This is a genomic window from Micromonospora sp. NPDC005305, from assembly GCF_040607315.1.
Lineage (GTDB): Bacteria > Actinomycetota > Actinomycetes > Mycobacteriales > Micromonosporaceae > Micromonospora.
The window spans coordinates 56,718-166,756 of the sequence record NZ_JBEXGL010000008.1; the positions used below are offsets into that span (position 1 = coordinate 56,718).

Sequence of the window (110,039 nt, forward strand, 5' to 3'; positions counted from 1 at the left end):
TACCTGCCGATCCAGCACTTCCACTCGTTCGTGCCGAACGGCGCCGACGGCAACCTGCCGATCCTCGATCCGGCACTGTGGAGCTTCTGGCTGCCGTTCCTCATCGCCGTGCTCGTCGCCAGCGTCGGCCTGGAGATCGCCAAGTACCGGGCCGGGCGGTGGACGTGGCCGCTGGTCGCCGTGAACGCGGTGCTCGACCTGGCGTTCGCGGTGCCGGTCATCTGGCTGATGTCGACCGACCGGCTGCTCAACCCCGACTTCGTCGACCGCTTCGAGTGGCTCGGGCGCGAGGAGAACCTCAACACCGTCGCCACGATCGTGGTGGCCGGCACCGTCCTGGTCATCGTCTGGGACGTCGTCGAGAGCGCGATCAAGGCGTACCGCAACCGGCACTGAGGCCGACGACCGGCGCGGCCCGGCACCCACGCGGGTGCCGGGCCGCGCCGGCTCAGGAGGTGGCGGTTCGGGCCCGCCACTCGCGGGCGAGCACGGCGTACACGGCCTCGTCGGTCCACTCGCCCTTGACGAACTCGTTCTCCCGCAGGTGCGCCTCGCGGCGCATCCCGAGGCGTTCCAGCACCCGGGCCGAGGCCGTGTTGCGGGCGTCCAGCCGGCCGACGATCCGGTGCAGCCCGAGGCCGTCGAAGCCCAGCCGCAGCATCTCCCGGGCCGCCTCGGTGACGTACCCCCGGCCGGTGTGGTCGGGGTGGGCGACGTAGCCGATCTCGCCCTGCCGGTGCTCCCCGCTGGTCCAGCTCAGCAGCACGTCGCCCACGAACTCGCCGGTCTCCGCCAGGACGAGGGCCAGGTTGAGCACGTCACCCGGCTGGCGCAGCGCGGTCCGGCGCACCATCCGGTCCACCGCCGCCCGGGCGGCGGCGTCGTTGTAGGGCTCGTGGTAGAGGAACCGGGTGACCTCCGGCCGGCCGCGGTAGTCGCGGAGGGCGGCCAGGTCGGCGAGGGTGAAGGCGCGCAGCAGCAGGCGCTCGGTGCGCAGCGGCAGGTCGGGAACGAGCATGCCGGCAGGGTACGAGCGTCGCGGCCGGGCGGTCAGCCGAGTTTCCCCCGGCGACCGCGGCGAGGCGGCCGGGAGTTGCGTCGGCTGCCGGACTCGTCCGGGGCGGCCGGGCGGCGGCGGGCATAGCCTGGAGGCCCGGCACACCGGCGAGCACTGGACACGCTGATGCCTCTCCCGGACGGTACCGACGAGCTGGCCCGGTCGGCCGCCCGCGGCGACCCGCGGGCGCTCGACGCGCTGCTGGTCGCCGTGCGGCCCGAGGTGCTGCGCCAGTGCGCCCGCCTGCTGCCCCACCGGCAGGACGCCGAGGAGGCCTGCCAGGACGCGCTGCTGGCCCTGGCCCGGGGGATCACCCGGTTCGAGGAGCGGTCGTCGTTCCACACCTGGCTCTACCGGCTCACCGCGAACCGGGCGCGCTCCACCTACCGGGTCCTGCGGCGGCGCTGGCAGCTGGAGGCCGGCGCCGTGCCGCTGCCCGACCCGCCCGATCCGCGGCGGACCAGCGTGGTGGCCGGCACCCGGCTCGACCTGCTCGACGCGCTCGACGCGGTCCCGCCCGAGCTCGCCGAGGCGGTGACCCTGCGGGACGTGCTCGGGCTGAGCTACCGCGAGATCGCCGGTCTGCTCGACCTGCCCGAGGGGACCGTCAAGTCCCGGCTGCATGAGGCCCGCCGGCAGGTCAGGCAGCGGATGTCCGATGGCTGAGCCGCCGCGCCGAGGCCACCGGCTGGCCGCCCTGGCCGCCCTGGCCGCCCTGGCCGGGATGGCGGGCTGCGCCGACCGCCGCCCGGTCTCGCCGTTGCCGGTCCGGCCACCGACCCCGGCGGCCAGCACCGTCGGCGCCGCGCCGCCCACCTCCGCCGCTCCCGCCCCGGCGCCGTCGACGGCCGCCCCGCCGAGCCGCGTCCCCGCGCCCAGCCGTAGCCGGACGACCCGTCCGGCCCCGCCGGCGTCGACCGCGCTGCCGGGCGCCTGCCTCGGGGCGGTGCGCTACGACCTGGTCCTCGCCGAGACCGAGCTGGCGCTGGTGCGGTCGCTCTGTTTCGCCACCGGAGGGGTGCTGCGCATCCGCGGCATCGGGCCGGGCGAGGTCACGGTGGACCGGGAGGATCTGGTGTCCCGCAGCTACGAGGCCGGCGTGGTGGACATCCGGTTCGTGCGGACCGGCACCGTCGTGGTGACCATCCCCCAGGACGGCCGGGCGTACCCGATCACGGTCGTGGTGGTCTGACCGGGCGACCTACCGGACCCGGACCCCGGCGAGCAGGTCGTCCACGAAGCCCGGGCCGCTGCCCGGCGGCGGGGTGACCTGCACGTAGAGGAGACCGGCCGGACCGGCGGCCCGCGCGGCGGCCTCGACGATCACCGACCGGACGCCGGGGCAGGCGAACGCGGCGACCAGCCAGTCGATGCCGGCCTGCCGGGTGGGTCGCAGCGGCGCCGCGGCGCAGTCCGCGTGCGGGCGTTCGGCGAGGAAGCCCTCGGGGGTGGTGCGGCGGGCCGTGCCGGCGGAGAGGCCGATGAAGGCGCCGGGCAGGCGCGGGTCCGCCCCCCAGCGGCCCGGGTCCGGTGACACCACCAGCGCCGGCTCCAGCTCGCCGTCGTCGCCGTACTGCCCGGCCCAGCCGGTGCCGCCGGCCCGCCAGCCGGCCGGGAGTGCGACGGTCAACGCCCCGCTGCGTGCCACGGCGCCCGTCGGGGTGCGGACGGCGGCGTCACCCGCGGCGGCGCCCAGGGCGACGAGCAGCACGGCGACCGCCGCCGACGCGGCGAGCCGCCGCCGGCGCGGCCGGGGTGCGGCCCCACCGGAAGGCGCGGCGGCGGTTGCCGCGGCCCGCCCGGTGGGGCCCGGGGCGGCCCGCCCGGTGGCGGCCGTCGCGGCGTGCCGGAGGGCCGCCCGGAACGCCGCCGCGTCCGGGTAGCGGTCGGCCGGCCGCGCGGCGGTGGCGGTGCGGAGCACCGCGGCCACCCCGGGCGGCACACCGACCCGCAGCCGCGGCAGGGCCCTCCCGCCACGCCGGTCCTCCCGGACGTGTGCCGGCACCGTGACGTCACCGAGCAGCCGGAGCCCGAGGCGGCCCAGCCCGAACACGTCCGCGCGGGTGTCGACGACGGCGAACGGGTCGTCCTGCTCCGGCGCCATGTAGCCGGGGGTGCCCGCCCGGGCGGTCAGCCCGGAGGCGGCGGCGAGCGCCTTGGCCAGGCCGAGGTCGGCGATGAGCACCCGCTCGTGGCCGGACCCCGACCGGAAGAGGATGTTGCCCGGCGTCAGGTCGCGGTGTACCACCCCGTGCCGGTGCAGCACCGCGACCCCCGCGGCGATCTCGTCGAGCAGCGTCACGGCGTCGGCCACCGGCGGCGTGCCACGCGCCAGCCGGTCCCGGAGGCTGCCGCCGTCCGCCCAGGCCAGCACGGCGTACGGGCGGCCGTCGGGCAGTTCACCCACGGCGTGCACCCGGACCAGGCGGTCGTGGTCGAGCCGCCGCAGCAGCCGGGCCTCGTCCAGGAAACGTTCCCGGACCCGCAGGTCGTGGCTCCAGTTCTCGGCCAGCACCTTGATCGCCACCCGGCCGTCGAGCACCGGGTCGTGCGCGAGCCAGACCGTGGCGAAGGACCCCGCCCCGAGCAGTCGCTCCACCCGGTACGCCCCGATCCGCGTGGGCGCGGTCATCGCATCACCCCCGGGAGCGCCACCCGGCCGCCGTTGAGTCGACGGTAGACGCCGCAGCCGCACCCTGGTACTCGCCGCGGCCCCGCCCGGGCGTCCCGCGCCGGACGGTCGGGAACCCGACGAACCGAACCCGCCGGGCCGGAGACCAACAGGGCAGGAGAACCACCCGGAAGGAGACCTGCCATGAACCGACTCTGGCCCACCGTCCTCACGGGGCTGCTGGCCCTCACCACCGTCGCCCCGCTGACCGCCGCCGGCCCGGCCTCGGCCGGCGCCCCGGCGGCCCGGGCGACCGACGTCCGCCCGCCGGCCGGCGGCCCGGCGTCCTCCGCCGCCACGGAGGTCAGGGTGCTCAGCGTCCACGGTGCCGGGCCGTACCGGATCGGCGCCCGGCTGGACCGCCTCTCGGCGGCCGGCCTGATCGACTGGACGGCGCCCGGCTGCGCCGGGGTGCGGCACGCCGGCGCCACCGGGGCCTGGGCCGGGGTGATCCTGCTGGCCTTCCGGAACGGCCGGCTGGTGTCGGTGGGCACGGCGACCGTGCCGCCCCGCTCCCCCGCCGGCGCGTCGGTCGGCATGTCCTTCTCCGAACTGGAGCGCAGGTACGGGCGGCGCGGGGCGCTGATCCGCAACGACGCGGGCGACGCCGAGGCGTACCTGGTGCGGTTCGGGTCCCGGGTGGAACTGTTCACCGGCCACCCGATCCGGCCCGGTGTCGGCTACTTCGAGGTCGGGCCGGCGTCCTTCGTCGAGCGGAACTTCCGGCAGGGCGGCTCCTGCTGACCCGGACACCGCCAGCCCGGCCCCGCGCCGGGCCGGCGGCCCGTCACCGGCCCCCGACCCCGGACCCCGATCGGCGCCGGCCGGCGGGATGAGAGTCTTGGTCAGGTGACCACCGCGACGGCCGACAACTGGCGCCGGCCCGGGCCTGCTCCCGAGCACCTGCGCCTCGACCTCTACGGCGGGCTGGCCGTGACCGTGCTGGCCCTGCTCAGCCTCACCCTGACCCACAGCACCGGCGCGTTCCTGCTCGGCCCGCCGCCGTCCTGGCCGGAGCAGGTCCTCTGGACCGTCGCGGTGACCCTGCCGCTGATCTGGCGGCGACGGTTCCCGGCCACCACCACCGTCGTCGTGTCGGCCCTCTTCATCGCCGCCCAGGCACGCTCCGCCCCGGAGACGCAGCTCTCCTCGTGGTCCCTGTTCGCCGCGCTGTACTCGCTCGGCGCCTGGGGGCCGGACCGCAGGCTGGCCCGCCGGTTGCGCGTCGGGGTCATCGCCACGATGTTCGCCTGGCTCGGCGTGTACTACGCCGTCAGCGTCGGCAGCATCCCGCCGGACGCGTTCGCCCGCGCGGCCGGCCCGGTGCCGCCCGTGCTCGCCGCCATCGTGACCGGGGTCCTGGTCAACGGCCTCTTCTTCGGTTTCGCGTACTTCTTCGGCCAGACCGCGTGGCTGGCCGCCCGGCGGCAGCACGAGCTGGCGGAGCGGGCCGAGGAGCTGCGCCGCTCCCAGGCCGACGCGCGCGGGCGGGCGGTGATCGGCGAACGGGTGCGGATCGCCCGCGAGCTGCACGACGTGGTCGCCCACCACGTGTCGGTGATGGGGGTGCAGGCGTCGGCGGCGCGGCGGGTCTTCGACAGGGACCAGGCCAAGGCCCGGACGGCCCTGACCGCGATCGAGGAGACCGCGCGCACGGCGGTCGACGAGCTGCGCCGCATGCTCGGCGTGCTCCGCGCCGGTGACGGCGCCCCCGGTCCCGGTGGGCCGCCCGCCGGGATCGACGAGGTTGCCGCGGTCTTGGAGCGGGCCCGCGACGCCGGGCTGCGGGCCACCCTCGGGGTGTACGGCGACGCGGTCCCGCTCCCGGAGTCGGTGTCCCAGGCGGCGTACCGGGTCGTCCAGGAGGCGGTGACCAACGTGCTCAAACACGCCACCGGCGTGGGCGCCCTCGACGTGCGGATCCGCTACCTGGCCCGGGAGGTCGAGGTCGACGTGACCGACGACGGACGGTCCACCCACCCGGCGAACGCCGACGGGCTGGGCCTGGTCGGCATGCGCGAGCGGGTCGCCACCCACGGCGGGGCGCTGGAGGCGGGCCCCCGGGCCGGCGGCGGCTGGCGCGTCCGGGCCCGCTTCCCGCTGGCGGTCGCCCTGACGGAGGCGGCGTGACCGCGCCCGACGCGGCCGGGGTGCCCGGCGTGGACCGGCCGATCCGGGTGCTGCTCGCCGACGACCAGCACCTGGTGCGTACCGGGTTCCGGGTCATCCTCGAGGTGGAGGACGACCTGGCGGTGGTCGGCGAGGCGGCCGACGGCGAGCGCGCGGTGGGCATGACGCAGGCGCTGCACCCCGACGTGGTGCTCATGGACGTGGAGATGCCCGGCATGAACGGCCTGGAGGCGACCCGGCAGATCACCGCGCCGGGCTCCCCCGGCGGGCCGGCCGTCCTCATCCTCACCACGTTCGACCGGGACGATTATCTCTTCGCCGCCCTCCAGGCCGGGGCCAGCGGCTTCCTGCTGAAGAACGGCACCCCGGAGTCGCTGGTCGAGGCGATCCGGGTGCTGGCCCGTGGTGACGCGCTGCTCGCCCCGGAACTGACCCGGCGCGTGATCGCCACCTTCGCCCGGCCGGCCGGCACGTGGGCGGGAGGTGTGGCGGCGGGTGGCGCGCCGCTGGACGAGCTGACCCCCCGGGAGCGGGAGGTCCTCGTCCTGCTCGCCCGGGGCGCGAGCAACGCCGAGATCGCCGCCGACCTGCACCTCGGCGAGGCCACGGTGAAGACCCACGTGAGCCGGGTCCTCGCCAAACTGGGCCTGCGCGACCGGGTCCAGGCGGTGGTCTTCGCGTACGAGCAGGGGGTGGTCCGGCCCGGCGGGTGACCGGCTCCGTCGCCGGGGGGATGCCGGATCTCCACCCACGGACGGACGGCAGCCCAAGATCGCGGCTCTAGCGTGGTCGCCGTGACCGATGTGCTCCGCCTCGACGGCGTCGACCGAAGCTTCGGCGACCGTCCGGCGCTCAGGAACGTGTCCTTCGACGTGGCAGCCGGCCGGATGACCGGCTTCGTGGGCGGCAACGGCGCCGGCAAGACCACGACCATGCGGATCATCCTCGGCGTCCTCGCCGCCGACGCCGGCCGCGTGACCTGGCAGGGTGCGCCGCTGACGGCGGAGGCCCGCCGGCGCTTCGGCTACATGCCCGAGGAACGCGGCCTCTACCCGAAGATGAGCGTCCGGGAACAGGTGACCTACCTGGGCCAGCTGCACGGGATGGCCCCCGCGGCGGCCCGGCGCGCCACGGACGCCCTGCTGGAGCGGGTGGGTCTCGCCGAGCGTGGTGACGACCTGCTGGAGACCCTGTCGCTGGGCAACCAGCAGCGCGCCCAGATCGCCGCCGCGCTGGTGCACGAGCCCGAGGTGCTGGTGCTCGACGAGCCGTTCTCCGGCCTCGACCCGCTGGCCGTCGACACCGTCGTCGGCGTGCTGCGCGAGCGGGCCGCCGCCGGTGTGCCGGTGCTCTTCTCCAGCCACCAGCTCGACGTCGTGGAGCGGCTCTGCGACGACCTGGTGATCATCTCGGACGGGGTGATCCGGGCCGCCGGCGACCGGGAGGAGCTGCGGCGGACGTACACCTCGCCCCGGTTCGAACTGGTGGTGGAGACCGACGCCGGCTGGCTGCGCGACCAGCCCGGAGTCACCCTCGTCGACCTGGACGGCGCCCGCGCCGTGTTCGACCTCGCGCCCGACACCGACGAACAACCGGTCCTGCACGCGGCACTGGCCCGCGGCCCGGTCCGCGCGTTCCGCCCGGTCCGCCCCTCCCTCACCGAGATCTTCCGAGAGGTCGCCCAGTGAACACCCTGCAGGCCACCCGCCTGGTCGCCGCCCGGGAGATCCGGGTCAAGCTGCGCGACCGGACCTTCCTGATCAGCACCGTGTTCTTCCTGCTGCTCGCCGCGGCGGGGACCATCCTGCCGGCGGTGCTGGCCGGCGGACCGTCGAGCGTGGCCGTGACCGAGCGGGCCGCCGAGCCGCTCCGGGCCGCCGGCCTGGAGGTGCGGGTCGTGCCCGACGACCGGGCCGCCGAGCAGGCCGTCCACGACGGTGACGTGGACGCCGCGGTCGTCGCGGGCCCGACCGTGCTCGCCATGGACGACGCGCCGGACGACGTGGTGGGCGCGCTGAGCACCCGGCCCGCGGTCCGGCTGCTGAACCCGGACGCGGTGGATCCCGCGGTGGCCTTCCTGGTGCCGTTCGCGTTCGCGTTCATCTTCTTCGTGACGTCGCAGGGCTTCGGCGTGCAGATCGCGCAGAGCATCATCGAGGAGAAGCAGACCCGCATCGTCGAGATCCTGGTCGCCGCGGTGCCGGTCCGGGCGCTGCTCGCCGGCAAGCTCGTCGCCGGCACCCTCCTCGCCCTCGGTCAGATCGCGCTGGTCGCGCTGGTCGCGCTCGCGGGCATGACGTTCGGCGACGACAGCGGGCTGCTCTCCCTGCTGGCGCCGGCGATCGGCTGGTTCGTGCCGTTCTTCCTGCTGGGCTTCGTGCTCATCGCGGCCATGTGGGCGGCGGCCGGCGCGCTGGTCAACCGGCTGGAGGACATCGGCGGCGTGTCGATGCCGGTGCAGCTCACCGTGATGCTGCCGTTCTTCGCGGTGATCTTCCTCCACGACAACACGACCGCCATGCGGGTGCTGTCCTACCTGCCGTTCTCCGCGCCGACGGCCATGCCGCTGCGGCTGTTCACCGGGGACGCGGCCGCCTGGGAGCCGGTGGTGGCGCTCGTCCTGCTGCTGGCGGCGGCCGCCGGGTTCCTGCTCGCCGGGGCCCGCGTGTACGAGGGCGCGCTGCTGCGCACCAACGGCCGCACCTCGATCCGTACGGCCTGGCGGTCACGGGAGACCGTGGCCTGAGCAACGGCCCGTGGCACGATCTCGCGCCGGACGATCCTGTCGTCCGGCGCGAGATCCGTCGCGTCCGGGGGCCGTCAGCCGACGGCGGCCATGACCTCGTCGGAGACGTCGAAGTTGGCGTAGACGTTCTGCACGTCGTCGCAGTCCTCGAGGACGTCGATCAGCTTGAAGATCTTGCGCGCGCCCTCCTCGTCCAGCGGCACGTTGACGCTGGGGATGAGGGAGGACTCGGCCGACTCGTACTCGATGCCGGCGTCCTGCAGGGCGGTGCGGACCGGGATGAGGTCGGTCGGCTCGGAGACCACCTCGAACGCCTCACCGAGGTCGTTGACCTCCTCGGCGCCCGCGTCGAGCACGGCCATCATCACGTCGTCCTCGGTGGTGCCCTCCTTGGGGACGATCACCACGCCCTTGCGGGAGAACATGTACGACACCGAGCCGGCGTCGGCGAGCGAGCCGCCGTTGCGGGTCAGGGCGGTGCGCACCTCGGTCGCCGCCCGGTTGCGGTTGTCGGTGAGGCACTCGATGAGCATCGCCACGCCGTTCGGGCCGTAGCCCTCGTACATGATGGTCTGCCAGTCGGCGCCGCCGGCCTCCAGCCCGGAGCCGCGCTTGACCGCGCGGTCGATGTTGTCGTTCGGCACCGAGCTCTTCTTCGCCTTCTGGATGGCGTCGTAGAGGGTCGGGTTGCCGGCGGGGTCCCCGCCGCCGGTCCGGGCGGCCACCTCGACGTTCTTGATCAGCTTGGCGAACATCTTGCCGCGCTTGGCGTCGATCACGGCCTTCTTGTGCTTGGTGGTCGCCCACTTTGAGTGGCCGGACATCTCATACCTCCGTCTGTTGACCCACGCCTGCGTCGACTGTCCGCGCCCGCGCCGAACCGGGACCGCCGGGCGGTCGGCTGGGGGGCGGCGGCGGGCGGTGAGCCCTGCCGAACCGCCGCAATCCTACCGACGTGGCGTCCCCGCATGTCACACCCGCACCCGGGACAGCGCCGCGTGCGGTCAGGCGGCGGCCCGGACGAGATCCACGAAGTAGCGGTGCAGCCGCAGGTCGCCGGTGAGTTCCGGGTGGAAGGAGGTGGCGAGCAGGTGGCCCTGCCGCACCGCGACGATCCGGCCGGCGGCCGGCCCGGACGTGACCCGGCCGAGCACCTCGACGGCCCCGCCGACCCGCTCGACCCAGGGGGCCCGGATGAAGACGGCGTGGAACGGCTCGCCCCCGACCCCGGTGATCTCCACCGGCGCCTCGAACGAGTCGACCTGCCGGCCGAACGCGTTGCGCCGGACGGTCATGTCGATGCCGGCGAAGCCGCGCTGGTCGGGGCGGCCGTCGAGCACCTCGGCGGCCAGCATGATCATGCCGGCGCAGGACCCGTAGACCGGCATGCCGCCGGTGATCCGCTTGTCGATCGGCTCGCGCATCTCGAAGATGTCGGCGAGCTTGCTCATGGTGGTCGACTCCCCGCCCGGGATCACCAGGCCGTCGACCGCGTCCAGCTCGGCCGCGCGGCGCACCGGACGGGCGTCCGCGCCGGCCCCGGCCAGGGCGGCGAGGTGCTCCCGCACGTCGCCCTGGAGGGCGAGCACACCGATGACGGGTGTGGTCACGTCACGTCCTCTCACGTTAGGAGGGGGCCCCTGCTCTACCTGAGGCGTTAACAAGGGGCCCCTCTGCACGTCACCAGCCGCGCTCGGCCAGGCGGTGGGGCTGCGGGATCTCGTCGACGTTGATGCCGACCATCGCCTCGCCCAGGCCGCGGGAGACCTTGGCCAGCACGTCCGGGTCGTCGTGGAAGGTGGTGGCCTTCACGATCGCGGCGGCGCGCTGGGCCGGGTTGCCCGCCTTGAAGATGCCCGAGCCGACGAAGACGCCCTCGGCGCCGAGCTGCATCATCATGGCCGCGTCGGCCGGGGTGGCGATGCCGCCCGCGGTGAACAGCACGACCGGCAGCTTGCCGGTCTCGGCGATCTCCTTGACCAGCTCGTACGGCGCCTGGAGTTCCTTGGCGGCCACGAACAGCTCGTCGGCCGGCATCGTCTGGAGCCGGCGGATCTCCTTGCGGATCTTCCGCATGTGGGTGGTGGCGTTGGAGACGTCGCCGGTGCCGGCCTCGCCCTTCGAGCGGATCATGGCGGCGCCCTCGGTGATCCGGCGCAGCGCCTCGCCCAGGTTGGTCGCGCCGCAGACGAAGGGGACGGTGAACGCCCACTTGTCGATGTGGTTCTCGTAGTCGGCCGGGGTCAGCACCTCGGACTCGTCGACGTAGTCGACGCCGAGGGACTGGAGGACCTGCGCCTCGACGAAGTGGCCGATCCGGGCCTTGGCCATGACGGGGATCGACACGGCGTTGATGATGCCGTCGATCATGTCCGGGTCGCTCATCCGGGAGACGCCGCCCTGGGCGCGGATGTCGGCGGGCACCCGCTCGAGCGCCATGACGGCGACGGCGCCGGCGTCCTCGGCGATCTTGGCCTGCTCGGGGGTGACCACGTCCATGATCACGCCGCCCTTGAGCATCTCGGCCATCCCCCGCTTGACGCGGGCGGTGCCGACGACGGGGTTGGCGTTGGTGTTCGGGGAGGTGGATTCGGGCACGGGTCATCGCTCCTTGGACGAGCTTCGGGGGTGGCTGCGAGAAGGCTACGACGGGGTCAACGCCGGTCCGACAGCCAATCAGACCCCCGGTGGCCTGCTCTGTGGTCGGCGTCACCGGGACTCGGGCCACCGCCCGCTCAGCCCGTGGTGACGTCCGCCTTCGGGGTGACCGTGGGGTCGTCGACGTCGAAGTAGCGGGGCCACTCCCGCCCGCGGCCCATCCGGAGCAGGCGTACCAGCGGGCGGCCACGGGCCGCCCGGGCGTCGCGGACCAGGTCGGTGTGGACCTGCCGGGCCAGGGCGAGCCGCCGGCTGGCCGCGATCACCGCCTCGCAGGCCGGGTCCGCCGGGTCCAGCTCCACCGTGCGCAACTGCCGGGTGAGGTCGTTCTCGGCGGCCTCGCGCTCCTCGCCGACGGCGTCCAGGGCGATCCGGGCGGCCGAGTACAGCTCGACGCCGTAGCGCTGCTCGGCCAGCACCGCGGCGGCCGCCGCGCGGCGCAGCAGGTGCGCGTCGAGCGCCCGGGCGGCGGACTCCGCGCGGGCCTGCAGCCGCTCGACCCGGCCGGCGGTCCAGATCAGGTACGCCGACACCAGCCCGAGCACCAGCGCCGCGCCCACCACCCACCACATGCCCGGCATCGTAGTGCTGCTCCTCATCCCGCCCGGCCGGCGCGGGCACCGGTCGACGCGCTCGTCACAGCGGCCCCACCGGCCACCAGGTTCAGCCCAGCCCCGCCCATTCCTGGTCCATGACCCGGCCGTCGGTGGCCTCGATCGCCGCTGCGTATACCTCCAGAACACGCCGGGCAACCACGGGCCAGTCGAAATTCGCGACCACCTGGTCGCCGGCGGCGGTCAACCCGGCCCGCTGCCCGGCGTCGTCGAGCAGTTCGGTGAGGGCGTCGCGCAGCGCCGCCGCTTCCCCGGTGGGGAATAGCCGGCCGGCGCGCCCGCCGTCCAGCACCCGGCGGAACGCGTCCAGGTCGCTGGCCACCACGGTGGTGCCGGCGGCGAGGGCCTCGGTGAGGATCATCCCGAAGGACTCCCCACCGGTGTTCGGTGCGACGTAAAGGTGCAGGCTGCGCAGCATGCGAGGTTTGTCGGCCTCGGAGACCATGCCGAGGAAGGTCACCCGCTCCCGCAGCTCGGCGGGGAACTGCCCGTAGAGGTCCTCGGCGTCGCCCGGCCCGGCGACCAGCAGGCGCAGGCCCGGGCGGTACGGCGCGAGCGCGACGAAGGCGTCCCGCAGGATCGGGAAGCCCTTGCGCGGCTCGGTGAACCGGCCCAGGAAGCCGAGCGTCCCGCCGGTGCCCGGCGCGCACTCCCCCGGCCAGCCGGGCAACGGCTCGACGCCGGCGAACTTCGCCACCGCCACCCCGTTGGGGATCTCCACGGCCCCGCCGTCCATGTGCTCCACCTGGACCTTGCGGGCCAGCGCGCTCACCGCGATCCGGGCGGTGAGCCGTTCCAGCAGGATCTGGAGCACCCCCTGCGCGGCGGAGAGCACCCGGGACCGGGTCATCGCGGTGTGGAAGGTGGCCACCACCGGGCCCCGCGCGCAGAGCACCGCGAGCATCGACAGGCTGGGGGTGAGCGGCTCGTGCACGTGCAGCACGTCGAAGTCGCCGCGGGTGATCCAGCGCCGCACCCGGGCCGTGGAGACCGGGCCGAAGGCGATCCGGGCCACCGACCCGTTGTACGGCAGCGGCACGGCCCGGCCGGCCGACACCACGTACGGCGGCAGCGCCCCGTCCTCGTCGGCCGGGGCCAGCACGCTCACCTCGTGGCCGAGCCCCAGCAGCGCCTCGGCCAGGTCCATGACGTGGTTCTGCACCCCGCCGGGGACGTCGAAGGAGTACGGGCACACGATGCCGATCCGCATTGCGCCCCGCTCCCTCAGATCGTCCCGGTGGTGGCCGCCGGCTGCGACAGCGTGCCGTCGGTGCCCTGGTCCAGCCACATCCGCTGCAACATGTGCCAGTCTTCCGGATGCCGGGCGATGCCCGCCGCCAGACCGTCGGCAATCCGCTGGGTCACCGCCCGCACCCGGGCGTCCAGCGGGGCGCTGTCCTCCTCGGGCAGCTCCAGCGGGCCCTCGATGGCGGCGCGGGCGCCGTCCGGCTCGTACCACAGCGAGGCCACGTAGAGCGGCGCGCCGGTGCGCAGCACCAGCAGGGCCGGGCCGGCCGGCATCCGGGTCCGGCCGCCGAAGAACTCCACCTCGACGCCCCGGGCGGAGAGGTCCCGGTCGGCGAGCAGCGGCACCACGGCACCCGCCCGGAGCCGGTCCACCAGCACGTCGAACGCCGGCCGGTCGCCACCGGAGGTGGGCAGGATCTCCATGCCGAGGCCCTGCCGGAAGGCGAGGAAGCGCTTGTAGAGGCCCTCCTGCTTGAGCCGCTCGGCGACCGTGGTGATCGGCCAGCCGTTGGCCGCCACCCAGGCGCCCGCGGCGTCCCAGTTGCCGGCGTGCGGCAGCGCGACCACCGCGCCCCGGCCGGCCGCCACGTCGGCCGCGAGCTTCTCCTGGCCGTCGAGGTGGAACCCGGCGAGGATGTCCCGCCGGCTCAGGCTCGGCAGGCGGAACGCCTCCAGCCAGTACCGGGCGTACGACCGCAGGCCGTCGCGGACCAGCCGGTCCAGCTCCGCCTCGGGCAGGTCGGGGCCGACCACCCGGCGCAGGTTGGCGCGCAGCCGCCGCGTACCCCTGCCGTTGCCGCGGTACGCGCGGTCGGCGCCCGCCCGGAAGGCGGCGGCGACCACGGGCCGGGGCAGCGCGCGGACCAGCCGCCAGCCGGCGACGTAGCCCGCCTCGGTGAGGTTCACTCCCGGCCGACCAGCTGCGCCTGCCGGTACACGTGGGCCATCCGCTGCCCCACCGTGAAGATCGAGACGGCGGCGAGCAGCCAGAGCGCGATCTCCAGGGCCGGGTCGACGCCGAGACCGGTGAGCAGGCCGCCCACCCCGACGATCAGCAGCCGCTCGGTGCGCTCGGCGATGCCCACGTTGCAGGTCATCCCGAGCCCCTCGGCGCGGGCCTTGACGTAGGAGACCAGGCCGCCGGCGGCCAGGCAGAGCAGCGCGGCGGCCACCGCCGAGTAGTCGTGCTCCGTGGCCAGCCAGTAGGCGACCGCGCCGAAGACCGCGCTGTCGGCGATGCGGTCCATGCTCGAGTCGAGGAAGGCCCCGAACCGGGTGGAGCCGCCGCTCATCCGGGCCATCGTGCCGTCGAGCAGGTCGGTGAGCGCGAAGACCGTGACGATCAACGCGCCGGCGACCAGATGACCGCGGGCGCCGAAGCCGAGCGCGCCGACGAGCACGCCGACGGTGCCGGTCACGGTGACCGCGTTGGGGGACACACCGGCGCGGAGCAGGCCGCGCGCGACCGGCTCCACGACGCGGGTCATGCCCGCGCGGGCCGTCACTTGGAAGATCTTCGCCATGGCGGTCCCACGATAACGGCCGGCAGCGGTCGGGGACACAGCCGGTCGTCCCGACCCGCCTGGCGCTCTTGTGTCGGCCCGGTTACGGGTGTGAGATCGAGCGTGGGAGGTGAGCCAGCTCACCGGATCACCCGTCCGCCTACCCGTCGTCCAGGAGATCACCGGAAGATATCGCCGCGGTGCCGGCCCGGGCCGCTTCCCCGTCGCGCGCGGCGGTCGCCACCACCACCGGTTGAGGGAGGTGCGCCGCGATGGCGCAAAGGAATGCCGCTTCGGCGAAGAACGAGAAGGGTGTCACCGGCGGCGCGCCGGTGGTGACCGAACCCGGCAGGGTTCGCAACGTGGTGCTCGTCGGGCACTCCGGAGCGGGCAAGACGACTCTGGTCGAGGCGCTGCTCGCGGCCAGCGGCACGATCGGCCGGGCCGGCAGCGTCACCGAGGGCACCACCGTCTGCGACCACGATCCCGCCGCCGTGCGCCAGCAGCGCTCGGTGAGCCTGGCCTGCGCCCCGCTGCTGCACCGCGACGTCAAGGTCAACCTCCTGGACACCCCCGGGTACGGGGACTTCGTCGGCGAGCTGCGCGCCGGGCTGCGGGCCGCCGACGCGGCGCTGTTCGTGGTCTCCGCCGTCGACGGCATGGACGCCGCCACCGCCGCCCTCTGGGAGGAGTGCGCCGCGGTGGACATGCCCCGCGCCGTCGCGATCACCCGGCTGGACCACCCGCGCGCCGACTTCGACGAGTCGGTGGCCCTCTGCCAGCGGGTCTTCGGCGACAACGTGCTCCCCCTCTACCTGCCCATGCTGGGCGACGACGGCGAGTCGGTCGCCGGCCTCATGGGGCTGATCACGCGGCGCGTCTTCGACTACTCCCAGGGCCTGCCGGCGGCGGTGCGCGAGCCGGACCCGGAGCACCTGCCGGCGATCCTGGAGTCCCGCAACGAGCTGATCGAGGGCGTCATCGCCGAGAGCGAGGACGAGACCCTCATGGACCGCTACCTCGGCGGCGAGGAGATCGACACCGAGGTGCTCATCAGCGACCTGGAGACGGCGGTGGCCCGCGGCCACTTCTACCCGGTGGTGCCGGTCTGCGCGGAGACCGGCGTCGGGCTGGACGCGCTGCTGGACGGCCTGGTGGCGGCGTTCCCGTCGCCGCTGGAGCACGAGCTGCCCGCGGTCACCGGGGTGGACGGCTCGCCCCGGCCGCCACTGGCCTGCGACCCCGACGGCCCGCTGGTCGCCGAGGTGGTCAAGACGACCGTGGACCGGCACGTCGGGCGGGTCTCCCTGGTCCGCGTCTTCTCCGGCACGCTCCGCCCGGACCAGGTGGTCCACGTGTCCGGTCACGGCATGGCCGAGCGCGGTCACCCCGACCACGACGCCGACGAGCGGGTCGGCCACATCTACAGCCCGCTCGGCGCGACGCTGCGGGAGGTGCCCATCGCGGTGGCCGGTGACATCTGCGCGATCACCAAGTCGGGCAGCGCGGAGACCGGCGACACCATCTCCGCCAAGGAGGAGCCGCTGCTCGTCGCACCGTGGGAGATGCCGGAGCCGCTGCTGCCGGTGGCCATCGTGGCGAAGAGCCGGGCCGACGAGGACGCCCTGGCCCGCAACCTGGCCCGGCTCGTCGCCGGCGACCCGACCCTGCGGCTGGACCGCAACCCCGAGACCCACCAGCTGGTGCTCTGGTGCATGGGCGAGGCGCACGCCGACGTGGTGCTCGACCGCCTGCGCGCCGGCGGGGTGGAACTGGAGACCGAGCCGGTCCGGGTGGCGCTGCGCGAGACGTTCACGGCCGCCGCCAAGGGGCACGGCCGGCACGTCAAGCAGTCCGGCGGCCACGGCCAGTACGCCGTCTGCGACATCGAGGTGACACCCCTGCCCCGGGGCGGCGGCTTCGAGTTCGTGGACAAGGTGGTCGGCGGCGCGGTGCCGCACAACTACATCCCCTCGGTGGAGAAGGGCGTCCGGGCCCAGATGGAACGCGGCCTGGTCGGCGGCTACCCGGTGGTGGACCTGCGGGTGACCCTGTTCGACGGCAAGGCGCACAGCGTCGACTCCTCCGACGCGGCGTTCCAGACGGCGGGCGCGCTCGCCCTGCGCGACGCCGCCGAGAAGGGGCAGCCGACGCTGCTGGAGCCGGTAGACGAGATCACCGTCCGGGTGCCCGACTCGTCGGTGGGCGCCGTGATGGGCGACCTGTCCGGCCGGCGCGGCCGGGTGCTCGGCACCGAGCCGGACCCGGACGCCGAGGGCCGCACCCTGGTCCGCGCCGAGGTCCCCGCCACCGAACTGCTGCGCTACGCGGTCGAGCTGCGCTCGATGACCGCCGGCACGGGCACCTTCCGCCGCGAGTTCGCCCGCTACGAGCCGATGCCCGCCCACCTCGCCGAGCAGGTCCGCAAGGAGGCCGGCGGCCGGTCCTGACCGCGCCACCGTCCCGGACGGCCCAGGCCCCTCCCGGTGGGCGGCGGGTCCGGAAGGGGCGGCCGGGTCAGGGGCGGGCGGCGGGCACGGGCGGCATCGGCCAGTGCGGGCGGTCGGCGTCGCGCAGGGCGGCCGCGCGCAGGGCCGCGAGCTGGCGCTCCACCTCGGCGAACTGGTCGGGGTCGAGCGGGCCGCGGTCCAGCGCGGCGGCGTTCTCCTCCACCTGGGCGACGGTGCGGGCGCCGGGGATCGGCACGGCCCGGCCGCTGCGCGCCCAGATCCAGCCGAGCGCGCCCTGGGCCAGGGTCCGGCCGTCGGCGGTCAGCGCGCCCCGGACGGCGGCCACCCGGCGCAGCCACTCCGGGGCGGGCCGGCCGCTGCGGAACCACTCCAGCCAGTTCGGCGCGGTGCCGCGCACGTCGTCGCGGGGCAGCGTGGACTCCGGAGTGTACTTGCCGGTGAGCAGCCCCATCCCGAGCGGCCCCCGGGCCAGGCTGGCCAGGTCGTGCTTCTCGCAGACGGCCAGCATGGCCGGGGCGTCCCGGAGCACCGACAGGCCGTGCTGCACGGCGGCGGCGCCCCGGGCGACCTGGGCGAAGGCGGCAGCCCGGTCGGCCCGGTCGGTGCTCCACCCGTACGCCTGGACCAGGCCGTCGGCGACCAGGGCGTCCAGGGTGCCGATCAGCGCCTCGGCCCGGGGCACCGGGAGATCGGCGAGGTGCAGCTGGTAGAGGTCGATCCGGTCGGTGTCCAGCCGGCGCAGCGAGTCGACGACCGCGCGCCGCAGGTACTCCGGTGTGGCGTCCTCACCGGTGGCCTGCCGGGTCCGCTCGTCGAAGGTGTAGCCCCACTTCGTGGCGATCACCGCCTCGTCGCGCCGGCCGGCGAGGGCTCGGCCGAGGATCCGCTCGCCGTGCCCGGCGCCGTACGTGTCGGCGGTGTCGAAGAGTGTCACCCCGAGGTCGAGGGCACGGCGGACCGCCCGGACCGACTCGGCGTCGTCCACGACCCCCCAGCCCAGCGGCCGGGCGCCCTCGGCCCACGGGCCGCCGATCGCCCAGCAGCCCATGCCGAGGGCGCTGACCGCGATGCCGCTGCGGCCCAACGGCCGCGTGCTGACTGCCATCGCCGCATCCTGCCACCTTCCCGGAACCCGTGGGCCGCTTCCTCACCCCGGGTGCCGGGCCGGCCGGCGCACGGTCAGTGGGCGCCGGTCGGCCGGGGACGGTCAGCGGGCGCCGGGCCGTCCGCGAACGGCCAGCGGGCGTACGCGAGCAGCACCGGGTCGGCCTGCCCCGCCCAGGAGCCGGTGAGCCGCGCCGGCGCCGCGGCCTCGGCCGGAGCCGGCCGGCGGACCAGGGCCAGCTCCGCGCCGCCGGCCCGGATCAGCGTCGGGTCGCCGTCGACCACCTCGTCGACCAGGTCGAAGGCCGACGGGCTGCCCGACCGGGTGCCGGCCAGCGTCATGCTCGGCGCGCGCACCTCGCGCCGGCCGTCGACCTCGAAGTACTCCTCCGCTTGGCCGGCGTCGGCGAGGACGGCGGCGGCCAGGGCGGGCGGGTAGACCGGGTCGCCGCAGGCGTCGTACACCCAGCGCGGGCCGAGCGCGGAGTGGTCGGTGGTGCCGACCAGCCACGGCTCGGCGCCGGCCAGCGGCGCGCCCCGGTAGGTCAGCGGCACCTGGAGGACCGGTCCGTCGCCGGCCCGGACCAGCATGGTCTCGATGCCGACCTCGCCGGCCGGGTCGTCGAACCGGTAGGCCGCCACGCGGGTGACCTCGGCGTCCGGGGCGCCGGCGAACCAGGGCCGGCCGGGCAGCCAGGCGGCGAGCAGGTCGAGTTTCGAGGGGCGCAGTTCCGCGCGGTGCAGCAGGGCCATGCCCAAGATCGTACTGTCGGAGTCGGACCGGGGTCGCCCCCGGCCGTCAGGCCGGCCAGGCCTTGGCGAACAGGTCCCGGGTGTCGGCGAGCAGTTGCGGCAGCACCTTCGTCCGGCCGATCACCGGCATGAAGTTCGCGTCGCCGCCCCAGCGCGGCACCACGTGCTGGTGCAGGTGCGCGGCGATGCCCGCGCCGGCCACGCCGCCCTGGTTCATGCCCAGGTTGAACCCGTGCGCGTTGGAGACGTGCCGGACCACCCGCATGGCGTCCTTGGTGAACGCGGCCAGCTCGGCGGTCTCCGGCGCGTCCAGCTCGGTGTAGTCCGCCACGTGCCGGTAGGGGCACACCAGCAGGTGCCCCGGGTTGTAGGGGTAGAGGTTGAGCACCGCGAAGACGTGTTCACCCCGGGCCACCACCAGGCTCTCGTCCGGCGGCCGGCCCGGGGCGAGGCAGAACGGGCAGCCGGTCGGCTTCTCGTACCCGCCCTCGGGCCGGTCCTCGCCCGAGATGTAGGTCATCCGGTGCGGCGTCCAGAGCCGCTCCAGCCCGTCCGCCAGACCGCTGTCGCCGCCGCCGGCGCCGTCGAAGTGCCGTTCCGCCCCAGTCACACGCCGATCCTACGGTCACCGCGGCGGATCCCACCCGGCCGGCCGGGCCCGCGACGGGCCTGCTCAGGTGTTGGGCGTGCCCTCCGCCGACGGGCCCGAGTTGGTCCGCGACTCGACGACCTCCCGCACGTGGGCCACCGCCTCCTCGACCGGCACGCCGTTGCGCTGCGACCCGTCCCGGTAGCGGAAGGAGACCGTGCCGGCGGCCACGTCGTCGTCCCCGGCGATCACCATGAACGGGATCTTCTGCTGCTGGGCGTTGCGGATCTTCTTCTGCATCCGGTCGTCACCCGCGTCGACCTCGGCCCGGATGCCCTTGCGGCGCAGCGTGGTGACGAAGTCCTGGAGGTAGTCGGTGTGGTCCTCGCGGATCGGGATGCCGACCACCTGCACCGGCGCCAGCCAGGCCGGGAACGCGCCCGCGTAGTGCTCGGTGAGCACGCCGATGAACCGCTCGATCGACCCGAACTTGGCGCAGTGGATCATCACGGGCTGCTGCCGCGTGCCGTCGGCCGCCTGGTACTCCAGCCCGAAGCCCTTCGGCTGGTTGAAGTCGTACTGGATGGTCGACAGCTGCCAGGTGCGGCCGATGGCGTCCTTGGCCTGCACCGAGATCTTCGGGCCGTAGAAGGCCGCGCCGCCCGGATCCGGCACCAGGTCGAGCCCGGTCTCCATCGCGCACTGCTCCAGCACGGCGGTGGCCGTGGCCCAGTCCTCGTCGGACCCGACGAACTTGTCGAGCCGGGCCTCGTCGCGGGTCGACAGCTCCAGGTAGAAGTCGTCGATGCCGAAGTCCTTGAGCAGGCTCAGCACGAAGTTGAGCAGGTGCTTGATCTCGGCCGGCGCCTGCTCGCGGGTGCAGTAGGAGTGCGAGTCGTCCTGGGTCAGGCCGCGCACCCGGGTCAGCCCGTGGACCACGCCCGACTTCTCGTAGCGGTAGACCGACCCGAACTCGAACAGCCGCATCGGCAGCTCACGGTAGGACCGCCCGCGCGACCGGTAGATCAGGTTGTGCATCGGGCAGTTCATCGCCTTGAGGTAGTAGTCCGCGCCCTCGAGCTCCATGGGCGGGTACATGCCGTCGGCGTAGTACGGCAGGTGGCCCGAGGTGTGGAACAGGCCCTCCTTCGAGATGTGCGGGGTCCCGACGTACTGGAAGCCCTCCTCGATGTGGCGGGTGCGGACGTAGTCCTCCATCACCCGCTTGAGCACACCACCCTTGGGGTGGAAGACCGCCAGGCCGGAGCCGATCTCGTCGGGGAAGCTGAACAGGTCCAGGTCCGCGCCGAGCTTGCGGTGGTCGCGCCGGGCGGCCTCCTCCAGCAACCGCAGGTACGCCTTCAGTTCGTCCCGGGTCGGCCACGCGGTGCCGTAGACCCGCTGGAGCTGCGGGTTCTTCTCGGAGCCCCGCCAGTAGGCGGCGGCCGAGCGCATCAGCTTGAACGCGCCGATCAGCCGGGTGTTCGGCAGGTGCGGGCCGCGGCACAGGTCCGACCAGCAGACCTTGTCCTCGTTCGCGGCGAGGTTGTCGTAGATGGTCAGCTCGCCGCCGCCCACCTCCATCACCTCGGAGGAGTCCAGCCCCTCACCCTTGACCTCGATCAGCTCCATCTTGAACGGCTCGGCGGCCAGCTCGCCGCGCGCCTCGTCGAGGCTGCTGAAGCGGCGCCGGCGGAACCGCTGGCCGGACTTGACGATCTCCTGCATCCGCTTCTCGAGCTTCGCCAGGTCGTCCGGCTGGAACGGCTTGGCCACCTGGAAGTCGTAGTAGAAGCCGTTCTCGATCGGCGGGCCGATGCCGAGCTTGGCCTCGGGGAACACGTCCTGCACGGCCTGGGCCAGCACGTGCGCGGTGGAGTGGCGCAGCACGTTCAGCCCGTCCGGGCTGTCGAGGGCGACCGGCTCGACCGCGGTCTCCTCGGCCGGCTTCCAGTCGAGGTCGCGCAGCACGCCCTGCGGGTCGCGGACCACCACGATCGCCTTCGGGCCGCTCGTCGGCAGCCCGGCCGCGGCCACCGCGTCGGCCGCCGTCGTCCCGGCGGCGACGACGACGGGGTCGGCCACGACGGGGGTACGGGGTGCGGACACGGTGACTCCTGTCGTCGAACGGGTTCGAATGTGCCGGGTACCGGCTCCTGCGATGCTATCGGTCGCCCGGACCCGCGCCGTCGGCGACGCCGCGCTCCCCGGACCGATCAGTTCCGTCCCGCGTTGAACCTTTCGGCCTTCCCGCCCGAACTACCGGGTGAGGCCGGAGCCGGTTGCCGGCCGTGTCGACACGGATGGGGACGACCATGACGATGACCCGTCGGGGCCGGTGGTGGGCGGCGATGCTGGCCGCCACGGTCGGCGGCGCGCTGGGCTGGCCCGGCGCCGCGAGCGCCGCCGAGGTGACCCTCACGACCTCACCGGCCCAGGTGCACCAGGGCGACGCCATCGAACTGGCCGTGGTGCTGCCCGAGGAGCGGGCCGGCAGCCGGACCAGCCGGATCGAGCTGCGGATGCCCGCGGACGCCCCGATCGGCGAGGTCTACCCACTCTCGGTGCCCGACTGGGCGCCCACCATCACCACCCGCACCCTGGACCAGCCGGTGGCGGGCATCCACGCCTCCGAGCTGAACCAGGTGACCGACGCGGTGACCTGGATCCGCATGCCGGGCACGACGAAGCCGGCCCGGCTCTCGCTCGGCATGGGCCCCATGCCGGCCACCGACAAGCTGACCTTCACGGTGATCCAGACCTACGCCGACGGCACCGTGGTCCGCTGGGCCGACCCGCCCGGCGGCGCGCACCCCGCCCCGACGGTCACCCTGCTGCCCCCGCCGGCGGGCGCCGCCGTACACGCCGGTCACGGCGAGCCGGTCGCCGAGGCGCCGGTCGAGGCGGCCGCCCCGGCACGGGCCGAGGACGACGGACCGAGCGCCGACCTGCTGCTGGGCGGCGGGCTGCTCGCCGGGCTGGCCGGCGGCGCCGCGATCGGCTGGCTGCTCAGCCGCCGCCGGCGCGACACCCTCGCCCTCCCGGCCGACTCCGCCACCCCGACGGACGACGACGCCGCCGAGGACGACGATCCCCTCGCCACCACCGCCGAGACCGCACCCCTGACCCCCACGGCCTCCCGCTGAGCGGGGCCGGGCGACGACCGGCGGGGTGCGTGCGGAGGTCAGGCGGGGGTGGCGAGCCAGGACGGGAGGGGTTCACGGGCGGCGAGCCAGCCGTCCGGGACACCGCCCGGCGTGCCGACCCCGGTGTGGGCGGCCACCACGCCGCCGACGATCGCCGCCGTGGTGTCCACGTCCCCGCCCGCCTCGACGCAGGCGCGGATCGCCGCCGGATAGTCGTGCAGGTGGGTGGCGGCGACCCAGAGCGTGAAGGGAACGGTGTCCTGCGCGGTCACCCGGGAGCCGTTGCCCAGCGCCTCGGCGACCTCGCCGGCCGGGTGGCCCAGCAGCGCGGCCGCCCGGCGTACGCCCCGGTGCACCTCACCGGCCGGGTCGAGGGCACCGGCCACCACGGTGAGCAGCCGGGCCGGCTCGGGCCGGTCCCCGTCCAGCCGGGCCCGGGCCGCCAGCGAGGCGGCCACCGCCACGGCGACCGCCCCGGCGATCCCCTCCGGGTGGGCGTGGGTCACCTCGGCCGAGGCGCGGGCCTGGTCGGCGGCCCGCCGGGTGGAGTCGGCGTACCAGGCGCCGAGCGGGGCCACCCGCATGGCCGCGCCGTTGCCGCAGGAGCCCTGCCCGTCGAACGCGGACGCGGCGGCGACCGGCCAGGGTGTGCCGGCGCGGATCAGTTCGAGCAGTTCCACGGCGCCGGCGCCGTAACGGCGGGCCGGGTCGTAGTGCGCCGCGAAGGCGAGCGCGAGGGCGTCCCGGTCCACCCGGCCGTGCGCGGCCAGCACGGTGAGCACCGAGCAGGCCATCTCGGTGTCGTCGCTCCACGGCCACGGGCCGGGCGGGAGGGCGTCGGCCCACCCGGCGGCCGCGCTGCCCGGTACGAAGAACCGCGCGCCGAGGGCGTCGCCGACCGAGAGACCGGCCAGCGAGTCGCGCGCCAGCGTGAGGCGGGTGTCGGGGAAGAGAGTGAACGTCATCGTCGTCCCAGCTTGCCCGGTTGGCAGGAGCGCCGCAACGCGATCAACTTGCCACGCCGAGTACGGTGCTGACGTGGCAACCGTCCTCCTGGTCGAAGACGACCACGTCGTACGCGGTGCGATGCTGCGGTCCCTCACCGACCGGGGACACGCGGTGCACGCCGTCGGCACGGCGTTGGACGCGCTGCGCCGGGTGGCCGCCGAGACCCCCGATCTGGTGGTGCTCGACCTCGGCCTGCCCGACCTGGACGGCTCCGACGCGCTGCGGATGCTGCGCGGCATCACCGACGTGCCGATCATCATCGCGACCGCCCGGGACGACGAGCAGTCGGTGGTCCGGCTGCTCCGGGCGGGCGCCGACGACTACATGGTCAAGCCGTTCACGGGCGCCCACCTGGACGCCCGGATCACCACCGTGCTGCGCCGGGCCGGCCGGGCCAGCCGTACCGTCCAGCCGGCCGTGCACACGGTCGGCGGCCTGCGGGTGGACGTGGGCGAGCGCAGCGCCGTGCTGGACGGCGAGCCCCTGGCCCTGACCCGCAAGGAATTCGACTTGCTGGCGTATCTCGCCGCACGTCCCGGCCGGGTAGTGTCCCGGCGGGAACTCTTGGAGGAGGTATGGCGGCAGCCCTCGGTCGGCGAGGACCAGACCATCGACGTGCACCTCTACTGGCTCCGCCGCAAAATGGGCGAGTCCGCGGCGAAGCCGCGCTACCTGCGCACCGTGCGGGGGGTCGGCTTCCGGCTGGTGGCGCCGGACTGAGGCCCGCGCTGGCCTGGCTCACGGCCGGCATGTGCAGCCTCGTCGCGCTCGCCTTCCTCATCCCGCTCGGGATCACCCTGTCCGACCAGGCGCGGGAGGAGAAGCTGGCCGACGCGGCCCGGCGCAGCGCGCTGGTGACCGGGGCGCTCGCGGTCAGCACCGACCCGGAGATCGTCCGGCGGGCCGTGGCGGCCAGCGGCGACGACCCGGTGCTGCGACCCGTCGTACACGGGATCGGGGTCGACGAGGGCGCGGGCCGCGCCGACGCGGCAGCGCTGGACCGGGCCGCCGCCGAGCGGCGCTCGGTGGTCACCGACGTGCCCGGCGGCGTCCTCCGGCTGGACCCGGTGGTGCTCGGCGACCGAGTCGCCGTGGTGGAGGTCTTCGTTCCCGACGAGGTGCTCGACGCCGGCGGCGGCGGGCGGTGGCTGCTGCTGCTCGCCGTGGCGCTGGCACTGGTCGGCGCCGCGGTGATCGTGGTGGACCGGGTGGCCGCCCGGGCCGCCGACGCGACCGGCGAGCTGGTGAAGGCGGCCCTCGCGGTCGGCGACGGCGAGCTGGGCGTCCGGGTCGAGCCGACCGGGCCGCGGGAGCTGGCGGAGGCCGGGCACGCGTTCAACCGGATGGCGGAACGGCTGGTCGCGCTCCGCGCCGACGAGCGGGAACTCGTCGCCGACCTGTCGCACCGGCTGCGGACGCCGCTGACCGCGCTGCGCCTGGACGCCGAGGCCCTGGAGTCCGACGACACCAGCATCGGTACGTTCAGCGAGGCGGAGCTGGACCGCCGCCGGGGCATCCGGCGGATCCGGCAGGCCATCGTGACGCTGGAGGGCGAGGTCGACCAGCTGATCACGACCACGCGCAAGGCGGTCAGCCAGGAGACCGGGCCGGCGACGTGCGACGTCAGCGAGGTGGTCCGGGACCGGATGGTCTTCTGGTCGGCCCTCGCCGGCGACCAGAACCGGCCGCACCGGGTGGTCGGCGCGCAGCTGCGGATCCCGGCGCCGGTGCCCCGGGCCGAGCTGGCCGCCGCGCTGGACGCGGTGATCGGCAACGTCTTCCGCTACACCCCGCAGGGCACCGCCTTCGAGGTGGCGGTGAGCCGGCGGGACGGCTGGGTGGCGATCCGGATCGACGACGCGGGCTCGGGAATCACCGACCCGGACCGGGCGCTGCGCCGGGGTGCCAGCGACCAGGGCTCCACGGGCCTGGGGCTGGACATCGCCAAGCGGGTCGCGTTGCAGGCCAACGGCTCGGTGAGCATCGACCGGGCCCGGCTGGGCGGGGCCAGCGTGGTGATGCTGCTGGCCGACCCGGAGGCGACGCCCCGGCAGGTCAACCGCTTCGGCCTGGTCGGCCGGATGGCGCGCGACGCCCGGGAGCCGCGGGCCGGCCGGCGCTGGCCGCGCCCGCGCTGAGCCGGTGGCTGTGGGCCGCCGCAAGTCTTCCTTAGGAGTCGGTTAACGACGGCCACGGTGCCGGGCCGGGCTGTCAGGATCAGGACCGAACCCATCAGTTCCGCCGCCCGGGGACGCCCCGTAACACCTCCGGTCGGCGGAGCAGTGCGCGCGGCGGGAGTTCGGTCCCCCCACACCTCGCTCCCGCCGCGCGCCGCTTTCTTCCCGTCGAGCCGCACCGCGGGCGTGAGGTGACCGTGATGACGCCGACCGTCAGCCGCCTGCTCCGCTGGGTCGCCGTGATCGGCCTCGGCGTCGCCCTCACGCTCGCCGCCTGGCAGGACCCGGTGCACGCGGACGGCCCCGGCGGGTCCGCCGACGACCTGCCCGGTGCCGCCGTCGCCAGCGCCGCGGCGCTCGGGTTCGGGCTGGCCCTGGCGGGGCGGCGCCGGCCGCTGCGGGCGTCCCGGCGGCCGGTGCCGTCCCGTCCGCTCAGCGCGTCGCGGCCGCCAGGTACGAGTCGATCTCGCCGCTGATCCGCGCCTGCTCCCCCGGCTCCAGGAACGCCGCGGTGACCGCGTCGCGGGCCAGCGCGGCCACCCCGGCCGGGTCGAGGCGCAGCAGCCGGGCGGCCACCGCGTACTCGTCGTTGAGCGTGGTGCCGAACATCGGCGGGTCGTCGGAGTTGACGCTGACCAGCACGCCGGCCTCGACGAGCTGCGGCAGCGGGTGCTCCTCGATGCTCGCCACCGCCCGGGTCCGCACGTTGGAGGTGGGGCACACCTCCAGCGGGATCCGCCGCTCGGCCAGGTGGGCGAGCAGGGCCGGGTCGAGCACGGCGGAGATGCCGTGGCCGATCCGCTCGGCGCCCAGCTCGCGCAGCGCGTCCCAGACGGTCTCCGGGCCGGTGGTCTCGCCGGCGTGCGGCACCGACCGCAGGCCGGCCGCGCGGGCCTCGTCGAAGTACGGCTTGAACTGCGGTCGCGGCACCCCGATCTCGGGGCCGCCCAGGCCGAAGCTGATCAGCCCGTCCGGCCGCTCGTCGAGGGCGATCCGCAGGGTCTGCTCGGCGGCCGGCAGCCCGGCCTCGCCGGGGATGTCGAAGCACCAGCGCAGCGCGATGCCGAAGTCGGCCTCGGCCCGCTTGCGGGCGTCCTCGATCGCCTCGCAGAAGGCCGGCGCCGGGATCCCCCGGTGCACGTGGGAGTACGGCGTGACGGTCAGCTCGGCGTACCGGACCTGCTGGCGAGCCAGTTCCCGGGCCACCTCGTGGGTGAGCAGCCAGACGTCGTCGGCGTCGCGGATCAGGTCCACCACGCTCAGGTAGACCTCGATGAAGTGGGCGAAGTCGCGGAACGCGAAGTAGTCGGCGAGTGCCTCCGGGTCGGCCGGGACGGGGCTGCGCCCCTCGTGCCGGGCGGCCAGCTCGGCCACGATCCGGGGCGAGGCGGAGCCGACGTGGTGCACGTGCAGCTCCACCTTGGGCAGTCCGGCGATGAAGGTGGGCAGGTCGGTCACAGGTTCTCCTCTGCGCGGGCGCCGGTGCGGGCCACCACGAAGATCCGGCGGAACGGGAAGTACACCTGACCCTGCCGCACCGGGTACGCCTCGGCGAGGCGTACCCCCAGCTCGGCGCGGAAGTCGGCCCAGCCGGCGGCGTCGAGCGCGGCGCGGACCGGGCGCAGCGCCGTACCCTCCATCCAGGCCAGCACCGGGTGGTCGGCGCCGGCGGCCGGGAGCAGGTGCACGTAGGTAGTCTCCCAGGCGTCCACGGCGCAACCGGCACCGACCAGCAGCGCGGCGTAGTCGACGGGGTCCTCGACGGGCGCCTCGCGCAGCAGCGGGGCGAGGGTGTCCCGCCACCGGTCCCGCCCGGCCACCTCGCGCAGCGCCCGGTGCGACGGGGCGGCGAAGTTCCCCGGCACCTGGAACGCCAGCCAGGCGCCGGCCGGCAGCGCGGCGGCCCAGCGGGTGAGCAGTTCCTGATGGTCGGGCACCCACTGGAGCACCGCGTTGCTGACGACCACGTCGACGTCGGGCTCCGGACGCCAGAAGCCCACGTCCGCGACCGAGAAGGAGACCGGCGTGGCCAGGCCGCCGGCACCGGCCAGGGCGCGGGCCCGGTCGATCATCTCGGCGGAGGAGTCCAGGCCGGCGATCCGGCTCTCCGGCCAGCGGCCGGCGAGGGTCGCGGTCAGGGTGCCCGGGCCGCAGCCGAGGTCGACGACTGCGCGGGGCCGCTCCGCCGGTACCCGGGCCAGCAGGTCGTGGAAGGGGCGGGAGCGTTCGTCGCCGTAGCGCAGGTAGGTGCTCGGGTCCCACATGACAGCCTCCAAACCGTACGTACGTCTTGTTGAACCGTACGGCCCGGCGGGCGTCCCGGCAAGCGGCTCACTAGGCTCGACCGGGTGGAACAGCGCAGCTTCGACCGGCTCGGCCGGCACGTCGGCATCATCGGACTCGGCGCCTGGCAGCTCGGCGCGGACTGGGGCGAGGTCAGCGAGAGCACGGCCCTCGACGTGCTGGGCGCCGCCGTCGACGCCGGCGTCACCTTCCTGGACACCGCCGACGTGTACGGCGACGGCCGCAGCGAGCAGCTGATCGGCCGGTTCCTGCGCGCGCGCCCCGGACACGGGCTGACCGTCGCCACCAAGATGGGCCGGCGGGTGCCGCAGGCGCCGGAGGCCTACACCCTGGACAACTTCCGGGCCTGGACCGACCGGTCCCGGGCCAACCTCGGCGTGGACACCCTCGACCTGGTGCAGCTGCACTGCCCGCCCACCGCAGTCTTCGCCGACGACCGGGTCTTCGACGCCCTGGACACCCTGGTCGCCGAGGAGCGGATCGCCGGATACGGGGTCAGCGTCGAGACCAGCGACCAGGCGCTCACCGCGATCGCCCGCCCGGGTGTGGCCAGCGTGCAGATCATCCTCAACGCGGTGCGGCACAAGCCCCTGGAGCGGGTGCTGCCCGAGGCCGCGAAGGCCGGGGTCGGCATCATCGCCCGCGTACCCCTCGCCAGCGGCCTGCTCTCCGGCCGGTACGACGAGCACACCACCTTCCCGCCGGACGACCACCGCACCTTCAACCGGCACGGCGAGTCCTTCGACGTCGGCGAGACCTTCTCCGGCGTCGACTACGACCTCGGCCTGTCCGCCGTGCGCCGGCTCGCGCCGCTGGTCGGCGAGGGCCGGACGATGGCCCAGTTCGCGCTCCGCTGGATCCTCGACCAGCCCGGCGTCACCGTGGTCATCCCGGGCGCCCGCAACGCCGAGCAGGCCCGGCGCAACGCTGCCGCGGCCGGCCTGCCGCCGCTGACCGAGGTGGAGCTGGCCGCCGTCCGCGCCACCTACGACGAGCTGATCCGGCCGCAGGTGCACGACCGGTGGTGACCCCGGACCGGCGGCCCGTCGGCGCGCCGTCGCCGCGGGCCGGCGCCCGCGGGCATGCTGGAGCCGGGCCCGCGTCGGCGGAGGGGGAACGATGAGAGGCTGGTTCCGGCTCACCGTGGGGCTGCTGGCCGTGGTGCTCGGTGCCCTGTGGACCGTGACGGGCCTGGGCTACGTCGAGGGCAGCGCGCTGACCGACCACCGGATCTGGGCGGTCGCCGGACCGGCGCTCGTCCTCATCGGACTCGTCGCGCTCTGGTTCGGCATGCGGGCCCGACGCCGGCGCGGCTGAATCCGGGGCGGGCGTCCCCGGCGGAACTCGCGCAGACGTCCACAGTGCGGAAAGCCCCGCCTCCCGGAAGGGACGCGGGGCTTCTGCGCACCGGCCGGCGCGGCCGGTGCTCCGTAGCTCAGATGGGGCGGACCTGCTCGGCCTGCGGACCCTTCTGACCCTGGGCGATCTCGAACTCCACCCGCTGGTTCTCCTCCAGGCTGCGGTAGCCGCTGGACTGGATGGCCGAGAAGTGGACGAACACGTCAGCACCCCCGCCGTCGACGGTGATGAAGCCGAAGCCCTTGTCAGCGTTGAACCACTTCACGGTTCCCTGCGCCATGTGTATCTCCTTCTAAAACTGGCGGCCGAGCACGCCGTGCGGCCGATTGGCCGTTTTCGAGCAGCGGTGCCTGAGGCGGCCCCCGGTGAAGGAGACTTCTCTCAACCCACGCGTCTCTCAACAGCGTGAGACAGCAAACCACGTACGCAAAAACTTCGCATAGTCTACCCGACGAAATTCTCCGACATGTGACCTGACGGTTGCGGCAGATCCACTGGCCGGGCTGTTCGGGCCAGGCGAAAGGCCCCTGTCCATCAAGGTGGAAAGGGGCCTTTCGTGCGTATGGAATCAGTCGGGCCAGCGGCCGGTGAGCCGGCGTACGCCGACCGCCCCGCCACGGTCCACGGCGGCCCGGACGACCGCGAAGATGGCCCCCTGCAACGCCGCGGCGGCGAGGATCTCGCCCCAGCGGCGGTCCTCGTCGGTGGCGCTGGGCGCGTCGCCGTCGCCGGCCGTCATCTTCCAGACCTGCCGGAAGATGACCCCGGCGACGGTGCCGGCGGCCAGACCCATCAGCACCCCGACCGGCTTGTAGACAACCCTGCCGATGCCCTTGCTCACCTGCGCCTCCCACGGACGATCAGCAGCACCACCGCGATGGCCACGGCGCCGGCCGCCACGGCCGCCCACGGCACCGGGTTGCGCCCGACCGCCCCACCCTTCTCGTACGCCTGCGCCCGGACCAGCCGGGCCTTCTCCGCCGCCTGCCCGCGCACCCGGGCCACGGTCAGCGCCGCCTGCTCGCGCATCCGCGCCTTCGCCTGGTCGGCGGAGTGCCGCACCAGGGCCTTGACGTCGGCCCTTGCGGCCAGCAGCTCCATCGTCTCACCCAGCTCCACCCGGGTCCGGCGGATCTCCTCCCGGAGCGCCGCCACGTCCCCGGTCCCGTTGCCGGTCATGCCCGCCTCCCGTCCTTCACCGCGGCGGTGACGGTGTCCAGGTCCGCCCGGACGCTGCGGACCGTCGCCTCCGGCACCGGCGGGACGGCACGGCTGACCTGCTTCTTGCCGACCAGCGCCAGGATGCCGGCGAGCACGAACAGCGCCACCGCCACGATCAGCGCGGCGAGCCACGCCGGCATGACCAGATCCAGCAGCAGGATCACGGTGGCGACCAGCGCGCCGGCGCCGTAGAGGGCCATCACCCCGCCGCCGCCGAACAGACCGATCCCGATCCCGGCGTGCTTGCCCTTCTGGGTCAGTTCCGCCCGGGCCAGCGCCAGCTCGTCCCGCACCAGGCGGGTGACCTGTTCGGTGGCCTTCTGCACCAGTTCGGCGGTGGACGGCTCCTGCCCGGTCCGGGACGCGCTGCGACTCGCGACGTCAGCCATGCTGTCCTCCTTTCATCATCACCGCGCTGTATGCCCGGAGTCGCCGCCCGTCAATCCTGCGCGGAGCGGCCGGTCGACCCGGCCGCACACCATGTCCTCGCCCGGCCACCGTGCGGCGGCCGGATCCGGGGCGTGCGCAGCAGGTCCCCCGGAATGCGCCGATCAAACGCGGCCGCCCCCACCGGCCGCGGCTCCACCGGCATCCGGCAATTGCAACGGGCGGGCCGGGGCCGAGGTCACGAGCGGGCGCCGACGCGCGGAGCCCCCGGCGCCGCGGGGGCGGCTGCCGGGGGCTCCGGAGGCGTACGGGATCAGCGGCGGGCGTCGGCGTGGTCCTCCCGGCCGACGAACGCCTCGCTGCGGGCCTCGCCGTCGTCGCTGCCGCCGAAGACCCGCGCGTCGTCGGGGACCTCGGTGTCGGGCAGCCGGCGGGCCGGCCGGCGCGGCTGCACCGCCTGCCAGGGCAGCGGGCCCGCGGTGTCGCCCACCTCGGCGCGCAGCCGGGGCAGGGCGGTCGGGCGCTGGTCGCGGACCCAGGCGACGAGGTGCTCGCGCACCAGGCAGCGCAGGTCCCACAGGCTGCCGGCGTCCGCCGCGCTGACCAGGGCCCGGACCTTGACCATGCCGCCGGTGGCGTCGGTGACCTGGAGCACGCAGACCCGGCCGTCCCACAGCTCGGTGCTCTCGCAGAGCCGCCGCAGCTCCTCCCGCATGGCCTGCACCGGGATGGCCCAGTCCAGGTCGAACTCGGCGGTGCCGAGCACCGCCGCCTCGGTGCGCGTCCAGTTCTGGAACGGGGTGCTGGTGAAGTAGGAGGTGGGCAGGATGAGCCGGCGGTCGTCCCAGATCTGCACCACCACGTAGCTGAGGGTCAGCTCCTCGACCCGGCCCCACTCCCCCTCGACCACCACCACGTCGTCGAGGCGCACGGCGTCGCTGAAGGCGAGCTGGAGGCCGGCGAAGACGTTGCCCAGCAGGCTCTGCGCGGCCAGCGCCGCGACCACACCGACCACACCGGCGCTGGTCAGCACGCCGGCACCGATGCCGCGTACCGCGGGGAAGGTCATCAGCATCACGCCGAGGGCCAGCACCACGATCACCGCGATGGTGAGCCGACGCAGCAGCACCACCTGCGTACGCACCCGCCGGGCGTGCCGGTTGTTCGGCACGTCCACCCGGAGCCGGGCCAGCGCGGTGTCCTCCGCCACCACCAGCAGCGAGGCGACCAGCCAGGCGGTGGTGGCGATCAGGGCGAGCACCAGGGCGTGCAGGACGAGCTTCCGCCAGGGGCTGCCGATCGCGTACCCAGTGCTGAACCGGACGGCGAGTTGCACGGCGAGCACGGTCGCGGCCACCTGGAACGAGCGGTGTGAGTGCTCGGTCAGCTCGGTCATCAGCAGCGAGCGCCGGCCCAGCCGGCGGGTGGCCCGGTGCACCACCTCGACCAGCAACAGCGCGACCGCCGCCGCGGCGAGCGCGGCGACGGCGGTCACGAGGTAGGTCTGCACGTTCTCGGTCTCCCTCCAGCCGGGCGAAATCGGGCAAAGGCCCAATGATGCCCGGACTATCGCGTATCGACCAGGATCACACCCGGCGGTAGCGCGACTGGAGGAAGCAGTAGACGCCGAAGGCGGCGATGCCGAGCGCCATGAGCGCCAGCAGCACCGGCCCGTACGACTGGTCGCGGAGGGTGCGCAGGGCGGCGTCCAGGCCGCGGGCCTTCTCCGGGTCGTACTTCACGGCGGCCGTCACGATGAGCAGGCCGGCGATGGCGAACACCGCGCCCCGGGCGGCGTACCCGGCCATGCCGAGGCGGCGGGCCAGGGTGCGCGTCTTCGGGCTCATCTCGCCGGTCTTGAGGTTGCGCTCGAACTTCTTCTTCAGCCCGTAGATCACCATGCCGATGCCGACCGCGGCGAGCACGAGGCCGGCCAGCCCGACCAGCCACCGGCCGCCCTCGGAGGCCATCAGCTTCTCGGTGAACTGCTGCTGCTGGTCGGCCGCGTTGCTGCTGGCGTCCTGGAAGACCTTGACGGCGGTCCAGCCCAGCCAGACGAAGACGATCACGCGGACGACGGAGGCGATCCGCTCGAAGAGCTTCTCCTTGCCGCGCCGGAAGCGGTGGCCGATGACCGCCTCGAACGCCTGCCAGATCGCCATGGCGAAGAGCCCGATCGCGATGGCGACCAGGAGGAACTTGCCCAGCGGTTGGGCGCCGAGGGTGCGCAGCGCGCCATTCTGGTTGCCCTCCTCCCCCGACCTGCCGAACGCGATCTGCAGGGCCAGCCAGGCGAAGAGGAGGTGCACGATCCCGTAGCCGATGAAACCGGCCCGGGTCAACAGTTCGAGCCACCTGCTGTTCGCGGCCTGGGCGGCGGTGGCTCCGGCGTTCCGGGTGAGAGACATGGCGCCTCAATCTCCCGGTGCGAAGATTTCCAAACGTCGGCCGCCGCCGCCCGGCCCGGCGCTCAGCCGTTGGGGTCGCGGGCCACCCGGACGACGACCTGCTGGTCGGTGACGCTGTCGAGGGTCACCGAGAAGCCGCCGGCCTGGGCGGCCTGCTGGCCGACGGTGAGCGAGAGCTGCTCCCCGGCCACCTCGACGGTGACCTGGTCGCCCTCGGCCCCGACGAGCTTCGCCTCGACGCCGAGGACGGTGGCGCTGGCGTCGACGCCACGCTCGAAGGTGACGGTGCAGGCGTCGAGGCCGCAGTCGGTGGAGGCGTTCTCCGAACTGCAACCGGCCAGCAGCGCGGCGCCGAGCGCAAGGCCGGCCAGCAGGCCGGCGGCCCGGCGGGTGGGGGTCAGCGAGGGGGAAACGCGTCGGTTCGTCACCTCGCCAAGGGTACGAGACGACGGCCACACCGCTACCCACCGGTTAGGAAGGGCCCCTTTACCCCCACCAGGCGTTAAGAAGGGGCCATTCCTTGCACGTTAGGGTCCCGGCATGCCCTTCGATATCGCCCGCACCCGGGCCGCCTATCCCGCCCTGACCGAGGGCTTCGCCCACTTCGACGGCGCCGGCGGCACCCAGACCGCCCGGCCGGTGATCGAGGCGGTCACCGCCGCCATGACCGCCGCCACCGGCAACCGGAGCACCGCGTTCGTGCCGGGCCGGCGGTCGCTGGACCTGGTGGCCGCGGCCCGCGCCGCGGTGGCCGACCTGCTCGGCGGGGAGCCGGACGGCGTGGTGCTGGGCCCGAGCGCCACGGCGCTCACGTACACCCTGGCCCGGACCCTCGGCGCGGGCTGGCGCCCGGGCGACGAGGTGGTGGTCTCCCGGCTGGACCACGACGCCAACGTCCGGCCGTGGGTGCAGGCGGCCGAGGCCGCCGGGGCGATGGTGCGCTGGGCCGAGTTCGACCCGGCGACGGGGGAACTGCCCGCCGGCCAGTACGCCGACCTGGTCACCGAGCGCACCCGGCTGGTGGCGGTGACCGCCGGCAGCAACGCGATCGGCACCGTGCCGGACGTGGCGGCGATCGCCAAGACCGCGCACGCGGCGGGCGCGCTGGTCTGCGTGGACGGGGTCCACGCGGTGCCGCACGGCCCCACCGACCTGGCGTCGCTCGGCGCGGACTTCCTGGTGACCAGCGCCTACAAGTGGTCCGGGCCGCACCTGGCCGCGATGGCCGCCGACCCGGCCCGCTGGGCGTCGCTGCGCCCGGCGAAGCTGCTGCCGTCCTCCGACGCGGTCCCCGACCGGTTCGAGTACGGCACCCCGAGCTTCCCGCTGCTGGCCGGGGTGGTCGCGGCGGTGGATCACCTGGCCACCCTCGACGGGGACGCGACCGGTGGCCGCCGGGACCGGCTGCGGGCCGGGCTGGCCGCCGCCCAGGCGCACGAGGAGGCCGTCTTCGAGCGGCTGCTCGCCGGGCTGGCCGCCCGCCCCTTCGTCACCGTCCACGGCTCGCCGGCCCGGCGCTGCCCGACGGTGTCGTTCCGGGTGGCCGGGTGGACCCCGGCGGACACCGCGGCGGCGCTGGGCGCGGCCGGTGTCTGCCTCTCCTCCGGCGACTACTACGCCTACGAGTACTTCCGGACGATGGGCCTGCGGGACAGCGGCGGCGCGGTCCGGGCGAGCGTCTACCACTACAACACGGTCGAGGAGGTGGACCGCTTGCTGGCCGAACTCGACCGGCTGGCCGCCGCCGGGGAGAGAATGGCCGGGTGAGCTTCCTGGTCGAGGAGAACCCCGCGCAGCGCCGCTTCGAGATCCTGGTCGACGACGCGCTGGCCGGGTTCACCGCGTACGTGCCGCGCGGCGAGGTGCTGGTCTTCACGCACACCCAGGTGGACGAGCGCTACCGGAACATGGGGGTGGGCTCGGCGCTGATCGGGGGCACGCTCGACCAGATCCGCGAGCGCGGCGGCCGCGTCGTGACGCAGTGCGAGTTCATGGCCAAGTTCATCCAGCGCCACCCCGAATACGCCGACCTGGTGGTCCCCGAGCCCTGACCGGGCGCGGGCCGCCCGGGGTCGGGTCGGCTCAGCGGGCGCCGGCGAGCAGTTCGGCGGCGGCGAGGGCGGAGGCGCGGGTCGCGCCGTGGGTGGCCACGTGCACGGCGCCGGTGACCAGCTCGGGCACGCCCAGCTCGACCACCACGGTGTCCGGGCGGGCGGCCAGGGCGCGGGACACGGCGTCCCGCATCCAGTCGTGCCGGTGCAGGTCCCGCACCACGAGCACCAGCGGGCGGCCGGCCGCGCCGGCGGCCGGGTCGGCGGGGACCTCGTCCCGGGCGTACCGGGCGGTGGTGGTGCCGGGCGCCAGGTCGGTCAGGGGCGCCGCGATCCCCCACGGGGTCTCCTCGCCGATGGCGATGTTGCGGGGCGGGGCGAACTCCACCACATGCGCCGGGCCGGCCAGCGGCAGCAGCCCGCCCGCGGCGGCGACCACCCGCAAAGCCCGGCGGGCGGCGGCCAGGCCGATCGCCGAGCCGGCGTCGCCGGGCCGGGCGCCGGACCGGCCGGCCCGCGCGGCGACCGTCCAGGCGGCGAGCTGCCCGACCCGCTTCGCGGCCTCGGCCAGCCGCTCCTCGGGCAGCTCGCCGGCGACGACCGCGGCCACGACGGCGTCCCGCAGTTCGCAGGCGTCGGCCTCGGTGGCCCGCTCCCCGCCCACACAGATCGCGTCCGCCCCGGCGGCGAGCGCGCGGACCGCCGCCCCCGCGAAGCCGTACCGGTCGGCGACGGCCCGCATCTCCACCGCGTCGGTGACCACCACCCCGCCGAAGCCCAGCTCCTCGCGGAGCAGGCGGCCCAGGATGCGCGGGCTGAGGGTGGCCGGCAGCTCGGGGTCCAGCGCGGGCACCAGCAGGTGCCCGGTCATCACCGCCTGCGCCCCGGCCGTCACGGCGGCCCGGAACGGGGCCAGCTCGACGGCGTCCAGCCGGGCCCGGTCGCCGCCGATGCGGGGCAGGTCGTGGTGGGAGTCGACCCGGGTGTCGCCGTGCCCGGGGAAGTGCTTGGCGCAGGCCGCGACGCCGCCGGCCTGCAGGCCCCGGACCCAGGCGGCGGTGTGCCGGGCGACCAGGGCCGGGTCGGCGCCGAACGAGCGGACCCCGATCACCGGGTTCTCCGGGTTGGAGTTGACGTCGGCGTCCGGCGCGTAGTTGAGCGTGACGCCGACCGCGGCCAGCTCGGCGCCCAGGTCGCGGGCGACCTCCTCGGTGAGGGCCGGGTCGTCGACCGCGCCGAGGGCGAGGTTGCCGGGCCGGGAGCTGCCGCGGACCGACTCGATCCGGGTGACGTCGCCGGCCTCCTCGTCGATGGCCACGATGACGTCGGGCCGCTCGGCGCGCAGGGTCGCAGTCAGCGCGGCGACCTGCTCGTGGTCGACGACGTTGCGGGCGAAGAGGACCACCGACCCGAGCCCCTCGGCGAGCCAGCGGCAGACCCACGGCGGCGGTGTGGTGCCGACGAACCCCGGTTGCAGGACGGCGGCTGCCAGGGCTGCCAGGTCTCCGGTCGCTCCCACGGTCCGCTCACTCATGCGCTGTCGTACCCCCGTCTTCCCCACGGCCCGCCGCCCGGCGGTGCTGCCATGGTCACACCGCGTCCCGAAATAGTCAACAATCCTTACTGTTAGCGGCTGGCACCGCCGGGCGGCCCGTGGGAGAGTGCGAACATGCCTCCCGCCCTGCTCGCCGACGCCACCAGCGCCGCGGACATCCCCGGCGTACGCCTGCTCGGCCTGGTGGTCGGCGGCCTGTTCCTGCTGATCGCCATCCGGGCGATGTTCCGCCGCTGACCCGCCCGTTCGGATCCCGTCTCCCCGGGGTAGGGCTGTCGTTGTCCGTGCGTGCGCTCGGCACGCGGACCGGCGAGGGGGAACCATGAAGATCGGCTACTTTCTGTCCAGCGAGGAGTACACCCCGGCGGAGCTGCTGGAACAGGCGCGCGGCGCCGAACGCGCCGGCTTCGAGGCACTGTGGATCTCCGACCACTACCACCCCTGGGTCGACGCGCAGGGCCAGAGCCCCTTCGTCTGGTCGACCATCGGCGCCCTCAGCCAGGTCTGCCGGCTGCCGGTGACCACCGCGGTCACCTGCCCGACCGTCCGCATCCACCCCGCGGTGATCGCCCAGGCCGCGGCCACCAGCGCGGTGCTGCACGAGGGGCGGTTCGTGCTCGGGGTGGGCAGCGGCGAGGCGCTGAACGAACACATCTTCGGCGACCCGTGGCCGCAGGCCGACGTCCGGCTGGAGATGCTGGAGGAGTCGATCGAGGTGATCCGCAAGCTGTGGACGGGGGACTTCGTCAACCACCACGGCAAGCACTACACGGTGGAGCACGCCCGGATCTACACCCGCCCCGACACTCCCCCGCCGATCTACGTCTCGGGCTTCGGGGCGAAGTCGATCGAGCTGGCCGCCCGGATCGGCGACGGCTACGTGAGCACCATGCCCGACGCCGACATGGTGCGCCGCTTCCGCGACTCCGGCGGCGGCGACAAGCCCTGCCAGGCCGGGTTCAAGGCCGCGTACGCCGACAGCGAGGACGAGGGCGCGCGGATCGCGTACGAGCGGTGGCCCAACGCCGGCGTGCCGGGCGAGCTGTCCCAGGTGCTCCCCTCACCGCGCCACTTCGAGCAGGCCGCGCAGCTGGTCAAGCCCGAGATGATGAAGGAAGCGTTCGTCTGCGGCAGGGACGCCGACGCCCACCTGGAGATGATCGACAAGTACGCCAAGGCCGGCTTCGACGAGATCTACGTGGCCAACACCGGCCCGCACTGGCAGGGCCTGTTCGACCTCTACCAGCGCGAGGTTCTCCCCCGCCTGCGCTGAGGCCCGCGCCCGGGAGCGGGGAGCCGGTGCTCCCGCGGACTCCGGCTCGCCGCCCCGGGGTGCGGATGTAACGGTCCGCCCCGCCCGGTTTCGGCGGTGATCGCCAGGGGTACCTGCGGCCACTGATGAGACTGACCACGCACTCCACGACCCTGCGCCGCGCGGCCAAGAGCCTCTTCGGCTGGACCGCCCTCCGGCCCAACCAGCTGGCCGCCATGCGGGCGGTCATGAAGCGCCGTGACGCCCTGGTGGTGCTGCCCACCGGCGCCGGCAAGTCGGCGATCTACCAGATCCCGGCCAGCCTGATCCCCGGCCCCACGGTGGTCATCTCCCCGCTGCTCGCCCTCCAGCAGGACCAGATCGCCGCGCTCAACGAGCGGCAGCGGCCCGAGCTGCGGGCGGTCCGGATCAGCTCCGACGAGACCGCGGCCCAGCAGGCCGAGGCCATCGAGGAGATCCGGGCGGGCCGGGCGGAGTTCCTGTTCATCACCCCGGAGGCGCTGAGCAACCCGGAGCGGCTCGCCGAGGTCCGCGCGCTCAAGCCGGCGCTGGTGGCGATCGACGAGGCGCACTGCATTTCCGCCTGGGGGCACGACTTCCGCCCGGACTACCTGGCGCTCGGCCACCTGATCGAGGGCATCGGCCGGCCACCGGTGGTGGCGCTGACCGCCACCGCCTCCCCGCCGGTCCGCGACGACATCGTGGCCCGGCTGCGGCTGCGCGACCCCGAGGTGGTGGTGTCCGGGCTGGACCGGCCCAACCTCTTCCTGGAGGTGGCGCACTGCCCCACCGACGACTACCGGTGGCGGCGGCTGCTCGCGGTGCTCCGCGACGACGAGCGGCCCGGCATCATCTACGTGCCGACCCGGCGGGCGGCCGAGGAACTGGCCCAGCGCCTCACCGACGCCGGCTTCCCGGCGCAGTTCTACCACGGCGGGATGCCGACCGGCGCGCGCAATGAGCTGCACGAGGCGTTCCTCGCCGACCAGGTGCCGATCATGGTGGCCACCTCGGCGTTCGGCATGGGCATCGACAAGCCGAACATCGCCTGGGTGGTGCACATGGCGCTGCCCGACTCGCCGGACAGCTACTTCCAGGAGATCGGCCGGGCCGGCCGGGACGGCGCGCCCGCCCGGGTGCTGCTGCTGTGGCGCGCCGAGGACGTCGGTCTCCAGCGCTACTTCAGCGGCGGCCTGCCCGACGAGAACGAGCTGGCGGAACTCGCCGCCCTGCTGCGCAAGCAGGCCCGGACCAAGAAGGAGCTGCGCGAGCTGACCGGCCTCGGGCCGCGCAAGCTCGGCCAGTATCTCTCCCTGCTGGAGCAGGTGGGCGCCGCGGAACCCCGGGCCCGGCAGCGGATCGCCGCCCCCCGGTACGCCCCGGCGGCCGCCGAGTCCGGCCGGGCCGCGCTCGCCGAGGCGGAGCGGCAGCAGACCGTGACCCGGTCCCGGACCGACATGATGCGCGCGTTCGCGGAGACCACCGGCTGCCGGGGGCAGGCGCTGCTGGCGTACTTCGGTGAGCAGATGAGCGAGGTCTGCGGTCACTGCGACAACTGCCACGCCGGCACCAGCGTCCCTTCCGACGGCGCTGTGGGGCCGTTCCCCGTGCACAGCCAGGTGCGCCACCCCGAGTGGGGCGCCGGCCTGGTGCTCAGCTACGAGGAGGACCGGATGACGGTGCTCTTCGACGAGGTGGGCTACAAGACGCTGTCCGTCCGCGTGGTGTCCGAACAGGGCCTGCTGGAGCTGGACTAGCCTGACCCGGGCGCCGCGGTGGCGGCGCCCGTCGACAACGACGACACGGCGAAAGGGGCTTGATCGTGATCGAGCAGCCGGCGTACACCGGGTTCGGTTTCTCCGACGAGGAGTGGGGGCTGCTGGTGGGGCTGCCGCAGTCGGTCCTCGCGGCGGCGGCCGCGGCCGAGTCCGACGGCACGCGGCGCACCATGGCCGAGAACGCCGCCGGGCTGGAGACGATCGCCGCGGGCCGCGAGTCGGCCAGCCCGCTGGTGGCCGCCGTCGCCGGGGAGGTCGTCTCCCGGGTGGGCGACCCGGAGGCCGGCGCGGAGCTGCCGGTCCTCAGCCCCGACGATCCGCAGGCGATGATCGAGGACGTGCTCGGCCGGGCCCGGCAGGCGTCGGCGCTGCTGTCCGGCAGGATCGACGAGGGTCAGGCGGGCGCCTACCGGCACTGGCTCGTGGAGATCGCCGAGCAGGTGGTGGGGGCCGCGGCCACGGGTGGCATCCTGGGCCTCGGCGGCGACGTGGTGAGCGACTCGGAGCGGCGCTTCCGCGACCGGCTCGCGCACGTGCTCAACGACTGACCGGACTGTTAACAGAAGATTTCACGTCCGTCAATGGCGGATATGTCACGCCCCACGAGTGCCAATTCCCGGCCTCGTGGGGCGTCCTGCTGGTGAAGGGTCACGAATCGACGGGGGTCGGGATGGACACGGAACTGAAGCGGCAGGTCTTCGACACGGAGCAGGTGCCCGCCGCCGACCGCTTCGGGCTGTGGCTGGACATGCTCGCCAGCACGCCCGGGCTCATGCGGGTACGCACCGAGCACGCCGAGAACTTCGTGGCCCGCTCGGAGTTCCTCGACCTGGGTCCCATGCAGCTCGTCCGCCACCGCTACCCCTCGCTGGACGGGATCCGGACCCGGAAGCTGATCCAGCGCTCCGACGCGGACTACTACGTGCTCGCGCTGACCCTCGCCGGCACCGGCATCGCGGGCCAGGACGGGCAGCGCGGGGTCTGCCGCCCCGGCGACTTCACCTTCTACGACTGCGCCCGCCCGCAGGAGCTGAGCCACCGCGGCGAGGACGGGGACCAGCCCCTCCGATCGATCGTGGCCTTCATCCCGTACGAGGCGCTGCCGCTGGCGAATCGCCGGCTCGCCCCGCTGTTCGCCGGGCGGATGTCCGGCACCGACGGGATCGGGGCGCTGCTGGCCGACTACCTCATCCGGCTCACCAGCCATCCCGAGCAGTACCACGCGGCGGACGCGGAGCGGCTGGGCAGTGTGGGGCTGGACCTGGTGTCCACCCTGCTGGGCCGGCACCTGGTCTCCGAGGACGCGGTGCCCACCGAGGTGCGGCGGCGGGCCCTGCTGGCCCAGGTGCGCTCGCACGTCCGCCAGTACCTCGGCGACGCCACGTTGAGCCCGCAGTCGATCGCCGACGCGCACCACATCTCGGTCCGGTCGCTGCACCGGCTGTTCGAGGCCGAGGAGACCACGGTCGCCGCGTACATCCGGGACGAGCGCCTGGCGCGGTGCCGGCGGGACCTCGCCGACCCGGCACTGGGCGACCTGCCGATCCAGCTCGTCGCCGGCCGCTGGGGCTTCCGGGACAAGGCCCACTTCAGCCGGGCGTTCCGGGCCGCGTACACGGAGACGCCGCAGGCGTACCGGGCGCGCCATCGGGAACCGGCACGGATCGTCAACACGGCGGCGTCCGGAGTCAACTCCGGCGGGACATACTGAGTGCGGGCCGGCCGGGCGACCGGCGCGGCCCACTGGTATCGGGGGGCCGCGGCGAGGCGCCCGCGGCGGTTCCGTCGCGGGCGGCCGCCCGGTGGCCCTTCGAGGGGCCACACCGGTTTCCGGCCCTGCCGTGATTCCCCCCAGGACCGACGGCGGGGCCGGTCAGCCCGCCTCCTCCTCCAGCAGCACCAGGACGGCCTTCTCCACGGCCTCGCGCGGCATGTCCGGCTGCACCGGTGCCAGCACGCCGTCGTGGTAGAGGTCGACCACCCGCGGATCCACGTAGGACGTCCGGGCCACGGTGGGGGTGTTGCCGAGCAGCTCGGCGACCGAGCGCATCACCGTCGCCACCGCCCGCCGGCGGGCCGTCGTGGAGCCCTGCGGGCCGACCGTGGCCAGCTCGGTGGCGGCCAGCACGGTGGCGTGCCAGGTGCGGAAGTCCTTGGCGGTCATCTCCCCGCCGCTGGCCTCGCGCAGGTAGTCGTTGACCTCGTCGCTGCGCACGTCCCGCCAGGTCTGGCCGTCCCAGTAGCCGAACAGCCGCTCCTCGGCCCGCCGCCGCCGGCGCAGGTTGGTCAGCACCCGGCACAGCTCCGGGTCCTCGATCCGGCGGACCTGCTCGATGCCGCCCTTCGCCGGGAACTCGAAGACCACGCAGCCGCCGCGCGAGCGGGCGTGCTCGGGACGCAGGGTGGAGACGCCGAAGGTGGCGTCCTCGCCGGTGGCGTACTGGTCGCTGCCGACCCGGAACATGCCCATGTCGAGCAGCCGGGCGACGGTGGCCAGGATCCGCTCCCGCCGCAGCCCGCGCAGCGCCAGGTCGTGCTCGACCCGGTCGCGCAGCCCGGGCAGCCGGTGGGCCACCTGCAGCACGTGGTCGAACTTGGCCTCGTCCCGCTTCTCCCGCCACTTCGGGTGGTAGAGGTACTGCTTGCGCCCGGCCGCGTCGATCCCGGTGGCCTGGATGTGCCCGTTCGCGTGCGGCGAGATCCACACGTCCCGCCAGGCCGGCGGGATGACCAGCTCGCGCAGCCGGGCCAGCTCGTCGGGGTCGCGCACCGCCTCGCCCTTCGCGTCGACGAAGAGCCAGCCCTTGCCGCGCCGCCGGCGTCCGTACCCCGGCCTGCCCGGATCACTACGCCGCAATCGCACGGGAGACCCGCACCGCCCGTTCCGCCTCGTCCACGGCGGCCACCACCTCGTCGACCCCGATGGCCGCCAACGTCGGGTGGGTTCCTACCCCACCGGACGCGGCCCAATCCCGGTCGATCCCGTCGTGGGGCGTGCACCCGAGCACCCGGTGCCGGGGCCGGTCGGGCGGGGGGCCCCAGTGTGCCGGCGGCACCGGCCCGAAGAGCACCACCGAGGCGGTGCCGTAGCCGGTGGCCAGGTGCGCGACGCCGGTGTCCCCGCTGACCACCAGCCGGGCGTCGGCCACCAGCGCGGCCAGCTCGGCCAGCCCGGTCCGGCCGGCGAGCACCGCGTCCGGGGTCAGCCCCGCGTCCCGGGCCACCCGGGCGGCCAGGTCCCGCTCGTCGGTCGAGCCGGTGAGCACCACCCGGTGTCCCCGGGCGGTGAGGATCCGGGCCAGGGTGGCGAAGCGGCCGGCCGGCCAGCGCTTCGCGGGAACCTTGCTGCCGGGGTGCAGCACGGTGACGCCGGCCGGGTCCGCTGCGGCGGCCGGGCGGCGCAGCGCCAGGTCGCCGGGGTCGGCCGGGAGGCCGTACCAGTGCAGCAGCCGGCACCAGCGCCGCACCTCGTGCTCCTCGTCGTCCCAGGCCGGCCCGGCCAGGTGCCCGGCCTCGGTGTTGCGGTGGGCGAGCAGCCGGCCCGGCCGGGCCGCGGCGAGCATCCGGTGCGAGGCCGGACCCCGCCCGTGCAGGTTCACCGCCACCTCGGGCGGCGGGCCGGGCCATGCCGGCCGGTCGGCCAGCCCGGCGGTCGGCAGCACCCGGTCGACCGCCCCGGTCAGCTCGGCCAGTGGCGCCAGCCAGGCCGGCGCGGCCAGCACCAGCTCCCGCCCCGGGAAGCCGGCCCGCAGGCCGCGCAGCGCCGGGACGGCGGTGGCCAGGTCGCCGACCCCGAGCGCCCGCAGCACGAGGATCACGGGTACGACGACTCCTGCTGCGCGCAGACCACCATCTCGCGTACGGCGCAGCCGGCCGGCTGGGCGAGGGCGAACATCACCGCGGCGGCGGTGTCGGCCGGCTCGTTGAGGACCGCGTCCGGCCCCGGGCGGTACTGGGCGTCCCGCTCGTCGAAGAAGGCGGTGCGCATGCCGCCCGGGATGAGCAGCGTGACCCCGACCGCGCCGGCCAGCTCGGCGGCGAGCGCCCGGGTGAAGCCGACCACCCCGAACTTCGCCGCGCAGTACGCGGTCGCGTCGCTGACCGCCTTCACCCCGAGCGTGGAGGCGACCGTGACGATGGTGCCCCGCGACGCCTCCAGGTAGGGCAGCGCGGCCCGGATGACCGCGGCGGTGGCGAGCAGGTCCACCGTGACGATCCGCTCCCAGGTCTCCGCCGGCACGTCGATGAGCTTCCCCGGCACGTCCATGCCGGCCGCGGTCACCACCGCGTCCAGCCCGCCGGAACGTTCCGCGAGGTCCCGGGTGGCGGCCTCGGCGGCCCGGGTGTCGGCCAGGTCGCACTCGACCCAGGGCACCCCGTCGGCGGGCCGCTGCCGGTCCAGCACCAGGGGACGGCCGCCCGCCCGGGCCACCGCGGCGACCACCGCCGCGCCGAGCCCGCTCGACCCGCCGGTGACCAGGACGGTGGGGCCCGCCCCGGGTGGACTGCTGCTCATGCCGCTCCCTCCGCCGTGGATCTGACGACCGCCGGGACGGCCCCCGCGGGCCAGCCCGCCGTGCCGCGCCCGGCCCGGGCCGCCGCGATCATGTCGGTGGTGGACCGCCCGTCGAGGTACGGCACGACCACCGTGTGCCCGCCCCAGCGGGCGAGGATCTCCGCCTCGGGGAGGGTCTCCGCGCCGCCGCCGCTGGCGTAGTCGCCGCCCTTCACCCAGATGTCCGGGCGCAGCCAGGACAGCGTCGCGCGCGGGGTGGGCTCGTCGAAGATCAGCACGGCGTCGACGCAGCCCAGCGCGGCGAGCAGCCGGCCCCGGTCACCCTGCGGGACGACCGGCCGCTCCGGCCCCTTCAGCCCGGCCACACTGGCGTCCGAGTTGAGGCAGACCACGAGGCAGTCGCCGAGCTGCCGGGCCGCCTGGAGGGTCGCCACGTGCCCGGCGTGCAGCAGGTCGAAACAGCCGCCGGTGGCCACCACCGTGCCGCCGGCCGCGCGTACCCGGGACACCACCTCGCCGGCCGCGGCGGCGCCGATCCGGTCCCCGCCCCCCACGACCACCGCCGGGGCGGCGGCCCGCACCGGGGCGGGCAGCGCGGTGGCCACTCCCCCGCCGGCCACGTACGCGGACGCCTCGGCCACCGCCTCCTGCACCGCCTCGGAGACCAGCGCGCCCCCGGCCAGGGCCAGGGTGGCCGCCGCGGCGAACCGGTCGCCCGCGCCGCAGGTGTCCCCCTCGGCGGCCGGGGCGGGCACCACCAGCGGGGTGGAGCCGGCGTGGCAGAGCAACGCGCCGTCCCCGCCCAGGGTCACCGCCACCGCGGCGGCCTGCCAGCGCCGGCGCAGCGCCTGCGCGCCCCGGGACGCGGTGACCAGCCGGGACGCGCCCGGCGGCGCCTTGGCCAGCTCGCGTGCCTCGGACTCGTTCGGCGTGGCCAGGCTGACGCCGGGCACCGCGGCCGGGCCGCGCGGGTGCGGGTCCCAGACCACCGGCGCCCGGGTCGCGGCGAGCGCGGCACGCAGGGCGGGGTGCCGGGCGACTCCCCGGCCGTAGTCGCTGACCAGCACGGCGGAGGCGGTGGCGAGCAGGCGCAGCACGGCCTCGCTCGGCTCGCCCGGCTCGCCGGCCGGCCCGCCCCGGTCGTGGCGCAGCAGCACCCGGCCGCGCGCCCGCAGCCGGATCTTCTCCGGGGTGGCCCCGGCCAGCGGCAGCGCGTACAACTGCACGCCGGCCGCGGCGAGCAGGGTGCCCAGCCGCGCCCCGCCCGCGTCGTCGGCGACCGCGGTGACCAGCGCGACCTCGGCGCCCTGCGCGGCGGCGAAGACGGCGGCGAGGCCGGCGCCGCCGGGGCGGTCGACGTGCGTGGTCTCCTCGAGCACCGGCACCGGGGAGTCCGGGCAGAGCCGGTTCACCACCCCCTCCACGTCCCGGTCCAGCAGGGTGTCACCGAGCACCACCACGGGTCCCGTCATGCTCGACCTCCTCATCGGGCCTGCACCTCCCCGTCCGGGCTGTCGCCGAGCACCACCTCGACGCCGGCGCGCACCGTGTCGGCCGGCGTCGTCTCCGCCCCGCGGGCGGCGAGCGCCGCCGGCAGCGCCCGGTCGACGTACTCGCAGAGGACGTGGGTGGCGACCAGGTGCAGCTCCTGCACGACCTGGCTGTCCGGCGAGTCGATGGCGAGCGTCTCGTGGCACTCGCCGGCGAGCGGGTTGGGGGCGGGGCCGGTGAAGGCCCAGCAGCGCAGGCCGGTGTCGTGTGCGGCGCGGGCGGCGGTGAGCAGGTTGGTGCTGGTGCCGCTGGTGGACAGGAGCAGGAGGATGTCGTCGGGTCGGCCGTGGGCGCGGACCTGGCGGGCGAAGATCTCGTCGTAGCCGTAGTCGTTGCCGATGGCGGTGAGGGCGGAGGTTTCGGCGTGCAGGGCGATGGCGGACAGCGGTTCGCGGTCGTCGCGGAGTTTGCCGACGAGTTCGGCGGTGAGGTGTTGGGCCTCGGCGGCGCTGCCGCCGTTGCCGGCCACCAGCAGCCGCCCGCCGGTGGCCAGCCGGTGCGCCAGATCCCCGCCCCAGCGGGCCAGCAGCAGCTCCGCGTCGCGCAGCGGCAGCAGCGCGGCGGCCAGCCGGGTCAGGTGGTCCTCCAGGACCGTCCCCCCGACGGCCGGAGTGGGCGCCGCCATCAGGCGACCACTCGGGTGGGCCGGCGCACGGTGGCCACCTCGGCGTACAGCTCGCCGAGGCGATCGGCCGTGGTGGACCAGGAGTAGCGGGTGCGGGCCCGTTCCAGGGCCGCGGTGGCGTAGGCGAACCGGCGGATCCGATCGCCGAGCAGCCCGCGGATCGCCGCGCCGAGGGCCGCCGGGTCGCGGGCGGGCACCAGGTCACCGGTCCGGCCGGGCACCACCGTGTCGATCAGCCCGCCGACGGCGGTGCCGATCACCGGTACCCCGCACGCCATCGCCTCCAGCGGGGTGAGCCCGAACGGCTCGTACCAGGGGGCGGCCACCAGCACGTCCGCCGACCGGTACCAGCGCCCCATCTCCTCCCGGGGCACCGCCCCGATGAGCTTCACCCGGTCGGCGATTCCCCGGGACGCGGCGAGCGCCCGCAGCCGCAGCGCGTACGGGTCGGTCTCCAGCAGCCCGGCCGGCGGGCCGCCGACCACCACGCACTCGGCGTCCGGCACCAGCGCGGCGGCCCGGATGACGTCCTGGAAGCCCTTGCGTTCGACCAGCCGCCCGACGGTGAGGATCCGGGGCCGGGTCCCGTCCCGGTCGGCGACCGGCCCGAGCGGCGCGAAGGTGGACAGGTTCACCCCGGACGGCACGACGGTCATCCGGGACCGGGGCACCCCCATGCGGACCAGCTCGGCGACCTCGTCCTGGCACTGGGCGACCACGCGGTCGACCGCGCGACCCAGCCGGCGCTCGTGCGCGATCCGGCCCGGTGGGCTGGTGTCCTGCGCGCCCTGGTGCCGCCGCTTGACCGTGCCGAGCGCGTGGTACGTCTGGACCACCGGCACCCCGGTGCGCCGCGCGGCGGCCAGGCCGGCCAGGCCGCTCATCCAGAAGTGCGCGTGCACCACCTCGGGCTGCCAGTCGCCGCTGCGCCACCGCTCGGCCAGCCACTCCCCGAACGCCGGCATGTACGGCAGCAGGTCGTCCTTCGCCACCGGCTCGGCCGGCCCGGCGGGCACGTGCACCACCTCGTACCCGTCCGGGGCGCGGACCGTCACCGGCAGGTCCACCGCGTCGAGCCGGGTGTACACCCGGACGTCGTGACCGGCGGCCACGAGCGCGGCGGAGAGCTCCGCGACATGCGTGTTCTGGCCGCCGGCGTCCTCCCCGCCGAGGACGGCGAGCGGGCTGGCGTGTTCCGAGATCATCGCGATGCGCATACTTCCTCCTCCAGCAGCCGGTCCCAGTCGGCGAGGAAACGCTCCAGGCCGTAGCGGTCGCGGGCGGCGGTCCGGGCCGCGACGCCCGCCCGGCGGGCCGCCGCAGGATCGTCCAGCAGCCCCCGGGCCGCGTCGACCAGCACGTCGACCCGGGTGGAGAGGGCGCCGGCGGACGGCGGGACCGCCTCCACGGCCTCGGTGGTGGCCAGCGCGACCACCGGCATGCCCATGGTCATGGCCTCGACGAGGCTCAGCCCGAGCGAGGTCCACCGGCACAGGTGCAGGTACGCCCGCCGCTTCGCCAGCTCGGCGTGCATGGCGTGCTGGGGCACGTCGTCGTGGCTGGTCAGCCGGTCCGGTGGCAGGCCCAGGTGCTCGGCCAGCCCGGCCACCCTCATGCCGTAGACGTCCAGCGGGGCGAGTTCGGCGAACCGGGCCAGCAGGTCGGTGCCGGTGACCCGCCAGCGGCGCACCGGCTCGTTGATGACCACGGCGAGGCGCTCCAGCTCCCCGGTCCACTCGACGGCCGGGGCGACCACCCCGTGCTCGACCACCGCCGTCCGGGTGCCGCCGTTGTCCCAGAACAGCTCGTTGAAGTGGGTGACGTGGGTGAGCAGCAGGTCGTCCCGGTCGGCCATCGGGTGCCGGCTGTTCGGCACGTCGCCCTTCGGCGTGTTGTGCTCCACGTAGATCGCCGGCACGTCCCGGCCGACCCGCCGGCCCAGCCACTCGCAGGCCAGGTCGAACTCCTCGGGCCGCTGGAGCAGCACCACGTCCACGTCGGCGCGGCGCAGCTCCGCCGGGGTCACCTCGACGGCGCTGTCCGGCCACGGGTAGGTCCGCGCCCGGCCCAGCCCGTACGCGCCGCGGTCCGGGGTGACCGGCACCAGGTAGCGGTGTTTGCCGTGCACGAACGACGTGGTCCAGGAGCCGTGCACGTGCCAGACCAGGACGTTCATCCGACCACCCCGCCGGGGACGGTGATCAGCGGCTCCGGCGCGTCGGCGGGCACCCCGAGCAGCCGCAGCGCCTCCAGCACCCGGCCCGGCTCGACGGCCGAGAGGCAGGGGTGGCCGGGGACCGGGCAGCGAGTGGCCCGGGTGTCCCGGCAGGCCGCCCCGGCGTCGCCGAGCCGCACGGTGGGCACCCGGTAGGGCCCCCACTGCCCGAACGGGACGGTCGGGGCGAAGAGGCTGACCACGGGCACGCCGAGCGCCGCCGCCAGGTGCGCCGGCCCGGTGTTGCCGACCACCAGCGCGCCGGCCCGGGCGATCACCGCGGCCAGTTCGCCGAGGCCGGTGCGCCCGCCCAGGTCGAGACCGCCGGCGGCGGCCACCTGCGCGGTCAACTCCCGCTCGTCGGGCCCGCCGGTGACGACCACCCGGTAGCCGGCGGCGCTGAGCACCCGGACGATCCGGGTGGCCAGCTCGAAGGGGCAGGCCCGGGTCTCCACGGAGGAGCCCGGGTGCAGCACCACGTAGCCCGGCTCACCGGCGGCCGGCGCGGGCGGCAGCCGGTCGGGGCGCAGCCGCAGCCCCGGCTCGTCGCCGTCGGGCAGCGCGAAGCCGGCCGCCGCGGCCAGCGACAGGGCCCGCTCCGGCTCGGGCACCCCGACGGGCACCCGGTGTCGCACGTCGAGCAGGGCGCCCGGGTAGTCGTCGCTGATCGCGCTGATCCGCGGCACCCCGGCCATCCGGAGCAGGAGCGCCAGGGGCAGCGCCGACTGGTGGAAGGAGGTGAAGACGACGGCCTCCTCCGCGCCGACCGCCGCGAGCCGGTCGACCAGGGCGCGCAGCCCGGCCGGGTCGACCGGCGGGGCCGGGGCGTCGATCCAGGGCAACGGGCACTCGATGATCTCGTCGACGCCGGGCAGCAGCTCCGCCGCCGCCCGGCCGCGTGGCCCGCAGAGCAGCACCACCCGTTCCGCCCCGGCCGCCACCGCGCGGATCCCAGGGCCGGTGACCAGCACGTCGCCGGCCGCGTCGCTGCGCGCCACCAGCACGGTGCCCCGGCGGGGCGCCGGCTCCGGCGCGGCCACCAGCCGCATGCGGCTGAGGATGGTGCTCACGGCGTCCGGCAGGTCGGCGGCGACGGCCGGCGCGGCCGCCACCTCGGCGGCCCGCGTGGCCGGGGTGGGCACCATGATGCCGGCGGCCCCGGCCGCCGCGGCGGCGGCCATGTCGGCACCGATGTCGCCGACCAGGACGCAGTGGGCCGGCGCGGTGCCGAGCGCCCGGGCGGCGGCGTGCACCAGCCCGGGGGCCGGCTTGCGGCAGGCGCAGCGGTCCGGCTCGCCGTGCGGGCAGATCTGCCAGCAGTCGAAGGGGCCGAGCAGCTCCTCCACCCGGGCGTTGACCCGGCGCAGGTCGTCCGGGGTGAAGCAGCCCCGGGCCAGGCCGGACTGGTTGCTGACGACCGCCAGCCGCAGCCCGGCCGCGCGCAGCCGGTCCAGCGCCTCCCGGGCGCCGGGCACCGGCCGGACCTTCTCCGGGTCGCCGTTGTAGGGCACGTCCTCGATCAGTGTGCCGTCCCGGTCCAGCAGCACCGCGTCGTACAGGCCGGACGGGAACCGGTCAGCACCCGGGTCAACCCGGGCTGACCTGCACTGATCCCGCTCGTGGTCCCGTCGCACGGGCGGCGGGTTCCCGACCCCCCGAGGAGTAAACATCAACTTCGGCGGAGCAGCCTCCGCCGGTGCCGCACGCCCGGCGCGCCCCGCGCTGCCGCCGGCCCGGTCCGGCGTTACCCGCCGCCCCCGAGAAGCTAACCCGGCCGCTCGTTAGCACAGGTCCGGGCCGGGGTACGGGGTTGCGGTGGCGATTGTGGAGAAAGTGATCGACGCGCCCCCGCAGCAGGTCTTCGACGTGCTCGCCGACGGGTGGACGTACAGCGACTGGGTGGTGGGCACGGTGCACGTCCGGAACGTGGACGACACCTGGCCCCGGGTGGGCAGCAAGCTGCACCACAAGGCCGGCCCGTGGCCGTTCTCGCTCCAGGACACCTCCACCGTGCTGGAGTGCGACGCCCCGCACCGGTTCGTGGTGCGGGCCGGGCTCTGGCCGGCCGGTGAGGCGACCGTGGTGTTCCGGCTCGAACCGCTGCCCGACGGCCGGACGCGGGTCACCCTCGGCGAGGACTTCGCCGCCGGGCCGCTGCGCTGGATCCGGAACAAGCTCAACGACCTGGTGCTGCACCAGCGGAACAGGGAGACGTTGAGCCGGCTCGCCGACATCGCCACCCGGCAGAAGGCGGACCGGTGACCCAGCGGGTGGTGGTCACCGGGGCGAGCGCGGGCGTGGGGCGCGCGGTGGCCCGGGCGTACGCGGCCCGCGGCGCGCGGCTGGCCCTGCTCGCGCGGGGCGCGGCCGGACTGGTCGCCGCCGAGCGGGACTGCCGCCGGCTGGGCGCCGCCGACGTGCGCACCTACCGGGTGGACGTCGCCGACGCGGGCGCGGTGCAGGGCGCCGCCGACGACGTGGTGCACCACTACGACGGGCTGGACGTCTGGATCAACGACGCGATGGTGTCGGTGTTCGCGCCGGCCTGGGAGATCACCGCCGCCGAGTTCCGCCGGGTCACCGAGGTCAACTACCTGGGCACCGTACACGGCACGCTGGCCGCGCTGCGCCACATGCGCGCCCACGGCCGCGGGGCGATCGTGCAGGTGGGCTCGGCGCTGGCCTACCGGGGCATCCCGCTGCAGTCGGCGTACTGCGCGAGCAAGCACGCGGTGCAGGGCTTCAACGACTCGCTCCGGGCCGAACTGCTGCACGACTGCCCCGGCGTGAAGCTGTCCATGGTGCAGCTCCCGGCCGTCAACACCCCCCAGTTCTCCTGGTTACGCACCCGGCTGCCCCGGCATCCGCAGCCGGTGCCGGTGCCGCCGATCTTCGCGCCCGAGGTGGCCGCGCGGGCGGTCGTCTGGGCCGCCGACCGCGGGCCGCGCGAGCTGAACGTGGGCGGCCCGACGTGGCGGGCCCGGCTGGGCAACGTCCTCTTCCCCGGGCTGCTGGACCGGAAGCTGGCCCGGGACGGCTACGACAGCCAGCAGACCGACGCGCCGATCGACCCGGCGACCTGGCGTGACAACCTGGACCGGCCGGGCGACGACGAGCGGGACCGGGGCGCCGAGGGTGTCTTCACCGACTCGGCCCGTCGGCGCTCGGCCGCACTCTGGGTGAGCACGCACAAGCCCGCGGTGTCCGTGCTGGCGATCGGCGGGCTGCTCACGGCGGCCGGCGGCTTGGCCCGCCGGTTACGCTGACCGACCACGCGGGCGACCCCTCCGGAATCCTCCGGGCGGGCGTCTGTGCGGACCGCGCGGAGGGTACTGGCTACCCTCTCAGGTGAACCTGTCGGCCGACCGAGGATGTCCGTGATGATCGAACCCGTGCAGTTGCCCTCCCCGTGGCGCGACGCACGCCTGACCGTCGTCGTTCCGACCTACAACGAGGCGGGCAACCTCCCGGTGCTGGTCGAGCGCCTCCTCGCGCTGCCGCTGCCGGGGTTGAAGGTGCTCGTCGCGGACGACAACTCCCCGGACGGCACCGGGGAGGTCGCCGACAAGTTGGCCATCGAGCACCCGGACCGGGTGCTCGTGGTGCACCGTCCGGGCAAGGAGGGCCTCGGCCGGGCGTACGTGGACGGCATGGGGCGGGCGCTCGACGACGGCGCCGAGTACGTGGCGCAGATGGACGCCGACCTGTCGCACCCGCCGGAGGCGCTGCCCGGCATGCTCGGCGCACTGCTCTCCACCCAGGCCGGCGTGGTCATCGGCTCGCGCTACGTGCCGGGCGGCGAACTGGACGAGAACTGGCCGCTCTACCGGCGTGCGCTCAGCGGCTGGGCCAACCTCTACGTGCACACCCTGCTGCGGGTGCGGATCCGCGACCTGACCGCCGGCTTCAAGATCTGGCGGGCCGACGCGTTGCGCGCCATCGGCCTGGAGCGGGTGCAGTCCAACGGCTACAGCTTCCAGGTGGAGATGCACTACCTGGCCACCAAGCTGGGGCACACGATCCTGGAGGTGCCGATCCGCTTCGAGGAGCGCCGCGAGGGCGCCTCGAAGATGACCACCGCCACCAAGATCGAGAGCGCGCTGATGCCGTTCAAGCTGCGCACCCGGCACCGCAACCTGGACACCTGACCGGCGCTCGCCGTTCGCACGGACACTGGCCTCACGCTGCGTCATTGTGACGCAGCGTGAGGCTTTGTCGTCGGGCCACCGCGATCTCACACCGCCTTTGCTCTGCAGCCATGACCGCAGCACCCGTCCCACCTGCGCGGCGGGGAACACCCCGGCCGCCGCGCCGGCCGCCGGCCGACACCCTGCGTGACCGCTGCGTATGCGGCTGCAGAGCAAAGGCGGTGTGGGAGGGATGCTGGCCGGCGGGCGTCGGTCACCATCGGTGACGGGAAGCGAAGAATGCGCCCTGGTCAGCGGTAGACGCTGCGGTGAGCGGCGCCGATCACGCCCGCGTACAGGTCGCCGGTGAGCAGGCGGTCGCGGGCCAGGGCGGCCCGGGCGGCGTTCGCGCCGGGCGCGCCGTGCACCCCACCGCCGGGATGCGCCGAGGCGCTGGCCAGGTAGAGCCGGTCCACCGGGGTGTCCGCGCGGCCCAGGCCGGGGATCGGCCGCAGGAACAACTGCTGGTACGCGGCCGCGGTGCCGCCGCCCAGCGCGCCGCCGACCAGGCTCGGCTCGGCGGCCTCCAGGTCGGCCGGACCGGCCACGTGCCGCCCGACGACCAGCGAGCGGAAGCCCGGGGCGGCCTCCTCCAGCACCTCCTCCATCCGCTCCACGTGCCCGATGACGTCCTCGGCCCGCCAGTGCCGGCGGAACGGCAGGTGGGTGTACGACCACAGCGACTCGGTGCCCGGCGGGGAGTGGCTCGGGTCGGCCACCGACATCTGCCCCACCAGCAGGAACGGGTCCCGGGGCACCTCGCCGCGAGCCAGCGCCCCCGCGTAGGCGGTGAGCCCGTCCAGGTCGGCGCCCAGGTGCACGGTGCCCGCGCCGGCGACGGCCCGGTTCTTCCACGGCACCGGCGCCGAGAGCGCCCAGTCCACCTTGAGCGTGGAGCCGTCCCACCGGAAGTGCGCCAGGTCCTCGACCAGCCGGGGCGGCAGCGCCGCCGGGCCGACCAGGTCCAGGTAGAGCGCCGGGGCGGGGACGTCGGCGACCACCGCCCGCCGCGCCCGCCAGTCGGTGCCGCCGACGGTGCGCACACCCATGGCCCGGCCCCGCGCGGTGAGCACCCGGTCGACGCGGGCGCCGTACTCGATGCGGCCGCCCCGCTCGACCAGCCGGGCGACCAGCGCGTCGGTGATCCGCTGCGCGCCCCCCACCGGCACCGGCCAGCCCACCTGCTGGCCGAGCATGGCGAGCAGCCAGCCGTACACGCCGGACCCGGCCTCCTCCGGTGACAGGTCGGTGTGCAGGGCGCAGCCGGCCAGCAGCGCGGGCCCGCCCTCGCCGGCGAAGAGCTCCTCGCCGAGCTTGCGCACCGGCACCACGAGCCGGCGGGCGAGCCGCAGCGCGCCGGAGATCCGGAGCCGGCGCAGGAGGGTCAGCCCGCCGCGCACGGGCGGGAACGGACTCGTGATGGTGTCCAGCATCGGCTCGGCCACCTGGCACCAGTCGGCGTACGCGTGCCGCCACCGGTCGCCGTCGCCGGGGGCGAACGTCTCCAGGGATGCGGCGGTGGCGTCCAGGTCCCGGTTGACCACGGCCGCGCGCCCGTCGGGCAGCAGGTGGGCCAGCACGTCCGGGGCGTGGGTCCAGGTCAGCCCGTGGCGCTCCAGGCCCAGGCCGGCGAGCACCGGCGAGGCGTAGCCGAGGGGATAGAAGGAGCTGTAGAGGTCGCTGAGGTAGCCGGGAGCGGTCACCTCGGCGGAGCGCACCGCCCCGCCAGGGACCTGGGTCGCCTCCAGCACCAGCACGTCCCAGCCCGCGTCCGCCAGCAGGTTCGCGGCCACCAGACCGTTGTGCCCGGCCCCGATGACGACGGCGTCCGCGGTGGAAATCATCCGATCCGCCTACCCGGCCGGTTACCGGGCGAAACGCGTTTGCCTCGCCCGGGTCGGGGCATCCACCGCCGCATGTACACGGTTGCGCAGCTCATAGGTGGAGTCTGGGGTGCCGGGGGTTCGGGGGGCGAGCTGGTCGTACACGATCCGGCCGACGGTTCCCCGGTGACCACCGTGCCGGTGTCGACGGCGGACGAGGTGGCCAAGGCCGTCGAGGCGGCCCGGGGCGCGGCGGCGGAGTGGGCGGCCACCGCCCCGGCGGAACGGGCGGCGGCGCTGCACCGTGCGGCGGATGCGGTCGAGGCCGTCGCCGACGAGCTGGCGCAGGCCACCACGGCGGAGATGGGCAAGCCGCTGGACGACGCGCGCGGTGGCGTGGCGGCGGGCATCGGCACGCTGCGACAGTACGCCGAACTCGGCCCGGTGCGCGGCGGCCGGACCCTGCACGGCGCCCCCTCCGCGCTGGACTTCATGGCCCCCGAGCCGCGCGGCGTGGTCGCCGCGATCACCCCGTGGAACGACCCGGTGGCGGTCTCCTGCGGCCTGCTCGGCGCGGCCCTGGTCACCGGCAACGTGGTGCTCCACAAGCCCAGCGAGCGCACTCCGGCGACCGGCTGGCTGCTGGCCCGGGCCCTGGACTCGGCGCTGCCGGCCGGGGTGCTGTCGCTGCTCACCGGCGGCCCCGAGGTGGGCGCGGCGCTGGCCGCCCAGGAGGTGGACGTCGTCGCCCACGTCGGTTCCACCGCCACCGGCCGGGCGATCGCCGCCGCCGGCGCACGCACCGGCGCGAAGGTGCTGCTGGAGAACGGCGGCAGCGACCCCCTCGTGGTGGACGCGGACGTGGATCCGGTCTGGGCGGCCGAGCAGGCCGCGCTGGGCTGCTTCGCCAACGCCGGGCAGATCTGCGTCGCGGTGGAGCGGATCTACGTGCACCGGGACGTGGCCGAGGACTTCGTCGACGCGCTGGTGGAGCGGGCCGAGGCGCTCGCCGTGGGCCCGGGCCGGGACCCGGGGACCCAGCTCGGGCCGCTGGTCGACCGACGGCACCGGGACCACGTGCACGGGCAGGTCACCGCAGCGGTGGCCGAGGGGGCACGGCTGCGCACCGGCGGCAGCGTGCCGGACGGGCCGGGGGCGTTCTACCCGGCGACGGTGGTCAGCGACTGCCGGCACGAGATGGCGCTGGTCCGTGACGAAACCTTCGGGCCGGTCGCCCCGGTGGTCGTGGTCGACTCGTTCAGCGAGGGGCTGCGCTGCGCGGCCGACTCACCGTACGGGCTGGCCGCCACGGTGCTGACCGGCTCGATGAGCCACGCCCACCGGGCCTGGCGGGAGCTGCCGGTGGGCACCGTCAAGGTCAACGCGGTGTTCGGGGGCGCGCCGGGCGGCGCCGCGCAGCCGCGCCGCGGCAGCGGCCAGGGCTTCGGGTACGGCCCGGAGCTGCTCGACGAGTTCAGCACCGTGAAGGCGGTGCACATCGAGGCGCCGGGCGGCGGCCACTGGTGAGCGGCACGACGGGAGCCCGGGACCTGCGCGGTCCCGGGCTCCCGCGTCGTGGACGGCCGGTCAGCGGCCGCCGCGCGCCTTGCGGGTGGCGTTGTTGTTCGCCTTCTCGATCGCCTTGACCAGCTCGGGCTTGCTCATCCGGGAGCGGCCCGGCACGTCGAGCTTCTTGGCGACCTCCATGAGGTGCTCCTTCTTCGCGTTGGCGTCCACCCCGCCGGCCGTGGGGGCCCGCCGGGCCGGGCCGCCGCCGGCCGCCTGCCGGTCGCTCGGGCCCTTGCGCCCCTTCGGCTCCCAGTGGTCGCCGACCTTCTCGAACTCGTGCTTGACCGCGGCGAAGGCGGTGCGGTGCGCCCGCTCCCCCTCGCCGTACGTGTCGACCGCCGAGTCGTGTGTCTTCTCCCAGGTCCGCTGCGCCTTGTCCGGAGAGCGCTTCAGCGTGCTGGGCAGTACCTCGCGCCCGGGCATCTCGTCCTCCTCCGTCTCCGTGGGATCCTCTACCGATTCCCCCGCCCGTCCGGGGCAAACGGCGCCGGTTTGTCGAGTTCGCCCACCGGGTACCGCCCGGGCCACCTGCCGGAGGTGCGCCCGGCGGTGGAGGAGGCGGTCATGACGGCGACGACGGATGCGGCGGCCGGTGGCCGGCAGCGGGCCCGGATCCCCCGCCGCGTGCGCCAGTTGAGCTGGGCCACCTGGCGCGGGGTGCTGTTCCGCGCCGGGCGCAACTTCGTCAAGGACAACTGCGCCGACTGGGCCGCCGCGCTCACCTACTACGGGGTGCTGGCGCTGTTCCCCTCCACCATCGTGGTGGTCGCCCTGGTCGGGCTGGTCTCGGACGGGCCGCGCACCGTGGACACCGTGATCGACCTGGCCCGGGAGATCGGCGCCGGCTCGGTGGTCGGCAACGACGCGTTCGTCAGCGTGGTGCGCGGCGTCGTGGAGCAGCAGGGCCCGGCGAAGGTGCTGCTCAGCTTCGGTCTGCTCGGCGCCCTCTGGTCGGCCTCCGGCTTCATCGGCGCGTTCACCCGGGCCTCCAACGCGATCTACGGCGTCGAGGAGGGGCGGCCGTTCTACCGGCTGCGGCCGATGCAGATCGGGCTCGCCGCGGTGACGCTGGTGCTGTTCGCCGTGGTGGCCCTGGCGCTGATCGTCAGCGGCCCGGTCACCGACTTCGTGGGTGACCGGCTGCACGCCGGCGGGCTCACCCGCCAGGTGTGGACGGTGGCGAAGTGGCCGGTCCTCGCGCTGGTGGCGATGACCCTGCTGTCCCTGCTGTTCTGGATCGCCCCGAACGTGCGGCAGCCCCGGTTCCGCTGGCTCACCCCGGGCGGCGCGCTGGCCCTGCTGGCGTGGGTGCTGGCCTCGTTCGGCTTCGGCCTCTACGTGGCCAACTTCGGCTCGTACGACGTGACCTACGGCAGCCTGGGCGCGGTCATCGCCTTCCTGGTGTGGCTCTACCTGTCCAACTGCGCGCTCATGCTCGGCGTCCAGGTCAACGCCGAGCTCCAGCGGGGCCGGGTGATGCAGGCCGGCGTCGAGGACCCGAGCGAGCCGGTCCTGCCGCCGCGCGCCCCGGCCGACTCCTGACCGGCTTCGCCTGGTTCGGGGGCCGGTGACCGGCTCCATCGGCCGCCGCCGGTTTACCGGCGGCCCCCTCGGGCATGTCTGTCGCCATGGAACGTGGCAGCAGCAAGCACTCACCCAGGCTCGACGAGCAGATGAGCAGCGAGGTGAACGGCCTCGTCCAGGGGCCGGGCACCGGCGGCTCCCGGGTGGAGGAGCACCGCGTGCCGGAACCGGCCGGGGAGGACCAGCCCGAGGCCACCACGGCCCCGGCGGGCGAGCTGCGCACCGGCGCCCCGAAGGGGATGAGTTCGGAGGACGTGGAGGCCCGCAGCCGCCTCGGCCGCTTCATCACGATGTCCGCCCTCCCGGGCGACCGGGAGGCGCTGGTGGCCAACGCCCGGGAGAACGGGGCGCCGGACGACATCGTGGCGGCGCTGCAGGGCCTGCCCGAGGGCACCCGGTACCAGACGGTGTCCGAGGTGTGGGCCGCCCTCGGGAACAAGAACGAGACGACGCGCTGGTGAGCGGACCGGCCCACGGTCCGCGAGCAGACACCGGCGGGACAGGAGGAACGCTGACATGAGCGGAGTCATGGAACACGTGGACGTGTCCGTCCCGATCCGCACCGCCTACGACCAGTGGACGCAGTTCGAGGAGTTTCCGCACTTCATGGAGGGTGTACAGGAGGTCCGGCAGGTCTCCGACACGATGACCCACTGGACCGTCGAGATCGCCGGCGTGAAGCGCGAGTTCGACGCCGAGGTCACCGAGCAGTTGCCCGACGAGCGGGTGGCCTGGCGCTCCACCGGGGGCACCCAGCAGGCCGGTGTGGTGACCTTCCACCGCCTGGACGAGGGGCACACCCGGGTCACGCTGCAGATGGAGTTCGAGCCGCACGGCGTGGTCGAGAAGGCCGGCGACAAGCTGGGCGTGGTCGACCGCCGGACCAAGGGCGACCTGGCGCGGTTCAAGCAGTTCATCGAGCGGCGCGGTCAGGAGACCGGCGCCTGGCGCGGCACGGTCGACCGGCCGACCCCCTGATCGCCCCCGTACGCGAACCCCGATGGCCGCCGGCGCTCCGGCGGCCATCGCCGCGTCCGGGGCCGTTTGCGATCACCCGGCCCGGGTACGGCAGGGGAATGACCGACAACGACAGCCACGTGTGGCGCGACGAGGAACGCACCCCCCTGCACGAACTGGACCGGGCGATCGCCCGATCGACCCTCGACGGGCAGTCGGACGACGTGACCGGCAACGACGCCGGTGAGGAGGCCGCGTTCGGCCACGGCCCGGAGGCCGTGGACCGGGGTGCCGGCCCCGAGGCCGAACGGCGGGAGATGACCGACGCGGACCGGGCGTACCGGCCGTCGACCACCGGACGGGTCGGCCCGGACAGCATGTGAGCCCGCCCCGGGGCGCCCGGAGTGCGCGCCCCGGGGTTCAGCCGGCCCGGGACGCCGACCGGGCCTGACGGGCGCCGGCGGCGTGCAGGCCGACGAGCGCCACCGCGAGCACCACCAGCGTCGGGCCGAGCGCGGCCACCGAGACCCGGGCCAGCAGCACCCCCACCGCGGCCGGCACCAGAGCGGCGCCCAGGCCGGCCGCCCCGATCTGCAGGCCGATGGTGCGGTCCGCGTGGTCGGGGCCCACCCGTTCGGCCGTGGTCAGGGTGAGCAGCGGGAACACCGGCGCCGCCGCGAAGCCCACCACCAGCAGGCCGGCGACGGTCACCCAGCCCGGGGCGGGCAGCGCGATGAGCACCGCTCCCCCGGCCATGCCGAGCAGGCTGCCGCGCAGCACCCGGGCGCTGCCCAGCCGTTCCGCCACCACCCCCTGCACCACCCGCCCCACGAAGAGGCTCCCCCAGTAGCCGGAGACGCAGAGCCCGGCCACCACGGCGGAGAGGCCTCGCCCGTCGGTGAGCAACAGGAACGCCCACAGCCCGGTGGTCACCTCGATCGCCACGTAGACGGCGAAGGCGGCCCCACCCAGCCACACGGCCGGCAGCCGCAGCGTGGCGCCGATCGGGGTCCGCGGCGCGGCGCCGGCCGGCTCGCCGGGCACCACCTGCGGTGCGAGCGGGTCCGGGGGCAGGCTCGCGCCGGCCGGCGGGCCGGCGCGCCAGAGCCGCACCGTGAGCGCGAACGCGGCGGCCAGGGCGAGCTGGGCGGCGGCCACGAGGGCGTACCCCCAGCGCCAGCTCAGCCCGGCGCCGAGCACCGCGGTCATGATGAGCGGCCCGATGGCCACGCCGAGCCCGAAGAACGCGTGCATCCAGTTCATGTGCCGGGGACCGAACGCGCCGGCCGCGTACGCGTTGAGCCCGGCGTCGATCGCCCCGGAGCCGAGCCCGAGCACCAGCGCGAAGCCGACCATGACGGCGAGCGCGGGGGTGGACGCGTACCCGGTCAGCGCGACGCCGGCCAGCACGGTGCTGCCGGCGAGCAGCCAGCCGACGCCGAGCCGGGCCAGTACGAACCCGGCGAGCACGCTGGAGGTCAGGTAGGCCACGGTGCCCGCCGTGAGCACGACCCCGACCGCCTCGGTCGGCACCCCCAGGTCGCGCCGGATGGAGGGCCAGCCGACCCCGATGAGCCCGTCGGGCAGCCCGAGGCTGACGAAGGCCAGGTAGGCCAGGAGCAGCAGGGCCGGGCGGGGCGGAGCGGGGGCGCGGGACACGAGGCCCCATCCTGCCGAGCCGGCGCGGGCCCCGGTCGACCGGGCCCGCGACCCGTGACGGCACCCTCAGCCGAAACGACAAAAAGTGCGATACGGACGGTCGGGAAAACGGACAGCCCATCCAGAATCGGCCGAACGGCTGACGGCGATGCCCCTGCCCCGCGTAAGACTTTCGGGATGCAACAGGGCTCCGGTTTCCTCTCCCAGCGTCAGCGCCGCCTGGCGTGGCTCGGCTTCCTGCTCGCCGCGATCCAGGCTCCCGTCGCCGCCAAGCTGGTCGACGACAGCTCCTGGCTGTTCAGCCTCGTGGTGGCGCTCATGGTGGCGACCGTGATCGTCGCCGACGACGGCGTACGCCGCACGGCGCAGGCCCGCTCCTCCGACTGATCAGCCCTCGGCGGGGCGCGCCTCGTGCCCCGGCCGCCCCGGGCTGCGGCGGCGTTCCTTCATCTCCGCCTCGTAGAGGTGCCGCCGGCCGCCGACCAGCTCGTCGCGGGCCTGCCGGTCCAGCTCCCGGAAGAGCGCGTAGTACCCGTCATCGAAATCCTCGACGATCTGGAAGGTCCAGCGTCCCGCGATGACGTTGCGGCCCAGCAGGTCCCCCTCGACCCGCGCGGCCAGCTCGGGGTGCCCGGCGGAGCGGAACAGCTCCACGGCGTCGTCGAGCATCAGGTCGGCGTGCCCGATGAGCTGGTGCAGCGAGTAGAGGTGTCCCCGGGCCCGCTCGACGCACTCCAGGGCCTCGCTGAGCTTGCCCAGGGCCTCGACCGTGGCGTCGCTCACGCCGGCCGGCCGGCGGTGCGCCTGGTCCGGTCCGTCCACCTGCTGTCCCATTCCGTTCCTCCGCGGGGTCCCCTGCGCGGTCTGCGCGGTATCCCTTCTGCCCCGCGGCGCGCGGCTCAATCCCGCCGGGCGAGGCAGCCCATCGCCCGGACGACCCGGGCATCGGCCGGTCGGCCGAGGCCGCCCCGCTCCCGGCGGGGCTAGCCTCGGTCACCATGCGTGTGCCGAACAAGCGGGTGGCGACCCGTTCCGCGGCGGTGGCCGCCAGGTCCAGCCTCACCACGCTCACCGCTGCCGTCGGCACCGCCGGCCTCGCCGCGGCCGCCGCCAACCCCGGCCTGCTCGCCGCGGTCGACCAGCACGCCGCCGCCGTCCGCGACAGCCTGCACGGCGACCGCCGCCCGCTGACCGTGGCGACGCTCGCCGGGTACGTTGAGGGTGTGCGGGACGCGGCGCGGGAGCACGGCTGGGAGCCGCCGGTCGAGCCGGTCGACTGGTCCGAGCCGGACTGGCTGCTCACCCGCCTGCTGGCGGTCTGCCTGCTGACCCGCGCGCTGGACCCCCGCGACCTGGCCTGAGACACGGCGGAGGGTGCCCGCGATCGCCCCGCGGACACCCTCGTCGCACCGTTGTCGCTCAGCCGTTCGGCCGGCGGAACTGCTGGGTCTCGTCACCCACGTTGCCGGACCGGTACGTGCCCTGCGCCCCGGACATCGACGACTGCGGCGTGGCCGGGCTGGGCTGGCCGCCCCGGTCGGCCATCTGCCGCTCGTAGTCGCTGCGACCGGCGCCCTGCGCCTCCCGCTGCTGCTTGATCGCGCGGGACTCCTCGGCGGCCCGGTCGAGCCACCGGTCCCAGCGGGCCTGCATGGGCTTCACCAGACCACCACCCACGCCGATGATCAGGATGCCGGCGATGGTGCCGAGGAACGCGATGAGCACCGGCGTGGTGACCGTGGTGGCGATGCCCACCTGGTTCAGCGCGGCGATCACGCCGAGCGCCAGGATGAAGACCGCCGTCAGGTCGGCCAGCACCCGGCCGTACGAGAGCCCACCGAGGGCGCCCGAGACCAGGTCCCGCACCGCGTTGGCGATGGCGGCGGCGATGACCACGATGACGATCGCCACGAAGGCCCGCGGCAGCCACGAGACCACGCCGCGGATCAGGTCACTGATCGCGTTGGGTCCCCACACCCCGAAGGCGAACTGCAGGGTGAACAGCAGGACCGCGTAGTAGGCCAGTTTGGCCAGGATGTCGCTGGCGTCGTACCTCGTGCGTTCGAGCGCGCGTTTGATGCCGCCGCGTTCGACGGCTCGGTCGAATCCCACCCGTTCCAGTGCCGCGTCCACGATTTTGAGGACGGCTCGGGCGATGAGCCAGCCCACCACGAGGATCGCGATGAACGCGATGGCCCTCGGGATGAAGAGCAGCACCGACCTCCAGAAATCGGTCAGGGCGTCACCGATGTCGGCCTGCCCGACCGCGAGGGTTTTCGGCATGTTGTCCCTCCTGTCGCGTGAACTGCGCCGCCCGCATACCCGGTCGCGTCGGCAGCACGCCGGGCCAACCCGGGGCAATTTCCCGACATGACCGGCCGAACCATCCCTGACCTGCACCAACACCCGGGATCGGGCCAGTCTGCGGCCGACGCGCGCCCGTGATCGAAACCTGACCGCCAGGCTCCGGTTAGGCTGCGGTCATGCCAGGCACCGTCGGGCGGGTCCCCACGCCATCAGCCCCCACCCCGGGAGCGGGCGCCGGACCGGGCGCGACCGGATCCGGCGCGGCCACCGCCCTGGCCCACCCGTGGGCGGACACGCCACTCGGCCCGCCGGACGGCTGGGATCCGGCGGTCCGCGCCGTGGTCGACCTGGTGCTGGCCTCCCCGGTGCCGATGGCCCTGCTCTACGGCGAGGACCTGGTCCTGCTCTACAACGACGGGTACGCGGAGCTGATCGGCGACCGGCACCCGGCGGCGCTCGGCCGGCCGGCGGCGGAGGTGTTCGCCGACCTCTGGCACGACCCCGGCGCCGGGGAGGTGGTCACCCGGGTCTACCGGCGGGGCGAGCCCTACCTGGAGCGGGAGGCGGTGCTGCCGGTCGACCGGCAGCATGCCGGTCCCGCCGAGCCGGCGGTGTTCACCCGCGGCTACTCCCCGGTCCGCGACTCCACCGGGCGGATCATCGGCGTGCTCACCGTGGCGGCCCAGACGACCCAGGTCACCCAGCAGTTGCAGAGCCTGAGCGACTTCGCGGCGGCGCTCTCCGGGACCCTCACGCTGGACGACGTCGCCCGGGTCACGCTGCGCTACTGCCTGCACTCCTTCGACGCCGACCGGGTCTCGTTCGTGGTCGACGAGGGCCCCGCCTGGCGGATGGTCCGCCGGGTCCGGGGCGAGCTGCTGGACGAGGCCGACGAGCGGCTGCCGCCGCTGTGGCGGCGGCTGCCCGCCGACTCGGCCTTCCCGATCGCGGTGACCGCCCGCAGCGGCGTGTCGTCCTTCGTCACCGACGGCCAGCCGCTGCGGGACACCGCGGCGGACCGGCACGACCAGAAGGTCCGGGCGCTCGCCTCGCTGCCGCTGCGTTCGACCGTGATCCGCGGCGCGCTGACCGTCGGCTACCAGGCCGCGCATCCGTGGTCACCGGCGGAACGGGCGCTGCTCGCCGCCTCGGCGGAGCTGGTCGGCCAGGCCGCCGAGCGGGCCCGCCGTTTCGAGACCCAGCACGGCACCGCCCAGCTGCTGCAGCGCAGCATGCTCCCGGAGCAGCTGCCCGACCTGCCCCGGCTGCGGATCGCCGCCCGCTACGACCCGGGCGTCGACGGCAACGCCGCCGGTGGTGACTTCTACGACGCGTTCGTGCTGCCCACCGGCGCGCTGGGTGTGGTGCTGGGTGACGTGGCCGGGCACGACGTGCAGGCCGCCGCCCGGATGGGCCAGGTCCGCGCGGCGCTGCGCGCGTTGGCCCTCTCCGATCCCCGGCCGGACGCGGTGCTCGGTGGCCTGGACCGGCTGGTCGCCAGCCTGGGCACCGAGGGGGGCACCCACGAGCTCTTCGTGACCGTGGTGTTCGGGGTCATCGAGGCCGACCGCGAGCGGGTCACCCTGGCCAGCGCGGGCCATCCTGCGCCGCTGATCCGGCGGAGCCCCGCCGAGGGCGACCCGGTCGCCGAGTACGTCGAGGTGCCGCCCGCGCCGCCGCTGGGTCTGGGCGGCCGCCCGCGGACGGTCACCGTGCCGTTCCGCCCCGGCGACACCCTGCTGCTGTTCAGCGACGGGGTGGTCGAGCGGCGCTGGCAGGATCTCACCGCCGGCCTGACCGGGCTGGGCGCGGCGGTGACCGCCGCGAGCAGCGGCGACCCGCGGGCGCTCTGCGCGGTGGCGACCGCCGCCGTTCCGGGCGCCACCGAGGACGACGTGGCCGTGCTGGCCGTGGAGCACGCGGTCAAGCCGAGCCGGTCGGCCGGCATGGAGGTGCCGGCCGAGCCGACCGCGCCGAGCCGGGTCCGGCACTGGATGACCGCCCAGCTCACCGACTGGCAGGTGCCCGAGGCGGTGGTCGGCGCGGCGGTGCTCTGCACCAGCGAGCTGACCACCAACGCCCTGCTGCACGCCGGCACCGCCGCCCGGGTCGAGATCGACCTGAGCCCGGAGCGCCTGCTGGTCTCGGTCGCCGACTCGGGCACCCGCGGTCAGGTGACCCGGGCGCAGACCGACACGCTGAGCAGCCGGGGCCGCGGCCTGGGGCTGATCGAGGAGCTGAGCGACGCCTGGGGCACCGACCCCACGGTGCGCGGTTCGACGGTCTGGTTCGAAATCCTCATCCCGGCCGGGTGAGTCGCGCGTCGGGGGCGACCCGGACGGGTAGGAGGGTGCCATGCCTGACGACAACCGCTGCGGCGTCCTCTTCGACGTGGACGGCACCCTGGTCGACACCACGTACCTGCACACGGTGAGCTGGTGGGAGGCGCTCCGCCAGGGCGACCACCGGGTGCCGATGGCGCGGATCCACCGGGCCATCGGGATGGGTTCGGACAAGCTCCTCGACCACCTGCTCGGCGCGGAGCGGGACCGGGAGGCGGACGGCAAGCTGCGCGACACGCACGACGCCCTGTACGCCGAGTACTGGGAGCGGCTCGTGCCGCTGCCCCGGGCCGTGGACCTGCTGCGCGCCTGCGCGGCCCGCGGGCTGCGGGTGGTGCTGGCCACCTCGGCGGCCGAGCACGAGGTGGCCGCCCTGCGGGCCGCCCTCGACGCCGACGACGTGATCGACACGGTGACCTCCTCGGCGGACGCGCAGGAGAGCAAGCCGGCGCCGGACATCCTGGAGGCCGCGCTGGCCCAGTCGGGCCTGGCCGCCGAGCGGGTCGTGTTCGTCGGCGACTCGGTCTGGGACGTCGCGGCCGCCGGCAAGCTGGGCGTGCCCTGCATCGGTCTGACCTGCGGGGGCACCAGCCGCGGCGAGCTGGCGGGCTCGGGCGCCGTGGCCGTCTACGACGACCCGGCCGCGCTGCTGGACGGCCTCGCCGACAGCGCGATCGCCGCCCTCACCGATCCGGCGAGGTCGGTTCGCGCCCCGCGCCGCGCCGGTGACACGGTGACCGGGGCCACCGGTGAGAAGACGGACACGGAGGTATAGCGGGGACCGCTTCGGGGCACTGGTGACCACCTGCCCGCACCGTGGGCGGCGGAAGGGTGGTGCCGTGGAACCGGTCGATGTCGCGTTCGCCCTGCTGGGCGTCGGTGCGCTGCTGGCGGGGATCCTGCCCCGGGTGCTGGAGCGCCGGCCGCTGTCGATGCCGATCGCGTTCCTCGGCCTCGGCATGCTGGTCTTCGTGCTGCCCACCGGGCTGCCGACCCCGGACCCGCTGCGCTGGCCGGAGCTGACGACGCACCTCACCGAGGTCGGCGTGATCGTCGCGCTGATGGGCGCCGGCCTCAAGATCGACCGGCCGTTGAGCTGGGCGCGCTGGTCGTCGACGTGGCGGCTGCTGGCCGTCGCCATGCCGCTGTGCATCGCCGCCGTGGCGGTGCTCGGCTGGTGGTGGGCCGGCCTGGTGCCGGCCGCGGCGCTGCTGCTGGGGGCCGCGCTCGCCCCGACCGACCCGGTGCTCGCCTCCGACGTGCAGGTGGGCGAGCCGACCGACGTGGAGGACTCGGAGGACGAGGTGCGCTTCGCGCTCACCTCCGAGGCGGGGCTGAACGACGGCCTGGCCTTCCCCTTCGTGTACGCGGCCATCGCGATCGCCACCACCAGCCTCGCCCCGGCGGACTGGCTGGCCCACTGGCTCGCCGTCGACGTGCTCTACAAGCTCGCCGTCGGGGTCGGCGGCGGGCTGCTCGTCGGCTGGCTGCTCGGCAAGCTCTTCTTCCGGGCCCCGAGCCACCTGCGGCTGGCCCGACACGCCGAGGGTTTCCTCGCCCTCGCCGCGACCTTCCTGGCGTACGGGCTGGTCGAGGTGGTCGGCGGGTACGGCTTCCTGGCCGTCTTCGTGGCCGCCCGGGCGATCCGCGCGGCGGAGCGCACCCACGAGTTCCACTCCGTGCTGCACGACTTCGCCGAGCAGGTCGAGCGGCTGCTCACCGTGCTGTTGCTGCTGCTCTTCGGCGGCGCGGTGATCGGCGGGCTGCTCGCCCCGCTGACCTGGCCGGCGGCCCTGGTCGGGCTGGCCCTCGTGTTCGTGATCCGGCCGCTGGCCGGCTGGCTGTCGCTGCGCGGCGCGCCGGGCCGCCCGGCGGAGCACTGGGTGATCTCGCTGTTCGGCATCCGCGGCGTGGGCTCGTTCTACTACCTGGCGTACGCCACCAGCAAGACGGAGTTTCCGCAGGCCGAGCTGGTCTGGGCCACGGTCGGCCTGGTGGTGGTGGTCTCCGTCGTGGTGCACGGGATCGCGGCCACGCCGGTCATGCAACTGCTGGACGGGGCCGGCGAGCGGACCCGGGACGCCTCAGATGGGGGCCGGGCGGACGAACCCGCCCTGGACGGCGTCCGGGGCTGACCGGGGCGCCGGCACCGGCCGGGGGGCCGGCAGCTCCAGGTGCAGCCGCACGGTGGTCACGCCGTCGGCGACGTGCACGTCCACCAGGTCGCAGAGCCGGTGCACGAGCAGCAGGCCCCGGCCGCGCACGCCGGTCACCGGCGGCGGGATCCGGCCGGCCAGCGGATCGGCCAGCTCGCCCGGGCCGCTCACCTCGCAGACGAGGTCGCCCGCGGCGGCCCAGCACCGCGCGATGGCCGGCCCGGCGCCGTGGGTGAGCGCGTTGGAGGCCAGCTCGGTGACGGCGATCCGCAGGTCGTCGACCCGTTCCGCGGCGAGCCCGGCGGCCTCGGCGACCGTGGCCACCGCCGCGCGCAGCGCCCCGAGGCCCTCGGGCCGGACCGGCTCGACGTGCGCCCCGTCCGGTGGCGGGGGAAGGGGGCGGGCCAGCCGGCGCAGCACCGCTCCGGGCGGCCGGTAGCCCGTGCTGGGCCGGGCCACTCCCCCGCTGACCAGCCAGGGATGGGTCCGGGCGACGTCGGCGAGCGTCCCGGCCGGCAGCCGGGACCGGTCGAACAGGCAGCGTACGGTGAGCGGCCGCTCGGCGAGGCCCAGATTGATCATCGCCTCGTGCTCGACGCAGTGCCGATGGGCGGCCGGCCGCCGGCCGGGCCAGAGCGACTCGGCGACGACGCGGACCCGGCGGCCGGGGAACCGGTCGACGAAGTCACCCAGCGTGGTGGCGATGATGGCCGCCGGGTTCCGCCCGATCACCGCCATGTCGGCGAGGTCGACGCCGTCCAGCGGGTCGAGCAGCGGGCGGACCAGGGACAGCCGGTCGGTGGGCACGGTGACCAGCACCGGCTCACCGGCGGCCCGTCCGGCTTCGACGAACCTGCGCACGGCGGCGCGGTAGTCCCGGTCGTCGGTGTAGAACAAGGCGTCGTGGCGCAGCCCGCCCTCCGGGAACGGCGACCGGTCGACGCCGGTCCTGCCGTCCCGCGGCCGACCGCCGGCACCGCTCACTGCCCCTGCACCTCCCCGCCGAAGGATACCCGTGGGTAACGGGCCGCCTGCGCGCAGTGGCACCGGTCAGCCACGGTCCGCGAGCAGCCGGGCGACCAGGGCACGGCCCAGGTCCCGGCCGGAGCGCCAGGCGCCCTGCACCCGCGGCCGCCCGAAGGCGTCGCCGGCCAGGCCGATCCCGTCGTCGTCCAGGTGGAAGGGGCCGACGCCGCCGGCGGCCGGCTTCGCGTACGTCCAGCGGTGCACGTGGGTCAGCTCGGCGGGCTCGGGCAGGCCGAACAGGTCGCGGACGGCCTGCTCGATGGCCGGGCCGGCGGCGGTGGGCTGGAGCAGGTGCCCGGAGGCGAACTCTTTGGTGGTGTGCGCGACCAGCACCGGCTCGCCGTCGCCGCGCCGGTCGCCGTCGTCGCAGACCGTGCTCAGCACCGGGTGCTCGTTGACGAACGCCCCCCGGAAGTCCGGCCAGCGGCGGGCCGGGAAGCGCAGCACCCCGGTCAGCGCGGAGGACCAGCGCTGGGCCGCCACCGCCCGGGTGGCCACCGCCAGCGCGGGGTCGAGCAGCAGGGCGGCCTGCGGGCCCGGCATCGCCAGCACGACCGCCTCGGCGGCCCGCCCGTCCACCCGGGGCCCCGGCTCGACGGTCATGACCAGGCGGTTGTGCGCCACCGGCAGGTCACCGGCCAGGTGCTCGACGAGCGAGCGGAGCCCACGCGGGGCGGACCAGCGCACCGGGCCGGCCACCTCCTCGCGCCCCCGCGGCCCGTACGCGACGAGCGTGTCGGTCCACTCCCGGGCCAGGCCGGCGGCCCGCCATCCGTCGACCACGGCGGCGAAGTCGGGGTCGTCGACGGTGAAGTAGGCGGCGCCCAGGTCGGCGGGGCGGCCCTCGAAGCGCTTGCTGGCCATCCGCCCGCCGGTCACCCGGGCCCGTTCCCGGATCTCCACCGGGATGCCGGCCCGGGCCAGCTCGGCCGCGCAGGCCACCCCGGCGATGCCCGCGCCGACCACCACCACACCCGCCCGGTCCGCAGTCACGCAGATGATCGTAGGCGGCGGCCGGCATGAAGACCGGGCGACGGGGGTAGTGGTACACCTGTTCGAGGAAAGGTGATCATCATGGCCGACCGCAGCAACGGCAGCAACGACAACGTCAACCCGGACGCCGCCGTCAAGGACCCGGACGACTGGGTCACCGGCGACGAGCCGCCGACCGCGGCGCAGGAGTCGTACCTGCACACCCTGGCCCGGGAGGCGGGCGAGGAGGTGCCGGACGGGCTGACCAAGGCCGAGGCGTCCCGCCGGATCGACGAGCTCCAGGCGGAGACCGGTCGCGGCCGGTGAGTCAGCGCGGGGGCAGGCGGTGCAGCTCGACCCGGTCGAGCCGCCCCGCCGCTACCCGCGCCGTCAGGTAGGTGGCGTGCGGCTGGGCCCGCCGGTCGGTGGGTGAGCCGGGGTTGAGCAGCCGCAGGCCGCCCGGGGCCACGCTGTCCCACGGGATGTGGGAGTGCCCGAACACCAGCAGGTCGCAGTCGCCGTAGGCGGCGGCGCAGCGCTCCTCCCGGCGGGTCTTCGGCCCGGTCTCGTGCACCACGGCGACGCGCAGCCCGTCCAGTTCCACCCGGGCGACCTCCGGCAGCCGGGCGCGCAGGGGCGGCCCGTCGTTGTTGCCGTGGACGCCGACCAGCCGGCGCGCCCGGCCCTCCAGGGCGTCCAGCAGCGACACGTCGACCCAGTCGCCGGCGTGCAGCACCACGTCGGCGGCCTCGACCGCCGCCCAGAGCGGCGCGGGCAGATCCCGCGCCCGCTTCGGCACGTGCGTGTCGGCCATGATGACCAGCTCCATCCCCTGATCCTGCCCGCCGCCGGGCGCGCTGTCGCGGCGGCGCCCGCACCAGGACCGGTCCCGGGGCCCTCAGGCGCCCCGGTCCTCCATGACATCGGTCGGCACGTCCGCCCCGCCGGTCCGGCCGCCGAGCCGGCCGGCGGCCGCGGTGATCCGGCCCGCGGCGTTGATGAGGCCGATGTGCGAGAATGCCTGCGGGAAGTTGCCCAACTGCTCACCGGTGGTCTCGTCGATCTGCTCGGCATAGAGGCCCAGGTCGTTGACCCGCGCGGCGAGCTGCGCGAAAAGCCGGCGGGCGCGGTCCAGCTCGCCGGCCTCGGCCAGGCCGGCGGCCAGCCAGAACGAGCAGATGAGGAAGCCCGCCGGGTCGTCGTTCCAGCGGCGCAGCAGGCCGTTGCGGGACAGCCGGCGCTCGACCAGGTCGATCGTGGCACGCATCCGGGGGTCCGCGGCGGGCAGGAAGCCGACCAGCGGCATGATCAGCACCGAGGCGTCGAGCTCGTCGGAGTCGAAGGCGCCGGTGTACGCGCCGACCCGGTCGTTCCAGCCCCGGTGGAGCACCGCCGCGCGCACCTCGTCGCGGGCGGCCGCCCACCGTGTTACGTCGGCGGGTTCGCCGATCCGGGGTCCGAACCGGACAGCCCGGTCCAGCGCGGTCCAGCACTGCACCTTGGACGACACGTAGTGCCGCTCGGCGTCGCGCGCCTCCCAGATCCCGGCGTCGGGCCGGCGCCACTGCCCCACCGCCTGGTCGGCGAGGTCGTGCAGCAGTTGTCGCACCTCCCGGGACATCGGGTCGAGGTAGTACCGCATGAGCCACGCGGCGTCGAGTACCTCGCCCAGCACGTCGGTCTGCCGCTGCCGCCAGGCCTCGTTGCCCACCACGACCGGCCGGCTGCCGGCGTAGCCGGCGAGATGGTCGAGGGGGTGCTCGCTGAGGTCCCGCTCGCCCTCGACGCCGTACATGATCGGCACCGGCTCGTCGCCGATCCGGCCCATGGCCCGGGCCACCCAGCTGAACTGCCGGTCCGCCTCGTCCGGGCAGGCGGCCAGCCAGAGCGCCTGGAGGGTGAGGCTGAAGTCCCGCAGCCAGACGAACCGGTAGTCGTAGTTGCGGTCCCCGCCCAGCTCCTCCGGGATCGAGGTGGTGGCGGCCGCGACCACCGCCCCGCTGGGCCCGTAGGTCATGCCCTGCACCACCATGGCGCTGCGGCGGACCAGGTCGCGGTACTCGCCGTGGTAGTCGTGCAGGCCGGCCCACGAACGCCAGCCGGCGACGGTATCGGCCAGCACCTGGTCGGCGTCGGGCAGCGCCGGCGCGCCGCCGGAGTAGGTCGGGGCGTACCCGAGGGTGAAGTGGTGGGTGCTGCCGGCACGGGCGGTGAACCGCCCGGACGCGGCGCCCTCGCCGCAGGTCAACGGCACGTTGGTGCGCAGCTCCAGCCGGCACGCGCCGGCCGTCGCCCCGATCACCCCGGCGGTGTCGGTGAAATACGCGTTGACCCGGCCGTACTCGAAGCGCGGGGCGTAGTCGACCCGCATCGGCACCTCGCCGGTGAGCCCCTCGACCACCCGGGCGAGCACCCGCGGTGACCGCAGCCCGATCCGGTGCCCGCGCGCGCCGGGCTCCAGCGCCAGGGCGTCGGTGACGGCCGCCGTCCCGGTCGCGGTGGTGAAGACGGTACGCAGCACGAGCGTGTCGTCCAGGTAGGACCGGGTGCTGGTGAACCCGCCCACGGGCCGGATGCTCCAGTGCCCGGCCGCGTCGTCGAGCAGCCGGCCGAACACCGACGGGGCGTCGAAGCGGGGCGGGCACCACCAGTTGACCGCGCCGGCCCGGTCGACCAGGGCGGCGCTGTGCCCGTCGGCGAGGAAACCGTGCTCGCTGATCCGTCCGGTCCGCACGGGGTTGGCTACCCGGCCCGGCGGTGGCCATGCGCCGCCATCGGTCCGGACGGGCGCGTTACCGCCCGACGCGGGTGGGAACGCGGCGGGTTGACGAAGGAGGATGCTCATGACCAGTTCCTCGAGTCCGACCGCCGCCTGGCGGCCCGGGATGCCGGGCAGCGACAACCTCCCGTCCGGTCCGAGCGGCCGCCCGTCGCCGCCCAGCGGGGACGGACACGGGCCGCAGGCCGGTCCGCCGACCGTCACGATCGGGTCGTACCCGGACTATCCGTCCGCGCAGCGGGTGGTGGACTATCTGGCCGACAACCGGTTCCCGGTGGAACGCACGGCGATCGTGGGGACGAACCTCACCCTGGTCGAGACCGTGCTGGGCCGGTTGAGCACGGGCCGGGCCGCCCTGCTGGGTGCGGGCACCGGCGCCTGGTTCGGCCTGTTCATCGGGTTGCTCTTCGGCATCTTCACCGCGGGGAACTGGCTCGCAGTGATCCTGGTGGGCCTGGTGATCGGCGCGATCTGGGGCGCCGTGTTCGGCGCGGTGGCCCACGCCATGACCGGGGGCCAGCGCGACTTCACCTCGGCCAGTTCGCTGCGGGCCAGCCAGTACGCGGTCACCGTGGACGCGGACGTGGCCGACCAGGCCCGGCAGCTGCTCGGCCGGATGCACCTGACCCCGACCGGCACCACCGCCCGCTGACCGGTCGGTCCCCGACGCCCCGGCGCACCGTCGCGCCGGGGCGTCCCGCGGTCAGTGGTACGCCCGCTCGCCGGCCCGGATCGGGACGTCGACCCGGTTCTCCGGCGGGGCCAGCGGGCAGGCCCACCGGTCGTCGTAGGCGCAGCTCGGGTTGTAGAGGTAGTTGGCGTCGAGCCGGACCCGGTTGCCGGGCAGCACGGTCAGGCCGCGCCCGAACGTCCCCTTCACCGTGTCGGTGAGGTAACGCCCACCCCCGTACGCCCCGGCGCCGCAGGTGGCGTCGCGCACCGGGAGGAACAGCCCGCCCCCGTACGCCTCGATCCACCACAGGGTGAGCGGCCCCCAGGGCGTCTCGGCGACCGCCACCCGCCGGTACCGCACCACCCCGTCGGGCCCGCCGGTGTCGATGCTCTCGGTGCCCGAGGCGGGGCGCAGGGGCGCCTCGACAACGGCCGACGGGTCGGGTGGGAACCAGCGCAGCCCGGTGAAGCCGGGCCGGTCGGCGGCCGGCAGGGGACTGCTGGGGTGGCTGCGGAACAGCTCGTCCCTGGCGGCCCGGAAGCCTTCCAGGTCGAGGTCGGAGAGGTAGAGCCGGGCCACCCGCTCACGCCAGTCCTGCACGTCGAGATCATCCACCCTCCGACCCTAGCCCGGCCCACTGGTTCAGATTCGAAAATTCCCGCCGCGGCGCCCGCGCTGTTGCGCGGCTCACCACGGCGAACGAGGATTTGTTTAAATTTTAAGTAGTGCTACTGTCGTAGCCATGACGGAGAGCCTGGACCCCGAGCGGTTGGCCTGCTGGCGCGCCTACATCGAAGCGAGCCAGCGGCTGTTCACCCAGCTCGAGGACGACCTGCGCGCCGACAGCGAGCTGAGCTTCGCCGACTACCACGTGCTGGTGCTGCTCTCCGAGGCGCCCGGCCAGCGGCTGCGGATGGGCGAGCTGGCCGGCCGGCTGGTGTTCTCGCCGAGCCGGCTGACGTACCAGATCTCCTCGATGCAGAAGCGCGGCCTGGTGGCCCGGGAGTCGTGCCCGGACGACCGGCGCGGCAGCGAGGCGGTGCTCACCGCCGCCGGGCTGCTGACCCTGCGCGAGGCCGCGCCGCACCACCGGCGCTCCGCGCGCACCCACCTGATCGACGACCTCGACGACGCCGAGGTCGCCTGCCTCACCCGGGTCTTCGAGCGGCTCGGCCGGCGCCTCCGCGCCGACCGCGACGCGTCGTCCACCCCGGCCGACAACTAAGGAGACCCGAGATGCCCGCGATCACCGTCGACGACGTCCTCGTCCTGCCCCGCCTGCCGCAGCTCGGCGAGTCCACCACCTACCGGCCGGTCCGCCGGCTCGCCACCGCGCCCAGCGGCTACGAGGGCGAGGGCTTCCCGGTCCGCCGGGCCTTCGCCGGGGTCCCCATGACCGAGCTGGACCCGTTCATCCACCTCGACCAGATGGGCGAGGTGGACTACGCGCCGGGCGAGCCGAAGGGCACCCCGTGGCACCCCCACCGGGGCTTCGAGACGGTGACCTACATGATCGACGGGATCATGGACCACCAGGACTCGCAGGGCGGCGGCGGCACCATCACCGACGGCGACACCCAGTGGATGACCGCGGGTCGCGGCCTGCTGCACATCGAGGCGCCGCCGGAGCACCTGGTGATGAGCGGCGGCCTCTTCCACGGCCTCCAGCTCTGGGTCAACCTGCCCCGTGTGGCGAAGATGAACCCGCCGCGCTACCAGGACATCCGCGGGAAGGAGTCCGCGCTGCTGACCACGCCCGACGGCGGCGCGCTGATCCGGGTGATCGCCGGCGAGATCGCCGGGCACCAGGGCCCCGGTTCGACCCACACCCCGATCACCATCGCGCACGTGACCCTCCAGCCCGGGGCCGAGCTGAACCTGCCCTGGCGGCCGGACTTCAACGCGCTGGTCTACGTGCTGGCCGGCCGGGGCACGGTGGGCACCGACCGGCGGCCGGTCCACCTCGGCCAGCTCGCCGTGCACGGGCCGGGCGACGCGCTGCGGGTCACCGCGGACGCGCGGCAGGACGCCAACACCCCGGCGCTGGAGCTCTACATCATGGGCGGCCAGCCGATCCGCGAGCCGGTGGCGCACTACGGCCCGTTCGTGATGAACACCCGCGCCGAGCTGGTCCAGGCGGTCGAGGACTACCAGGCCGGCCGGCTCGGGGTCATCCCGGCCGAGCGGCTGCCGCACAGCGGCGGCGAGGGCGACCGCCCCTGACCCGCTCCGCGCGACGGGCGTCCCGGTTCACCGGGGCGCCCGTCGCCGTTCTCAGGAGACGGCGAAGATCCCGGCAACGCCGAGGATCACCATCAACAGGACCGCCACGAGCGCACCCCGTTCCCCCTCCACCGCCTGCTCGCGGTATTCGGTCACGGTGTTCGGCGTCTCGGCGGGCATGTTGTGGCCTCCTCGGTTTCGCGATCCAGGGGTCCGGCGCACCCCCACGCGAGCACCGGGCCGACCGGGGACGGTCGGCGTGCGGGGCCGTGCCGGGGGTCCTACCGTGAGGACGATGTCGACCTCGGAGGGCTGGAACGTGGCGATGCGGGACTGGTTCCTCTCCGCACAGGAACGCGCCAACCCACGGTCTGAGTTACCCGTCTGGACGAGCGGAAACCTCGTCGAGCCGTTGATTCACGGCGGCGCGTACTTCGACCGGCTGGTCAGTGAGGTGGATCACCTCCAGGCCGGTGACCATCTCTTCTTCACCGACTGGCGCGGCGACCCGGACGAGCGGATGCGGCCGGACGGCCCGACGGTGGTGCAGCTGTTCGCCCGGGCCGCCCAGCGCGGCGTGGTGGTCAAGGGCCTGATCTGGCGCTCCCACCTCGACGTCCTCTCCTACAGCGAGGAGGAGAACCGCGACCTCAGCGAGGTGATCCGCGCCGCCGGCGGGGAGGTGCTGCTCGACCAGCGGGTCCGCCGGGGCGGCTCGCACCACCAGAAGCTGGTGGTGCTGCGCCACCCCGGCGCCCCGGAGCGGGACATCGCGTTCGCCGGCGGGATCGACCTCTGCCACAGCCGGCGGGACGACGCGGCGCACGGCGGCGACCCGCAGGCGGTCGCCATGTCCCCGCGGTACGGCCCGCACCCGCCCTGGCACGACGTCCAGCTCGCGCTGCGCGGACCGGTGGTCGGCGCGCTGGACACCACCTTCCGGGAGCGGTGGACCGACCCCATGCCGCTGGACTCGGAGAACCCGATGGCGTACCTGCGGGACCGGCTGCGCGGCTCGGACCTGAGCCCGGACCCGCTGCCCGACCAGCCCGCCGACCCGCCGCCGTGCGGGCCGCACCACGTCCAGGTGCTGCGCACCTACCCGGCCGTGCGCCCGCGCTACTCGTTCGCCCCGGACGGCGAGCGCACGGTGGCCCGCGGCTACACCAAGGCGGTCCGCCGGGCCCGCCGGTTGATCTACCTGGAGGACCAGTACCTCTGGTCGACCGAGGTGGCCGACCTCTTCGCCCGGGCGCTGCGCGAGCAGCCGGAGCTGCACCTGATGGCCGTCGTGCCCCGGCACCCCGACGTGGACGGCCGGTTGGCGCTGCCGCCGAACATGGTCGGCCGCTCGCAGGCCCTCGAGCTCTGCCACCGGGCCGCCCCCGACCGGGTGCACGTCTTCGACGTGGAGAACCACGAGGGCACCCCGGTCTACGTGCACGCGAAGGTCTGCGTGGTGGACGACGTGTGGGCCAGCGTGGGCAGCGACAACTTCAACCGCCGCTCGTGGACCCACGACAGCGAGCTGTCCTGCGCGGTGCTGGACGACACCCGGGACGAGCGGGCCCCGACCGACCCGGCGGGCCTGGGCGACGGCGCCCGGGTGTTCGCCCGGGAGCTGCGGCTGCGGTTGTGGCGGGAACACCTGGACCGGGACCCGGACGGCGGGGACGACCACGACCTGCTCGACCCGGCGGACGCGGTCGCGGCGATCACCTCGGCGGCGGCGGAGCTGGAGCGGTGGCACGAGTCCGGGCGGGTCGGGCCCCGGCCGCCGGGGCGGCTGCGACCGCACCGGCCGGAGCGGCTGCCGTGGCGCACCCGGCTCTGGGCGCTGCCGGCGTACCGGCTGGTCTACGACCCGGACGGCAGGCCGCTGCGGGCCCGGCGCGCCGGCACCTGGTGAGCCGCCGCGACCGGCTCGCCGGTGGGCAGCGGCTCGTCCAGGGCGTTGGGTCGGGCCGGGTACGCGAACGACACCCGGGGTGAGTAGAAGCCCCAGCAGACCTGCAGCGGGTTGGCCGGCCGGAGCGCGTAGACCGGGTGTTCCGGGGCGAGGAACTCCACCGACTCGACCTCGAACGGCGACACCGGCTCGGCCACGTACGGGTAGTCCGCGACGATCATCTCGCCGTCGCGGGCGGTGAGGTAGCGGTGGTGGCCGTTGTGCGCCTCGGTGCCGGTGTGCCCGACCCCGGCGGTCACCTGGATGAGCGGCCGCCCGTCGGCCCACGTCTCGGCGGTGAGCCGCTCGCCCCGCACGTCGACCAGGGTCTCCCCGGGCACGGCGGGAGCGCCCCGGGCCGAGGCGTACTGCCGGACGCGCGAGCTGGAGGCGAGGTAGTGGGTCCACCACCCACCGGGCGTCTCACCGTCGGGCGGGTCCATGTCCGCGAGTGAGACACCGAGGAAGGTCAGCGAGTACGCGCCGAACCCGGAGGTCTGCGTCTCGTCGTCGACGACGTACTGGCAGAGGAACACCTGGCGGTCCGGGCGCGGGCGGAGACCGGCCGGTACGAGCGCCGCGACCGCGTCGGGGTCCGCCGGGAGCCAGCTGAACAGCAGGGTCCGGGCGTTGACGACGAGTTGCGGAGCGGCGGGATCGAGCACGGTGCCTCCGTAGACGTGTACACCTGGACGCTACGGGCGGTCCCGTCTGCGGGACAACGACGGAAAGGCGACAGTGTGAGCCAACTGTCGGGTTTCACGTTGACCGGTCGGCCCGGGCCATCGGCCGTCCGGTCAGTCGGGTCCGGCCGCCTCGCCCCGCCGCACCGGTCGGCCATCCGAGGGTTTCTGCCCCGCTTCAGCCGCTTCATGCCTGGACACGGCATAAGTACATCGTACTTTCGGCTAGATTTCCTCCGGCCGATCAGGCTAAGGTGGCTTCCGAACGGCCAAACTGAAGCTAAACCAAAGCGTCACGTCTTTTTGTTTCGCGGACGAGGTGCAGGGAGGACCACCCATGACCGCGCACACGATCAGCGAGCCGGCGACGACAACGCCGTCCACCTCCGAGAAGCTCGACCCGCGGGCGCTCACCGACAGCGCCGCGGACCTGCTCAACGCGATGGCGGCGCTCCCCGCCCACCACCCGTCGCGCGCCGCGCTGCGCGACCGGGCGATCGAGGCCTGGCTGCCTCTCGCCAACCACCTCGCCCACCGCTACAGCGGCCGCGGCGAGCCCACCGACGACCTTGCGCAGACCGCCGCCGTCGGCCTGATCAAGGCGATCGACAAGTTCGACCCGTCCCGCGGCGTCGACTTCGCCGGCTACGCCATCCCGACCATCATCGGCGAGCTGAAGCGCCACTTCCGCGACCGCACCTGGGACATCCGGGTGCCGCGCCGCCTCCAGGAGCTGCGGCTGGCCATCTCCGACGCCAACAGCACGCTGCTCCAGACCCTGGGCCGCTCGCCGACGGTCGCCGACATCGCCGGCCACCTCAACCTCACCGAGGAAGAGGTCCTGGAGGGCCTGGAGGGCGCCCGCGCCTACAACGCGGTGTCGCTGTCCACCCCGACCGGCGACGGCGACCGCGCCACCGAGCTGGGCGACATGCTCGGCGGCGAGGACGGCGAGTTCGAGCTGGCCGAGCTGCGCGTCGCCCTCGGGCCGGCGCTGGCCACGCTCGACGAGCGTGAGCAGAAGATCCTCACGCTGCGCTTCTACGGCAACCTGACCCAGTCGCAGATCGCCGAGCAGATCGGCGTCTCGCAGATGCACGTGTCCCGGCTGCTGGCCCGGGCGCTCACGAAGCTGCGCGGGCAGCTCGACGGAACGTACTAGGGGGTGGCGGCGGTGGCCGGGTCGGCGGGCCCGGTCACCGTTCACGACCACTCGGGCCCGGTCGGCGGTGCGCCGGCCGGGCCGTTCCGTGTTCAGCGCAGCACCAGCAGGTCCAGCGCGTCGACCACCGGCGCGTGCGGGGCCCGCAGCGCCGCCGCGCGCAGCCGGCGCACGCCCCGGTCGTAGTCGGCGTCGTCCAGCAGCACCAGCGGGGTGTGCGCGGCGCGGCGCAGCCCCTCGGCCGCCGCCCGGAGCGAGCGGGCGCTGACCTGCGGCACCGGCTCCAGCGCCACCGGGGCGAACCCGGCCGTCTCGAACGCCGCGCAGACCTCGGCCACCGACGGATAGCCCTCCACGACCCGCAGCGCCTCCGGGAACCAGCGGAACAGCGTGACGCCGCCGCCCCGGCCGGCGAAGACCGACCGGATCAGCACCGGCGCGCCGGGCCGCAGCACCCGGCGCAGCTCGGCGGCGACCGCCGGCAGGTCGGGCAGGTGGTGCACCACCGTGGAGAGCCACGCGCCGTCCAGGCCGGCCGCCGCGAGGGGCAGCGCCTCCGCCCGCCCGGCCACCATCCCCGGGTACGCCGAGCGGGCCCGCATCGCCGCCGCCGGCTCGACCGCCACCACGTCCACGCCGTACCAGGCCCGGAAGGCGGCGGCCCACTCGCCGGTGCCCGCCCCCACGTCGAGCACCCGGTCGCCCGGTCCGACGGGCAGGTGCCGGGACACCGCGGCGCGCCAGCTCGCCAGGCCGCCGGCCGGCAGGTGCCGGGTGGCCGCGAAGGCGGCGGCCGAGGCCTCGTCGTACGCCATCATCGCCATGACCGTCACTCCACGCGAGGAAACGGTCACGGTCAATGTGAGAAGGGGAACAGGACCCCGCGCCGGCCGCCCGGCCGGGGGTGCGAGAGTGGGTCCGTGCTTTCCCACGTCTCCCTGGACCTGCCGGTCCGGCCGGTGCTGCCGGCGCTGGTCGAGGCGCTGGACGCGGCCGGCGCGGCGGTCCTGGTGGCGCCTCCCGGCACCGGCAAGACCACCCTCGCGCCGCTCGCGGTGGCCGACGAGGTTCCCGGCCGCGTCGTGATCGCCCAGCCCCGGCGGGTGGCCGCCCGGGCCGCCGCGCACCGGATGGCCGCCGTGCTCGGCGAGCGGGTCGGCGAGCGGATCGGGTACGCGGTGCGCGGCGAGCGCCGGGTCGGCCCGCGCACCCGGGTCGAGGTGGTCACCACCGGCCTGCTGGTCCGCCGGCTGCACCACGACCCGGAGCTGCCCGGCGTCGGCGCCGTGCTGCTCGACGAGTGCCACGAGCGGCAGCTCGACGCCGACCTGGCGCTGGCGTTCACCGTGGAGGCCCGCGGCACGCTCCGGCCGGACCTGCGGCTGCTGGCCATGTCGGCCACTCCCCAGGCCGACCGGTTCGCCGCGCTGCTCGGCGGGGACGCCCCCGCGCCGGTGGTCCGGGCCGAGGCCGCCCTGCACCCGGTGGACCGGATCTGGGCGCCGCCGCCCCGCCCGGTCGCCGCCCCGGGCGCGGGGCGGGTGGACCCGGCGCTGCTGGACCATGTGGCGGCGACGGTGCGCCGGGCCCTGCGCGAGCGGGCCGGGGACGTGCTGGTCTTCCTGCCCGGCGCCGGCGAGATCGCCGCCGTCGCGGGCCGCCTGGCCGACCTGCGCGACGCCGTCGCCGTGCTGCCCCTGCACGGCCGGCTGCCCGGCGCCGCGCAGGACGCCGCGCTCACCCCGTTGCCCGGTCGCCGCCGGGTGGTGCTGGCCACCGCCGTGGCGGAGAGCAGCCTGACCGTGCCCGGGGTCCGCGTCGTCGTGGACGCCGGGCTGAGCCGGGTGGCCCGCACCGACCTGGCCCGGGGGCTGGGCGCGCTGGTCACCGTGCCGGTGTCCCGGGCGGCCGCCACCCAGCGGGCCGGCCGGGCCGGGCGGGAGGCGCCGGGCGCCGTCTACCGGTGCTGGTCGGAGGCGACCCACGCCCGGCTCGCTCCGCAGCCCGAGCCGGAGATCGCCTCCGCCGACCTGACCGGGTTCGCGCTGGAGCTGGCTGCCTGGGGCACCCCGGACGGCGCCGGCCTGGCGCTGCCCGATCCTCCACCACCCGCCGCGCTCGCCGTCGCCCGCGACACGCTGACCACACTCGGCGCGGTCGACGCGGACGGCCGGATCACCGCCCGCGGGCGGGCCATCGCCGCCGCCGGCGCGCATCCCCGGCTGGCCCGCGCGCTGCTCGACGGCGCGCAGCGGGTCGGCGCCGACCGGGCCGCCGAGGTGGTGGCGCTGCTCGCCGAGGAGACACTGGGCGGCGCCGGGGACGACCTCACGGCACTGTGGCGCCGGCTCCGCACCGGGGCCGACCCGGCCGCCACCGCCCGCTGGCGCGCCGAGGTACGCCGCCTGCGCACCGCCCTGCCCGACGACCGCACCCCGGGGCGCCTAGGGCGGTCGGGGCGCTCCGGACCGGACCTGCCCGACGACCGCACCCCGGGGCGGTCGGGGCGCTCCGGACCGGACCTGCCCGACGACCGGACAGGGCGCTCAGGACCCGACCGCCTGCCCGACGACCTGGCCGCGGGGCTGCTGGTGGGGCTGGCGTACCCGGAGCGGTTGGCGCGGGCGCGGCGGGCCGGCGGGTCCGCGTACCTGATGGCCGGCGGGACCGCCGCGGAGCTGGCGGCCGGGTCGGGGCTGGCGGGGTCGGCGTGGCTGGCGATCGCGGTGGCCGACCGCTCCCCCGGCGCGCCGACCGCCCGGGTCCGGCTGGCCACCCCGGTCGACGAGGCGACCGCCCGGGAGGCCGGCGGACCGCTGCTGCGCGCCGACCGCGAGGTGGGCTGGTCCGGCGGGGACGTGGTGGCCCGGGAGGTGGTGCGGCTCGGCGCGATCGAGCTGGTCGACCGGCCCCTCGCCGCACCCGATCGGGCGCGGCTCGCCGAGGCGGTGCTCGCCGGCCTTCGCCAGGAAGGCCTGACCCTGCTCACCTGGACGCCCGACGCCACGGCCCTGCGCCGGCGGCTGGCCTTCTGCCGGCAGGCGCTGGGTGACGAGTGGCCGGACGTCTCCGACGCCGCGCTGCTCGCCGCCGCGCCGACCTGGCTGGGCCCGGAGCTGGCCCGTGCGCGGCGCCGGGCCGACCTGGCCCGGGTCGACGTGGCGGCGGCGCTGCGCCGGCTGCTGGACTGGCGGCAGGCGGCCCGGCTGGACGAGCTGGCGCCGGAGCGGCTCCCGGTGCCGAGCGGATCGCGGATCCGGCTGGACTACGCCGACCCGGCCGCCCCGGTGCTGGCGGTGAAGCTCCAGGAGACGTTCGGCTGGCCGGCCGCCCCACGGATCGCCGACGGCCGGGTGCCGGTGCTGCTGCACCTGCTCTCCCCCGCCGGCCGGCCGGTCGCGGTCACCGCCGACCTGGCCTCGTTCTGGCGGACCGGCTACCCGCAGGTGCGGGCGGAGCTGCGCGGGCGCTATCCCCGCCACCCGTGGCCGGAGGACCCGACCAGCGCCGAGCCGACCCGCCGCGCCAGCCCGCGCCGCCGCTGACCCCGCCTACTCCTCGACCACGTCGGCGATCACCACGGTGACGTTGTCCGGGCCGCCGGCACGCAGAGCCAGGTCGATCAGCTTGGCCGCGCACGCCTCCCGCTCGGGGTAGCCGCCGAGCACCTCCGCGAGGGTGTCGGGGCGGACCACGTTGCTGAGCCCGTCGCTGCACAGCAGCCAGCGGTCGCCGGCCCAGGGCACCATCGTCGCGTAGGTCGGGGAGATCTCATCCCCCTGCAACGCCTGCGTCACCACGGCCCGGCGGGGGTGGCTGCTCGCCTGCTCGGGGGTGATCACGCCCTGGTCGACCAGCATCTGCACGAAGGTGTCGTCCCGGGTGACCTGCTTCAGCACACCTTCCCGGAACAGGTAGGCCCGGGAGTCGCCGACGTGGGCCAGCGCCAGGCAGCTGCCGGTGCGGGAAAACAGCAGCGCCGTGAGGGTGGTGCCCATGCCCTGGCGTTCCGGGTCCTCCTCGACCGCCTGCCGGATCCGCGAGGTGGCCAGCTCGATGCCACCCTGGAGGGCGGCGACCAGCGCGTCCTCGGGGGTCTCCACGTCCAGCGGCTCGAACGCGTCCATCGCGATGCGGCTGGCCAGGTCACCGGCGGCCATGCCACCCATGCCGTCGGCGACGGCGACCAGCCACTCGCCGGCGTGCTGGGCGTCCTGGTTGCCACTGCGGATCAGCCCACGGTCGCTCGCCCCGACGGAACGAAGCTTCAGGGTCATGGGACGCAGCCTGCCAGTTCTTGGGCTCGGTTGTCTCTAGGAGATCAGGACCATGCTACGTGGCGCGGCGAATCTCACTGTCCGCGGCGGGGTGCGGGCCATCGGACCGGATCGATTGACAGCGGGGGAACGCGCTGGAAACATCTGCCTGACATTGGGAGCGCTCCCAGCTCCGACCCGTCCCCCTGCGCACGGAAGGAACCTCCGTGACCCCACCCCGACGTCGGCTCGCCGCCCTCGCCGCGGCCACCACCCTGGCGCTCACCGGCGGCACCGCCGGCCCGGCCCGCGCCGAGGTGCCGCCGGACGCCCCCGAACAGCTGCGCAACGGCGACTTCAGCGCCGGCACGTCCCCCTGGTTCTCCTACGGCACCGGCGACCTCGGGGTGACCGACGGCCGGCTCTGCACCACCGTCGCCGGCGGCCTGGCGAACCCCTGGGACGCCGGCATCGGGCAGGACGCCGTGCCGCTGATCGCCGGCGCCGAGTACGAGCTCTCCTTCGACGTCTCCGCCACCCCCGGGGCCGCCGTCCGGGCGGTGCTCCAGCTCGGCAGCGCCCCCTACACGACTTACGCGAGCGTCGACGCCACCGCGACCGCCGCCGCCCGGCACGTCACCACGACGTTCACCGCCCCGGCCGACAACGCCGGAGCCCAACTGATCTTTCAGGTCGGTGGGAGCGCCGAGGCGCAGACGTTCTGCCTGGACGACGTCTCGCTGCGCGGCCGCGAGGCGGCCCCGCCGTACGAGCCGGACACCGGGCCGCGGGTGCGGGTCAACCAGGTGGGCTACCTGCCCGGCGGGCCGAAGAACGCGACCGTGGTCACCGCCGCCACCGAGGCGCTGCCCTGGCAGCTGCGCTCGGCCGCCGGGACCGTGGTGGCCCACGGGACCGCCACCCCGCGCGGCGTCGACCCGGCCTCGGGGCAGCGGGTGCAGACCGTCGACTTCTCCGCGTACCGCACCCCGGGCACCGGCTACACGCTGGTCGTCGACGGGGAGACCAGCCACCCGTTCGACATCTCCGGCACCCGCTACGACCGGCTGCGCGCCGACTCGCTCCAGTTCTTCTACGCCCAGCGCAGCGGCACCCCGATCGACGGCGACCTGATCGGCGCCGGCTACGCGCGCCCGGCCGGCCACCTCGGCGTGGCGCCCAACCAGGGCGACACCGACGTGCCCTGCCAGCCCGGCGTCTGCGACTACTCCCTCGACGTGCGTGGCGGCTGGTACGACGCCGGCGACCACGGCAAGTACGTGGTCAACGGCGGCATCGCCACCTACCAGCTGCTCAACGCCTTCGAACGCACCAGGACCGCCGAGAGCGCCGACGGCGGGGCGGCGCTGGGCGACGCCACCCTGCGGGTGCCCGAGCGGGGCAACCAGGTCCCGGACATCCTCGACGAGGCCCGCTGGGAGCTGGAGTTCCTGCTGCGCATGCAGGTGCCGGCCGGTCAACCGCTGGCCGGGATGGTCCACCACAAGATCCACGACCGGAACTGGACCGGGTTGCCGCTCGCCCCGCAGGACGACCCGCAGCCCCGCGAGCTGCACCCGCCGTCCACCGCCGCCACGCTCAACCTGGCTGCCGTGGCCGCCCAGTGCGCCCGCCTCTACGCCCCGTACGACGCCGCGTTCGCGGCCCGCTGCGGCGCCGCCGCGAAGAGCGCGTACGCGGCGGCGAAGGCCCACCCGGCGGTCTACGCCTCGGCGGCCGACGGCACCGGCGGCGGCGCGTACGACGACACCAACGTGGCCGACGAGTTCTACTGGGCGGCCGTCGAGCTGTGGCTGACCACCGGCGAGGCGGCGTACCTGACCGACCTCACCGCCTCGCCGCTGCACACCGCCGACGTCTTCGCCACCGGCGGGGCCTTCGGCTGGCAGAGCGTGGCCGCGCTGGGCCGGCTCGACCTGGCCACCGTGCCCAACGGCCTGCCGGCCGCCGAGCGGACCCGGATCCGCGCCTCGGTGACCGCCGCGGCCGATCGCTACCTGGCCACCCTGCGGGACCAGGCGTACGGGCTGCCGCTGCCCGGCGGGGCCGACGCGTACGTCTGGGGCAGCAACAGCAACCTCGTCAACAACGCGATCGTGCTGGCCACCGCGTTCGACCTGAGCCGGGACGCGAAGTACCGGGACGGGGCCGTGCAGAGCGCCGACTACCTGCTCGGCCGCAACGCGCTGAACATGTCCTACGTGACCGGCTGGGGCGAGCAGCACGCGCGCAACCAGCACAGCCGGATCTTCGCCCACCAACTCGACCCGGACCTGCCGAACCCGCCGGCCGGTTCGCTGGCCGGCGGCCCCAACGCCGCCCTCCAGGACCCGTACGCGGCCAACCTGCTCGCCGGCTGCGCGCCCATGTTCTGCTATGTCGACGACATCAACTCGTACGCGACGAACGAGGTGGCGATCAACTGGAACTCCGCGCTGGCCTGGCTGGCGTCGTTCCTCGCCGACCAGGGCGACGCGGCGGCCGTGCCGGCGCCGGCCTGCGCGGTCGCGTACACCACCCACGGCAGCTGGCCGGACGGCTTCACCACCCAGGTGACGGTGCGGAACACCGGCACGGCGGCGGTGAACGGGTGGAGCCTGCGGTGGGCGTTCGTCGGTGACCAGAAGGTGAGCGGCTACTGGTCGGCGAAGGTCACCCAGTCGGGCGCCACGGTCACCGCGAAGAACGAGTCGTGGAACGCGAGGATCGCCCCCGGTGGCACGGTCACCTTCGGGCTGAACGGCGCCACGTCCGGCGGCCCGAACCCCAACCCGAACCTGATCACCCTCAACGGCGCCGCCTGCACGTTGTCCTGACGGATCCGCACCGAGGGGTGGTCGTCCACGGCGGCCACCCCTCGCGGTCTCCTCACCGGTCGAAGCGGGCGAGACGGCCGAGTCCCTGGCCGGGCGGATTGCCGCCCTCTGGCAGGTCTGGGACACTTCTCAGGTCGGTGGCGCTACCGCGCGACCAGACCATCCACCTTCTGAAGGCACGGCCATGGCTGACCTGACCGGCGCCCGCTGGCGCACCAGCACCCGCAGCAGCTCCAACGGCGGTGACTGCGTCGAGGTCGCCGACAACCTGCCCGGTGTCGTCGCCGTCCGCGACTCCAAGGACCGCGCCGGCGGCACCCTCACCTTCACCCCGGCCGCCTGGCACGCGTTCGTCGACGCCCTCCGCGAGCCCGCCCGGGGCTGACCCCGCCCGGGTACGGTCCCCCCGTGGCGTACCTCTTCCTGCTCGGCGCGATCACCGCCGAGGTGATCGGCACCAGCCTGCTCAAGGCGACCGACGGCTTCACCCGGCTCTGGCCCACGCTTGGCGTCGCGGTCGCGTACCTGTCGTCGTTCGGGCTGCTGTCCCTGACGGTCAGGGACATCCCGGTCGGCGTCGCGTACGCGGTCTGGTCCGGGCTCGGCACCGCCGCCATCATGGCGATCGGGGCGGCCTTCCTCGGCGAGCCGCTGAGCCTCGCCAAGGTGGCCGGCACGGGCCTGGTGATCGCCGGGGTGGTCGTGCTCAACCTCGGCGGCACGCACTGACACCCAGGACCCCCGGGCCGCCGTGCCGGCCTCAGGACACCGGCCGCCGCATGGCGATCCGGTCGGCCGGGTCCAGCCCGAGCGCCGCCTCGGCGGCCAGCAGGCCGGCCAGCCCCGGGGTCACTTCGACCCCGGTCAGCTCGCGGAACCCGCAGCGCGCGTAGTACGGCCCGTTCCACGGCACGCTGCGGAACGTGGTCAGGGTCAACGCGGGCAGTCCCGCCCCGGCGGCCCACCCGGCCACGTCGTCGAGCAGGCCCCGACCGATCCCCCGCCGGGCGTACCCGGGATCGACGCTGAGCTGCTGCACGTGCGCGCAGCCGTCGACCAGGTCGACCACCGCGAAGGCCACGGGCCGGTCTGCGGCGTCGACCGTGACCCGGAGCCGGCCGGCCCGCTGGGCGTCGGCCAGCACGTCCAGCGGCAGCGGTGGCATGTCGGCGACGTCGGCCATGCCGATCTCCCGGAACGGGCCGCCGGAGGCCACCTCGATCCGCTGCACGTCGGCCAACTCGTCCACCCGGGCGGTCCTGCTGTGCGTCACGGCACCGACCCTGGCAGAGCAGCACCGGGCCCGCCAGCTTGTTTCGCCTCGCTACATCCGCGAACCAGTGCCGGTCAGCTCCCTGGCGGTGTGACGGGGGTCGCGTGGTGCGGGGTCACCCACCCCGCGGCGCCCACCCTAGGGTCGGGGTCATGACCGTCAACGAAGACGTCAGCGTGGATCTCGGCGCGGTGCGCGCCGCCGTCGCCCGGCAGGCCACGCGGGTGACCGAGGGTATCGCCGACATGGACCGCTACCTCGCGGCGCAGGTGGCCGACGAGTCGCACCGCGAGGTGACCGGGCCGTTGCTGCCGGGCGCCGGGGCGAGCGGCGTGATCCGCCACCGTGGCGAGGTGATCGCCACCTGGGGCGACCCGGCGACCCCGGAGATGCTGTTCAGCGGCACCAAGGCCGTCGTCGCCACGGTCGCCGGGGTGGCCTTCGACCGGGGCCTGCTCGACCCGGCGGCGCACGTGCTCGACAGCGTCGACCACCCGTTCCTCACCGGCCTCGGGGTCGAGGGGATCACCTGGGAGCACCTGCTCCAGCAGACCAGCGGCTGGACCGGCGAGCTGTGGGGCAAGCCGACCCGAGTGGACGTGCAGAGTCGCCGCGAGGGCTTCGAGCGGGAGGGCGCGCCAGGCACCGGTTGGGCGTACAACGACGTCCGGGTGAACCTGCTCTGCCTGGCGCTGACCCTGCTGTTCCGCCGGCCGCTCGGCGACGTGCTCCACGAGGCCGTGCTGAATCCGCTGCACGCCTCCTCTTCCTGGTCCTGGCACGGATACGCGGACTCGCTGGTCGACCTCGACGGCATGCCCGTGCCGGTGGTCAGCGGCGGCGCGCACTGGGGTGGTGGGCTCTGGATCTCCGCCGCGGACCTGGCCCTGCTCGGCGAGATCTACCGGGGCGGCGGGACCTGGCGGGGCCGGCGGCTGCTCAGCGCGGAGTGGATCCGCCGCACGTGGGCGCCGTGCCCGCTCAACCCCGACTACGGCTATCTGTGGTGGCGTAACGACCTGGGCCGGGTGCAGCCGGGCGCGCCGCGGACGGGCCGCTGCGCGCGGGGTAACGGCGGCCGTCACCTGCTCTGGGTCGATCCCGCCCGCGAACTGGTCATCGCCTCTCATTGGGGCGATCGGGTCGCCGAGCTGATCACCGAGGTCTCCGCAGCCCTGCCCGCACGTCGCTGATGGCTCGGGTTTCGCCGATTCCGCCGCCGGGCGCGCTGCGCACCCTCTCTTTAGCCACCCTCGCCAACACGGTGGGCTCCGGGCTCTGGCTGACCGGCGGCGCCCTCTACCTGACCCGTGACGTCGGGCTCTCCCCCGCCGCGGTCGGCGCCGGCCTCACCGTCGCCTGGCTGGTCGGGCTGACCGCCAGCGTGCCACTCGGCGCACTGGCCGACCGGCGCGACCCGCGTACCCTCCGCGCCGCCATCCAGCTGGGCCAGGCGGTCGCGGCGGCGGCGTACCTGCTGGTGGGCTCGATGCCGGTGTTCCTCGCGGTCGCGATCCTCGAAACCCTGCTGGCCTCCGGCAACCTGGCGGTCCGCGCCGCCCTCGTCGCCGCGGTCGCCGGCCCGCGGGGGCGGGTGCACGCCTTCGCCACCCTGCGCGCGGTGGCCAACCTGGGCATCGCGGTCGGCGCCGCGCTGGCGGGCTTCGCCCTGGCCGTGGACAACCATCGGGCGTACCAGGTGCTGGTGGTCGGGAACGCGGCCACCTACCTGCTGTCGGCGGTGCTGCTGATGCGGCTGCCGGCCCACCCGCCGGCGCCCCGCGCTCCCGCGGCCGGCCGACCGCGACGGGCGCAGGCGCTGCGCGACGGGCGGTTCCTCGCCGTGAGTGGCGCGTCGGCGGTGCTGGCCCTGCACCTGACCGTGCTCACGCTCGTGGTGCCGCTCTGGACGGTCACCCAGGCCGGCGCGCCGCCGCCGGTGGTGTCGGCGGTGCTGCTGACCAACACGGTGCTCACCGTGCTGCTGGCGGTCCGGTTGAGCCGGGGCGCGGACACGGCCGCTCCCGCGGCCCGGAAGCTGCGCCGGGCCGGTCTGGTGCTGGCGGCGGCCACGCCGCTCTACGCGGCCACCGCGGGCCTGCCCACCGTCGCGGCGGTCGTGCTGCTGCTGGCCGCCACGGCGGTGTGGACGTTCGGCGACCTGTGGCACGGTGCCGCCGGGGCGGGGCTCGCCTATGACCTGGCCCCGCCGGACGCGATCGGCGCCTACCAGGGGGCCGACGGCCTGCTCGCCGGACTGGCCCGGGCGGTCGGCCCGGCCCTGCTCACCCTGCTGGTGCTCGACGGCGGGGTGCCGGGCTGGCTGGCGCTCGGCGCACTCTTCGCCGGCGTCGGCCTCGCCACCCCGGCGCTGACCAGGTGGGCGCTGGCGAACCGGGAGCCGGCCCGGCCGGTGGCCGGCAATCGTCCCGCCGCCACCGTGTAGCAGCATGGCGGGCATGACGGACCAGCAGACGATCGCCATCCGCCCCGGCGGGCCGACCGACGCCGAGGCCGTGCTGCGGCTGCTCGACAGCGCCACCGCCTGGCTGGCGGCGCGGGGCCGGACCGGCCAGTGGGGCACCGAGCCGGCCTCGACCGACCCGCGCCGCATCGCGCAGGCCGACGCGTGGGCGGGCGGCGGCGGGCTGTACCTGGCCCTGCTCGGCGACGTCGCGGTGGGCGCGTTGGTGGTGGGGTCGGCCACCGCGTACGTGCCGCCGGCCACCGAACCCGAGCTGTTCGTCAACCTGCTGGTCACCGACCGGGCCCACGCGGGCCACGGGATCGGGGCGCGGCTGCTCGCGTACGCGGCGGAGTTGGCCCGGGAGCGTGGCCTGGGGCTGCTCCGGGTGGACTGCTACGGCGGGGACGACCGGGCGCTGGTCCGGTTCTACGAGGGCTGCGGCTTCACCGCCACGGACCGGTTCACGGTCGAGCGCCCGGGCCGGCCCCCGTGGCCGGGCCAGGTGCTGGAACGCCGCCTCGACTGACCGGTCAGCCGATCTCCTCGTCGAGGAAGCACCAGCGCCAGGTCTCGCCGGGCTGGACCGAGCGCATCACCGGGTGCCCGGTCGACTCGAAGTGCTTCGTGGCGTGCTGGTAGGGCGAGGAGTCGCAGCAGCCCACGTGCCCGCAGGTCAGGCAGCCCCGCAGGTGCACCCAGTCGTCGTTGCCGATGGCCACGCAGTCGGGACACTCGGTCGTGGTCGTCGGCTCGGCGTCGCCCGCCTCGGTCAGGTGCTGGCAGCTCACTCGTCGGCCTCCTGTCGCAGCAACGACTCCTCCAGGTCCAGGTCGCGGTAGGCGCGGACCAGCACCTCCTCCGGGATCTTCCCGGAGTCGCGGGCGGCCCGGAAGACCTCCCGCTCCGCGTCGATCATCTCCTGCCGCAGTCGACCGTACGCCCGGGAGGGGGTCTCCCGCTCCTCGCCCCCGAGCCGTTCCCAGGCCACGTTGGTGCGGCTCTGCACCAGCCCGCGCAGCCGTTCCACGACGGCGTCCGGCGCCCCGCCGGCAAGTTCCTCGAGCCGTTCCCGGGCGGCCCGGCTGGCCTGCTGCTGCACGGCGGCGGCGGAGAGCGCGTCCTGCACCGGGTCGTCCGGCGGCAGTTTCGCCGCCCGCGCCACGGCCGGCAGGGTGGCGCCCTGCCCGACCAGGGTCACCACGATCACCGCGAAGGCGAGCCAGATGAACAGCTGCCGGGGGTACGCCCGCCCGTCGGCCAGGGTGAGCGGCAGCGCGAGCGCGGCGGCGAGGGTGACCACGCCGCGCATGCCGGCCCATCCGATGACGAGGGGGACCTGCACCGGGGTCGGCGCGTCCCGTCGGCGGGCCTCGGGCACCAGGCGGGCCAGGTAGGTGGCCGGGACGAGCCAGACGAACCGGGTCAGCACGACGGCGGCCAGCACCGCGGCGGTGACCCCGACCAGCCGCCCGGCCGGCTCGTCCAGGTCGCGGAGCACCTCGCGCAGTTGCAGGCCGACCAGCAGGAAAACCAGCCCTTCCAGCAGGAACTGGATGAGCCGCCAGAACGCGCCCACCTGAAGCCGGGAGGCGGCGGACATGAGCAGCGGCTGCTTGTGCCCGATGCCCAGCCCGGTGACCACCACGGCGACCACCCCGGAGGCGTGGATCTCCTCGGCGGCGAAGACCACCGTGAACGGCACGATGAGCGACAGCGCGTTGTCCAGCACCGGGTCGGTGATCCGCTTGTGCAGGGCGCCGAAGACCACCACGCCGAGCAGCCCGACGAGGACGCCGCCGCCGGCGGACACCAGCACCTCGCGGGCGACCGCGCCGACCCCGACGTGACCGCCGGCCGCCGTCGCGGCGGCGACCGCCACCCGCAGCAGCACCAGCGCCGTGGCGTCGTTGACCAGGCTCTCCCCCTCCAGGATCGTCACGATCCGCCGGGGCAGGCCCACCCGCCGGGCCACCGCGGTGGCGGCGATCGCGTCGGGCGGCGCCACGACCGCGCCGAGGGCCAGGCAGATCGCGTACGGGACGCCGGGCAGGATCAGGTGGACGACGGTGCCCACCACGAACGCGGTGAACAGCACCAGCCCGACGGCGAGCAGCAGGATCGGCCGGAGGTTGAGCCGGAACGCCGGCACCGACGTCTTCAGCGCGGCCACGTAGAGCAGCGGCGGCAGGATGCCCACCAGCACCAGTTCCGGGTCGAGGCGGACCTCCGGGAAGCCGGGCACGAAGGACAGCCCGAGGCCGAGCACGACCAGCAGGATCGGCGCGAGCAGGCCGAGCCGGCGGGCCAGCGCCGCGCCGAAGGTCGCGATCGCGAGAAAGACCACGACCTCGATCAGAGCTTCCATGGAGTACGAGCCTAGGCGGCCGGCGGCCCCGACGTGATCACGAGGCGGTACGGAGTTTCGGCAGCACCTCGGCCCCGAACGTGTCGACGAAGGCGCGCTGCTCCTGCCCGACGTGGTGCAGGGCGATCTGGTCGAAGCCCAGCGCCACGTACTCCTCCAGCCAGCCCACGTGCCGGCCCAGGTCGGCGCTGACGTTGACCACCGAGGTGACCTTTTCCAGGGGCACGTCCTCGCTGACCACGTCGAAGTGGTCGGCCAGCTCCAGGTCCCAGCAGACCGGCGGGGCGAAGACGTTGCTGCGCCACTGGTCGTACGCGACGGCCTCGGCCTCGGCCTGGTCGGGCGCCCAGCTCACGTGGACCTGGAGGTGCAGCGGGCCGCGCCCGCCGGCGTCCCGGTAGGCGTCGATCATCCGGCGCAGGTGCTCCACGGGCGCGTTGACGGTGATCAGGCCGTCGGCCCAGTCGGCGCACCAGCGGGCCGTCTCGACGCTGACCGCCGCGCCGATGAGCGCGGGCGGCTGCTCGGGCCGCGTCCACAGCTTCGCCCGGTCCACGGTGACCAGACCGTCGTGGCTGACCTCCTCGCCGGCGAGGAGCGCCCGGATCACGTCCACGCACTCGCGCAGCCGGGCGGCGCGGACGTCCTTGCGGGGCCAGCCGGTGCCGGTGATGTGCTCGTTGCTCGCCTCGCCGGTGCCGAGCGCGGCCCAGAACCGGCCCGGGTACATGGCGGCCAGGGTGCCGATGGCCTGCGCCACGACGGCCGGGTGGTAGCGCTGGCCGGGCGCGTTGACCACGCCGAACGGCAGGTTGGTGGCCTGGAGCGCGGCGCCGAGCCAGGACCAGGCGAAGCCGGAGTGGCCCTGGCGGGCGCTCCACGGCGAGAAGTGGTCGGACGACATGGCGGCGTCGAAGCCGGCCCGTTCGGCGTGGATCACCGCCTCCAGCAGCCGGGACGGGTGGATCTGCTCGTGGGAAGCGTGGAAGCCGAACGCCGTCATGGGGGCACCTCCTACCCATGACGGCGTCCGGTCAATCGCGGCTACTCGGAGTGCGCCCCGGCGCCGGCGCCGACCTCCCCCTCGCCGACCCAGACGGTCTTGGTGTTGCAGAACTCGCGCATGCCCACGGCGGACAGCTCACGCCCGTAGCCGGAGTTCTTCACCCCGCCGAAGGGCAGCTCCGGGTAGGAGGTGGTCATGCCGTTGATGAAGACGTTGCCGGCGTCCAGGTCGACGGCGAAGCGCTCCTGCTCGGCGGGGTCGCTGGTCCAGGCGTTGGAGCCCAGGCCGAAGGCGGTGCCGTTGGCGACCTCGATGGCCTCCTCGTAGGAGCCGACCCGGTAGAGGCCGGCGACCGGCCCGAACACCTCCTCGGCCCACATCCGCATCTCCGGGCGCAGGTCGGTGACCACGGTCGGCGGGTAGTACCAGCCGTCGCCGGACGGCTTCTCGCCGCCGCACAGGACGGTGGCGCCGTTGTCGACCGCGTCCTGCACCTGGGCGTGGATCTCGTCCCGGCCGCTCTCGCTGGCCAGGGGGCCCACGTCGGTGTTCTCGTCCATCGGGTCGCCGACCCGCAGCGCCGACATCCGGGCGGCGAACTTCTCGGCGAAGGCGTCGAAGACGTCGGTGTGCACGATGAACCGCTTGGCGGCGATGCAGGACTGGCCGTTGTTCTGGCAGCGGGCCGTGGTGGCCACCTCGGCCGCTTTGTCCAGGTCGGCCGAGGGCATCACCACGAACGGGTCGCTGCCGCCCAGCTCCAGCACGGTCTTCTTGAGTTCCCGGCCGGCGACCTGGGCGATCGAGCGGCCGGCGCCCTCGCTGCCGGTGAGCGTGGCGGCCCGGACCCGGGGGTCGCTGAGGATCCGGTCCACCTTGTCGGAGCCGACGAGCAGGGTGGTGAAGGCGCCCTCCGGGAAGCCGGCGCGGCGGAACAGCTCCTCCAGGTAGAGGGCGGTCTGCGGGACGTTGGAGGCGTGCTTGAGCAGCCCGGTGTTGCCGGCCATCAGGGCCGGTGCGGCGAACCGCATCACCTGCCAGAGCGGGAAGTTCCACGGCATCACGGCGAGCACCGGGCCGATCGGCTGGTGGCGGACGTACGCCCGCTTCGCCTTGACCGCGGCCGCGTCGGCGGGCTCGTCGGCGAGCATCTTCGCGGCGTTGTCGGCGTAGAAGCGGCAGGCCGTGGCGCACTTGGTCACCTCGGCCTTCGCCGCGGCGTACGTCTTGCCCATCTCGGTGGTCATGAGGCGGGCGGTCTCGTCCCGCTCGGCCTCCAGCAGGTCGGCCGCGGCGATCATCCACCGGCCACGCTCGGCGATCGTGGTCCCGTGCAGCTGCCGGAAGGCCAGGTCGGCCCGCTCGATCGCCGCGTCGATCTGCTCGTCCGACATCGGGTCGTACGTCTTGAGCACCTGTCCGGTGGCGGGATTGGTGGTGGCGATGGGCATGTCGTACTCCTGTCACTCGAACAGCGAGTGCCGCACGCCCGGCTCCTCGCGGCGGCGCGCGGCGCGGCGGCGCTGGATGACGATCAGGTCGACCACGGCCACCACGGCGAGGATCGCGCAGACGACGCCCAGCCAGGTCACGCCGGCGGCGAACGCGAGCACCGCGAAGACGGTCATGACGACCAGGCCGAAGAGGGCGAGGGCGAGCCGCAGGTTCAGCGCGCTGTACGCGTGGCCGACCGTGCCGCGGGCACGGCGGGGCTGTGATCGCGTCATTCCCCCGGGCTACCCCGGCACGGCCCCACCTAACCAGGTCCCCGGTCGTAACACGCGGATGTGAACGACGGTTGTCGATGCCGGAAAGGCGACAGTGCCCCCGTCCGGACGGCCGAGGCGCATAGGGTCGACGCGTCCCTTCTGCCGCCGGACGGGGGACGGTATGCCTCGACGTTGGATCGCCGCGCTGGCCTGCCTCGCGGCGCTGGTCGCGCTCGCCTGCGACGGCTCGGGCTCGGCGTCGCCCCGGCCGTCGGGCTCCGCGCCCCCGGGCGCGCCGGCGGTGCTGACCGCCCTCGGCGACTCGATCACCAGCGGCTTCGGCTCCTGCCTGGTCCTGGTGGGCTGTGAACGCAACTCCTGGTCCAGCGGGGACGGCCTGCGGGTGCGCAGCCTCTACCGGCGGCTGCACGAGGACAACGCGACGCTGCGGGCGCACAACCGGGCGGTGCCGGGCGCCCGCGCGGCGGGCCTGGCCGACCAGGCGCGGGCGGCGGTACGCGACCGGGCCGACCTGGTCACCGTGCTGATCGGGGCGAACGACGCCTGCCGGAGCGACATCGACGACATGACGGCGCCGGCCACCTTCCGACGACAGGTCGACGCGGCCCTGGCGGTGGTGCGCAAGGGCCGGCCGAAGGCGCGGGTGCTGGTGGTCAGCCTGCCCGACCTGCACCGGCTCTGGGAGCTCGGGCACACCGAGCCCCGGGCGGTGCGGGCCTGGTCGCGCGGCGTCTGCCCGGCGCTGCTGGCCGACGCCACGTCGACCGCGCCGGCCGCGGTGGCCCGCCGGGCCCGCTTCCGGGAGCGGATCGACGCGTACGACGCGCAGCTGCGCGCCGCCTGCCGCGCGTACGGGTCGCGGTGCCGGTGGGACGGCGGCGCGGTGCACCGGAGCCGGTTCGGCCTGGACGAGGTGAACGCGCTGGACTGGTTCCACCCGAACGCGGCCGGTCAGGACCGGCTCGCCGACGTCGCCTGGGACGCCTCCGGCTGGGCCGGCTGGGCCGGGCCGGGCGACGCGCCGCGCTGACCGCCGCTCGCGGGCGGTGGTCAGGGCTGGCGCGGGCCGGGAAGCTGGCGCGGGCCGCCCCGGTAGAGGGCGCGGGCCCGGTCGGCGAGATCCCGGGTGGCCGACGAGTTCGCCCAGGTGCCCAGGATGATCGCGGCGCCGGGGATCACCTTGGCGAACATCCGCTTGGCGGCGCGCACCCCCGCCATCCGGGCCAGCCGGACGCCGAGCTGGAGCATCACCCGGCCCAGCGGGCGCTGCCCGCCCATGCCGAACAGCGCGCCGGCCCGCTCCCGACCGGCGGCCACCCCGAGGGCGAGCCGGGCGCTCTCGGCGACCTTGTGCACCCGCTGGAGCACGAGCAGGTCGGTGGCCCGGTCGGGGTGGACCGCGTCGATCCCGTACGCGGCGGCCACGTGCAGCACGAGCCGGGCCTGCGTCCACGCCAGCACGCCCACGTCGATCACCGCGCCGGGCAGCCCGGCCGCGCCGGAGACCGCCCCGGAGAGCCGCGCGTGGTTGACGAACTTGCGCACCGCCTGGTCGGCCAGCTCGTCGGCGGGGACGTCCGGCCGCTGCGCCCGCTCCCGCTCGGCCCACTGCGCCGCCTCCGGCCCGAGCCGGCGCACCGCCTCCAGGGCCAGGTGCTCCGGCGCGTACTGCGGGTCGTCCCGCATCCGGTCCCAGAGCCGGGCCGGAGGCGCCTCGGGCGCCTCCACCGGCGCGGCCGGCTTCTTCGGGAGGGTGGGTTCGCCGTCGACGGGGGCGGAGTCGGTCACGAGGGGGCTCCCGGGGGTCGTTGCTGCGGGGGCGGAGCGGTCAGCGCCGGCGGGACGACAGCCGGGTGGCGAGCTGCTTGAGCTTCGCCTGGTTCTCCGGCTTGGCCAGCTCACGCCGGCCGCGGTCGACGAGCTGCTGACCGCGGGGCGATCGCAGGAAGGCGGTGAGTCGTTGCACCAGTGACATGACGTCCTCCTGTCCGCGGCCCCCCTCATGTGTACCCGGGACCGGCAAGTCCCTGATACCCGGGCCGGCCCCGCGGCAACCCGGCGAGCGTCAGCCCAGGATTTCCTTCACCACCGTGTTGGCGCGCCACTCGTGCTGGGCGTACGCGTCGGGGAACGCCGACACCTGGACGGTCTGGGCCGCGACGGTCAGGGGCAGGTCCTGCCAGCCGGGGATCTCCTCCAGGGCGGAGAGGAACGCCTTGGTGGCGTACTCCGGGTCCATGAGCTCCTCGACGGTGCCCCAACCGCTGCTCGGCCGCTGCTGGAACAGCCCGACCGAGTCGTGGTCCCAGCCGATGGCCTGGTGCGGGTAGTTCTGCGACTCGGGCAGCACGGCGCTGGCGTAGTTGAGCAGGGTGCTCTCCTGCATGGCGGTGGCCACCGCGATGACCAGGCCGCGACGCGGCACGCCCATCTCCCGGCCGGCCTGCACGATCTTCTTGGCGTTGTTCATCTGGGTCTGGTCGAGGCCGGCGACCGGGACGATCCGGCGCGGCTTGGGCTTGGCCTTCGGCTTCGCGGTCACCGACGGGCTGGCCGAGGGGGCGGCGCCGGGGGTGGCCGGGGCGGTGCTCTCGCGGGCCAGGCCGCGGGAGGCGGCGTCGACGGCCGCCCGCTGGGCGACCTCGGCCGAGGCGGCCGGGTTCGGGGTGTCGCCGGCCGGGCGGGTGCCGATCTGGGTGAAGCCGCCGACCAGGCCGAGGCAGCAGACCGCGCCGGTGGCCATGGCCATCTTCGACCGGCCGGGCCGGGCAGCAAGGGGGTTCAGCAGGGCGTTGAAGCGGGTACGCAGGGAACCGCGGGCAGTGGTTGCCTCCGCGCAAGCGGTCAACTGATCGGTCGAGGGGGTATCGTCCGAACGGTCAGCCGAGCCGTCGGGGCCGTACTGGTCGTCGAGGGTGCCGTCGTCACGCATTCGACGAGGCTAGACAGGGCAAACCGGGATCACCCAGGCCCATCGGGTGGTCCTCGCCACAGTCTGCGCCCTCAGAACCGGACATCCGTCGCCGGGCCGGGTCGGCCGGTGACGGACCTCGCGACCCGGGAAAACCTCCGGTGTGGCCCGGCTCGCACCGCCCCGGGCAGGAACCTCGCAGCCTCCCCCCGGCCGCCCATTGATCGACTTACTCGTCCTTTCGGTGGAGCCGCACCCGGACCGGGAGGATGAGCCGATCCGGCGCCGTCGCCGAATTGTGATCATCAGTCGGCCCGTAACGGAATGGACCACGACGGCCGGTACGTTGGCCGAACGGGGTGCCGTGTGCACGCGGCCCACCCCGTACGCGTCGACAGGAAGGTCCGAACCGGTGCTCGACCCACACGAGCTCTACGAACTCAGCGACGATCTGCCCGATCTCGGCCAACCGGTGCTGATCCAGGCCCTCACCGGCTTCGTCGACGCCGGCAGCGCCACCCGGCTGGCCCGGGAACAGCTGCTCACCTCCCTGGAGGCGCGGCCCATCGCCCGCTTCGACGTCGACCAGCTCTTCGACTACCGCTCCCGCCGGCCGGTGATGACCTTCGTCGAGGACCACTGGGCCGACTACGACGCCCCGGCGCTGGAGCTGCACCTGCTGCACGACGACGACGAGACCCCGTTCCTGCTGCTCACCGGCCCCGAGCCGGACGTCCAGTGGGAGCGTTTCGTGGCCGCGGTCGCCGCGCTCTGCGCGCGGCTCGAGGTCCGGCTCACCGTCGGGCTCAACTCGATCCCGATGGCCGTCCCGCACACCCGCCCCAGCGGCGTCACGGCGCACGCCACCCGGCGCGAGCTGATCTCCGGGTACGAGCCCTGGCTCCAGAAGGTCCAGGTGCCCGCCGGCGTGGGCCACCTGCTCGAATACCGCCTCGGCGAGCGGGGCCGCGACGCCCTCGGCTTCGCCGCGCACGTGCCGCACTACGTCGCCCAGACCGAGTACCCGGCCGCCGCCGAGGCGCTGCTCGCCGCGGTGTCCCGCAGCACCGGGCTGCTGCTGCCCCGCGACGGCCTGCGGGCCGCCGCCGAGGTGGTGCGGGTGGAGATCGACCGCCAGGTCGCCCAGACCGAGGAGGCGGCCACCCTGGTCCAGGCCCTGGAGGAGCAGTACGACGCGTTCGCGCGCGGCCGCGGCGAGAAGAGCCTGCTCGCCCCGGAGACCGGCCCGCTGCCCACCGCCGACGAACTGGGCGCCGAGCTGGAACGCTTCCTCGCCGAGCAGACGCGCCCCGGGGACACCCCGGAACGCTGACCGGCTGCGCCGACCCGAGCCGGCGAGGCTTCGGAACGCCGAGGGACGGCGCGACACCCCGCGGGCTGACCCGGCGGGGTGACCGCCGATGCGGCAGGCTGGAGGCATGCGCCTGGCGACCTGGAACGTCAACTCGGTGAAGGCCCGCCTCCCCCGACTGCTCGACTGGCTGGCCACCACGAAGCCCGACGTCGTCTGCCTGCAGGAGACCAAGTGCCCCGACGGGGCCTTCCCGGTCGCCGAGGTGGGCGAGCTGGGCTACGAGGCGGCCAGCCACAGCGACGGCCGGTGGAACGGCGTGGCCGTCCTGTCCCGCGTGGGCCTGGCCGACGTGGCGGTCGGCTTCCCCGGCGAGCCGGGCTTCCCCCTGCCGGAGGCCCGGGCCATCTCCGCCACCTGTGCCGGCCTGCGGGTCTGGTCGGTGTACGTGCCGAACGGCCGCTCCCCCGACGACCCGCACTACGCGTACAAGCTGGCCTGGTTCGCGGCGCTGCGGGACACCCTGGAGCCGGAGGTGGCCGGCGGGCTGCCGGTCGCTGTCTGCGGGGACTTCAACGTCGCCCCGACCGACGCCGACGTCTGGGACCCGAAGCTCTTCGTCACCTCCACCCACGTGACCCCCGCCGAGCGGGCCGCCCTGGCCGCGCTGCGCGACCTCGGCCTCAGCGACGTGGTGCCGACGCCCATGAAGGGCCCGCACCCCTACACCTACTGGGACTACCGGGCCGGCATGTTCCACCAGAACAAGGGCATGCGGATCGACCTGGTCTACGCCACCGCGCCGTTCGCCCGCGCGGTCACCTCCGCGTACGTGGACCGGGAGGCCCGCAAGGGCAAGGGCCCCTCCGACCACGCCCCGATCGTCGTCGACGCCGACCTGGTGCCGGCCGTCGAGACGTTCTGACCCGGCTCGCTAGGGTGGAGCCATGGCAGTCGTGAAGATCAACGCGATCGACGTCCCGCCGGGCGCCGGCGAGGAGCTGGAGAAGCGGTTCGCGGCCCGGGCCGGCGCGGTGGAGAACTCCCCCGGCTTCCTCGGCTTCGAGCTGCTCCGCCCGGTCGGCGGGGAGAGCCGCTACTTCGTCTACACCCGCTGGGAGACCGAGGAGGCCTACCAGGCGTGGGCGCAGGGGCCGTCCCGGGCCGCGCACGCCGGCGGCCAGGGCGGCGAGCCGCGCAAGCCGGTCTCCACCGGCGCCACGCTGCTGGAGTTCGAGGTGGTCCAGCAGGTCCCCGCGAAGGGCTGAACCTTCGCCTACTTCTGGAACATGGCGACGCCACGTCGGCCATGAGCTTGAGGGCCCAGTCAAGCTGCGGGCAGGTGTCGCGGTCGCGGCACTCCGGGCACCCGCCCGCCCGCCACGGCTGGTCGAGGGCCCGGGTCCAGTGCGTGTCGATGATCCGCATCATCGTTGTCGCCTTGTCCGGGTCTGGCGCGGGCTGGAAACATGATCTCCGCTGAAGTCCAGGAGAGCTGATCATGCCGACCAGACCACCGCACTACCGACGTGTCGCAGACGACATCGAGGCCAAGATCCGCACGGGCGACTACATCCCCGGGCAGCAACTGCCCTCCGTCTCGGAGATCGGCGAGATCTACAACGTCGCCCGGTCGACCGCCTACCGCGCCGTCAAGGAACTGCACGCACGCAATCTCGTCTACGGCCAGCAGGGCCAAGGCGTCTTCGTCGCCGAGGCGGAATAGCCCGTAGCCGCCGGCACTGCGCGTTCCGCGTCGCTTGAGTCATTGCCGACATCAGCTCGAAAGGCGCGCGCAGAGGCACCGGCAGGTCGCCGCCCCCTCAGCGCCCACAACCGTGATCGCGGACCACGCCGGCGGGAAGTCGCCAAGATTCAGGCGTCAGGGGTTGCGGGTGTCGAGCAGGGAGGCGAAGGCGATCACGTTGTCCTGGTAGCCGGTGTGGCCGCCCACCCACTCGCCGCCGCAGGTGATCAGCCGCAGCTCGGCCGGACCGGACTCGCCGTAGACCCGGTCGGCGGGGAGGTTGGCCTTGTCGAAGTACTCGACGGTGTCGACCTTGAAGGCGACCACGCTGCGGTCCTCCCGGGTCACCTCGATCCGGTCCCCCGGCTTCAGCTCGTGCAGCCGGTAGAAGACCGCCGGCCCGCTCTTGGTGTCCACGTGCCCGACGATGATCGCCCGGCCCGGGTCGCCGGGCACCGCCCCGCGGTTGTACCAGCCGGTCTGGTGGTGCTCGGTCAGCGGCGGCACGGCGATGGAGCCGTCCCGGGCCTGGCCGACCGGGGTGACCGGGGCGGTGATCTTGATGGCCGGCACGGCGAGGCGGACCGGAAGGCTGGCCGGCTCCCGCGCCCGCGTCGGCTCGGTGGTGCGCACGCTCGACCCGGTCGCCGCGTCGGCCCAGTCGAACGGGCCGGCGGTCCGGCCCAGCCCCGCGCCGGTGGCGAACACCCCGACCAGTACCAGCAGCACGGCGAGCGGCACCGACCACGGGCTGCGGCCGCCGGACCGGGCCGCCCGGGGGCTGGGCTGGGGGGTGGGGTTCGTGGCCATGGCGGGGCTCAGCGCCGGGCGGCGCCACGCAGGGTACGGGGCTGCCGGCGGGACGCGACCACACCGACCACCGCGCCGGCCACGGTCAGCGCCAGCCCGACCGGCACCAGCAGCCCGCCGACGCCGCTGCCGGCCGTGCCGCCGAAGCCGGTCGCCGGGCCGCGGCTGGGCTGCACCCGCTTGACCACCTGGAGCATGGTGGACGCGGTCTGCCCGCCGGGACACTCCAGCTTGACCCGGTAGTTGCCGGGGCGGGTGCGTTCCCGGACCATCGGCGAGGCGGTGAGCAGGCCGCGCTGCGGCTGCACCTGGATCCGGCCGAACGCGTCGGACACCACGGTGGCCGGCACCGAGTTGTCCCGGCAGCTCGCCCGGATGCCGACCAGGAAGCCGGCCTCCACGGTGCTCGGGGTGACCTCCACGAAGATGAGGTCGGCGGGCGGCTGCGTCCCGGGCTGGCCCGGCACCGGCTCGGCGGCGGGCACCAGCGCGGCGGAGAACGCCGGGCGGGCGGGCGGGCCGGCCTGGGCGGGAAGCGCGCCGACCAGCGGGGCGGTGCACGCGGCGGCCGCGACCAGCAGCGCCACACGTCCCGTGACTGACACCATGCCCCCTCCCGGCGTCGGGGTCGGGCGGCGGGCCACCCGTCCTGCCGTACGGGATGAATCCTCTCACCCCGGACCGCCCATCACATCCGATCCGCTGCGGCGGTCGCGTACGCTCGGGTCGCTGTGACCTCCACCGACTTCAGCGCCGCGCCGCCGGCCCACGCCGCCCGTATCCGCACCTTCCACCCGCGTCGAGGGCGGATGAGCGACCGGCAGCGCGACGCGCTGGCCCGGCTCTGGCCCGCGTACGGCCTGGAGATCGACGACCTGGACGGGCCGTGCGATCCGACGGCGCTGTTCGGACGGCGGGCGCCGCTGGTGCTGGAGATCGGTTCCGGCATGGGCGACGCCACCGCGGCGATGGCGGCCGCCGACCCGGACCGACACTATCTGGCGGTTGAGGTGCACACGCCCGGAATCGCCAACCTGCTCGACCTGGTCGACCGGCACGGCCTGGGCAACGTGCGGGTGGCCAAGGGCGACGCGCTGGACCTGGTGCGGGCCATGCCGGAGGGCTGCCTCGACGCGGTGCACGTCTTCTTCCCCGACCCGTGGCCCAAGGCCCGCCACCACAAGCGGCGGATCATCCAGCCGGCGCACGTGGCGCTGCTGCGCTCCCGGCTGGTGGCCGGTGGGACGCTGCACTGTGCGACCGACTGGGCCGAATACGCCGAGTCGATGCGGGAGACGCTGACCGCCGACCCCGAGCTGGTCGACGTGCACGGCGGCTGGGCGCCCCGCCCGGCGCACCGGCCGGTGACCAAGTTCGAGCGCCGGGCGCTGACCGCCGGGCGGGAGATCTTCGACCTGGTCCACCGGCGGCGCTGAACCCGGTTGGCGCAGCGGCCCATGATCCAGGCACCATGGGAGCCGCCATGACTCTCACCGCCGCGCTGCCGAAGAGCGCCGACCCCGACACCCTCTACGACGCGTTCGCCGGCTGGGCGTCCGAGCGCGGTCTCGACCTCTACCCCCACCAGGAGGAGGCGGTCATCGAGATCGTCTCCGGCGCGAACGTGATCATGAATACGCCGACCGGCTCGGGCAAGAGCCTCGTGGCGGTCGCCGCGCACTTCGCGGCGCTGGCCGACGACCGGACCACGTTCTACACGGCGCCGATCAAGGCGCTGGTCTCGGAGAAGTTCTTCGCCCTCTGCGCGGTCTTCGGCGCGGAGAACGTCGGCATGCTCACCGGCGACGCCAGCGTCAACGCCGACGCCCCGATCATCTGCTGCACCGCGGAGATCCTGGCCAACCTGGCGCTGCGCGAGGGCGCCCGGGCCGACGTCGGCCAGGTGATCATGGACGAGTTCCACTTCTACGCCGAGCCGGACCGGGGCTGGGCCTGGCAGGTGCCGATCATCGAGCTGCCGCAGGCCCAGTTCGTCCTCATGTCCGCGACGCTCGGCGACACCACCCGCTTCGTCGACGACCTGACCCGGCGCACCGGGCGGCCGACCGCCGTCGTCCGCTCGGCCGAGCGGCCGGTCCCGCTCCTCTTCTCGTACGCGATGACGCCGCTGCACGAGACCCTGGAGGAGCTGCTGGCGACCAAGCAGGCCCCGGTCTACGTCGTGCACTTCACCCAGGCCGCCGCGCTGGAGCGCGCGCAGGCGCTGATGAGTGTGAACGTCTGCACCCGGGCCGAGAAGGACATGATCGCGAGCGCGATCGGCAACTTCCGGTTCACCTCGGGCTTCGGGAAGACCCTGTCCCGGCTCGTGCGGCACGGCATCGGCGTGCACCACGCCGGCATGCTGCCCAAGTACCGCCGCCTCGTGGAGACCCTGGCCCAGGCCGGGCTGCTCAAGGTCATCTGTGGTACCGACACCCTCGGCGTCGGCATCAACGTGCCGATCCGCACCGTGCTCTTCACCGGCCTGTCGAAGTACGACGGCACCCGGACCCGGCTGCTCAAGGCCCGCGAGTTCCACCAGATCGCGGGCCGGGCCGGGCGGGCCGGTTTCGACACCCTCGGCCGGGTCGTGGTGCAGGCCCCCGAGCACGTCATCGAGAACGAGAAGGCCCTCGCCAAGGCGGGCGACGACCCGAAGAAGCGCCGCAAGGTGGTGAAGAAGAAGCCGCCGGAGGGCTCCATCGGCTGGGGCGAGCCGACGTTCCAGCGCCTGGTCGAGGCCGAGCCGGAGCCGCTGACCTCCAGCTTCCAGGTCAGCCACTCGATGCTGCTCAACGTCATCGGCCGCCCCGGCGACGCGTTCGCCTCGATGCGGCACCTGCTCACCGACAACCACGAGGACCCGGCCGCCCAGCGCCGGCACATCCGCCGGGCCATCGCCATCTACCGGGCGCTGCGGGCCGGCGGCGTGGTGGAGGAGCTGCCCGAGCCGGACGAGCACGGCCGCCGGGTGCGGCTCACCGTCGACCTCCAGCTCAACTTCGCCCTCAACCAGCCGCTCTCCCCGCTCGCCCTGGCCGCCGTCGAGCTGCTCGACCGGGAGTCCCCCTCGTACGCGCTCGACGCGCTCAGCGTGATCGAGTCGATCCTGGACGACCCGCGTCAGGTGCTGTCCGCGCAGCAGTTCAAGGCCCGCGGCGAGGCGGTCGCCGCCATGAAGGCCGAGGGCATCGAGTACGAGGCCCGCCTGGAACTCCTCGACGAGGTGACCTGGCCCAAGCCCCTGGCCGAGCTGCTGGAGTCGGCGTACGAGATGTACCGGCAGGGCCACCCCTGGGTCGCCGACCACCAGCTCTCCCCCAAGTCCGTGGTCCGCGACATGTACGAGCGGGCCATGACGTTCACCGAGTACGTCCAGTTCTACGGCCTGTCCCGCTCCGAGGGCCTGGTGCTGCGCTACCTGGCGGACGCGTACAAGACGCTGCGGCAGACCGTGCCCGAGGACGCCAAGACCGAGGAACTGGTCGACCTCATCGAGTGGCTGGGCGAGTTGGTCCGCCAGGTCGACTCCAGCCTCATCGACGAGTGGGAGCGGCTGCGCAACCCGTCCGACGTCGCGGAGGTGGCCGCCTCGCTGGACGACCGGCCGCCGGCGGTCACCCGCAACGCCCGCGCGTTCCGGGTGCTGGTGCGCAACGCGCTGTTCCGCCGGGTCGAGCTGGCCGCGTTGCGCCGCTGGGACCTGCTCGGGGAGCTGGACGCCGACCACGGGTGGCACGCGGACGCGTGGGCGGACGCGCTGGAGCCGTACTTCGAGGCGTACGACTCGATCGGGGTGGGCCCGGACGCGCGCGGGCCGGCGCTGCTGATGATCGAGCAGGGCCGGGAGCGGTGGACCGTACGCCAGATCCTGGACGACCCGGAGGGCGACCACGACTGGGGCATCAGCGCCGAGATCGACCTCGCGGCCTCCGACGAGGCGGGCGCCGCGGTCGTCCGCATCACCGACGTCGGGCAGCTCTGACCGCGCCGACGCCGCAGGGGTGAGCCGGGAGATCGGCCCACCCCTGCGGTGTCGCTGGATCAGTCGCGCGGGGTCTGGAAGGCCACGCGGCGACGACGGAACATGACGAACAGCACGGCGCCGAGCGCCAGCACGGCGGCGCCGCCGCCGGCGAGCGCGGCGGCCGGGGCGCCGGTGACCGGCAGCCCGCCACCGGAGCCGCCGCTGCCGTCACCGGAGCCGCCCTCGGCGCCGGTGATGACGATGCGGGCCGTGTTGTTCTCCGGCTTCGACTCGGTGGAGGACGTCGCGCCGTCGACCACGATCGTGCCGTTGGTTCCCGGCGTCGACTTGATCTTCAGCTTGACGGTGACCTTGATCCGGCCCCAGCCGGAGGCGACGCTGGGGAACTCGCTCTCGAAGTTGCAGCGCAGCTTCGCCGACTCCGGCAGCTGCTTGCCCGGCGTGCCGTCGGTCCAGCACCACTCGGAGGGCAGCAGCACCGTGCCGCCCGGCGCGGTGATGACGACCCCGGGGCCGCCGCCGTCGGACGGGCCGTTGTTGACGACCTCGTAGGCGAGGTCGACCGTCTGGCCGACGGTGCCCTTCACCGGCGGGGCGGTGACGGCGACGTCGAGCGTGTTCTTCTTGCTCCAGAACCGGAAGTCGGCGTAGTTGTCCGACTCGTCGAGCTCACGCTCCACGACGGACTGCCGGGCGAGGCCCGCCCGCACGGCCTTGGCGTGCAGCTTCTCGGCGGCGGAGGCGAACGACGGTCCCGTGCCCTTGGCGGCCGCGACCTTCTTCGCCGCCTGCGCCTCCCCGGCCAGAGCCGTGCTGAAGGCGGCGTAGCTCTCGTCCGGACCGGGCAGGTTGCGGCCGAACGTGATGTTGAACAGCGACGTGTCGGTCTCGTCGTCGAACAGCAGCAGCCCCTCGCCGGGCTTGAGCGTCAGCGGCACCGTGCAGGTGACCTGGCTCGGCCCGTACACGTAGGGCCCGCCGATGTCCTTCGGGTAGTAGTCGACGTAGGTGCAGTCGCTGTACCGCTCGACGAAGGTGGCGCCCGTGGGCAGGTCGACCCGGACCGTGAAGTCCGTCGCCGGGCTGTCGCCCTCGTTCAGCACACCGCTGTAGAGCGGGAGGCGGTCGCCCGCGCCGACCGGGTGGGCCTTGTCGTTCAGGTTGTCGGCGGCGGCGACCAGGTCGGGGCCCGACGGGACCACCGTGACCGGGAACGTGGTCGTGTTGTCGCCGGGGTTGGCGTCGTCCTCGCCGCCGGCGATGGTCACGGTGACCGAGCCCGCGTCGCCGGGCGCGGCGCCCGTGCGGCTCGCCAGTGACACCGGGTAGAGGTTCGTGACCTGCCCGGCCTCAAGACGGCCGACGGTGCAGGTGACCTTGGCGTCGGCGAGCTTGCAGGTGTCGTCCCAGTCCGACACGGACGCGGTGACCGCGTCGGAGAGCTTGCTCAGGTCAAGGGTGACGGTCACCGCGCTCGCGTCGGCCTCACCGTAGTTGTAGACGTACATGCCGATGGTGGTGCCGCTGTTGTCGATCTCCGCGACGGGCTCGCGGTCGAACGAGACGAAGAGATCGGGCAGCGCGTCCGCGGCGTGGGCCGGGGCGGAGGAACCGAACAACGCGGTCGTCGCCAGCAGCGCCGCGCCGACGGCGAGGCGGGACCAACGGGCCGTGAGGGATGTCATGTGTGCTCCGGAAGAGACGATGGAAGCCCGCACTCTAGTTGGTGATCAGCCACCGCGGTGTCCCGTGCGAAGAGACCTCTCCAGACCCCTGGGCGATGTCAGACCTGTCGATTAGAATGTATGTACTAATCGAGCTTTTGACCTGGGAGGATGCTCGTGACTGCGCCCACCTCCGCCGCCCCTGTCACCCCCTACGCCACCCTCCTCGGGTTCACCCGCTACGTGGACCGCACCGGGCCCACCAAGGCCACCTTCGTGGGCGGCCTGCGCAAGCAGCGGGCGAGCCGGCACGGCTTCAACCCGCACGGTCAGTTCGTCAAGGCGCTCAAGGCCGACGTCGCCTTCCACACCGGCGGCACCCACCTGGCCCAGGTGGCCGACCTGGTCAAGCCGCGCTGGCGCCCGCTCTACGAGGCGCTGGTGCCCGGTGCGACCACCTGGCTGCACTCGCTCGGCGAGCCGGCCGGCGTCGACCTGGCCCAGACCCGCGACGCGCTGGCCATGCTGGGCGACCTGCCCGTGAAGATCAACCCGCAGTTCGGCGTGCGCTACGCCGACGGTCGCGCCGAGGCCATCCGGCTGCACTTCGACGAGGTTCCGCCGAGCGAGGAGGCGACCCTCGCGACCCTGCACCTGATGGCCCGGCACATGGACGCGGTCCTGCCGCACGCCGAGCCGGTGCTGGTCGACGTCCGGCGCGGCGAGTCCCACCGGATGCCGGCCGACGCCAAGCCGGAGCAGATCGAGCAGTGGCTGGCGGGCGAGGCCGCTGCCTTCCGCGCCATCTGGTCCACCGCCGCCTGACCCGGCGGGCCGCGCCCGGCGCCGTCACTGGTGCCGGGCGCGGTGCAGCAGGTACGCGGTGACCAGGCCACCGGCCAGCACGGCCGCCGCCCCCACGGTCTGCCCGGTCTCCAGCGCCACCCGGAACGCGTCCCGGACCAGCGTGCGCTCGCCGTCGGTGCCGGCGGCGGCCAGCGCGGCCGGGAACGAGCCGGCCCCGGCCAGCGCGGCGGGCAGCAGGGCGGCGAACCGCGCGTTCAGCACGGCGCCGAGCACGGCCACGCCGAGGCTGCCACCGACCTCGGTCATGGTGCCGTCGACACCCGCCCCGGCGCCGGCCCGCTCCGGCGGCAGCGCGCTCACCACCGCCTCGACGATCGCCGGGTTGGCCAGCGCGCAGCCGGCGCCCATCAGCAGCAGGCCACCGAGCAGCGCCGGATAGCCGTCGCCCGGCGTGTACGTGACGGCCAGCAGCCCGACGGCGAGCAGCGCCATCCCGATGGCGACCGCGGCCGGCCGCCCCATCCGGCGGATCAGCGCGGCGGCCACCCCGGTGAGGTTGAGCACCACGATGGACAGCGCGAACGGGGCCATCCGCAGCCCGGCCTCCCAGGCCGGGTAGCCGCGGACGAACTGCAGGTGCTGGGTGAGCAGGAACAGCGCGCCGGTCGCGCCGAAGGTGATCAGCACGACCCCGGAGACCGCGCCGGTGAAGCGGGGGTTGCGGAACAGGCCCATGTCCAGCATCGGGTCGGCGACCCGGTGTTCCCAGGCGACGAAGAGGCCGAGCAGCAGGGCGCCGCCCACGGCCGCGGCGAGCACCGCGGGCGCGGCCCAGCCCTCCTCCGGCCCGGCGGTGATCGCCCAGACCACGCCGGTGAGCCCGGCCGTGGAGAGCAGCACGCCGAGCAGGTCGAGGCGGCCGGTGAGCGCCTTGCGGGACTCCGGCACGAGCATCCGGACGGCCACCAGGCAGACCAGGACCACCGGCACGTTCACCAGGAAGATGGCCTGCCAGGGCAGGTGGGCGAGGATCGTCCCGCCGACCGGTGGGCCGACGGCGAAGCCCAGCGCGCTGGTCGCCGCCCAGACCCCGATGGCCCGCTGCCGCGCCGGTCCTTCGAAGACCTGCACGGCCACCGCGAGGGTTGCGGTGACCAGCAGCGCGCCGCCGACACCCATCCCGGCCCGGGCCGCGATGAGCTGACCGGTGGTGGTCGCCAGGCCGGCGGCCAGCGAGCCGGCCCCGAACAGCACCAGCCCGGCCAGCAGCATCCGCCGCCGGCCGTACCGGTCGGCCGCGCTGCCGGCGCTGATCAGCAGGCCGGACAGGACCAGGGCGTACGCGTTGATGATCCACTGGATGTCGCTGGTGCTGGCGCCCAGCTCGGTGGTGAGCACCGGCACGGCGACGGTGAGCACGGTGTTGTCCAGCACCACGGTGACCTGGGCCAGGCAGAGCACCGCCAGGATCCACCAGCGGTGCCGGAGCACCGCCGGCCCGGCCGGGGCGACCGGCGCGGCGAGGACGCTCACGGCCGCGGGGCGTACGGGGCGAGGGGGTTGGCCAGCGTCCCGACGAACTGGAGCGCCGCCGACGGGTCCGCCAGGTCGACCATCTGCTGGTTGTTGCGCAGCTGCAGCCGGTTCAAGCAGGACAGCGCGAACTCCGGGGCGAACAGGTCGTGCCGGTCGGCCA

General features: G+C 74.8%; 116 protein-coding genes (2 of these 116 cut by a window edge). 56 read left to right on the top strand and 60 right to left on the bottom strand.

Annotated features, from left to right (window positions below):
• A protein-coding gene (locus ABZS80_RS15765; protein ID WP_355056350.1) for a permease prefix domain 1-containing protein crosses the window boundary here: on the top strand, positions 1-396 show its 3' portion. The gene continues 555 nt to the left of window position 1, outside the view; 396 of the gene's 951 nt are visible here — the last part of the coding sequence; its start codon lies off the left edge, out of view; its stop codon occupies positions 394-396.
• A gap of 52 nt (positions 397-448) precedes the next feature.
• On the opposite strand, the gene ABZS80_RS15770 is transcribed toward ABZS80_RS15765, so the two are convergent.
• Positions 449-1,018, bottom strand: coding sequence for a GNAT family protein (locus ABZS80_RS15770; RefSeq protein ID WP_151464331.1), 570 nt, complete (start codon positions 1,016-1,018; stop codon positions 449-451).
• A gap of 165 nt (positions 1,019-1,183) precedes the next feature.
• Here ABZS80_RS15770 and ABZS80_RS15775 point away from each other — a divergent pair, with 165 nt between their 5' ends.
• Together ABZS80_RS15775 and ABZS80_RS15780 are read left to right on the top strand one after the other, a co-directional pair.
• Complete coding sequence (locus ABZS80_RS15775; protein ID WP_355056351.1) at positions 1,184-1,723, top strand: RNA polymerase sigma factor; 540 nt, start codon at positions 1,184-1,186, stop codon at positions 1,721-1,723.
• Entirely contained in the window at positions 1,716-2,249 is a 534-nt protein-coding gene (locus ABZS80_RS15780) for a hypothetical protein (RefSeq protein WP_355056352.1), read from the top strand. The genes ABZS80_RS15775 and ABZS80_RS15780 overlap by 8 nt, the downstream gene beginning before the upstream one ends.
• Before the next feature lie 9 nt (positions 2,250-2,258).
• Here ABZS80_RS15780 and ABZS80_RS15785 read toward each other — a convergent pair whose 3' ends face one another.
• On the bottom strand, positions 2,259-3,689 hold the full coding sequence (locus ABZS80_RS15785) for a serine/threonine-protein kinase (protein ID WP_355056353.1): 1,431 nt from the start codon (positions 3,687-3,689) through the stop codon (positions 2,259-2,261).
• Positions 3,690-3,872: 183 nt separating this feature from the next.
• Between ABZS80_RS15785 and ABZS80_RS15790 the strand changes: the two genes are divergently transcribed.
• The 5 genes from ABZS80_RS15790 to ABZS80_RS15810 all read left to right on the top strand — a co-directional run bounded on the left by ABZS80_RS15790 (position 3,873) and on the right by ABZS80_RS15810 (position 8,604).
• Positions 3,873-4,472, top strand: coding sequence for a hypothetical protein (locus ABZS80_RS15790; protein ID WP_355056354.1), 600 nt, complete (start codon positions 3,873-3,875; stop codon positions 4,470-4,472).
• Positions 4,473-4,577: 105 nt separating this feature from the next.
• Positions 4,578-5,858 (top strand): sensor histidine kinase, encoded by a 1,281-nt coding sequence (locus ABZS80_RS15795; protein WP_355056355.1) that lies wholly within the window; start codon positions 4,578-4,580, stop codon positions 5,856-5,858.
• A 29-nt stretch (positions 5,859-5,887) separates the two neighbouring features.
• Complete coding sequence (locus tag ABZS80_RS15800) at positions 5,888-6,571, top strand: response regulator transcription factor (protein ID WP_355056707.1); 684 nt, start codon at positions 5,888-5,890, stop codon at positions 6,569-6,571.
• 81 nt (positions 6,572-6,652) lie between these two features.
• Positions 6,653-7,546: an ATP-binding cassette domain-containing protein gene (locus ABZS80_RS15805; protein ID WP_355056356.1), complete on the top strand. Its 894-nt coding sequence runs from the start codon at positions 6,653-6,655 to the stop codon at positions 7,544-7,546.
• Positions 7,543-8,604, top strand: coding sequence for an ABC transporter permease (locus tag ABZS80_RS15810; RefSeq protein ID WP_355056357.1), 1,062 nt, complete (start codon positions 7,543-7,545; stop codon positions 8,602-8,604). The genes ABZS80_RS15805 and ABZS80_RS15810 overlap by 4 nt, the downstream gene beginning before the upstream one ends.
• Before the next feature lie 74 nt (positions 8,605-8,678).
• On the opposite strand, the gene ABZS80_RS15815 is transcribed toward ABZS80_RS15810, so the two are convergent.
• The 7 genes from ABZS80_RS15815 to pgsA form a co-directional block, all read right to left on the bottom strand.
• Positions 8,679-9,428, bottom strand: a complete 750-nt coding sequence (locus ABZS80_RS15815; protein WP_151464323.1) for a YebC/PmpR family DNA-binding transcriptional regulator — start codon at positions 9,426-9,428, stop codon at positions 8,679-8,681.
• Positions 9,429-9,608: 180 nt separating this feature from the next.
• Positions 9,609-10,214 (bottom strand): pyridoxal 5'-phosphate synthase glutaminase subunit PdxT, encoded by a 606-nt coding sequence (gene pdxT / locus ABZS80_RS15820; RefSeq protein ID WP_355056358.1) that lies wholly within the window; start codon positions 10,212-10,214, stop codon positions 9,609-9,611.
• A gap of 70 nt (positions 10,215-10,284) precedes the next feature.
• A complete protein-coding gene (gene pdxS, locus ABZS80_RS15825) occupies positions 10,285-11,202 on the bottom strand; it encodes a pyridoxal 5'-phosphate synthase lyase subunit PdxS (RefSeq protein WP_355056359.1) in 918 nt (305 codons plus the stop codon).
• Positions 11,203-11,339: 137 nt separating this feature from the next.
• Positions 11,340-11,843, bottom strand: a complete 504-nt coding sequence (locus ABZS80_RS15830) for a hypothetical protein (RefSeq protein ID WP_355056360.1) — start codon at positions 11,841-11,843, stop codon at positions 11,340-11,342.
• Between the two features lie 82 nt (positions 11,844-11,925).
• Positions 11,926-13,086, bottom strand: coding sequence for a glycosyltransferase family 4 protein (locus tag ABZS80_RS15835; RefSeq protein WP_355056361.1), 1,161 nt, complete (start codon positions 13,084-13,086; stop codon positions 11,926-11,928).
• Between the two features lie 14 nt (positions 13,087-13,100).
• Positions 13,101-14,030, bottom strand: coding sequence for a phosphatidylinositol mannoside acyltransferase (locus ABZS80_RS15840; RefSeq protein WP_355056363.1), 930 nt, complete (start codon positions 14,028-14,030; stop codon positions 13,101-13,103).
• Entirely contained in the window at positions 14,027-14,647 is a 621-nt protein-coding gene (pgsA, locus tag ABZS80_RS15845; protein WP_355056365.1) for a phosphatidylinositol phosphate synthase, read from the bottom strand. The genes ABZS80_RS15840 and pgsA overlap by 4 nt, the downstream gene beginning before the upstream one ends.
• 251 nt (positions 14,648-14,898) lie before the next feature.
• Here pgsA and ABZS80_RS15850 point away from each other — a divergent pair, with 251 nt between their 5' ends.
• A complete protein-coding gene (locus ABZS80_RS15850; RefSeq protein ID WP_355056367.1) occupies positions 14,899-17,076 on the top strand; it encodes an elongation factor G-like protein EF-G2 in 2,178 nt (725 codons plus the stop codon).
• A gap of 67 nt (positions 17,077-17,143) precedes the next feature.
• Here ABZS80_RS15850 and ABZS80_RS15855 read toward each other — a convergent pair whose 3' ends face one another.
• From ABZS80_RS15855 to thrS, 4 genes are all read right to left on the bottom strand, one after another.
• Positions 17,144-18,202: an aldo/keto reductase gene (locus ABZS80_RS15855; protein WP_355056369.1), complete on the bottom strand. Its 1,059-nt coding sequence runs from the start codon at positions 18,200-18,202 to the stop codon at positions 17,144-17,146.
• A 74-nt stretch (positions 18,203-18,276) separates the two neighbouring features.
• Complete coding sequence (locus ABZS80_RS15860; RefSeq protein ID WP_355056371.1) at positions 18,277-18,954, bottom strand: hypothetical protein; 678 nt, start codon at positions 18,952-18,954, stop codon at positions 18,277-18,279.
• A 46-nt stretch (positions 18,955-19,000) separates the two neighbouring features.
• The gene (locus ABZS80_RS15865) at positions 19,001-19,513 is read right to left on the bottom strand and encodes an HIT domain-containing protein (RefSeq protein WP_192579985.1); all 513 of its coding nucleotides are present in this window, start codon (positions 19,511-19,513) and stop codon (positions 19,001-19,003) included.
• A gap of 114 nt (positions 19,514-19,627) precedes the next feature.
• Complete coding sequence (gene thrS, locus ABZS80_RS15870) at positions 19,628-21,652, bottom strand: threonine--tRNA ligase (protein WP_355056373.1); 2,025 nt, start codon at positions 21,650-21,652, stop codon at positions 19,628-19,630.
• A gap of 206 nt (positions 21,653-21,858) precedes the next feature.
• Here thrS and ABZS80_RS15875 point away from each other — a divergent pair, with 206 nt between their 5' ends.
• Entirely contained in the window at positions 21,859-22,689 is an 831-nt protein-coding gene (locus ABZS80_RS15875; protein ID WP_355056375.1) for a DUF1775 domain-containing protein, read from the top strand.
• A 38-nt stretch (positions 22,690-22,727) separates the two neighbouring features.
• Here the strand turns inward: ABZS80_RS15875 and ABZS80_RS15880 are convergent, their stop codons facing one another.
• A complete protein-coding gene (locus ABZS80_RS15880) occupies positions 22,728-23,654 on the bottom strand; it encodes an ADP-ribosylglycohydrolase family protein (protein ID WP_355056377.1) in 927 nt (308 codons plus the stop codon).
• A 73-nt stretch (positions 23,655-23,727) separates the two neighbouring features.
• Between ABZS80_RS15880 and ABZS80_RS15885 the strand changes: the two genes are divergently transcribed.
• The 3 genes from ABZS80_RS15885 to ABZS80_RS15895 all read left to right on the top strand — a co-directional run bounded on the left by ABZS80_RS15885 (position 23,728) and on the right by ABZS80_RS15895 (position 26,350).
• Positions 23,728-24,417 carry a response regulator transcription factor gene (locus ABZS80_RS15885; RefSeq protein ID WP_089155714.1) on the top strand — a complete coding sequence of 230 codons (690 nt, stop codon included), beginning with the start codon at positions 23,728-23,730 and terminating at the stop codon, positions 24,415-24,417.
• Positions 24,418-24,446: 29 nt separating this feature from the next.
• Entirely contained in the window at positions 24,447-25,835 is a 1,389-nt protein-coding gene (locus tag ABZS80_RS15890) for a HAMP domain-containing sensor histidine kinase (RefSeq protein ID WP_355056379.1), read from the top strand.
• 239 nt (positions 25,836-26,074) lie between these two features.
• The gene (locus ABZS80_RS15895) at positions 26,075-26,350 is read left to right on the top strand and encodes a hypothetical protein (protein WP_355056381.1); all 276 of its coding nucleotides are present in this window, start codon (positions 26,075-26,077) and stop codon (positions 26,348-26,350) included.
• Here the strand turns inward: ABZS80_RS15895 and ABZS80_RS15900 are convergent.
• Entirely contained in the window at positions 26,307-27,332 is a 1,026-nt protein-coding gene (locus ABZS80_RS15900) for an adenosine deaminase (RefSeq protein ID WP_355056383.1), read from the bottom strand. The two genes, ABZS80_RS15895 and ABZS80_RS15900, sit on opposite strands and share 44 nt — an antisense overlap.
• Positions 27,329-28,138, bottom strand: coding sequence for a trans-aconitate 2-methyltransferase (locus ABZS80_RS15905; RefSeq protein WP_355056385.1), 810 nt, complete (start codon positions 28,136-28,138; stop codon positions 27,329-27,331). Before ABZS80_RS15905 ends, ABZS80_RS15900 begins: the two co-directional genes overlap by 4 nt.
• 84 nt (positions 28,139-28,222) lie before the next feature.
• Between ABZS80_RS15905 and ABZS80_RS15910 the strand changes: the two genes are divergently transcribed.
• A complete protein-coding gene (locus ABZS80_RS15910) occupies positions 28,223-29,206 on the top strand; it encodes an aldo/keto reductase (RefSeq protein WP_355056387.1) in 984 nt (327 codons plus the stop codon).
• A 91-nt stretch (positions 29,207-29,297) separates the two neighbouring features.
• Entirely contained in the window at positions 29,298-29,495 is a 198-nt protein-coding gene (locus ABZS80_RS15915; protein ID WP_355056389.1) for a hypothetical protein, read from the top strand.
• 118 nt (positions 29,496-29,613) lie between these two features.
• Here ABZS80_RS15915 and ABZS80_RS15920 read toward each other — a convergent pair whose 3' ends face one another.
• The 7 genes from ABZS80_RS15920 to ABZS80_RS15950 form a co-directional block, all read right to left on the bottom strand.
• Complete coding sequence (locus ABZS80_RS15920) at positions 29,614-29,817, bottom strand: cold-shock protein (protein ID WP_088962828.1); 204 nt, start codon at positions 29,815-29,817, stop codon at positions 29,614-29,616.
• 288 nt (positions 29,818-30,105) lie between these two features.
• Positions 30,106-30,378, bottom strand: a complete 273-nt coding sequence (locus ABZS80_RS15925; protein WP_355056391.1) for a DUF4235 domain-containing protein — start codon at positions 30,376-30,378, stop codon at positions 30,106-30,108.
• Entirely contained in the window at positions 30,375-30,716 is a 342-nt protein-coding gene (locus ABZS80_RS15930) for a DUF3618 domain-containing protein (protein WP_355056393.1), read from the bottom strand. The genes ABZS80_RS15925 and ABZS80_RS15930 overlap by 4 nt, the downstream gene beginning before the upstream one ends.
• Positions 30,713-31,147 carry a phage holin family protein gene (locus ABZS80_RS15935; RefSeq protein ID WP_355056395.1) on the bottom strand — a complete coding sequence of 145 codons (435 nt, stop codon included), beginning with the start codon at positions 31,145-31,147 and terminating at the stop codon, positions 30,713-30,715. The genes ABZS80_RS15930 and ABZS80_RS15935 overlap by 4 nt, the downstream gene beginning before the upstream one ends.
• A 311-nt stretch (positions 31,148-31,458) precedes the next feature.
• Entirely contained in the window at positions 31,459-32,655 is a 1,197-nt protein-coding gene (locus ABZS80_RS15940; RefSeq protein ID WP_355056397.1) for a mechanosensitive ion channel domain-containing protein, read from the bottom strand.
• A 76-nt stretch (positions 32,656-32,731) separates the two neighbouring features.
• The gene (locus ABZS80_RS15945) at positions 32,732-33,553 is read right to left on the bottom strand and encodes a DUF1206 domain-containing protein (protein ID WP_355056399.1); all 822 of its coding nucleotides are present in this window, start codon (positions 33,551-33,553) and stop codon (positions 32,732-32,734) included.
• Positions 33,554-33,615: 62 nt separating this feature from the next.
• A complete protein-coding gene (locus ABZS80_RS15950; protein ID WP_151462143.1) occupies positions 33,616-33,981 on the bottom strand; it encodes a hypothetical protein in 366 nt (121 codons plus the stop codon).
• A 112-nt stretch (positions 33,982-34,093) separates the two neighbouring features.
• On the opposite strand from ABZS80_RS15950, the gene ABZS80_RS15955 reads away from it, so the two are divergent.
• Entirely contained in the window at positions 34,094-35,320 is a 1,227-nt protein-coding gene (locus ABZS80_RS15955) for a cysteine desulfurase-like protein (RefSeq protein ID WP_355056401.1), read from the top strand.
• On the top strand, positions 35,317-35,604 hold the full coding sequence (locus ABZS80_RS15960) for a GNAT family N-acetyltransferase (RefSeq protein WP_355056403.1): 288 nt from the start codon (positions 35,317-35,319) through the stop codon (positions 35,602-35,604). Before ABZS80_RS15955 ends, ABZS80_RS15960 begins: the two co-directional genes overlap by 4 nt.
• A gap of 31 nt (positions 35,605-35,635) precedes the next feature.
• Here the strand turns inward: ABZS80_RS15960 and ABZS80_RS15965 are convergent, their stop codons facing one another.
• Positions 35,636-37,138 carry a glycoside hydrolase family 3 protein gene (locus ABZS80_RS15965; protein ID WP_355056405.1) on the bottom strand — a complete coding sequence of 501 codons (1,503 nt, stop codon included), beginning with the start codon at positions 37,136-37,138 and terminating at the stop codon, positions 35,636-35,638.
• A gap of 135 nt (positions 37,139-37,273) precedes the next feature.
• On the opposite strand from ABZS80_RS15965, the gene ABZS80_RS15970 reads away from it, so the two are divergent.
• From ABZS80_RS15970 to ABZS80_RS15990, 5 genes are all read left to right on the top strand, one after another.
• A complete protein-coding gene (locus tag ABZS80_RS15970; protein WP_255474570.1) occupies positions 37,274-37,396 on the top strand; it encodes a hypothetical protein in 123 nt (40 codons plus the stop codon).
• 85 nt (positions 37,397-37,481) lie between these two features.
• Positions 37,482-38,432, top strand: a complete 951-nt coding sequence (locus ABZS80_RS15975) for a TIGR03557 family F420-dependent LLM class oxidoreductase (RefSeq protein ID WP_355056407.1) — start codon at positions 37,482-37,484, stop codon at positions 38,430-38,432.
• A 125-nt stretch (positions 38,433-38,557) separates the two neighbouring features.
• Positions 38,558-40,189: a RecQ family ATP-dependent DNA helicase gene (locus tag ABZS80_RS15980; protein WP_355056409.1), complete on the top strand. Its 1,632-nt coding sequence runs from the start codon at positions 38,558-38,560 to the stop codon at positions 40,187-40,189.
• 65 nt (positions 40,190-40,254) lie between these two features.
• Positions 40,255-40,758, top strand: a complete 504-nt coding sequence (locus ABZS80_RS15985) for a hypothetical protein (RefSeq protein WP_355056411.1) — start codon at positions 40,255-40,257, stop codon at positions 40,756-40,758.
• Positions 40,759-40,880: 122 nt separating this feature from the next.
• Positions 40,881-41,921 (top strand): helix-turn-helix domain-containing protein, encoded by a 1,041-nt coding sequence (locus ABZS80_RS15990; protein ID WP_355056413.1) that lies wholly within the window; start codon positions 40,881-40,883, stop codon positions 41,919-41,921.
• A 162-nt stretch (positions 41,922-42,083) separates the two neighbouring features.
• On the opposite strand, the gene ABZS80_RS15995 is transcribed toward ABZS80_RS15990, so the two are convergent.
• Genes ABZS80_RS15995 through ABZS80_RS16030 form a run of 8 tightly spaced genes read right to left on the bottom strand, consistent with a single transcriptional unit; the run spans position 42,084 to position 50,676 of the window.
• Positions 42,084-43,073: a DNA topoisomerase IB gene (locus ABZS80_RS15995; RefSeq protein ID WP_355056415.1), complete on the bottom strand. Its 990-nt coding sequence runs from the start codon at positions 43,071-43,073 to the stop codon at positions 42,084-42,086.
• On the bottom strand, positions 43,057-44,028 hold the full coding sequence (locus ABZS80_RS16000; RefSeq protein ID WP_355056417.1) for a glycosyltransferase family 9 protein: 972 nt from the start codon (positions 44,026-44,028) through the stop codon (positions 43,057-43,059). The genes ABZS80_RS15995 and ABZS80_RS16000 overlap by 17 nt, the downstream gene beginning before the upstream one ends.
• On the bottom strand, positions 44,025-44,726 hold the full coding sequence (locus ABZS80_RS16005) for an SDR family oxidoreductase (RefSeq protein WP_355056418.1): 702 nt from the start codon (positions 44,724-44,726) through the stop codon (positions 44,025-44,027). The genes ABZS80_RS16000 and ABZS80_RS16005 overlap by 4 nt, the downstream gene beginning before the upstream one ends.
• A complete protein-coding gene (locus ABZS80_RS16010) occupies positions 44,723-46,198 on the bottom strand; it encodes a PfkB family carbohydrate kinase (RefSeq protein WP_355056420.1) in 1,476 nt (491 codons plus the stop codon). The genes ABZS80_RS16005 and ABZS80_RS16010 overlap by 4 nt, the downstream gene beginning before the upstream one ends.
• Positions 46,199-46,209: 11 nt before the next feature.
• Positions 46,210-46,902, bottom strand: coding sequence for an SIS domain-containing protein (locus ABZS80_RS16015; protein ID WP_355056422.1), 693 nt, complete (start codon positions 46,900-46,902; stop codon positions 46,210-46,212).
• A complete protein-coding gene (locus ABZS80_RS16020) occupies positions 46,902-48,119 on the bottom strand; it encodes a glycosyltransferase (RefSeq protein ID WP_355056424.1) in 1,218 nt (405 codons plus the stop codon). Before ABZS80_RS16020 ends, ABZS80_RS16015 begins: the two co-directional genes overlap by 1 nt.
• Positions 48,104-49,078, bottom strand: a complete 975-nt coding sequence (locus ABZS80_RS16025; protein ID WP_355056426.1) for a glycosyltransferase — start codon at positions 49,076-49,078, stop codon at positions 48,104-48,106. The genes ABZS80_RS16020 and ABZS80_RS16025 overlap by 16 nt, the downstream gene beginning before the upstream one ends.
• The gene (locus ABZS80_RS16030; RefSeq protein ID WP_355056709.1) at positions 49,075-50,676 is read right to left on the bottom strand and encodes an HAD-IIIA family hydrolase; all 1,602 of its coding nucleotides are present in this window, start codon (positions 50,674-50,676) and stop codon (positions 49,075-49,077) included. The genes ABZS80_RS16025 and ABZS80_RS16030 overlap by 4 nt, the downstream gene beginning before the upstream one ends.
• Before the next feature lie 265 nt (positions 50,677-50,941).
• Here ABZS80_RS16030 and ABZS80_RS16035 point away from each other — a divergent pair, with 265 nt between their 5' ends.
• The 3 genes from ABZS80_RS16035 to ABZS80_RS16045 all read left to right on the top strand — a co-directional run bounded on the left by ABZS80_RS16035 (position 50,942) and on the right by ABZS80_RS16045 (position 53,265).
• Positions 50,942-51,379 (top strand): SRPBCC family protein, encoded by a 438-nt coding sequence (locus tag ABZS80_RS16035; RefSeq protein WP_355056428.1) that lies wholly within the window; start codon positions 50,942-50,944, stop codon positions 51,377-51,379.
• Complete coding sequence (locus ABZS80_RS16040; RefSeq protein WP_355056430.1) at positions 51,376-52,383, top strand: SDR family oxidoreductase; 1,008 nt, start codon at positions 51,376-51,378, stop codon at positions 52,381-52,383. The genes ABZS80_RS16035 and ABZS80_RS16040 overlap by 4 nt, the downstream gene beginning before the upstream one ends.
• Before the next feature lie 114 nt (positions 52,384-52,497).
• Positions 52,498-53,265: a polyprenol monophosphomannose synthase gene (locus tag ABZS80_RS16045; protein ID WP_151462125.1), complete on the top strand. Its 768-nt coding sequence runs from the start codon at positions 52,498-52,500 to the stop codon at positions 53,263-53,265.
• Between the two features lie 290 nt (positions 53,266-53,555).
• Here the strand turns inward: ABZS80_RS16045 and ABZS80_RS16050 are convergent, their stop codons facing one another.
• Entirely contained in the window at positions 53,556-55,148 is a 1,593-nt protein-coding gene (locus tag ABZS80_RS16050) for an NAD(P)/FAD-dependent oxidoreductase (RefSeq protein WP_355056432.1), read from the bottom strand.
• A gap of 72 nt (positions 55,149-55,220) precedes the next feature.
• On the opposite strand from ABZS80_RS16050, the gene ABZS80_RS16055 reads away from it, so the two are divergent.
• Positions 55,221-56,654, top strand: coding sequence for an aldehyde dehydrogenase family protein (locus tag ABZS80_RS16055; RefSeq protein WP_355056434.1), 1,434 nt, complete (start codon positions 55,221-55,223; stop codon positions 56,652-56,654).
• A gap of 60 nt (positions 56,655-56,714) precedes the next feature.
• Here the strand turns inward: ABZS80_RS16055 and ABZS80_RS16060 are convergent, their stop codons facing one another.
• The gene (locus ABZS80_RS16060) at positions 56,715-57,119 is read right to left on the bottom strand and encodes a ChaB family protein (protein WP_355056436.1); all 405 of its coding nucleotides are present in this window, start codon (positions 57,117-57,119) and stop codon (positions 56,715-56,717) included.
• A gap of 141 nt (positions 57,120-57,260) precedes the next feature.
• Between ABZS80_RS16060 and ABZS80_RS16065 the strand changes: the two genes are divergently transcribed.
• From ABZS80_RS16065 to ABZS80_RS16080, 4 genes are all read left to right on the top strand, one after another.
• Positions 57,261-58,238, top strand: a complete 978-nt coding sequence (locus ABZS80_RS16065; protein WP_151462121.1) for a YihY/virulence factor BrkB family protein — start codon at positions 57,261-57,263, stop codon at positions 58,236-58,238.
• An 86-nt stretch (positions 58,239-58,324) separates the two neighbouring features.
• Positions 58,325-58,741, top strand: a complete 417-nt coding sequence (locus tag ABZS80_RS16070) for a DUF2795 domain-containing protein (protein WP_355056438.1) — start codon at positions 58,325-58,327, stop codon at positions 58,739-58,741.
• Between the two features lie 55 nt (positions 58,742-58,796).
• Positions 58,797-59,258, top strand: a complete 462-nt coding sequence (locus tag ABZS80_RS16075; protein WP_355056440.1) for an SRPBCC family protein — start codon at positions 58,797-58,799, stop codon at positions 59,256-59,258.
• 98 nt (positions 59,259-59,356) lie between these two features.
• A complete protein-coding gene (locus ABZS80_RS16080; protein ID WP_355056442.1) occupies positions 59,357-59,620 on the top strand; it encodes a hypothetical protein in 264 nt (87 codons plus the stop codon).
• Between the two features lie 37 nt (positions 59,621-59,657).
• Here the strand turns inward: ABZS80_RS16080 and ABZS80_RS16085 are convergent, their stop codons facing one another.
• Complete coding sequence (locus ABZS80_RS16085) at positions 59,658-60,896, bottom strand: MFS transporter (RefSeq protein ID WP_355056444.1); 1,239 nt, start codon at positions 60,894-60,896, stop codon at positions 59,658-59,660.
• Positions 60,897-61,073: 177 nt separating this feature from the next.
• Between ABZS80_RS16085 and ABZS80_RS16090 the strand changes: the two genes are divergently transcribed.
• A complete protein-coding gene (locus ABZS80_RS16090; protein ID WP_151462117.1) occupies positions 61,074-61,283 on the top strand; it encodes a hypothetical protein in 210 nt (69 codons plus the stop codon).
• Here ABZS80_RS16090 and ABZS80_RS16095 read toward each other — a convergent pair whose 3' ends face one another.
• The gene (locus tag ABZS80_RS16095; RefSeq protein WP_355056446.1) at positions 61,284-61,730 is read right to left on the bottom strand and encodes a hypothetical protein; all 447 of its coding nucleotides are present in this window, start codon (positions 61,728-61,730) and stop codon (positions 61,284-61,286) included. It lies immediately after the preceding gene.
• Positions 61,731-61,894: 164 nt separating this feature from the next.
• On the opposite strand from ABZS80_RS16095, the gene ABZS80_RS16100 reads away from it, so the two are divergent.
• A complete protein-coding gene (locus tag ABZS80_RS16100) occupies positions 61,895-62,257 on the top strand; it encodes a DUF6401 family natural product biosynthesis protein (RefSeq protein WP_355056448.1) in 363 nt (120 codons plus the stop codon).
• A 58-nt stretch (positions 62,258-62,315) separates the two neighbouring features.
• On the opposite strand, the gene ABZS80_RS16105 is transcribed toward ABZS80_RS16100, so the two are convergent.
• Complete coding sequence (locus ABZS80_RS16105) at positions 62,316-63,179, bottom strand: hypothetical protein (RefSeq protein WP_355056450.1); 864 nt, start codon at positions 63,177-63,179, stop codon at positions 62,316-62,318.
• Positions 63,180-63,379: 200 nt separating this feature from the next.
• On the opposite strand from ABZS80_RS16105, the gene ABZS80_RS16110 reads away from it, so the two are divergent.
• The 3 genes from ABZS80_RS16110 (at position 63,380) to ABZS80_RS16120 (ending at position 67,680) form a co-directional block, all read left to right on the top strand.
• Complete coding sequence (locus ABZS80_RS16110) at positions 63,380-65,518, top strand: SpoIIE family protein phosphatase (protein ID WP_355056452.1); 2,139 nt, start codon at positions 63,380-63,382, stop codon at positions 65,516-65,518.
• Between the two features lie 40 nt (positions 65,519-65,558).
• The gene (locus ABZS80_RS16115; protein ID WP_355056454.1) at positions 65,559-66,320 is read left to right on the top strand and encodes an HAD family hydrolase; all 762 of its coding nucleotides are present in this window, start codon (positions 65,559-65,561) and stop codon (positions 66,318-66,320) included.
• A 64-nt stretch (positions 66,321-66,384) separates the two neighbouring features.
• Positions 66,385-67,680, top strand: a complete 1,296-nt coding sequence (locus tag ABZS80_RS16120; protein ID WP_355056456.1) for a cation:proton antiporter — start codon at positions 66,385-66,387, stop codon at positions 67,678-67,680.
• Here the strand turns inward: ABZS80_RS16120 and ABZS80_RS16125 are convergent.
• Both ABZS80_RS16125 and ABZS80_RS16130 read right to left on the bottom strand, forming a co-directional pair.
• Positions 67,630-68,685, bottom strand: coding sequence for a sensor histidine kinase (locus ABZS80_RS16125; RefSeq protein ID WP_355056458.1), 1,056 nt, complete (start codon positions 68,683-68,685; stop codon positions 67,630-67,632). The two genes, ABZS80_RS16120 and ABZS80_RS16125, sit on opposite strands and share 51 nt — an antisense overlap.
• Positions 68,686-68,751: 66 nt before the next feature.
• Complete coding sequence (locus ABZS80_RS16130) at positions 68,752-69,699, bottom strand: FAD-dependent oxidoreductase (RefSeq protein ID WP_355056711.1); 948 nt, start codon at positions 69,697-69,699, stop codon at positions 68,752-68,754.
• A gap of 102 nt (positions 69,700-69,801) precedes the next feature.
• Here ABZS80_RS16130 and ABZS80_RS16135 point away from each other — a divergent pair, with 102 nt between their 5' ends.
• A complete protein-coding gene (locus tag ABZS80_RS16135) occupies positions 69,802-70,026 on the top strand; it encodes a DUF3072 domain-containing protein (protein WP_355056460.1) in 225 nt (74 codons plus the stop codon).
• Position 70,027: 1 nt separating this feature from the next.
• Here the strand turns inward: ABZS80_RS16135 and ABZS80_RS16140 are convergent, their stop codons facing one another.
• Together ABZS80_RS16140 and ABZS80_RS16145 are read right to left on the bottom strand one after the other, a co-directional pair.
• Complete coding sequence (locus tag ABZS80_RS16140; protein WP_355056462.1) at positions 70,028-70,528, bottom strand: metallophosphoesterase; 501 nt, start codon at positions 70,526-70,528, stop codon at positions 70,028-70,030.
• A 69-nt stretch (positions 70,529-70,597) separates the two neighbouring features.
• Positions 70,598-72,433, bottom strand: coding sequence for a glycoside hydrolase family 15 protein (locus ABZS80_RS16145; RefSeq protein ID WP_355056464.1), 1,836 nt, complete (start codon positions 72,431-72,433; stop codon positions 70,598-70,600).
• 109 nt (positions 72,434-72,542) lie between these two features.
• Here ABZS80_RS16145 and ABZS80_RS16150 point away from each other — a divergent pair, with 109 nt between their 5' ends.
• Entirely contained in the window at positions 72,543-73,130 is a 588-nt protein-coding gene (locus ABZS80_RS16150) for a general stress protein (protein ID WP_355056466.1), read from the top strand.
• A gap of 51 nt (positions 73,131-73,181) precedes the next feature.
• On the opposite strand, the gene ABZS80_RS16155 is transcribed toward ABZS80_RS16150, so the two are convergent.
• Positions 73,182-73,766, bottom strand: a complete 585-nt coding sequence (locus tag ABZS80_RS16155; protein WP_355056468.1) for a DUF1684 domain-containing protein — start codon at positions 73,764-73,766, stop codon at positions 73,182-73,184.
• A gap of 127 nt (positions 73,767-73,893) precedes the next feature.
• Between ABZS80_RS16155 and ABZS80_RS16160 the strand changes: the two genes are divergently transcribed.
• Positions 73,894-74,376 (top strand): MarR family transcriptional regulator, encoded by a 483-nt coding sequence (locus ABZS80_RS16160; protein ID WP_151464543.1) that lies wholly within the window; start codon positions 73,894-73,896, stop codon positions 74,374-74,376.
• Positions 74,377-74,387: 11 nt separating this feature from the next.
• Positions 74,388-75,374, top strand: coding sequence for a pirin family protein (locus tag ABZS80_RS16165; RefSeq protein ID WP_355056471.1), 987 nt, complete (start codon positions 74,388-74,390; stop codon positions 75,372-75,374).
• Between the two features lie 51 nt (positions 75,375-75,425).
• On the opposite strand, the gene ABZS80_RS16170 is transcribed toward ABZS80_RS16165, so the two are convergent.
• Positions 75,426-75,554 carry a hypothetical protein gene (locus ABZS80_RS16170; RefSeq protein ID WP_255474581.1) on the bottom strand — a complete coding sequence of 43 codons (129 nt, stop codon included), beginning with the start codon at positions 75,552-75,554 and terminating at the stop codon, positions 75,426-75,428.
• 139 nt (positions 75,555-75,693) lie between these two features.
• On the opposite strand from ABZS80_RS16170, the gene ABZS80_RS16175 reads away from it, so the two are divergent.
• Entirely contained in the window at positions 75,694-77,283 is a 1,590-nt protein-coding gene (locus ABZS80_RS16175; RefSeq protein WP_355056713.1) for a phospholipase D-like domain-containing protein, read from the top strand.
• Here the strand turns inward: ABZS80_RS16175 and ABZS80_RS16180 are convergent.
• On the bottom strand, positions 77,232-77,987 hold the full coding sequence (locus ABZS80_RS16180) for a hypothetical protein (RefSeq protein WP_355056473.1): 756 nt from the start codon (positions 77,985-77,987) through the stop codon (positions 77,232-77,234). The genes ABZS80_RS16175 and ABZS80_RS16180 overlap by 52 nt on opposite strands.
• A 355-nt stretch (positions 77,988-78,342) precedes the next feature.
• Between ABZS80_RS16180 and ABZS80_RS16185 the strand changes: the two genes are divergently transcribed.
• Entirely contained in the window at positions 78,343-79,167 is an 825-nt protein-coding gene (locus ABZS80_RS16185; RefSeq protein WP_151464546.1) for a SigB/SigF/SigG family RNA polymerase sigma factor, read from the top strand.
• Positions 79,168-79,259: 92 nt separating this feature from the next.
• Here ABZS80_RS16185 and ABZS80_RS16190 read toward each other — a convergent pair whose 3' ends face one another.
• On the bottom strand, positions 79,260-79,991 hold the full coding sequence (locus ABZS80_RS16190; protein WP_355056475.1) for a methyltransferase domain-containing protein: 732 nt from the start codon (positions 79,989-79,991) through the stop codon (positions 79,260-79,262).
• A gap of 96 nt (positions 79,992-80,087) precedes the next feature.
• On the opposite strand from ABZS80_RS16190, the gene ABZS80_RS16195 reads away from it, so the two are divergent.
• Positions 80,088-82,712 (top strand): ATP-dependent helicase C-terminal domain-containing protein, encoded by a 2,625-nt coding sequence (locus tag ABZS80_RS16195; protein ID WP_355056477.1) that lies wholly within the window; start codon positions 80,088-80,090, stop codon positions 82,710-82,712.
• A gap of 6 nt (positions 82,713-82,718) precedes the next feature.
• On the opposite strand, the gene ABZS80_RS16200 is transcribed toward ABZS80_RS16195, so the two are convergent.
• Positions 82,719-83,444, bottom strand: a complete 726-nt coding sequence (locus ABZS80_RS16200) for a protein phosphatase 2C domain-containing protein (RefSeq protein ID WP_355056478.1) — start codon at positions 83,442-83,444, stop codon at positions 82,719-82,721.
• A gap of 206 nt (positions 83,445-83,650) precedes the next feature.
• On the opposite strand from ABZS80_RS16200, the gene ABZS80_RS16205 reads away from it, so the two are divergent.
• The 3 genes from ABZS80_RS16205 (at position 83,651) to ABZS80_RS16215 (ending at position 86,989) form a co-directional block, all read left to right on the top strand.
• The gene (locus ABZS80_RS16205) at positions 83,651-86,260 is read left to right on the top strand and encodes a glycoside hydrolase family 9 protein (protein WP_355056480.1); all 2,610 of its coding nucleotides are present in this window, start codon (positions 83,651-83,653) and stop codon (positions 86,258-86,260) included.
• Positions 86,261-86,444: 184 nt separating this feature from the next.
• Positions 86,445-86,645, top strand: coding sequence for a DUF397 domain-containing protein (locus ABZS80_RS16210; protein WP_148426856.1), 201 nt, complete (start codon positions 86,445-86,447; stop codon positions 86,643-86,645).
• A gap of 23 nt (positions 86,646-86,668) precedes the next feature.
• Positions 86,669-86,989 (top strand): multidrug efflux SMR transporter, encoded by a 321-nt coding sequence (locus tag ABZS80_RS16215; protein WP_355056482.1) that lies wholly within the window; start codon positions 86,669-86,671, stop codon positions 86,987-86,989.
• 31 nt (positions 86,990-87,020) lie between these two features.
• On the opposite strand, the gene ABZS80_RS16220 is transcribed toward ABZS80_RS16215, so the two are convergent.
• Entirely contained in the window at positions 87,021-87,533 is a 513-nt protein-coding gene (locus ABZS80_RS16220; RefSeq protein WP_355056484.1) for a GNAT family N-acetyltransferase, read from the bottom strand.
• A 152-nt stretch (positions 87,534-87,685) separates the two neighbouring features.
• On the opposite strand from ABZS80_RS16220, the gene ABZS80_RS16225 reads away from it, so the two are divergent.
• The 3 genes from ABZS80_RS16225 to ABZS80_RS16235 are packed head-to-tail and all read left to right on the top strand — an operon-like array spanning position 87,686 to position 90,526.
• Positions 87,686-88,726, top strand: coding sequence for a serine hydrolase (locus ABZS80_RS16225; protein ID WP_355056486.1), 1,041 nt, complete (start codon positions 87,686-87,688; stop codon positions 88,724-88,726).
• On the top strand, positions 88,726-89,979 hold the full coding sequence (locus ABZS80_RS16230) for an MFS transporter (protein ID WP_355056488.1): 1,254 nt from the start codon (positions 88,726-88,728) through the stop codon (positions 89,977-89,979). Before ABZS80_RS16225 ends, ABZS80_RS16230 begins: the two co-directional genes overlap by 1 nt.
• A 13-nt stretch (positions 89,980-89,992) precedes the next feature.
• Positions 89,993-90,526: a GNAT family N-acetyltransferase gene (locus ABZS80_RS16235; protein ID WP_355056490.1), complete on the top strand. Its 534-nt coding sequence runs from the start codon at positions 89,993-89,995 to the stop codon at positions 90,524-90,526.
• A gap of 4 nt (positions 90,527-90,530) precedes the next feature.
• Here the strand turns inward: ABZS80_RS16235 and ABZS80_RS16240 are convergent, their stop codons facing one another.
• Genes ABZS80_RS16240 through ABZS80_RS16260 form a run of 5 tightly spaced genes read right to left on the bottom strand, consistent with a single transcriptional unit; the run spans position 90,531 to position 95,098 of the window.
• The gene (locus ABZS80_RS16240) at positions 90,531-90,788 is read right to left on the bottom strand and encodes a UBP-type zinc finger domain-containing protein (protein ID WP_151465463.1); all 258 of its coding nucleotides are present in this window, start codon (positions 90,786-90,788) and stop codon (positions 90,531-90,533) included.
• Complete coding sequence (locus ABZS80_RS16245) at positions 90,785-92,365, bottom strand: Na+/H+ antiporter (RefSeq protein ID WP_355056492.1); 1,581 nt, start codon at positions 92,363-92,365, stop codon at positions 90,785-90,787. Before ABZS80_RS16245 ends, ABZS80_RS16240 begins: the two co-directional genes overlap by 4 nt.
• A gap of 37 nt (positions 92,366-92,402) precedes the next feature.
• Positions 92,403-93,368, bottom strand: coding sequence for a TIGR03885 family FMN-dependent LLM class oxidoreductase (locus ABZS80_RS16250; RefSeq protein ID WP_151465465.1), 966 nt, complete (start codon positions 93,366-93,368; stop codon positions 92,403-92,405).
• A gap of 41 nt (positions 93,369-93,409) precedes the next feature.
• Positions 93,410-94,822, bottom strand: coding sequence for an NADP-dependent succinic semialdehyde dehydrogenase (locus ABZS80_RS16255; RefSeq protein WP_355056494.1), 1,413 nt, complete (start codon positions 94,820-94,822; stop codon positions 93,410-93,412).
• A 12-nt stretch (positions 94,823-94,834) separates the two neighbouring features.
• Complete coding sequence (locus ABZS80_RS16260; protein ID WP_355056496.1) at positions 94,835-95,098, bottom strand: DUF6343 family protein; 264 nt, start codon at positions 95,096-95,098, stop codon at positions 94,835-94,837.
• A 163-nt stretch (positions 95,099-95,261) separates the two neighbouring features.
• Between ABZS80_RS16260 and ABZS80_RS16265 the strand changes: the two genes are divergently transcribed.
• Positions 95,262-96,131: a GDSL-type esterase/lipase family protein gene (locus tag ABZS80_RS16265; protein WP_355056498.1), complete on the top strand. Its 870-nt coding sequence runs from the start codon at positions 95,262-95,264 to the stop codon at positions 96,129-96,131.
• 20 nt (positions 96,132-96,151) lie between these two features.
• Here ABZS80_RS16265 and ABZS80_RS16270 read toward each other — a convergent pair whose 3' ends face one another.
• From ABZS80_RS16270 to ABZS80_RS16280, 3 genes are all read right to left on the bottom strand, one after another.
• A complete protein-coding gene (locus ABZS80_RS16270; RefSeq protein WP_355056500.1) occupies positions 96,152-96,889 on the bottom strand; it encodes an EcsC family protein in 738 nt (245 codons plus the stop codon).
• Between the two features lie 40 nt (positions 96,890-96,929).
• The gene (locus tag ABZS80_RS16275) at positions 96,930-97,076 is read right to left on the bottom strand and encodes a hypothetical protein (protein WP_355056502.1); all 147 of its coding nucleotides are present in this window, start codon (positions 97,074-97,076) and stop codon (positions 96,930-96,932) included.
• A gap of 90 nt (positions 97,077-97,166) precedes the next feature.
• Positions 97,167-98,033: a peptidase M23 gene (locus ABZS80_RS16280; protein ID WP_355056504.1), complete on the bottom strand. Its 867-nt coding sequence runs from the start codon at positions 98,031-98,033 to the stop codon at positions 97,167-97,169.
• Between the two features lie 391 nt (positions 98,034-98,424).
• Between ABZS80_RS16280 and ABZS80_RS16285 the strand changes: the two genes are divergently transcribed.
• The 4 genes from ABZS80_RS16285 to ABZS80_RS16300 all read left to right on the top strand — a co-directional run bounded on the left by ABZS80_RS16285 (position 98,425) and on the right by ABZS80_RS16300 (position 101,050).
• A complete protein-coding gene (locus tag ABZS80_RS16285) occupies positions 98,425-99,345 on the top strand; it encodes a PAC2 family protein (RefSeq protein ID WP_355056505.1) in 921 nt (306 codons plus the stop codon).
• A gap of 106 nt (positions 99,346-99,451) precedes the next feature.
• Complete coding sequence (locus ABZS80_RS16290) at positions 99,452-100,249, top strand: exodeoxyribonuclease III (RefSeq protein ID WP_355056507.1); 798 nt, start codon at positions 99,452-99,454, stop codon at positions 100,247-100,249.
• A gap of 22 nt (positions 100,250-100,271) precedes the next feature.
• Positions 100,272-100,592: an antibiotic biosynthesis monooxygenase gene (locus tag ABZS80_RS16295; RefSeq protein ID WP_262283707.1), complete on the top strand. Its 321-nt coding sequence runs from the start codon at positions 100,272-100,274 to the stop codon at positions 100,590-100,592.
• A gap of 233 nt (positions 100,593-100,825) precedes the next feature.
• Entirely contained in the window at positions 100,826-101,050 is a 225-nt protein-coding gene (locus ABZS80_RS16300; RefSeq protein ID WP_355056510.1) for a winged helix-turn-helix domain-containing protein, read from the top strand.
• A 156-nt stretch (positions 101,051-101,206) separates the two neighbouring features.
• Here ABZS80_RS16300 and ABZS80_RS16305 read toward each other — a convergent pair whose 3' ends face one another.
• A complete protein-coding gene (locus ABZS80_RS16305; protein ID WP_355056512.1) occupies positions 101,207-101,881 on the bottom strand; it encodes a class F sortase in 675 nt (224 codons plus the stop codon).
• An 8-nt stretch (positions 101,882-101,889) separates the two neighbouring features.
• Positions 101,890-102,489 carry a hypothetical protein gene (locus tag ABZS80_RS16310; protein WP_355056514.1) on the bottom strand — a complete coding sequence of 200 codons (600 nt, stop codon included), beginning with the start codon at positions 102,487-102,489 and terminating at the stop codon, positions 101,890-101,892.
• Between the two features lie 123 nt (positions 102,490-102,612).
• On the opposite strand from ABZS80_RS16310, the gene trmB reads away from it, so the two are divergent.
• Both trmB and ABZS80_RS16320 read left to right on the top strand, forming a co-directional pair.
• Positions 102,613-103,317 (top strand): tRNA (guanosine(46)-N7)-methyltransferase TrmB, encoded by a 705-nt coding sequence (trmB, locus tag ABZS80_RS16315; RefSeq protein ID WP_355056516.1) that lies wholly within the window; start codon positions 102,613-102,615, stop codon positions 103,315-103,317.
• A gap of 47 nt (positions 103,318-103,364) precedes the next feature.
• Positions 103,365-105,869 carry a DUF3516 domain-containing protein gene (locus ABZS80_RS16320; RefSeq protein ID WP_355056518.1) on the top strand — a complete coding sequence of 835 codons (2,505 nt, stop codon included), beginning with the start codon at positions 103,365-103,367 and terminating at the stop codon, positions 105,867-105,869.
• 59 nt (positions 105,870-105,928) lie between these two features.
• Here the strand turns inward: ABZS80_RS16320 and ABZS80_RS16325 are convergent, their stop codons facing one another.
• A complete protein-coding gene (locus tag ABZS80_RS16325) occupies positions 105,929-107,557 on the bottom strand; it encodes a peptidase (RefSeq protein WP_355056520.1) in 1,629 nt (542 codons plus the stop codon).
• 156 nt (positions 107,558-107,713) lie between these two features.
• Here ABZS80_RS16325 and ABZS80_RS16330 point away from each other — a divergent pair, with 156 nt between their 5' ends.
• The gene (locus tag ABZS80_RS16330) at positions 107,714-108,361 is read left to right on the top strand and encodes a hypothetical protein (protein ID WP_355056522.1); all 648 of its coding nucleotides are present in this window, start codon (positions 107,714-107,716) and stop codon (positions 108,359-108,361) included.
• A gap of 24 nt (positions 108,362-108,385) precedes the next feature.
• Here ABZS80_RS16330 and ABZS80_RS16335 read toward each other — a convergent pair whose 3' ends face one another.
• Both ABZS80_RS16335 and ABZS80_RS16340 read right to left on the bottom strand, forming a co-directional pair.
• On the bottom strand, positions 108,386-109,876 hold the full coding sequence (locus ABZS80_RS16335; protein ID WP_355056524.1) for an MFS transporter: 1,491 nt from the start codon (positions 109,874-109,876) through the stop codon (positions 108,386-108,388).
• Positions 109,873-110,039, bottom strand: the end of a protein-coding gene (locus ABZS80_RS16340) for an IucA/IucC family siderophore biosynthesis protein (RefSeq protein WP_355056526.1). 1,612 nt of this gene lie beyond the right edge of the window; 167 of the gene's 1,779 nt are visible here — the last part of the coding sequence; its start codon lies beyond the right edge, outside the window — the gene reads right to left on this strand; it ends in the stop codon at positions 109,873-109,875. Before ABZS80_RS16340 ends, ABZS80_RS16335 begins: the two co-directional genes overlap by 4 nt.

Coding starts and splice junctions, on each gene's coding strand:
- ABZS80_RS15770 (WP_151464331.1), bottom strand. CDS start 1,018: ATGCTCGTTCCCGACCTGCCGCTGCGCACCGAGCGCCTGCTGCTGCGC.
- ABZS80_RS15775 (WP_355056351.1), top strand. CDS start 1,184: ATGCCTCTCCCGGACGGTACCGACGAGCTGGCCCGGTCGGCCGCCCGC.
- ABZS80_RS15780 (WP_355056352.1), top strand. CDS start 1,716: ATGGCTGAGCCGCCGCGCCGAGGCCACCGGCTGGCCGCCCTGGCCGCC.
- ABZS80_RS15785 (WP_355056353.1), bottom strand. CDS start 3,689: ATGACCGCGCCCACGCGGATCGGGGCGTACCGGGTGGAGCGACTGCTC.
- ABZS80_RS15790 (WP_355056354.1), top strand. CDS start 3,873: ATGAACCGACTCTGGCCCACCGTCCTCACGGGGCTGCTGGCCCTCACC.
- ABZS80_RS15815 (WP_151464323.1), bottom strand. CDS start 9,428: ATGTCCGGCCACTCAAAGTGGGCGACCACCAAGCACAAGAAGGCCGTG.
- ABZS80_RS15830 (WP_355056360.1), bottom strand. CDS start 11,843: ATGCCGGGCATGTGGTGGGTGGTGGGCGCGGCGCTGGTGCTCGGGCTG.
- ABZS80_RS15835 (WP_355056361.1), bottom strand. CDS start 13,086: ATGCGGATCGGCATCGTGTGCCCGTACTCCTTCGACGTCCCCGGCGGG.
- pgsA (WP_355056365.1), bottom strand. CDS start 14,647: ATGGCGAAGATCTTCCAAGTGACGGCCCGCGCGGGCATGACCCGCGTC.
- ABZS80_RS15850 (WP_355056367.1), top strand. CDS start 14,899: ATGGCGCAAAGGAATGCCGCTTCGGCGAAGAACGAGAAGGGTGTCACC.
- ABZS80_RS15855 (WP_355056369.1), bottom strand. CDS start 18,202: ATGGCAGTCAGCACGCGGCCGTTGGGCCGCAGCGGCATCGCGGTCAGC.
- ABZS80_RS15860 (WP_355056371.1), bottom strand. CDS start 18,954: ATGGCCCTGCTGCACCGCGCGGAACTGCGCCCCTCGAAACTCGACCTG.
- ABZS80_RS15875 (WP_355056375.1), top strand. CDS start 21,859: ATGACGATGACCCGTCGGGGCCGGTGGTGGGCGGCGATGCTGGCCGCC.
- ABZS80_RS15880 (WP_355056377.1), bottom strand. CDS start 23,654: ATGACGTTCACTCTCTTCCCCGACACCCGCCTCACGCTGGCGCGCGAC.
- ABZS80_RS15890 (WP_355056379.1), top strand. CDS start 24,447: ATGTGCAGCCTCGTCGCGCTCGCCTTCCTCATCCCGCTCGGGATCACC.
- ABZS80_RS15895 (WP_355056381.1), top strand. CDS start 26,075: ATGACGCCGACCGTCAGCCGCCTGCTCCGCTGGGTCGCCGTGATCGGC.
- ABZS80_RS15905 (WP_355056385.1), bottom strand. CDS start 28,138: ATGTGGGACCCGAGCACCTACCTGCGCTACGGCGACGAACGCTCCCGC.
- ABZS80_RS15915 (WP_355056389.1), top strand. CDS start 29,298: ATGAGAGGCTGGTTCCGGCTCACCGTGGGGCTGCTGGCCGTGGTGCTC.
- ABZS80_RS15920 (WP_088962828.1), bottom strand. CDS start 29,817: ATGGCGCAGGGAACCGTGAAGTGGTTCAACGCTGACAAGGGCTTCGGC.
- ABZS80_RS15930 (WP_355056393.1), bottom strand. CDS start 30,716: ATGACCGGCAACGGGACCGGGGACGTGGCGGCGCTCCGGGAGGAGATC.
- ABZS80_RS15935 (WP_355056395.1), bottom strand. CDS start 31,147: ATGGCTGACGTCGCGAGTCGCAGCGCGTCCCGGACCGGGCAGGAGCCG.
- ABZS80_RS15945 (WP_355056399.1), bottom strand. CDS start 33,553: ATGTCTCTCACCCGGAACGCCGGAGCCACCGCCGCCCAGGCCGCGAAC.
- ABZS80_RS15955 (WP_355056401.1), top strand. CDS start 34,094: ATGCCCTTCGATATCGCCCGCACCCGGGCCGCCTATCCCGCCCTGACC.
- ABZS80_RS15965 (WP_355056405.1), bottom strand. CDS start 37,138: ATGAGTGAGCGGACCGTGGGAGCGACCGGAGACCTGGCAGCCCTGGCA.
- ABZS80_RS15970 (WP_255474570.1), top strand. CDS start 37,274: ATGCCTCCCGCCCTGCTCGCCGACGCCACCAGCGCCGCGGACATCCCC.
- ABZS80_RS15975 (WP_355056407.1), top strand. CDS start 37,482: ATGAAGATCGGCTACTTTCTGTCCAGCGAGGAGTACACCCCGGCGGAG.
- ABZS80_RS15980 (WP_355056409.1), top strand. CDS start 38,558: ATGAGACTGACCACGCACTCCACGACCCTGCGCCGCGCGGCCAAGAGC.
- ABZS80_RS15990 (WP_355056413.1), top strand. CDS start 40,881: ATGGACACGGAACTGAAGCGGCAGGTCTTCGACACGGAGCAGGTGCCC.
- ABZS80_RS16005 (WP_355056418.1), bottom strand. CDS start 44,726: ATGAGCAGCAGTCCACCCGGGGCGGGCCCCACCGTCCTGGTCACCGGC.
- ABZS80_RS16010 (WP_355056420.1), bottom strand. CDS start 46,198: ATGACGGGACCCGTGGTGGTGCTCGGTGACACCCTGCTGGACCGGGAC.
- ABZS80_RS16015 (WP_355056422.1), bottom strand. CDS start 46,902: ATGGCGGCGCCCACTCCGGCCGTCGGGGGGACGGTCCTGGAGGACCAC.
- ABZS80_RS16020 (WP_355056424.1), bottom strand. CDS start 48,119: ATGCGCATCGCGATGATCTCGGAACACGCCAGCCCGCTCGCCGTCCTC.
- ABZS80_RS16025 (WP_355056426.1), bottom strand. CDS start 49,078: ATGAACGTCCTGGTCTGGCACGTGCACGGCTCCTGGACCACGTCGTTC.
- ABZS80_RS16045 (WP_151462125.1), top strand. CDS start 52,498: ATGATCGAACCCGTGCAGTTGCCCTCCCCGTGGCGCGACGCACGCCTG.
- ABZS80_RS16050 (WP_355056432.1), bottom strand. CDS start 55,148: ATGATTTCCACCGCGGACGCCGTCGTCATCGGGGCCGGGCACAACGGT.
- ABZS80_RS16055 (WP_355056434.1), top strand. CDS start 55,221: ATGTACACGGTTGCGCAGCTCATAGGTGGAGTCTGGGGTGCCGGGGGT.
- ABZS80_RS16060 (WP_355056436.1), bottom strand. CDS start 57,119: ATGCCCGGGCGCGAGGTACTGCCCAGCACGCTGAAGCGCTCTCCGGAC.
- ABZS80_RS16065 (WP_151462121.1), top strand. CDS start 57,261: ATGACGGCGACGACGGATGCGGCGGCCGGTGGCCGGCAGCGGGCCCGG.
- ABZS80_RS16070 (WP_355056438.1), top strand. CDS start 58,325: ATGGAACGTGGCAGCAGCAAGCACTCACCCAGGCTCGACGAGCAGATG.
- ABZS80_RS16075 (WP_355056440.1), top strand. CDS start 58,797: ATGAGCGGAGTCATGGAACACGTGGACGTGTCCGTCCCGATCCGCACC.
- ABZS80_RS16080 (WP_355056442.1), top strand. CDS start 59,357: ATGACCGACAACGACAGCCACGTGTGGCGCGACGAGGAACGCACCCCC.
- ABZS80_RS16090 (WP_151462117.1), top strand. CDS start 61,074: ATGCAACAGGGCTCCGGTTTCCTCTCCCAGCGTCAGCGCCGCCTGGCG.
- ABZS80_RS16095 (WP_355056446.1), bottom strand. CDS start 61,730: ATGGGACAGCAGGTGGACGGACCGGACCAGGCGCACCGCCGGCCGGCC.
- ABZS80_RS16100 (WP_355056448.1), top strand. CDS start 61,895: ATGCGTGTGCCGAACAAGCGGGTGGCGACCCGTTCCGCGGCGGTGGCC.
- ABZS80_RS16105 (WP_355056450.1), bottom strand. CDS start 63,179: ATGCCGAAAACCCTCGCGGTCGGGCAGGCCGACATCGGTGACGCCCTG.
- ABZS80_RS16110 (WP_355056452.1), top strand. CDS start 63,380: ATGCCAGGCACCGTCGGGCGGGTCCCCACGCCATCAGCCCCCACCCCG.
- ABZS80_RS16115 (WP_355056454.1), top strand. CDS start 65,559: ATGCCTGACGACAACCGCTGCGGCGTCCTCTTCGACGTGGACGGCACC.
- ABZS80_RS16135 (WP_355056460.1), top strand. CDS start 69,802: ATGGCCGACCGCAGCAACGGCAGCAACGACAACGTCAACCCGGACGCC.
- ABZS80_RS16140 (WP_355056462.1), bottom strand. CDS start 70,528: ATGGAGCTGGTCATCATGGCCGACACGCACGTGCCGAAGCGGGCGCGG.
- ABZS80_RS16150 (WP_355056466.1), top strand. CDS start 72,543: ATGACCAGTTCCTCGAGTCCGACCGCCGCCTGGCGGCCCGGGATGCCG.
- ABZS80_RS16160 (WP_151464543.1), top strand. CDS start 73,894: ATGACGGAGAGCCTGGACCCCGAGCGGTTGGCCTGCTGGCGCGCCTAC.
- ABZS80_RS16165 (WP_355056471.1), top strand. CDS start 74,388: ATGCCCGCGATCACCGTCGACGACGTCCTCGTCCTGCCCCGCCTGCCG.
- ABZS80_RS16170 (WP_255474581.1), bottom strand. CDS start 75,554: ATGCCCGCCGAGACGCCGAACACCGTGACCGAATACCGCGAGCAGGCG.
- ABZS80_RS16185 (WP_151464546.1), top strand. CDS start 78,343: ATGACCGCGCACACGATCAGCGAGCCGGCGACGACAACGCCGTCCACC.
- ABZS80_RS16190 (WP_355056475.1), bottom strand. CDS start 79,991: ATGGCGATGATGGCGTACGACGAGGCCTCGGCCGCCGCCTTCGCGGCC.
- ABZS80_RS16200 (WP_355056478.1), bottom strand. CDS start 83,444: ATGACCCTGAAGCTTCGTTCCGTCGGGGCGAGCGACCGTGGGCTGATC.
- ABZS80_RS16210 (WP_148426856.1), top strand. CDS start 86,445: ATGGCTGACCTGACCGGCGCCCGCTGGCGCACCAGCACCCGCAGCAGC.
- ABZS80_RS16225 (WP_355056486.1), top strand. CDS start 87,686: ATGACCGTCAACGAAGACGTCAGCGTGGATCTCGGCGCGGTGCGCGCC.
- ABZS80_RS16230 (WP_355056488.1), top strand. CDS start 88,726: ATGGCTCGGGTTTCGCCGATTCCGCCGCCGGGCGCGCTGCGCACCCTC.
- ABZS80_RS16235 (WP_355056490.1), top strand. CDS start 89,993: ATGACGGACCAGCAGACGATCGCCATCCGCCCCGGCGGGCCGACCGAC.
- ABZS80_RS16245 (WP_355056492.1), bottom strand. CDS start 92,365: ATGGAAGCTCTGATCGAGGTCGTGGTCTTTCTCGCGATCGCGACCTTC.
- ABZS80_RS16250 (WP_151465465.1), bottom strand. CDS start 93,368: ATGACGGCGTTCGGCTTCCACGCTTCCCACGAGCAGATCCACCCGTCC.
- ABZS80_RS16255 (WP_355056494.1), bottom strand. CDS start 94,822: ATGCCCATCGCCACCACCAATCCCGCCACCGGACAGGTGCTCAAGACG.
- ABZS80_RS16260 (WP_355056496.1), bottom strand. CDS start 95,098: ATGACGCGATCACAGCCCCGCCGTGCCCGCGGCACGGTCGGCCACGCG.
- ABZS80_RS16265 (WP_355056498.1), top strand. CDS start 95,262: ATGCCTCGACGTTGGATCGCCGCGCTGGCCTGCCTCGCGGCGCTGGTC.
- ABZS80_RS16275 (WP_355056502.1), bottom strand. CDS start 97,076: ATGTCACTGGTGCAACGACTCACCGCCTTCCTGCGATCGCCCCGCGGT.
- ABZS80_RS16280 (WP_355056504.1), bottom strand. CDS start 98,033: ATGCGTGACGACGGCACCCTCGACGACCAGTACGGCCCCGACGGCTCG.
- ABZS80_RS16290 (WP_355056507.1), top strand. CDS start 99,452: ATGCGCCTGGCGACCTGGAACGTCAACTCGGTGAAGGCCCGCCTCCCC.
- ABZS80_RS16295 (WP_262283707.1), top strand. CDS start 100,272: ATGGCAGTCGTGAAGATCAACGCGATCGACGTCCCGCCGGGCGCCGGC.
- ABZS80_RS16300 (WP_355056510.1), top strand. CDS start 100,826: ATGCCGACCAGACCACCGCACTACCGACGTGTCGCAGACGACATCGAG.
- ABZS80_RS16305 (WP_355056512.1), bottom strand. CDS start 101,881: ATGGCCACGAACCCCACCCCCCAGCCCAGCCCCCGGGCGGCCCGGTCC.
- ABZS80_RS16310 (WP_355056514.1), bottom strand. CDS start 102,489: ATGGTGTCAGTCACGGGACGTGTGGCGCTGCTGGTCGCGGCCGCCGCG.
- ABZS80_RS16320 (WP_355056518.1), top strand. CDS start 103,365: ATGACTCTCACCGCCGCGCTGCCGAAGAGCGCCGACCCCGACACCCTC.
- ABZS80_RS16325 (WP_355056520.1), bottom strand. CDS start 107,557: ATGACATCCCTCACGGCCCGTTGGTCCCGCCTCGCCGTCGGCGCGGCG.